General features: G+C 52.8%; 91 protein-coding genes. 35 read left to right on the plus strand and 56 right to left on the minus strand.

Annotated elements, in window-relative coordinates; all coding sequences use genetic code 11:
- Window positions 1-31: 31 nt before the first annotated feature.
- The 6 genes from ACYP03_RS14830 to waaA are packed head-to-tail and all read left to right on the plus strand — an operon-like array spanning window position 32 to window position 6274.
- Window positions 32-1258 carry an O-antigen ligase family protein gene (locus ACYP03_RS14830; protein WP_459780680.1) on the plus strand — a complete coding sequence of 409 codons (1227 nt, stop codon included), beginning with the start codon at window positions 32-34 and terminating at the stop codon, window positions 1256-1258.
- Complete coding sequence (locus tag ACYP03_RS14835) at window positions 1251-1931, plus strand: glycosyltransferase (RefSeq protein ID WP_330961377.1); 681 nt, start codon at window positions 1251-1253, stop codon at window positions 1929-1931. The genes ACYP03_RS14830 and ACYP03_RS14835 overlap by 8 nt, the downstream gene beginning before the upstream one ends.
- 60 nt (window positions 1932-1991) lie before the next feature.
- A complete protein-coding gene (lpxM, locus tag ACYP03_RS14840) occupies window positions 1992-2957 on the plus strand; it encodes a lauroyl-Kdo(2)-lipid IV(A) myristoyltransferase (protein ID WP_459780682.1) in 966 nt (321 codons plus the stop codon).
- A gap of 20 nt (window positions 2958-2977) precedes the next feature.
- Window positions 2978-4006 (plus strand): lipopolysaccharide heptosyltransferase II, encoded by a 1029-nt coding sequence (gene waaF, locus ACYP03_RS14845; RefSeq protein ID WP_459780684.1) that lies wholly within the window; start codon window positions 2978-2980, stop codon window positions 4004-4006.
- Between the two features lie 16 nt (window positions 4007-4022).
- The gene (locus ACYP03_RS14850; RefSeq protein ID WP_248144467.1) at window positions 4023-4991 is read left to right on the plus strand and encodes a glycosyl transferase family 90; all 969 of its coding nucleotides are present in this window, start codon (window positions 4023-4025) and stop codon (window positions 4989-4991) included.
- 8 nt (window positions 4992-4999) lie between these two features.
- A complete protein-coding gene (gene waaA / locus ACYP03_RS14855; RefSeq protein WP_459780686.1) occupies window positions 5000-6274 on the plus strand; it encodes a lipid IV(A) 3-deoxy-D-manno-octulosonic acid transferase in 1275 nt (424 codons plus the stop codon).
- 23 nt (window positions 6275-6297) lie between these two features.
- Here the strand turns inward: waaA and ACYP03_RS14860 are convergent, their stop codons facing one another.
- On the minus strand, window positions 6298-6999 hold the full coding sequence (locus tag ACYP03_RS14860) for a 3-deoxy-D-manno-octulosonic acid kinase (RefSeq protein ID WP_330961382.1): 702 nt from the start codon (window positions 6997-6999) through the stop codon (window positions 6298-6300).
- A 234-nt stretch (window positions 7000-7233) separates the two neighbouring features.
- On the opposite strand from ACYP03_RS14860, the gene ACYP03_RS14865 reads away from it, so the two are divergent.
- From ACYP03_RS14865 to coaD, 4 genes are all read left to right on the plus strand, one after another.
- Window positions 7234-8283 carry a glycosyltransferase family 9 protein gene (locus ACYP03_RS14865; RefSeq protein ID WP_459780689.1) on the plus strand — a complete coding sequence of 350 codons (1050 nt, stop codon included), beginning with the start codon at window positions 7234-7236 and terminating at the stop codon, window positions 8281-8283.
- Window positions 8284-8409: 126 nt separating this feature from the next.
- Window positions 8410-9201, plus strand: a complete 792-nt coding sequence (locus ACYP03_RS14870; protein ID WP_330961384.1) for a glycosyltransferase family 2 protein — start codon at window positions 8410-8412, stop codon at window positions 9199-9201.
- The gene (locus tag ACYP03_RS14875) at window positions 9194-10225 is read left to right on the plus strand and encodes a glycosyltransferase family 4 protein (RefSeq protein ID WP_459780691.1); all 1032 of its coding nucleotides are present in this window, start codon (window positions 9194-9196) and stop codon (window positions 10223-10225) included. The genes ACYP03_RS14870 and ACYP03_RS14875 overlap by 8 nt, the downstream gene beginning before the upstream one ends.
- 51 nt (window positions 10226-10276) lie before the next feature.
- Window positions 10277-10759, plus strand: a complete 483-nt coding sequence (coaD, locus tag ACYP03_RS14880; protein ID WP_248144473.1) for a pantetheine-phosphate adenylyltransferase — start codon at window positions 10277-10279, stop codon at window positions 10757-10759.
- 21 nt (window positions 10760-10780) lie between these two features.
- Here coaD and ACYP03_RS14885 read toward each other — a convergent pair whose 3' ends face one another.
- The 6 genes from ACYP03_RS14885 to radC all read right to left on the minus strand — a co-directional run bounded on the left by ACYP03_RS14885 (window position 10781) and on the right by radC (window position 14577).
- Complete coding sequence (locus ACYP03_RS14885; RefSeq protein ID WP_459780694.1) at window positions 10781-11812, minus strand: NAD-dependent epimerase; 1032 nt, start codon at window positions 11810-11812, stop codon at window positions 10781-10783.
- Between the two features lie 57 nt (window positions 11813-11869).
- A complete protein-coding gene (gene mutM / locus ACYP03_RS14890; protein ID WP_459780696.1) occupies window positions 11870-12682 on the minus strand; it encodes a bifunctional DNA-formamidopyrimidine glycosylase/DNA-(apurinic or apyrimidinic site) lyase in 813 nt (270 codons plus the stop codon).
- Between the two features lie 32 nt (window positions 12683-12714).
- Window positions 12715-13203 (minus strand): hypothetical protein, encoded by a 489-nt coding sequence (locus ACYP03_RS14895; protein ID WP_459780698.1) that lies wholly within the window; start codon window positions 13201-13203, stop codon window positions 12715-12717.
- A gap of 110 nt (window positions 13204-13313) precedes the next feature.
- Complete coding sequence (rpmG, locus tag ACYP03_RS14900; RefSeq protein WP_004405486.1) at window positions 13314-13481, minus strand: 50S ribosomal protein L33; 168 nt, start codon at window positions 13479-13481, stop codon at window positions 13314-13316.
- Between the two features lie 14 nt (window positions 13482-13495).
- Window positions 13496-13732, minus strand: coding sequence for a 50S ribosomal protein L28 (gene rpmB, locus ACYP03_RS14905; protein WP_027250565.1), 237 nt, complete (start codon window positions 13730-13732; stop codon window positions 13496-13498).
- Window positions 13733-13902: 170 nt separating this feature from the next.
- Entirely contained in the window at window positions 13903-14577 is a 675-nt protein-coding gene (gene radC / locus ACYP03_RS14910) for a RadC family protein (RefSeq protein ID WP_330961389.1), read from the minus strand.
- Between the two features lie 260 nt (window positions 14578-14837).
- Between radC and coaBC the strand changes: the two genes are divergently transcribed.
- Together coaBC and slmA are read left to right on the plus strand one after the other, a co-directional pair.
- Window positions 14838-16049, plus strand: a complete 1212-nt coding sequence (gene coaBC, locus ACYP03_RS14915; protein ID WP_459780701.1) for a bifunctional phosphopantothenoylcysteine decarboxylase/phosphopantothenate--cysteine ligase CoaBC — start codon at window positions 14838-14840, stop codon at window positions 16047-16049.
- A gap of 205 nt (window positions 16050-16254) precedes the next feature.
- Window positions 16255-16845, plus strand: a complete 591-nt coding sequence (gene slmA, locus ACYP03_RS14920) for a nucleoid occlusion factor SlmA (protein ID WP_459780703.1) — start codon at window positions 16255-16257, stop codon at window positions 16843-16845.
- 102 nt (window positions 16846-16947) lie between these two features.
- Here slmA and pyrE read toward each other — a convergent pair whose 3' ends face one another.
- Both pyrE and rph read right to left on the minus strand, forming a co-directional pair.
- Entirely contained in the window at window positions 16948-17589 is a 642-nt protein-coding gene (gene pyrE, locus ACYP03_RS14925) for an orotate phosphoribosyltransferase (RefSeq protein WP_248144480.1), read from the minus strand.
- Window positions 17590-17711: 122 nt separating this feature from the next.
- A complete protein-coding gene (rph, locus tag ACYP03_RS14930; protein WP_248144481.1) occupies window positions 17712-18428 on the minus strand; it encodes a ribonuclease PH in 717 nt (238 codons plus the stop codon).
- A gap of 188 nt (window positions 18429-18616) precedes the next feature.
- On the opposite strand from rph, the gene ACYP03_RS14935 reads away from it, so the two are divergent.
- Entirely contained in the window at window positions 18617-19480 is an 864-nt protein-coding gene (locus tag ACYP03_RS14935; RefSeq protein ID WP_459780706.1) for a YicC/YloC family endoribonuclease, read from the plus strand.
- Window positions 19481-19591: 111 nt separating this feature from the next.
- On the opposite strand, the gene ACYP03_RS14940 is transcribed toward ACYP03_RS14935, so the two are convergent.
- The 13 genes from ACYP03_RS14940 to ACYP03_RS15000 form a co-directional block, all read right to left on the minus strand.
- Window positions 19592-20608, minus strand: a complete 1017-nt coding sequence (locus ACYP03_RS14940; protein WP_459780708.1) for a sulfite exporter TauE/SafE family protein — start codon at window positions 20606-20608, stop codon at window positions 19592-19594.
- A 103-nt stretch (window positions 20609-20711) separates the two neighbouring features.
- Window positions 20712-21689: a TauD/TfdA family dioxygenase gene (locus ACYP03_RS14945; RefSeq protein ID WP_459780710.1), complete on the minus strand. Its 978-nt coding sequence runs from the start codon at window positions 21687-21689 to the stop codon at window positions 20712-20714.
- Window positions 21690-21704: 15 nt separating this feature from the next.
- Entirely contained in the window at window positions 21705-22121 is a 417-nt protein-coding gene (locus ACYP03_RS14950; protein WP_459780712.1) for an ACT domain-containing protein, read from the minus strand.
- Window positions 22122-22230: 109 nt separating this feature from the next.
- Window positions 22231-23283 (minus strand): ribosome small subunit-dependent GTPase A, encoded by a 1053-nt coding sequence (gene rsgA, locus ACYP03_RS14955; protein ID WP_248144486.1) that lies wholly within the window; start codon window positions 23281-23283, stop codon window positions 22231-22233.
- Between the two features lie 112 nt (window positions 23284-23395).
- A complete protein-coding gene (locus ACYP03_RS14960; protein ID WP_459780715.1) occupies window positions 23396-24673 on the minus strand; it encodes an MFS transporter in 1278 nt (425 codons plus the stop codon).
- Window positions 24666-26399, minus strand: coding sequence for a non-ribosomal peptide synthetase (locus ACYP03_RS14965; protein WP_459780717.1), 1734 nt, complete (start codon window positions 26397-26399; stop codon window positions 24666-24668). Before ACYP03_RS14965 ends, ACYP03_RS14960 begins: the two co-directional genes overlap by 8 nt.
- A gap of 27 nt (window positions 26400-26426) precedes the next feature.
- Window positions 26427-29483, minus strand: a complete 3057-nt coding sequence (locus ACYP03_RS14970) for an amino acid adenylation domain-containing protein (protein ID WP_459780719.1) — start codon at window positions 29481-29483, stop codon at window positions 26427-26429.
- A 2-nt stretch (window positions 29484-29485) separates the two neighbouring features.
- Window positions 29486-33808: an amino acid adenylation domain-containing protein gene (locus tag ACYP03_RS14975; RefSeq protein WP_459780720.1), complete on the minus strand. Its 4323-nt coding sequence runs from the start codon at window positions 33806-33808 to the stop codon at window positions 29486-29488.
- Entirely contained in the window at window positions 33801-35555 is a 1755-nt protein-coding gene (locus tag ACYP03_RS14980) for a non-ribosomal peptide synthetase (RefSeq protein WP_459780722.1), read from the minus strand. The genes ACYP03_RS14975 and ACYP03_RS14980 overlap by 8 nt, the downstream gene beginning before the upstream one ends.
- Window positions 35556-35600: 45 nt before the next feature.
- Window positions 35601-36683, minus strand: a complete 1083-nt coding sequence (locus ACYP03_RS14985; RefSeq protein WP_459780724.1) for a hypothetical protein — start codon at window positions 36681-36683, stop codon at window positions 35601-35603.
- Between the two features lie 135 nt (window positions 36684-36818).
- Window positions 36819-38381, minus strand: coding sequence for an NAD(P)-binding domain-containing protein (locus ACYP03_RS14990; protein WP_459780726.1), 1563 nt, complete (start codon window positions 38379-38381; stop codon window positions 36819-36821).
- An 11-nt stretch (window positions 38382-38392) separates the two neighbouring features.
- Window positions 38393-39421 (minus strand): TauD/TfdA family dioxygenase, encoded by a 1029-nt coding sequence (locus ACYP03_RS14995; RefSeq protein WP_248144494.1) that lies wholly within the window; start codon window positions 39419-39421, stop codon window positions 38393-38395.
- Between the two features lie 19 nt (window positions 39422-39440).
- Entirely contained in the window at window positions 39441-41039 is a 1599-nt protein-coding gene (locus ACYP03_RS15000; protein ID WP_459780728.1) for an MBL fold metallo-hydrolase, read from the minus strand.
- Between the two features lie 719 nt (window positions 41040-41758).
- Here ACYP03_RS15000 and ACYP03_RS15005 point away from each other — a divergent pair.
- The 9 genes from ACYP03_RS15005 to ACYP03_RS15045 all read left to right on the plus strand — a co-directional run bounded on the left by ACYP03_RS15005 (window position 41759) and on the right by ACYP03_RS15045 (window position 53828).
- On the plus strand, window positions 41759-42556 hold the full coding sequence (locus tag ACYP03_RS15005) for a glycosyltransferase family 2 protein (protein ID WP_459780730.1): 798 nt from the start codon (window positions 41759-41761) through the stop codon (window positions 42554-42556).
- A gap of 230 nt (window positions 42557-42786) precedes the next feature.
- Entirely contained in the window at window positions 42787-45003 is a 2217-nt protein-coding gene (locus tag ACYP03_RS15010; protein ID WP_459780733.1) for a Gfo/Idh/MocA family oxidoreductase, read from the plus strand.
- Window positions 45000-46061 (plus strand): glycosyltransferase family 4 protein, encoded by a 1062-nt coding sequence (locus ACYP03_RS15015; RefSeq protein ID WP_459780735.1) that lies wholly within the window; start codon window positions 45000-45002, stop codon window positions 46059-46061. The genes ACYP03_RS15010 and ACYP03_RS15015 overlap by 4 nt, the downstream gene beginning before the upstream one ends.
- 183 nt (window positions 46062-46244) lie before the next feature.
- A complete protein-coding gene (gmk, locus tag ACYP03_RS15020) occupies window positions 46245-46871 on the plus strand; it encodes a guanylate kinase (protein WP_248144499.1) in 627 nt (208 codons plus the stop codon).
- Window positions 46872-46921: 50 nt separating this feature from the next.
- Window positions 46922-47197, plus strand: a complete 276-nt coding sequence (rpoZ, locus tag ACYP03_RS15025) for a DNA-directed RNA polymerase subunit omega (RefSeq protein WP_027250547.1) — start codon at window positions 46922-46924, stop codon at window positions 47195-47197.
- 18 nt (window positions 47198-47215) lie between these two features.
- Window positions 47216-49318, plus strand: coding sequence for a bifunctional GTP diphosphokinase/guanosine-3',5'-bis pyrophosphate 3'-pyrophosphohydrolase (gene spoT, locus ACYP03_RS15030; protein WP_248144500.1), 2103 nt, complete (start codon window positions 47216-47218; stop codon window positions 49316-49318).
- Window positions 49319-49435: 117 nt separating this feature from the next.
- The gene (gene trmH / locus ACYP03_RS15035) at window positions 49436-50125 is read left to right on the plus strand and encodes a tRNA (guanosine(18)-2'-O)-methyltransferase TrmH (protein ID WP_330961405.1); all 690 of its coding nucleotides are present in this window, start codon (window positions 49436-49438) and stop codon (window positions 50123-50125) included.
- Between the two features lie 34 nt (window positions 50126-50159).
- Window positions 50160-52241, plus strand: coding sequence for an ATP-dependent DNA helicase RecG (gene recG, locus ACYP03_RS15040; protein WP_459780738.1), 2082 nt, complete (start codon window positions 50160-50162; stop codon window positions 52239-52241).
- A 213-nt stretch (window positions 52242-52454) separates the two neighbouring features.
- On the plus strand, window positions 52455-53828 hold the full coding sequence (locus ACYP03_RS15045) for a uracil-xanthine permease family protein (protein ID WP_330961407.1): 1374 nt from the start codon (window positions 52455-52457) through the stop codon (window positions 53826-53828).
- A 47-nt stretch (window positions 53829-53875) separates the two neighbouring features.
- Here ACYP03_RS15045 and envZ read toward each other — a convergent pair whose 3' ends face one another.
- From envZ to ACYP03_RS15065, 4 genes are all read right to left on the minus strand, one after another.
- On the minus strand, window positions 53876-55234 hold the full coding sequence (gene envZ, locus ACYP03_RS15050; RefSeq protein WP_459780800.1) for a two-component system sensor histidine kinase EnvZ: 1359 nt from the start codon (window positions 55232-55234) through the stop codon (window positions 53876-53878).
- A gap of 8 nt (window positions 55235-55242) precedes the next feature.
- Window positions 55243-55962: an osmolarity response regulator transcription factor OmpR gene (ompR, locus tag ACYP03_RS15055; RefSeq protein WP_036754793.1), complete on the minus strand. Its 720-nt coding sequence runs from the start codon at window positions 55960-55962 to the stop codon at window positions 55243-55245.
- 155 nt (window positions 55963-56117) lie between these two features.
- Entirely contained in the window at window positions 56118-56594 is a 477-nt protein-coding gene (gene greB / locus ACYP03_RS15060; protein ID WP_248144504.1) for a transcription elongation factor GreB, read from the minus strand.
- A 169-nt stretch (window positions 56595-56763) separates the two neighbouring features.
- Window positions 56764-72753 (minus strand): amino acid adenylation domain-containing protein, encoded by a 15990-nt coding sequence (locus ACYP03_RS15065; RefSeq protein WP_459780741.1) that lies wholly within the window; start codon window positions 72751-72753, stop codon window positions 56764-56766.
- Window positions 72754-73863: 1110 nt separating this feature from the next.
- On the opposite strand from ACYP03_RS15065, the gene ACYP03_RS15070 reads away from it, so the two are divergent.
- Window positions 73864-76182 carry a Tex family protein gene (locus tag ACYP03_RS15070; protein WP_459780742.1) on the plus strand — a complete coding sequence of 773 codons (2319 nt, stop codon included), beginning with the start codon at window positions 73864-73866 and terminating at the stop codon, window positions 76180-76182.
- Between the two features lie 61 nt (window positions 76183-76243).
- Here ACYP03_RS15070 and ACYP03_RS15075 read toward each other — a convergent pair whose 3' ends face one another.
- Both ACYP03_RS15075 and bioH read right to left on the minus strand, forming a co-directional pair.
- Window positions 76244-76708: an ATP-dependent Lon protease gene (locus ACYP03_RS15075; protein ID WP_248144511.1), complete on the minus strand. Its 465-nt coding sequence runs from the start codon at window positions 76706-76708 to the stop codon at window positions 76244-76246.
- Window positions 76709-76857: 149 nt separating this feature from the next.
- On the minus strand, window positions 76858-77670 hold the full coding sequence (gene bioH / locus ACYP03_RS15080; protein ID WP_459780744.1) for a pimeloyl-ACP methyl ester esterase BioH: 813 nt from the start codon (window positions 77668-77670) through the stop codon (window positions 76858-76860).
- A gap of 47 nt (window positions 77671-77717) precedes the next feature.
- Here bioH and ACYP03_RS15085 point away from each other — a divergent pair, with 47 nt between their 5' ends.
- Entirely contained in the window at window positions 77718-78401 is a 684-nt protein-coding gene (locus tag ACYP03_RS15085; protein WP_459780746.1) for a ComF family protein, read from the plus strand.
- 118 nt (window positions 78402-78519) lie between these two features.
- Window positions 78520-79098, plus strand: coding sequence for a Fe-S biogenesis protein NfuA (gene nfuA, locus ACYP03_RS15090; RefSeq protein ID WP_371929388.1), 579 nt, complete (start codon window positions 78520-78522; stop codon window positions 79096-79098).
- 151 nt (window positions 79099-79249) lie between these two features.
- Here the strand turns inward: nfuA and ACYP03_RS15095 are convergent, their stop codons facing one another.
- The 6 genes from ACYP03_RS15095 to ACYP03_RS15120 form a co-directional block, all read right to left on the minus strand.
- Complete coding sequence (locus tag ACYP03_RS15095; protein ID WP_371929387.1) at window positions 79250-79606, minus strand: 3D domain-containing protein; 357 nt, start codon at window positions 79604-79606, stop codon at window positions 79250-79252.
- A gap of 143 nt (window positions 79607-79749) precedes the next feature.
- Window positions 79750-81099: an MATE family efflux transporter DinF gene (dinF, locus tag ACYP03_RS15100; RefSeq protein ID WP_330961541.1), complete on the minus strand. Its 1350-nt coding sequence runs from the start codon at window positions 81097-81099 to the stop codon at window positions 79750-79752.
- 87 nt (window positions 81100-81186) lie between these two features.
- Entirely contained in the window at window positions 81187-82113 is a 927-nt protein-coding gene (gene cyoE / locus ACYP03_RS15105) for a heme o synthase (RefSeq protein WP_330961540.1), read from the minus strand.
- A gap of 32 nt (window positions 82114-82145) precedes the next feature.
- Window positions 82146-83303, minus strand: coding sequence for a COX15/CtaA family protein (locus ACYP03_RS15110; RefSeq protein ID WP_330961539.1), 1158 nt, complete (start codon window positions 83301-83303; stop codon window positions 82146-82148).
- 45 nt (window positions 83304-83348) lie between these two features.
- A complete protein-coding gene (locus tag ACYP03_RS15115) occupies window positions 83349-83900 on the minus strand; it encodes a cytochrome oxidase (RefSeq protein WP_330961538.1) in 552 nt (183 codons plus the stop codon).
- On the minus strand, window positions 83897-84598 hold the full coding sequence (locus ACYP03_RS15120) for an SURF1 family protein (RefSeq protein ID WP_330961537.1): 702 nt from the start codon (window positions 84596-84598) through the stop codon (window positions 83897-83899). Before ACYP03_RS15120 ends, ACYP03_RS15115 begins: the two co-directional genes overlap by 4 nt.
- Before the next feature lie 54 nt (window positions 84599-84652).
- Between ACYP03_RS15120 and ACYP03_RS15125 the strand changes: the two genes are divergently transcribed.
- On the plus strand, window positions 84653-84859 hold the full coding sequence (locus ACYP03_RS15125; RefSeq protein ID WP_248144520.1) for a DUF2909 family protein: 207 nt from the start codon (window positions 84653-84655) through the stop codon (window positions 84857-84859).
- A 5-nt stretch (window positions 84860-84864) separates the two neighbouring features.
- Here ACYP03_RS15125 and ACYP03_RS15130 read toward each other — a convergent pair whose 3' ends face one another.
- From ACYP03_RS15130 to lexA, 6 genes are all read right to left on the minus strand, one after another.
- Entirely contained in the window at window positions 84865-85767 is a 903-nt protein-coding gene (locus ACYP03_RS15130; RefSeq protein ID WP_330961536.1) for a cytochrome c oxidase subunit 3, read from the minus strand.
- Window positions 85768-85775: 8 nt separating this feature from the next.
- On the minus strand, window positions 85776-86321 hold the full coding sequence (locus tag ACYP03_RS15135) for a cytochrome c oxidase assembly protein (RefSeq protein ID WP_248144522.1): 546 nt from the start codon (window positions 86319-86321) through the stop codon (window positions 85776-85778).
- Window positions 86322-86330: 9 nt separating this feature from the next.
- Entirely contained in the window at window positions 86331-87932 is a 1602-nt protein-coding gene (ctaD, locus tag ACYP03_RS15140) for a cytochrome c oxidase subunit I (protein ID WP_248144523.1), read from the minus strand.
- Window positions 87933-87952: 20 nt separating this feature from the next.
- Window positions 87953-89098, minus strand: coding sequence for a cytochrome c oxidase subunit II (gene coxB, locus ACYP03_RS15145; RefSeq protein WP_459780751.1), 1146 nt, complete (start codon window positions 89096-89098; stop codon window positions 87953-87955).
- Window positions 89099-89408: 310 nt separating this feature from the next.
- On the minus strand, window positions 89409-90206 hold the full coding sequence (locus ACYP03_RS15150) for a class I SAM-dependent methyltransferase (RefSeq protein WP_330961534.1): 798 nt from the start codon (window positions 90204-90206) through the stop codon (window positions 89409-89411).
- Window positions 90207-90292: 86 nt separating this feature from the next.
- Window positions 90293-90913 (minus strand): transcriptional repressor LexA, encoded by a 621-nt coding sequence (gene lexA / locus ACYP03_RS15155; RefSeq protein WP_248144526.1) that lies wholly within the window; start codon window positions 90911-90913, stop codon window positions 90293-90295.
- Between the two features lie 249 nt (window positions 90914-91162).
- Here lexA and plsB point away from each other — a divergent pair, with 249 nt between their 5' ends.
- Window positions 91163-93619: a glycerol-3-phosphate 1-O-acyltransferase PlsB gene (gene plsB / locus ACYP03_RS15160; protein ID WP_248144527.1), complete on the plus strand. Its 2457-nt coding sequence runs from the start codon at window positions 91163-91165 to the stop codon at window positions 93617-93619.
- A gap of 76 nt (window positions 93620-93695) precedes the next feature.
- Here the strand turns inward: plsB and ubiA are convergent, their stop codons facing one another.
- Window positions 93696-94553 (minus strand): 4-hydroxybenzoate octaprenyltransferase, encoded by an 858-nt coding sequence (gene ubiA, locus ACYP03_RS15165; protein ID WP_459780753.1) that lies wholly within the window; start codon window positions 94551-94553, stop codon window positions 93696-93698.
- Window positions 94554-94565: 12 nt separating this feature from the next.
- A complete protein-coding gene (locus ACYP03_RS15170) occupies window positions 94566-95177 on the minus strand; it encodes a chorismate--pyruvate lyase family protein (RefSeq protein ID WP_459780755.1) in 612 nt (203 codons plus the stop codon).
- 327 nt (window positions 95178-95504) lie between these two features.
- Here ACYP03_RS15170 and ACYP03_RS15175 point away from each other — a divergent pair, with 327 nt between their 5' ends.
- Entirely contained in the window at window positions 95505-95912 is a 408-nt protein-coding gene (locus tag ACYP03_RS15175) for a flagellar basal body-associated protein FliL (protein ID WP_459780756.1), read from the plus strand.
- A gap of 63 nt (window positions 95913-95975) precedes the next feature.
- Here the strand turns inward: ACYP03_RS15175 and glpD are convergent, their stop codons facing one another.
- From glpD to ftsY, 8 genes are all read right to left on the minus strand, one after another.
- The gene (glpD, locus tag ACYP03_RS15180; RefSeq protein ID WP_459780757.1) at window positions 95976-97490 is read right to left on the minus strand and encodes a glycerol-3-phosphate dehydrogenase; all 1515 of its coding nucleotides are present in this window, start codon (window positions 97488-97490) and stop codon (window positions 95976-95978) included.
- Between the two features lie 278 nt (window positions 97491-97768).
- Entirely contained in the window at window positions 97769-98533 is a 765-nt protein-coding gene (locus ACYP03_RS15185; protein WP_248144532.1) for a DeoR/GlpR family transcriptional regulator, read from the minus strand.
- A 124-nt stretch (window positions 98534-98657) separates the two neighbouring features.
- Window positions 98658-99509, minus strand: coding sequence for a rhomboid family intramembrane serine protease GlpG (gene glpG, locus ACYP03_RS15190; RefSeq protein WP_248144533.1), 852 nt, complete (start codon window positions 99507-99509; stop codon window positions 98658-98660).
- Window positions 99510-99558: 49 nt separating this feature from the next.
- The gene (glpE, locus tag ACYP03_RS15195; RefSeq protein ID WP_330961530.1) at window positions 99559-99885 is read right to left on the minus strand and encodes a thiosulfate sulfurtransferase GlpE; all 327 of its coding nucleotides are present in this window, start codon (window positions 99883-99885) and stop codon (window positions 99559-99561) included.
- A gap of 569 nt (window positions 99886-100454) precedes the next feature.
- A complete protein-coding gene (rpoH, locus tag ACYP03_RS15200) occupies window positions 100455-101315 on the minus strand; it encodes an RNA polymerase sigma factor RpoH (RefSeq protein WP_459780758.1) in 861 nt (286 codons plus the stop codon).
- Between the two features lie 147 nt (window positions 101316-101462).
- Window positions 101463-102389 carry a permease-like cell division protein FtsX gene (ftsX, locus tag ACYP03_RS15205; RefSeq protein WP_459780759.1) on the minus strand — a complete coding sequence of 309 codons (927 nt, stop codon included), beginning with the start codon at window positions 102387-102389 and terminating at the stop codon, window positions 101463-101465.
- Complete coding sequence (gene ftsE, locus ACYP03_RS15210) at window positions 102379-103047, minus strand: cell division ATP-binding protein FtsE (protein ID WP_330961529.1); 669 nt, start codon at window positions 103045-103047, stop codon at window positions 102379-102381. The genes ftsX and ftsE overlap by 11 nt, the downstream gene beginning before the upstream one ends.
- Window positions 103048-103049: 2 nt before the next feature.
- Window positions 103050-104354: a signal recognition particle-docking protein FtsY gene (gene ftsY / locus ACYP03_RS15215; protein WP_459780760.1), complete on the minus strand. Its 1305-nt coding sequence runs from the start codon at window positions 104352-104354 to the stop codon at window positions 103050-103052.
- Window positions 104355-104530: 176 nt separating this feature from the next.
- On the opposite strand from ftsY, the gene rsmD reads away from it, so the two are divergent.
- Together rsmD and ACYP03_RS15225 are read left to right on the plus strand one after the other, a co-directional pair.
- Window positions 104531-105136 (plus strand): 16S rRNA (guanine(966)-N(2))-methyltransferase RsmD, encoded by a 606-nt coding sequence (gene rsmD, locus ACYP03_RS15220; RefSeq protein ID WP_459780761.1) that lies wholly within the window; start codon window positions 104531-104533, stop codon window positions 105134-105136.
- Window positions 105133-105399 (plus strand): DUF1145 domain-containing protein, encoded by a 267-nt coding sequence (locus ACYP03_RS15225; RefSeq protein ID WP_036750385.1) that lies wholly within the window; start codon window positions 105133-105135, stop codon window positions 105397-105399. The genes rsmD and ACYP03_RS15225 overlap by 4 nt, the downstream gene beginning before the upstream one ends.
- 63 nt (window positions 105400-105462) lie before the next feature.
- Here ACYP03_RS15225 and ACYP03_RS15230 read toward each other — a convergent pair whose 3' ends face one another.
- Together ACYP03_RS15230 and ACYP03_RS15235 are read right to left on the minus strand one after the other, a co-directional pair.
- Window positions 105463-105780: a putative signal transducing protein gene (locus ACYP03_RS15230; protein ID WP_459780762.1), complete on the minus strand. Its 318-nt coding sequence runs from the start codon at window positions 105778-105780 to the stop codon at window positions 105463-105465.
- 24 nt (window positions 105781-105804) lie between these two features.
- Entirely contained in the window at window positions 105805-106431 is a 627-nt protein-coding gene (locus tag ACYP03_RS15235; RefSeq protein WP_248144542.1) for a lysoplasmalogenase, read from the minus strand.
- A gap of 348 nt (window positions 106432-106779) precedes the next feature.
- On the opposite strand from ACYP03_RS15235, the gene ACYP03_RS15240 reads away from it, so the two are divergent.
- Entirely contained in the window at window positions 106780-107004 is a 225-nt protein-coding gene (locus ACYP03_RS15240) for a hypothetical protein (RefSeq protein ID WP_459780763.1), read from the plus strand.
- A gap of 399 nt (window positions 107005-107403) precedes the next feature.
- Here the strand turns inward: ACYP03_RS15240 and ACYP03_RS15245 are convergent, their stop codons facing one another.
- Window positions 107404-107769, minus strand: coding sequence for a DUF4145 domain-containing protein (locus ACYP03_RS15245; protein ID WP_330961524.1), 366 nt, complete (start codon window positions 107767-107769; stop codon window positions 107404-107406).
- Window positions 107770-107931: 162 nt separating this feature from the next.
- On the opposite strand from ACYP03_RS15245, the gene ACYP03_RS15250 reads away from it, so the two are divergent.
- Window positions 107932-108261: a DUF2500 domain-containing protein gene (locus tag ACYP03_RS15250; protein ID WP_248144544.1), complete on the plus strand. Its 330-nt coding sequence runs from the start codon at window positions 107932-107934 to the stop codon at window positions 108259-108261.
- Window positions 108262-108274: 13 nt separating this feature from the next.
- On the opposite strand, the gene ACYP03_RS15255 is transcribed toward ACYP03_RS15250, so the two are convergent.
- The gene (locus tag ACYP03_RS15255; RefSeq protein ID WP_459780764.1) at window positions 108275-109279 is read right to left on the minus strand and encodes an acyltransferase; all 1005 of its coding nucleotides are present in this window, start codon (window positions 109277-109279) and stop codon (window positions 108275-108277) included.
- Between the two features lie 426 nt (window positions 109280-109705).
- Here ACYP03_RS15255 and ACYP03_RS15260 point away from each other — a divergent pair, with 426 nt between their 5' ends.
- Window positions 109706-111301 (plus strand): AbgT family transporter, encoded by a 1596-nt coding sequence (locus ACYP03_RS15260; RefSeq protein WP_459780765.1) that lies wholly within the window; start codon window positions 109706-109708, stop codon window positions 111299-111301.
- Between the two features lie 69 nt (window positions 111302-111370).
- On the opposite strand, the gene ACYP03_RS15265 is transcribed toward ACYP03_RS15260, so the two are convergent.
- Entirely contained in the window at window positions 111371-112591 is a 1221-nt protein-coding gene (locus tag ACYP03_RS15265; protein WP_371929386.1) for an EAL and HDOD domain-containing protein, read from the minus strand.
- A 167-nt stretch (window positions 112592-112758) separates the two neighbouring features.
- Here ACYP03_RS15265 and ACYP03_RS15270 point away from each other — a divergent pair, with 167 nt between their 5' ends.
- Together ACYP03_RS15270 and ACYP03_RS15275 are read left to right on the plus strand one after the other, a co-directional pair.
- Window positions 112759-113802, plus strand: coding sequence for an alpha/beta fold hydrolase (locus tag ACYP03_RS15270; RefSeq protein ID WP_459780766.1), 1044 nt, complete (start codon window positions 112759-112761; stop codon window positions 113800-113802).
- Between the two features lie 168 nt (window positions 113803-113970).
- Window positions 113971-114768, plus strand: coding sequence for a Cof-type HAD-IIB family hydrolase (locus tag ACYP03_RS15275; RefSeq protein WP_248144548.1), 798 nt, complete (start codon window positions 113971-113973; stop codon window positions 114766-114768).
- 75 nt (window positions 114769-114843) lie between these two features.
- Here the strand turns inward: ACYP03_RS15275 and ACYP03_RS15280 are convergent, their stop codons facing one another.
- A complete protein-coding gene (locus ACYP03_RS15280; protein WP_248144549.1) occupies window positions 114844-115302 on the minus strand; it encodes an EVE domain-containing protein in 459 nt (152 codons plus the stop codon).
- Window positions 115303-115343: the final 41 nt, after the last annotated feature.

Raw genomic sequence — 115343 nt, forward strand, 5'->3', positions numbered from 1 at the left:
CTATATCCTGTTCAAACGCTCATACCGGGATGTGGGTGATATCTTCCAGACTGTATTCATACTGGCTTCAATTGCTGCACTGTATGTTGAAAGGAAACAATTTTGGAAAGATAAAATATTGTGGGCTCTGCTTTTCGCAATCCTTGTTCAGCTTCTCAGTTGGGTCAACTCCCGAATTGATATTCCTGAGCTTGCCAATGCGACCCCCCATATTGGCGCATTGACGGATTTGTTCTTCTTTATTTTTATGGCTTACTGGCTCAAAGGCTCACTGAATAATGTGTACCTGGCCTGGTGGTCAATGTGTCTGGGAATTCTGCTGGCGTTTTACAGCCACTCTGACGTCATCCAGCAGATAGAAATGGGCTTAAAAGGGATAAGAATTGATTTCAACATCATTAATGCACAATATCCTGCCATGTACAGTGGTGTCGGCTTTCTGTTGTCTTCATTTTTCCTGATGAAGTACGGTTGCCTGAGCATCAAAGCAAGAGGGTACAAAAATATCGTGCTGTTCATCTCATCCCTGTTATTGTTTGGCGCTTTTGCTTTTGTGGTTATTACTACACAATCCCGTCAGGTCTGGGTCGCATTGCTTGCTGCCTATGTCATAGGTATCTTCCTTTATGCCATATTGCACAAAGAAAAGCTCAATAAGCTGATTCTGGCAGGTTCATTTTCTCTGCTGGGTTTTGCCTTTTTTACATACGCAAGTGTACCCCTAGTTCATGACAGGGTACAAAAAGAAATGGGGACAGCCACTTCAATTATCACCAATGGAGATATGTCACAAATTCCATTTGACAGTGCCGGTACCCGCCTCCACTTATGGTATGAGGCCTTAAAGTGGATCAAGGAAAGGCCTATTCTGGGCAGTGGTTACAACAGTAGAGCAAAAGTAATCCAGCATGCGGAACACTTCCCTGCGTATATCAAACTATACTATACGCACCTGCACAGCTCCCATGTTGAGTTGCTTGTATCCTATGGCATTGTTGGCCTGCTTCTCATGTATTTTGTCTTTGCTTGGGTTGTTCGTGCTGCCATGTGTGCTCCGGAAAAACGAGGTGTCAATGAAGTATTACTGATTTCCCTCATGTTCACGGTGTACTGGCTGACCGTGAATCTGTTTGAATCATTCTTCTTTTCCAATAATGGCCAATGGATACATAACGTGATGCTGGGGAGTTGTTATACCTTCTTCCTCACTCATCAACTCAGAGGCTCCCGCTCCAAAGAACTAACTGCGAATGATTAAGAAAATTCATGCCATTTGGCTGGGCAAAAAAATGCCGCCGCTTGCATTTGTCTGTATTGATGACTGGCAAAAACAAGGATACAACTTCACGCTTTGGACCGATGAACATCCCCTGATTCAGCAGTGGATTTCAGCATGTCCTTTTGCCAAAACATGCCATGACAAAGGGCTGTTTGCTTTTGTTACCGATTACCTGCGATTAAAAATCCTTCAGCATGAAGGCGGTCTGTATCTGGACGTTGATGTCACAATCCAGCAGGATCCCTTCCCGCTCTTTGAAAACTGCAAGTTTTCGGTCGGCTACGAATCAGCAACCTTGCTGGGAACTGCTTCAATCTATGCAGAACCCGATTCAGTGATCCTGAATCAACTTGTGCAGTTCTACGAAAAAGATATTCACCAGTCCCCGCTTTATATGGGACCTGAGATTATGACAGACTTTCTGTTAAATCAGGAACTAAGACAATCAGAAAACTGTCAGCTTTATCCGATCGAATATTTCTACAATTATCAGGGCGAGCCGATGCACTTCGACAAGCCGAGTAACGCATATCTGACACACTGGTTCCAGCACAGCTGGAAAAAGTCAAAAGGACTGATCTTCCTGAAATCCAAACACATGGGTTTATGGGGGAAGTTTTATGTCTGGCAGAAATATTTCTTCAGAAAATAATGTTAGTGAGTCCCGTAACTTTCAAGTGAAGACATTCACAGTAACAAGAGAGATTATCTTTTGACTACCGTCCAAAACCGGGTATCACAGGATGAACTAACCCCTGGCTACCACCCCACTTTCCAGTGGTCATTTCTGCATCCCCGGCACTGGGGAACTTGGATCAGTATTTTCTTACTAAGTCTGTTTGCACAGCTTCCATGGCGAATCAGAGATCCAATCGCTGGTTTTATTGGACTACATCTTGGTCGCAGAGTGAAGAAAGCGCGTCATCGTGCACGTGTCAATCTGACCCTCTGCTTTCCGGAAATGACGACTGAAGAACGCGAAACAAAGATCGATAAGATGTACTCTGTTGCTTCTCAGGTCATCCTGGCCATGGGAGAGCTACTTTTTAGAAGCAGGGAACACTTACAGAAACGCACTCAGGTTTTTGGTCAGGAGCACCTGGACAAAGAAATCGCAGCCAACAAACCAGTGATCATTTTAGTTCCACATTGCTGGGCAATTGATTTTCCGGCTATCTACTGGGCCTCTCTGGGTCTGCCCGTTGCAGCACTTATGAAACCACAGCACCGACAGCCCGTTTTTGATTGGCTGATCAGTTGCCAGCGATTGCAATACGGCGGAATTTGTTATGCTCGTAACGGAGGGCTAAAACCTTACATCCGTGCAATCAGATCTGGGTTTCTGGGCTACTACTTACCGGATGAAGATTTCGGACCGGAGCAAAGCCAGTTCACTGATTTCTTTGCAACCAAAAAAGCAACGTTCTCTGGTTTAGGCAAAATCGCAAAACTGACAAACGCATCTGTAATACCGATGATCCCGGTATACAATACAGAAAATGGTAAATTCGAAATTCACATTTCCCCGGTACTTAATCCATTACCGGGACCGGATACCCAGCACGATGCAAATCTGCTGGCTGAAGCTTTGGAAAAAATGGTCGCCCCTTATCAAGAGCAGTATATGTGGAATCTGCAACTGCTGAAAACCCGACCGGATGGCAGCAAACCCTACTGAAAGAAAAAGTGCAGCGTCATATGAAAATTTTAATAATCGGCCCGTCTTGGGTCGGCGATATGGTGATGTCACAATGCCTGTACATCAGCCTGAAACAACGCCATCCAGATGCTGACATTGATGTCCTGGCACCTGCATGGTGCCGGCCAATTCTGGAACGGATGCCAGAAGTAAACCGTGCCATTGATATGCCCATCGGCCACGGCGCGTTTAACCTGAAAGGGCGGTATCGTATTGGGAAATCCCTTCGCGAAGCCAGCTATGATCAGGCATTTATTATGCCGAACTCAGCCAAATCAGCCCTGATTCCGTTGTTTGCCAAAATTCCGGTCCGGACCGGCTGGAAAGGAGAAAGTCGTTACGGACTGCTCACAGACCTGCGCAGCAATAAACGTGAGTTTGGTCTGGTGATTGAGCGCTATAGTGCGCTGGCTTACCCTAAGAATGAAATGACCAGCAGCGCAGCCCTGCCGCCATTACCCAGACCGGCCCTGACCATTGACCCAAACAAGCAGTCAGCAGCCATCTCACGCCTGGCGCTTTCTCAGGATCGTCCGGTGATCGGTCTGTGCCCCGGTGCTGAATTCGGCCCGGCGAAACGCTGGCCGGAAGCTTATTTCACACAGGTTGCTCAACGCATGATTGAGCAGGGCCAACAAGTCTGGCTGTTTGGTTCAGCCAAAGATCAACCGGTCACTTCAGCGATCAGAAACGGGTTGCCTGATGACCTACAACAACACTGCCATGACCTAGCCGGACAAACCAGTCTGATTGAAGCCGTGGATCTGCTGGCTCTCTGCCATACAGTCGTCAGTAATGATTCCGGTCTGATGCATGTGGCCGCAGCGGTCGGCTGTAAAGTCGTGGCAATCTATGGCTCAACCTCACCGGACTATACCCCGCCGTTGGCGGAAGAAGTCTCCATTGTCCACACTGACATTGAATGCCGGCCCTGCTTTAAGCGAGAGTGTCCTTACGGTCATCTGAAATGCCTGAAAGAACTGCCTGCAGAGCGTGTGATTCAAGCTATCAATGATTTGGCCGAATAACGCTGGAGCAATAACGTTGATACGATTACACAACAGGCAAAAGAACAGCAAATTTTCTTTTTACAGCAAAAATGCCCTGCGTTCCCTGACGCCAAAATTGTTTTACCAGCGCCGGCTCAGGTACCTGCTGAATACCCTGGATCAGTATGACAGAAATTACATCGCATCCCGGGTCGATTATTACCTGAAACATACGCATGCATTCACCCTGCCGAACGAAAAATCTGTAGCGATTCGGAATTACCGGAAAAAGGGGCAAAGTGCGTATTTCTATGATCTCAAAGAGTACCTGAATTACTTTGACCATAATTTCAAAGTAGCTTACCGATTCGGTGATGATACCCATATTGAACCATACCCTTTTCTGGTCAAAGCCAGACCGGTTCACGGTGACAATGACAACGCAGTGCTGTTCAAACTCAATAAAGTCAGGCACTTCAATTTCATTCATGACAGCAAAAGTTTCCGAGAGAAGAAGGACATGCTGGTTTGGCGAGGGGCAGCTCACCAAGAGCACCGTAAGCAGATGGTTCGGTCGTGCTATAACCTGCCTCACGGTGACATCGGACAGGTGAATGAAAACGAAGGCCAGGTACCTTGGCTGAAAGGATTTCTGAGCATTGACGAGCAGCTCGACTACAAATTCATTCTTTGTATTGAAGGCAAGGACGTCGCCACCAACCTGAAATGGGCTATGTCTTCCAACTCACTGTGCATGATGCCAAAACCAAAATATGAAACCTGGTTTATGGAAGGAACTCTGAAGGCTGGCGTTCATTATGTCGAGCTGAAGGATGATTGCTCAGATATCGAAGAGAAAGTGCAATACTACAGCCAGCACCCGGAAGCGGCTGAAGCAATCATTGCCAACGCACATGAGCATGTTCATCAGTTCTGTCATCCCCAACGGGAGAAACTGATTGGTTTACTGGTTCTGAAAAAATACTTTGAACTGTCCGGGCAGTGGCAGTCCCGCCACGAATGAGAGGATTAATGCTGCGTTTTCTATACACCTGTTTATTAACACTGGTTGCCCCCGTACTGTTGCTCTCTCTCTATAAAAAGCGTCCCGGTGTCCCGCCTGTCGGCAAACGGTGGAAAGAACATTTTGGGTTCAGTCCCAGAGTCCAGGGCCACCAGCCTTTGTGGATCCATGCCGTTTCAGTCGGTGAAACACTGGCTGTCACCCCGCTCATCAAAGTGCTAAAAGCCCGTTATCCAACATTGCCGATTTTGCTGACCACCACGACAGCCACTGGAGCTGAACAGGCAGCCAGACTTGGCGAGTTGGTTGAACATCGTTACATGCCACTGGATTTTCCCTGGGCGTTACGTCTTTTTCTGAAAAAACAGCAACCGCGTGCCCTGTGTATCATGGAAACCGAACTCTGGCCCAACACTCTTGCAGCGGCCAGGCAGGCAGGTCTACCTGTGACTGTCCTGAACGCCCGCCTGTCGGAACGTTCCTGCCAGCGCTATGCGAAGGTACAGCCACTGTTTCACCTGCTGGCCAATCATCTCGATCGGGTTCTCTGCCAGCACCGTGACGACGCCGACCGCTTCATCCGGCTCGGTGTCCCTTCGCAAGCCGTACAGATCACTGGCTCCATCAAGTTTGACATTTCTCTCCCTGAAGGGTTGATACAAGCCAGCACAGCACTGAGAGAAGAGCTGGGCAGCCAGCGTCCGGTCTGGATTGCAGCCAGCACCCACGCCGGTGAAGACGAACAAGTGCTGGAAGCCCATCGTCAGGTTCTGGCATCTCATCCGGATACCCTGCTGATTTTGGTTCCCCGGCATCCGGAACGTTTTGATGCGGTCCATGCCTTGTGCCTGCAGCACGGATTTACCACCGCCCGCCGAACACAACCGGAAACACTACTCGCAGAGCAACAAATCTATCTGGCCGATACCATGGGAGAAATGATGCTGCTGCTGGGAGCCTGTGATCTGGCGTTTGTCGGCGGCAGCCTGATTGGGGACAAAGTCGGCGGTCATAACCTGCTGGAACCGGCCGCTCTGGCGAAACCGATCCTCACCGGACCCAGTTATTACAATTTTACCGACATTACGACCCAGCTGTTGAATGCAGGCGGAGCTGAAGTTATTGACGATAGCAAAGGTTTAGCCGAAACCGTTACACGACTGCTGGAAAGCCCGGAGACACAGTCTCAAATGGGGCAAGCTGCGCTGGCAGTCGTGAACGCCAATCAGGGTGCTATTGAACGTACCCTGACCGCACTGACAGCCAGTATCTCTGCAAGATAAATCCGGCTGCTGGAGTAATCCGATTACCCACCGTAGCCAACAAGCAGTTGCTGCCAGTCTGATGCCTGCCATTGAATGCCCGCCTTATCGACTTCTTTCACAAAAGAGCGATGCAGGCGGGACAAATTTGCGGCTTTCCAGTGCTCACCATCTGTCAGGCTACATTTATCAAAGTCGATCAGCCAGATTCGCTCTTCGCGATCAAGCAAAATATTATGCGCATTTAAATCGGTATGATTGACCTGACTGTCATGCATCTTGCGGATCATCGCGCCCACAGCCTGCCACTGTAATTCGGACAGTGGTCCTTGCTGCAGCCTATCTACCAAATCAGTGGCATCCGGCACTTTTTCGGTGAGTAAATCTGCGCGATAGAACAAACCGGTTTTACATACTCTGGCAGCGACCGGACGCGGTACCCGTACCCCTTTCGCCACCAGATGCTGCAATAATGCAAATTCCGCCATACTCCGGCAGGATGCCCAGTCAGAAAACCGGTACTGATCTTTCACCAGTTTCCCGAACAGACCGCCGCGATAATAATGGCGCAAAGCCATGTCGACTTCCTGTCCCCGGACAAACCAGGTCGTCCCCCGTCCGCGGGCACTCCCTGTCACAGCCTGCTGTCTCTGCCAGAAATCCGGTTCAAAGCACTGCCAGGGATCTTCTGCCAGCAAAACCGGGTCAAACATCACCCGACAGTTATCCTGCTCCCGTATTTCCATGAACCTGTATCCCAAACGGCTGAAAAACACTATTTTATACGGGATTGCCGGGGTTCGTCATGTTCGGAACGGGTTCTTTGCCGGACGTTCACGTCATACTCACACTCTGAACGCTCAGCGTGCACTTCGTGCACACTCTGTGGACACTCAGTGAACACAAATCACGCTGATTCCGGTCATCGAAATGTATATAATTCCAAACCACGCAAATGCATCATTTTATAAGCAGGTGTCATGAGTTTATTCACTTCCGCTCCCGAATCACTGTGTATCCTTCGCCTGTCGGCGATTGGTGATGTCTGTAACAGTATTGCCATGGCGCAGGCGATTCAGCGACAGTGGCCCGAGACACGGCTGACCTGGATATGTGGCAAAGTAGAAGCACGACTGCTGAAAGGACTGCCGGGGATCCGTGTGATTGTCTTTGACAAAAAACAGGGTTGGCAGGGCTATAAAGCCGTCTGGCAAGCGCTGAAAGGTGAACGCTTTGACGCCCTGCTGCACATGCAGACCGCAATTCGTGCCAGCATTGTCAGCCTGGGGATCAAGGCGAAATTTAAGCTGGGGTTTGATGCCGCCCGCAGCAGCGATCTGCAGCAGCTCTTCACCAATGTCAAAGTGACATCACCGGACGCTCCCCACGTCCTGGACGGTTTTATGCAATTCGCCGCCACGCTGGGAGTGACCGATCTGACCCCGAGCTGGGAGATCCCGCTGTCGGAAGAAGACCAGCGCTGGGCGGATCAGCATATCTATCAGGACAACACGCTGGTCATTGCCCCGGCGGCCAGTAAAGGCTATAAAAACTGGACAGCTGAAGGTTATGCAGCGCTGGCAAAGCATGCTCATCAGCAGGGCTTCGCCGTCATTCTGGCTGGGAGTCCGGCAAAGATTGAGGTCGATTTAGGGAATGCGATTGAAGCCAGACTCGACTTTCCGGTGAACAACCTGATTGGTCAGAGCAGCCTAAAGCAACTGCTCGCTCTCTTACAGAGAGCCGCACTGGTCTGTGCCCCGGATACTGGTCCGGCCCACATGGCTGTTGCGGTCGGCACCCCGGTTCTTGGCCTCTATGCACATCATAACCCTGAACGAACCGGTCCCTATTTATCCCGGCAATATGTGGTCAGTGTTTACGATGAATGCATCCGGGAAAAAACCGGTCAATCTCCTGAGCAACTGCCATGGCGCAGCCGGGTAAAAGATGAACAGGCCATGCAGCGTATCCGGCCGGAACAGGTCATTGCGATGTTTGATCGCATCACCCTAAATACTCAATCCTGAACGAAAGCAATAAGTTCAGTGATGAAATCTGACCGAGGTTTTACTTCGTTAAGCCCGGTCGGCATAATCATTCGCATATGATTGTAATGGCAATCATCAATTTTTAACTTGAACACTGGACACCGAATGGCTCCCAACACTTCCCACACCACTCTGGGTGTGCTGATGATCATCAAGAATGAAGCACAGCACCTGGCCGCCTGTCTGGATACCGTAGCTGGCTGGGTTGACGAAATTGTGATTGTTGACTCAGGCAGCACCGATGATTCAGAAAGCATCGCCCGCCGTTACACTGATAAATTCTTCTGTTATCCCGATTGGCCAGGCTTCGGACCTCAGCGCCAGCGTGCACAATCGCATATGACGACAGACTGGATTCTGGTTTTGGATGCAGACGAACGGGTCACACCGGAACTCAAAGCTGAGATTCAGACAGCAATCACCGCCAACCCAACCCGGGTTGCCTTCAAGCTGAACCGTCTGAGTGATGCTTTCGGCAAAACCATTCGTTATTCTGGCTGGTCGCCAGACTGGGTTACCCGCCTCTATCGCCGGGATGAAACTCAATATAATGATGCGCTTGTCCATGAAAAAGTCATCACTGATAATCTGACGGTCAAACCGCTGAATGGGCGCCTGCGTCATTTTACGTTCGATCATCTCAGTCAATATACGCGCAAAACTGCCCTCTATGCGAAATCATGGGCGGATCAGCGGGAAGGCAAAAAAAAATCATCTCTGGGAACTGCATTCAATCATGCCCTGGTTCGATTTCTGAAGATGTATATTCTCAAACGAGGCTTTCTTGATGGCAGACACGGGCTGCTCCTCGCAATTCTAAGCGCCAACACCGTATTTACCCGCTATGCCGACTTGTGGTTACGCGACTACGTAAGGAAAAATACACCGAATGAATAAGCACATCTGCCATGTGAATCTTGCCACCGGCTTCAGTGGTGGTGAGCAGCAGACGCTGCAACTGATCAAACAGCAGCGCAATATGGGCTATACACTGACGGTCGTCGCCAACCCGCGTAGTCCGTTTGCAGCCAAAGCAGAAGCACTTGGCTGCCGCATGGTGCTGATCAAGCATTTCCTGCTGGGGCATCGTGCTGCGATAACCAAACACTGCCAGGCAATTCATGTCCACGAAGGACGGGCTATCTATTGGGCCTGGATTCAGTCAAAGCTGTTCGGCTGCCCCTACATTGTGACCCGGCGTATCGACAACCCGCTCAAAGATCGCTGGTTACTGAAAAAAAGCTATCATGATGCCAGCGTGACCATTGGTCTGAGCACGGCCATCGTGGACTGTATTCAGGCGAAAGTGACGAATCAGCGGCCGCATAAGATTCCCAGTTCACCCGTGGTTTACCCGGTCAATGACACTGAAGTGAACGCCATCCGCAGCCAGTTCAGCGACAAATTTCTGGTCATCCATGCCGCCAACCTGCTCAAGCACAAAGGCTTTAATGTCACCATCGAAGCCGCCCGTTTGCTTGAACAACAGGCACCTCAGGTTCATATTGCCATTCTGGGAGACGGCAAACTGCGCGCCGAGCTGGAAGCCCAGGCGCAGGGATTAACCAATATCAGCTTCATGGGGAAACAGTCGAATATGGGGGACTGGTTCGCAGCAGCGGACCTTCAGGTACATCCGTCCCATACTGAAGGACTCGGCTCGGTGATCCTTGAAGGGATGAAAGCGGGCTTACCTGTGATCGCAACCCGTGCCGGGGGTATCCCGGATATTATTGATCATGGCATCAACGGCGAGCTGATCCCAGTCGGAGACAGCCGGCAACTGGCAGAAGCCATTGCTCGCGTAGCCCGGGACAGTGCTCTCCGTGAGCGATATATCGAAGCCGGCCAGGAAAAAATGAAGCTGTTTGATATTGCAGCGACAGCCAAAGACTACGAAGCCATTTACAACAACTTGTAAAGAATGGCGCCCAACATCAATTTCACAGGACATACAGAAAGGAATGCTGAGATGACAACCCGAGTAATCTATCCCGGTACCTTTGACCCGATTACCAACGGCCACCAGGATCTGATCGAGCGTGCGGCTGCCATGTTCGATCATGTGGTTGTTGGCATCGCTTTCAGCCCGAGTAAAAAGCCGCTGTTTGATCTGCAGGAACGGGTGAATCTGGCGAAAGCCGTCACCAGCCACCTGGAGAATGTTGAAGTTGTGGGTTTTTCAGGCCTGCTGGTTGATTTCGCCCGTGAGCATCAGGCCAATATTCTGGTGCGCGGTCTGCGTGCAGTCTCGGATTTTGAATATGAATTCCAGCTTGCCAATATGAACCGCCGCCTGATGCCGGAACTCGAAACGGTGTTCCTGACCCCGGCCGAAGAGAACTCATTTATCTCATCAACCATCGTCAAGGAAGTCGCACTGCACAAGGGTCAGGTGGACCAGTTCGTACACCCGACCATTGCTCAGGCCCTGAGAGACAAACTGGCGGAATAATCCTAAAAATGCGGCACCGCCTTAGTGTGCCGCAATCTTTCCCTGTGCACTCTGACCGTAATAATCCAGATACCAGTCAACAAATCGTTGCACGCCCGCATCCACGCTTACCTGAGGCCGGAAACCAGTCACAGCAAACAAGTCTTCTGTTTCCGCATACGTCGCATATACATCACCCGGCTGCATTGGCATGTAGTTCTTGATGGCTTCCCGGCCCAGCGCTTTTTCCAGTGCCGCAATAAAATCCATCAGCTTTACGGGTTGACCATGCCCCAAATTATATACACAGTAAGGGGCTGAGCTGGTAGCCGGCGATCCGGTTTCAACCAGCCAGTCGGGCTGGGAGGTCGGAATCACGTCCTGAATCCGCACGACCCCTTCGACGATATCATCAATGTAGGTAAAATCGCGCAGCATGTCCCCTTGGTTATAAATATCAATCGGCTGACTGGCCAGCATGGCCTCCGTAAACTTAAACAGTGCCATATCCGGTCTGCCCCAGGGGCCATAAACGGTGAAAAAACGAAGACCTGTGGTCGGAATGCCGTAAAGGTGGGAATAGGTGTGCGCCATCAGCTCATTGGCTTTTTTGGTTGCTGCATAGAGAGAAACGGGGTGATCAACACTGTCATCCGTCGTTAGCGGCAGTTTGCGGTTCAGGCCGTAAACCGAACTGGAAGATGCATAGACCAGATGCTCAATCTGATGACGACGACAGCCTTCCAGAATGGTCAGGTGACCCGTCAGGTTACTGTCAGCATAGGTCATGGGATTATCCAGGGAGTAGCGCACGCCAGCCTGCGCCGCCAGATGGATCACCCGATCGAACTGATGCGCCAGGAACAGCCGTGCAATGGCTTCCCGGTCGGCCAGATCGCAGTCCAGTACTAATAATGCCGGATGGGTAATCCGCTGCACCCGGGCCTGTTTCAGTTTCACATCATAGTAGCTGTTGAAGTTGTCAATCCCGACCACTTCATGACCCAGGCTGCAGAGCCGCTGAGCCACGGCACTGCCGATAAATCCTGCCACGCCAGTTACCAGATAACGCATGCTCACATCTCCTTTTCATTCCCTAAAAACAGAGTGAGGCCGTGATTACATATGAATTTACAAGGGCTGGCACCCGCTACAGAAGACTGTAGCACGCTGCCCGATTTTGGCCTCATTGAGTTGCTGGCCACAGCGCGGGCACGGCTGACCTGCCTTGCCATACACTTGCAGCTCCTGGGCAAAGTAGCCGGGTTTACCGTCACTCTGCCTGAAATCTTTCAAGGTGGTGCCGCCCTGCGTAATCGCTTTGTTCAGCACGCTTTTAATTTCGTCAACCAATAAACTCAGTCGTTCCGGTGACAATGAGCCTGCTGGCGCCTGAGGATGAATCCCCGCCGAGAACAAGGACTCATTGGCATAGATGTTCCCGACCCCCACGACCACCTGGTTATCCATGATGAACTGCTTAATCACCGTACGTTTCCCTTGGGCTTTGCCGATCAGATACGGTGCATTGAATTCCTCACTCAACGGTTCCGGCCCCAGTTTACTCAGCACCGGGTGCTCGCTGTCGCGTTCCTGCCACAGCCAGGCACCGAACCGGCGGGGGTCGTTGTAACGCAGAACTTCACCACTGGCCAGCTTCACATCAACGTGATCATGTTTCGCCGGCGGAACATCCTCCGGAAGAATCCGTAAACTGCCAGACATACCCAGATGGATAATGGCGAAACCGGCATCGGTTTCCAACAGCAGGTACTTGGCTCTGCGACTGACCCCGCGAATTGTTTGCCCTTGCAGTAACTGAAGCTCGGCAGGGACCGGCCAGCGCAAACTAGGGTTGCGCACCGTCACCTGAGTGACGGTCTGACCGACCACATGCGGGGTGATCCCCATACGACTGACTTCAACTTCGGGTAATTCTGGCATCTTCTTTCTGGATTCTCTGGTGAAACATAAGGTCAGGTGGCGGGAAACAGATAACCGGGTTCAACGGTGATAGCCAGCCACTCCCCTGCCCAGTTTTGCAACAGCCAGAACTGAGGAAGCTGATAAACCGTCAACCGGTAGGGCTCAGCCTGATCGGTCAGCCATACTTCGACGCTCCGTGGTGCGGTCAGCTTGTCGCTCAAACGGGCATAAGTATCGGCATCCACTTTTGTTCCGGCTATCCCGGACCAGTGGGAAACAATCACCGCAGGATCATCGGAAATGGCAGGTTCAGACTGCCAGACACCGGCCTGCTGGCTGAAAATGACATCAGGCAGGACCAGTTTCTCGATACGGCTTTCAGACGGCAGTAAACGGACCAGACCCGCCGTGTCCTGCGTCGTGACAGAGGGTTCCGGGATCATGCGCTGCCTGAGCAGTTCAGGGAGCTGAATGATGGCGACAAAAAGCAATACACCAATGATAACTAAATTGTTCCAGCCACGGCGTGTCAGTTTCATCCGGCCTCCATCTGCATTCATTGAACTCCGATGATAATCTGCTTGCCAACTGACAGCCATAAAAAAACCCAGCCTTGGCTGGGTTTTTATCAAAAAGCAAAAGAAACCAATTACTTGATTTTTGCTTCTTTGTACATAACGTGCTTACGGACAACTGGATCAAATTTCTTGATCTCAAATTTGCCTGGCATGTTACGCTTGTTTTTGTCGGTAGTGTAGAAGTGACCTGTGCCGGCAGATGATACCAGACGGATCTTCTCACGAATGCCTTTAGCCATTGCTTAGAATCCTCTTAAACGTTCTCGCCGCGAGCACGCATTTCAGACAGAACGGTATCGATACCTTTCTTGTCAATGATACGCATGCCTTTCGCAGAAAGGCGTAGTTTAACGAAGCGTTTTTCGCTTTCTACCCAGAAACGATGAGTTTGCAGGTTCGGCAGAAAACGACGCTTGGTGGCATTACGTGCGTGTGAACGGTTGTTACCCGTTACAGGACGTTTACCAGTTACTTGGCATACTCGGGACATTACTGTCTTCTCCAAATCGTTTCAGCTCGATATCAACCGCGATTAACCGAACGCAAAAAGCATTCCATCTAACCGAAGCTATCAAAGGTCGCGCATTATACTAAGTCAAAACCAGTTGCTCAAGTCCCGAGCAGATCCTTTCTTGTCTTTTTGATCAATTTCGGCCTACTTTATAGCCAACCTCGTTCAGCAAAAGAAACCACTTCACCATCACCAACAACGAAGTGATCGAGGATCCGAATGTCCACCAGGGCCAGCGCATCGCTGATCCTCCGCGTAATTCGCCGATCGGCCTGACTTGGCTCCGCTACGCCTGAGGGGTGATTATGCGCTAAAATCAGCGCCGCTGCATTAAGTTCGAGTGATCTTTTTACAACTTCACGCGGATACACGCTGGCCGCATCAATTGTTCCCTCAAACATCACTTCGCCACGGATCACCCGGTGCTGGTTATCCAGAAACAACACAAAAAATGCTTCTCGGTGTCGATCTCGCAGCAAATGGCTCAGATAGCGCCGGGTTTGTTCCGGGCTGGTCAGCGCCTCACCACGCTCCATCCGCTCAGTCAGATAACGCAGACTCATTTCCAACACGGCCTGCAACTGAACAAATTTTGCCGGGCCCAGTCCTTTATGCTGGCAAAAGCTTTGCAGGTCAGCCGCCAGTAAAGCCCGCAGGGACCCAAACGACTGCAGCAACTGCCCGGCTAACTCGATGACATTGGTACCGGGCAGACCGGTCCGCAGAAAAATCGCCAGTAATTCAGCATCCGACAATGTACTGGCCCCCCGTTGCAGTAATTTTTCTCTGGGCCTTGTCTCTAGAGGTAAATGCTTCAAAGCCATTCCGTTCCGATCCTCTGTGCTTATTTTGTTCAAGCAGAAGCGAGTCCCGGGAACAGTACAAAGACCACAAGTTGAAACTGTGGCATCCGCCGCAGGCCAGAGACACAGTTACACTGCCTCTCACCACTTCTGTCGAGTGATTACCCGACAAGATGGTGATATAGCACAAGTAAACGGTCATTTTTCTCAGTACTAAAGCGATGAATCCGTTCCGCTTTGGTGATATCTTGTTGCCAGTTTTTCAGGAAGCAGGCTATCGAATGAAAACACTGGCAGGAAAAAAAATACTTTTGGGGATCAGCGGCGGGATTGCAGCCTATAAGTGCGCAGAACTGACACGCCGATTGATTGAGCGTGGCGCAGAGGTCCGTGTCGTCATGACCCCCGCCGCCAAGGAATTCATTACACCGCTGACCATGCAGGCCGTTTCCGGCAAGCCGGTGGCGGACAGCCTGCTCGATCCTGCCGCAGAAGCATCCATGGGTCACATTGAGCTCGCGAAGTGGGCTGACCTGGTGCTGCTGGCACCGGCCTCAGCAGATCTGATCGCCCGCCTGCGTGCCGGGATGGGGAACGATCTGCTGAGCACGCTGTGCCTGGCAACCAGTGCCCCGATTGCCGTCGCCCCGGCAATGAACCAGCAGATGTACCGTCAACCCTCGACTCAGGAGAATCTGGCTGTTCTGACCAGATGGGGACATCAGATCTGGGGACCGGCAAGTGGCGAACAGGCCTGTGGCGATGTCGGCCCGGGCCGGATGCTGGAGCCGATGGCACTGGTTGCTGAAATCGAAAACTTCTTCCGGCCACAGGATCTGGCAGGGGTACGCATTGCCATCACCGCCGGACCGACCCGGGAAGCGCTTGACCCGGTACGTTACCTGACCAACCACAGCTCCGGCAAAATGGGCTACGCCATTGCACAGGCTGCCGCAGAACGCGGTGCCAGCGTCACGCTGATCAGCGGCCCGGTCAGCCTGAACACCCCGGCAGGTGTCCAGCGAATCGATGTCGAGAGTGCAGTCGAAATGCATCAGGCTGCGACGGAACAGGCCCCTTTGCACGATATCTTTATCGGCTGTGCTGCCGTAGCTGATTTCCGCCCGGCAGAAATGGCTGAGCAGAAAATGAAGAAAAAACAGGGGCACGATGAGCTGGTACTGACACTGGTGAAAAATCCGGATATCATCGCCGCCGTTGCAGCAATGGCGGAGCAGCGACCTTTCACCGTCGGCTTTGCCGCTGAGACGCAGGATGTCGCACGCTATGCCCGGGATAAACTGCAACGTAAAAACCTGGACCTGATCTGCGCCAATGACGTCGCCCGGCAGGGACAGGGATTCAACAGTGACACTAATGCCCTGCACCTGTACTGGCCAAAGGGTGACAAGGCGCTTCCACTGACTGACAAAACCTCGCTGGGGCGTCAGCTCATTGATGAAATCATCCAACGCTTCCGGCAGCAAAGCTGAGCCGCCTCGTCCATGTTGCTACTTCGTCCCCGCTGACGATAAACAGCTCACTGATTTTTGGCAGCCAGCTCTCAAGCTTACATTCTGGCTGCCGATACAGGTAACACTGCCTGATCCAGACACTTTCCATGCCCTTAGCGCATGGCTAAGATACTCAGGTTTTTCTGTCCGGACACAGTCTTATATCGAAAAGGAACGGTTATTCATGGCTGGCAATAAAAAAAACAACCGCCGCGAAGAAATCTTGCAGGCATTGGCTGAAATGCTGGAATCGAGCCAGGGCAGCCAACGCATTACCACCGCAAAACTGGCCGCACAGGTTGGCGTTTCCGAAGCCGCTCTGTATCGCCACTTTCCCAGCAAGGCCCGCATGTTTGAAGGCCTGATTGAGTTTATTGAAGACTCCATCACTACTCGTATCAACCGTATCCTGGATGACGAAAAAGACACCATGACCCGGCTGCGAATGGTCCTGCAACTGCTGTTAGTCTTTGCCGAGCGCAATCCGGGGCTGACCCGTATTATGACCGGTCACGCCCTGATGTTTGAACAGGATCGGCTCCAGTCACGCATCAACCAGCTGTTTGAGCGGATTGAAACCCAGCTCCGCCAAATTTTACGTGAGCGTAAGCTGCGAGAAGGCCGCGGTTTCCCGATCGATGAAAACATTCTTTCTGCCCAGCTGCTGGGTCAGGTAGAAGGCAGTTATAACCGCTATGTGCGCTCCAGCTTCCGACACAAGCCGAATGATAATTTCGCCGCTTACTGGGACCTGCTGACCAATCAGCTGAGCTAACTTTCTCTCTTTCCCTTTCAGCTCTAGGACACGATCCCCCCGAAACCATCAAAAAAGGGCTGGCATCACTGCCAGCCCTTTACTGTTCAGGTCTGAAAGATATCAGATGCCGTACTGAGCGCGGTAAGCTTTCACCGCTTCCAGATGCGCTTCCATGCCATCCTGCTCTTCCAGATAGCTGACTACATCGCCCAGAGACACAATGGAAATCACAGCACAGCCAAAGTCACGCTCGACTTCCTGAATCGCCGACAGCTCGCCTTTGCCTTTTTCCTGACGATCAATCGCCACCAGCACGCCAGCCAGATCAGCACCATTCGCCTTGATGATTTCCATCGATTCGCGAATCGCGGTCCCGGCCGTGATCACGTCATCCACCAGCATGATACGTCCTTCCAGCGGACTGCCGACCAGATTGCCGCCTTCGCCGTGATCTTTGGCTTCTTTACGGTTAAAGCAGTACGGAGTATCGATGTCGTGGTGATCCGCCAGTGCGACGGCCGTAGTGGTCGCGATAGGAATCCCTTTATAAGCCGGGCCAAACAGCACATCAAATGCAATGCCCGAATCGGCCAGTGCTGCGGCATAAAAACGGCCCAGACGTGCCAGATCACGACCGGTGTTAAACAAACCGGCATTGAAAAAGTACGGGCTCTTGCGGCCTGATTTCAGGGTGAACTCACCAAACTTCAGGACGCCTTTCTCTAAAGCGAATTCGATGAACTGACGCTGATATGCTTTCATTGTTTCTCCTCGAGCGATTGGTCGCATGCTCCAGCCGAAGGACAAGCGGCTGGCGAAATCCCGCAAGATCTGTGTTCTGCGGACAAAAAAAAGCGGCTCCAACAGGAACCGCTCCAAAAACGTTAACTTTCCAGCGATGCCTGCTGGATATTGATGATCTCGGCAATGCCGTCTTTCGCGAGCGACAGCATCGCCATGAGTTCCTCGGTACTGAAGGCTTCGCCCTCTGCGGTCCCCTGGATCTCAATAATTTTGCCTTCACGGTTCATGATGACATTCATATCTGTCTCCGCACTGGAATCTTCGGCATAGTCCAGATCGCATACTGGTGTGCCCTGATAAATCCCGACAGAAACCGCCGCAATGGTCGTTTTCAGCGGGTTCTTCTTCAGCAGACCTTTTTCCAGCATCACATGAATAGCATCGGTCAGTGCAACCATCGCACCCGTAATCGAGGCGGTCCGGGTTCCGCCGTCGGCCTGAATCACGTCACAGTCGACAGTGATCATCTGCTCACCCAGCACTTCCAAATCAACCGCTGCACGCAGACTGCGGGCAATCAGACGCTGAATTTCCAGCGTACGGCCGCCTTGTTTACCATTGGCCGCTTCACGACGGTTCCGGGAGTGCGTTGCGCGAGGCAGCATGCCGTATTCAGCCGTCACCCAGCCCTGGCCTTTGCCCTTCAGCCAGCGCGGTACACTTTCTTCAACACTGGCGGTACAAATTACCTTGGTGTCGCCGAATTCAACCAGCACCGAACCCTCGGCATGGGCAGTGAAATGACGGGTAATAGTAATCGGACGAACTTGGCTGGCACTTCTTCCACTTGGACGCATCGGATTCCACCTTGGCTGATATTGGGTGCTGAGGACAGGCCGCTCGGCGACCCGCAGACATTGACCGGCGATTATAGCCAGATCTCCGCCCTGTTGCACGCCCTGAACCCGCCTGACGATACGGATCAATTTCCATTATCTGCACTGGTGCGTATAATCTAGCCATCATTTCTTAAGGGCCATCGCCAATGATTCACAGTATGACCGCCTATGCCCGTCGCGAAGTTAAAGGCGACTGGGGCAGCGCCGTTTGGGAAATCCGTTCGGTTAACCAACGATATCTGGAAACTTATCTGCGCCTGCCAGAGCAGTTCCGCAGTCTGGAACCTGTCCTGCGCGAGCGTTTTCGTCAGCGTCTGGCACGCGGCAAGGTCGAATGCAGCCTGCGCTTTGAAGCCAACCCGGCTGCCAACACAGAACTGCGTATCAATGAATCTTTAGCCAAGCAGGTGATCAAAGCCGCCAGCTGGGTAAAAGAAACCGCCGGTGAAGGCAATATTGGTCCGTTTCAGGTGCTGAACTGGCCGGGCGTGATGGAAACCCCGGAACAGGACATGGACATCATCAATCAGGAACTGCTGACTGCATTTGACGGCGCAGTGGATGATTTCATCGCCGCCCGAGCCAGCGAAGGCGCGAACATGAAAGACCTGATTGATCAGCGTCTAGATGCCATCACGACAGAAGCCACCAAAGTACGCGCGCTGATGCCGGAAGTCATGCAATGGCAACGCGAACGCATTCTGACGCGTCTGGAAGAAGCCAAAGTTGAGCTGGACGCCAACCGCGTCGAGCAGGAACTGATTATGCTGGCTCAGAAAAGTGATGTGGCCGAAGAGCTGGATCGCCTCGATTCTCACGTGAAAGAAACCCGCAAAATTCTAAAAAAAGGCGGCGCCTGTGGCCGGCGTCTGGACTTCATGATGCAGGAATTCAATCGCGAATCGAACACCCTCGCCTCCAAGTCCATCAACACAGAGATCACCGCCTCAGCCGTTGAACTCAAAGTGCTGATCGAGCAGATGCGCGAGCAGATCCAAAATATTGAGTGATACCCGCATCACCATCGCGTTGTAAAAAGCCCTGCACTTGCAGGGCTTTTTGTTTTCAGGGACCAGAACGGACGGCCAGCCTGTTGCTGTTCTGTGCTTTTTCTTGCGTGCTTATCCTGACGTTCTCATCTGCTTCTTATTCCAGCTAAACAGTGCAAACATCACTAACAGCTGAAAGCAGAAAATCAATGCCGAGCGTTCACCCAATGGCAACAGCAGTAAGGTTGAGGCTAACTCCAGAGATGAAAGGGCAATGATCATGTGATGAATCACTTTCTTGCTGACTTTGCAGCAAACCCAGGCGCCTATCGGAGCACCGAAAATCACCACGGGAGCGGCAACATACCAATATTCAAAAATGACTTCAGCAGGCTGAGTTCCCTGAAAAAAGAAGGTGATCAGTCCGAAAATGGACGTCGTCGCCATAATGATCACACTGGCCTGTGTTGCCTGCACGATATTTAACCGAAAATAAATGGTGAACAATGCAAACGCAAACAGATCCGCACCAGAACCGATAAAAGCACTCATCCCGCCGCCGAGGCACCCGAATGTCACCAGAGTGATCATCTTCCTGCGGCAAACCTGAATCTGCCTTTCATTAAATTTATCCGCGTAATAACCAAATAAATAAACCAGCAAGAAAATTGCGATGTTCAGGCTGAACATCACTTTTACTTCTGCGCTGCTTAAAGTGGCGTATAAATACTGGGTGACAAGATAAAACCCGGAAAATGAACCGACCAGATAGAGTGCGATCCCCCGCCAGGGCAACTGATGGCGGCTCAACAAGATCAGAATGGAGGCGGACGTCATGCCTATGCTTTGTATCATCAATGAGAAGTGCATTGATGATTCCGGGGGCGTCGACAGCAGTTTCGTCATCACAGGAAAGGCAACAGCACCACCGCCCAGGGGGGTTGAACCTGCCACAAAAGAGCCAACAACCATCATCACCGCAATCACGATATGTTCTGCGAATAATTCAAGCCAGCCCGGTTTCAGAAAGACAGCAGACCATACAATCAAAAGAGAAAAACAAATCAGCAACGTTCTGGAGAAATGAACCTGCGGACTCTGTTGCTGAGGAAGGAAATTTTCTTTGAAAACACTTTTCAATGCACTCACCTGAGCACCTCGGAAAAAGATGAATACGAGAATTCACGACAGAATCAACACAACCGTTTCAAGAAGTGAGTGGGGATAAATCGATTGAATCAAAAAGAAAAAATCACTCCCGCTTCATTTGATGAAACGCAGATAACCGGATACTTCTGTCTCCGGAAAAAGATTCCCGGCCATGGCTGGTCAAAATGTTATCTAATAAAAGTACATCGCCCTGCTGCCAGTCGAACATGCGCTTTTCCTCTAGTAAAATATCCCGGATATGATGTGCCACCGGATCCGGAATATCACTACCATCCCCAAAAAACGTCTGAAAGGGCAATTTTTCTTTACCAACCGCATCGATCATCGCATCAGCAATGTCGGGATGTAAATTCGCCACATGCCAGAAAGCAATATGATTAAACCAGCACTTTTCCCCGGTTTCAGGATGAAGAATCACCGCAGTTCGTGTTTGTGTCGTCCTTAATTCATCACCATCCCAATTGGCTGTTACGTCATGATGCTGACAATGTTTCTCCACGGCCTGACGGGAATCCGTTAAAAAAGTATCCTGCCAGTCCAGTCCGAGCCCCGTGCCGTAATGGCGGACCAATCGCCAGCCCAGCGTTTCAAACTGTTGACGATATGTGTGATTCAGCCTGTGATAGATCCGGCGGTTATCCGCAACCGGGGTTTGACCACCGGTGCCCGGAGGAGTCAGGCAGAAAAAACAAAGGTACTGACAAATATCCAGCGACGATGAGTAGTCACTGTGCAATGAAATCGTCTCGCTGGCCGGAAAAGCTGTGGTCGTATACAGATTCGTCGCAACTTTTTCTCTTTCCGTGGCCTCTTCAAACTGGCTGATATCAACCGGTTCAAATGGCAGCTCCCTCACCAAATTCAGAAATGAAGCATCATCCGGCATATCAAAGCCCCTGAACAAGATCCCTCCCTGCTCCTTCAGTTGCCTCTTTACCAGTGCTTCATTTTGGCGAACCCAGGCTGCAAGCCCGATCTCATGACTGGACGCTTCAACACGCGCAATAAAATTCGTCTCCGGGAATACCGTCGTTATCCTGATGCTTCCTTGCCTGCTCATGGTCCCATCCCTCGCTTACACAGGGTCACCATCGACGAAGTGATATCCAACCGTCTTTAAGTGAGTGATCACTTGATGCCGCTGCGTATTCGGCACCAGAACATAATCCCGATCATGCGTACAGACAGCAAACTGACAGATGCCTATCGAGGCGATGTGGCCGGTTAAGGTCGCGATCACGCCGACAATATCAAAAGGCAGCTCCCCATCCACCCGCAGGCAGGACCAATCTTTGCTGACGGACGTTGCTTTCCGGTCCAGCCATCCCTGGTATTCAGACGACAAACGCTGCACATCACACATTAACGAGATTTCATCACCCGTTACGGATAAATTAAAAAATCCGCAATCTTCCGGAAATGACAGACCCGAGAGATCAGACAGGCGATAGACGGCAATGTCATTGCTGTAAATTTTTAAAGTAAATTCCATCGTTCTGTTCAATTGGCAAAGGGGGCTTCATCAAGTGAAGCTTTCATCTGTACTCACTGACTCTCAGAAACCACCCGATAAACATAAGGAAAGACAGTTACGGGAATGGTTAAAACTCTTTGTACCGACCCAGAACTTTCTCTTTTTCTTTCCGGTTCTTGGTCACCTGACGCCACTGTCTGTGCCGCTCGCGCTGGAATGCTTCAGGGTCATCCGCATAACGTGATTCAGTCATCAGCTTCAGATACGACTTATAACGTCTGGGTGACAGACTGCCGTCAGCCAATGCAGCCTGAATGGCACAGCCCTCTTCCTTCTCATGGGTGCAATTACGGTAACGGCAATCATTTGCCAGCAACTCAACATCGGAGAAGGTTTCCTCAACATTTTTCGTCGATGCCCCGATGCCAACCTGGCGTAACCCCGGAGAATCGATAATTAGTCCGCCGGTCGGCAGCATGAACAGGAATCGGTTCGACGTTGTATGGCTGCCCCGGGCCCCTTCATCACTGACGGCCAGCGTCTCCAGTACCTCTTCCCCGAGCAGGAAGTTGATCAGCGAGCTTTTTCCGACCCCTGACGAGCCAATCAGCACACAGGTATCAGTTTTTTGAATTAAGGACAGCAACTCTTCGAGTCCCTCGCCCGTTTGGGTGCTGATCGGTAATACCAGCAGGCTGGGATCAAGCCGGGTAATTTGATCGACATACTCCGACGGGTCATCCACCAAATCGCGCTTCGTGAGCACAATTGTCGGCTGAACACCTGACGCTTTGGCCAGGACCAGATAGCGCTCCAGGCGGTTCAGATTGAACTCCGCATTCATGGAGGTCGTGATGAAAATATGAGAGATATTGGCCGCGATTGCCTGCTGCGTTCCGCTGGAGCGGGTCCGGGCAAGCTGAGTTTCACGAGGCAAAAGCTCAGTGATCACATGCTCCCCCTGCAGTTCCTGGCAAATCACCCAGTCCCCAATCACAGGCCGTTCGTCTGATTCAAGCTGAAGACGGGAAACTTCTCGCTCCGTCAGTTCGCCATTTACAACACCGATCACGCCGTACTTTTTTCCATAGTCTTTGGAGACCCGGAACAGCGCTTCAATGCTGTGTTCCCCGATATGCTGAAATATCGACTGTTTCAGTCCTAAGTCACGATGGTCCAATTGAAAACCCCTTTCAAACCGGTATCAGAAATGAAATAAGTAACAAACAACATCCCGCCGGAAAAACAGAATGTTGTTTTGAATATTTGACTCAACTTACAGCGCAATAGACTCAGGCAATTGCTTCATCATTTTGGACGGAGTCATCCTTTTTGACCTTGAAGAACTGCCGATAATTACGGCTCAGCATGAATGAAACGGCAATCAGCGTCAGTGCAATACCCGAGCCGGTAATATAATCCGCCAGACGGTCCTGCGCTAAATCAACCAGTACACCGCCCAGCGCCATACCGATCGGAGTAAAGACGCCCATCACCATGCCCAGCAATCCAAAGACCCGGCCGTGGTATTTTGATTCGACGTTACTCTGAATAATCACTTCTGCACGAATGGAGAAAATAACGGCTGTTGCGGTTTCCATTAAAATGCAGACAAAGACCAGCCAGGGACTCCCGGAAAGTCCCATGAATAATCGGGATAAACCGGTGCCGACCAGAAATGCTGGAATCAATACCGGGGCAATGCGCTCCGGGATTTTGATCAGGCCACTCAGAGAGCTGCCCAATACGGCCCCGACGGACAGCGCGGCGAACATAATCCCGAACCAGTAAGTGCTCAGACCCAGAGAGTTTTCAACAAAGAACGGTAAAAAGGTCATTAAAGGGGCCAGAAATAAATCCATCAGACCCAGCGCGATAATCACAGCTAACAAACCCGGCACTTTGGCGGCAATTGAGAAACCTTCTTTGATTTGTGCCCCAAGGCCCTGCTTACCTTGCGCTTCATCCGCAGCGTGTTCCGGTGACGCAACTTTAATCCTTGATTCAGAAGCGGCTGAAGACAAATATGTGATCCCGTTGATAAAGAACAGCATTGCCGGACCCAGCAAGGTATAAAGAAATCCGGCACAAGACTGGCCCAGGACCTCACTGATGTTCTTTAACGTTCTGAACAGCGAATTGGCTTTCAGTAACTGGCTTTTATCCACCAGCATCGGCATCATTGCCCGGCTGGCAGGGTTAAAAAAGCACATCACAATGTTGAGCGTGATTCCAGCCAGGATGACAGACGGGACAACCAGGAAATCTATCTCGAGGAAGAGCGCAAAAGCCAGACTCAACACCGCCAGCGCTGAAATGACATCACACCATACAATGATGTTTTTTCTGTTATAGCGATCTGCAAAGGCGCCGCCGAGCGTCCCAAAGATCAGATAAGGAATGGCTGACAGTGCCAGTGTTATTCCGACCATCACGCCGGATTCCGTATGATGTTTTACAACCAGAGATTCGGCAATAAAGTAACACTGTGCACCGAAGACACTGACAAACATTCCCTGTACCAGCAAAAGGAAGTTTTTATTCTTGCTGATTCCATTTTCGTTATTCATTTATTTCCTTAGACTTATCTTTTATTAAGTTCTCAATATAGGATATTTGATCCTGAAGCGTTAACTTTTCCAGCAGCTGTGACAGGTCAATACTGATATCAAAAGCTTTTGTTATTTCCATTATTAAATCGATAAACAGGAGAGAATTCCCGCCAATATCAAAAAAATTGTCTGTCAGCTCGCAAGATTGAACATTTAATATTTTTTTCCAGTACTGCGTCACGACGATTTCAACCCGAAAATCAGTCGTATCCATTTGTTTGGCCTGCTGTGAAAATATATCTGCTATCTGATGATAATCTTTCTTGCCATTTTGGCTGATTGGCAAAGTTTCCGATAATTGAATGACCGAAGGTATCATATAATCCGGAATCTTCTCAGACAGAGCATGGCGAATTGATGCCACAGTTCGATCTGCCACACAAAGTGCTTTTAACCGCTCTTCATGGAAAATAACCGCGGATTGCGAAACGCCTTGTACCTGATTCATGGCCGTTTCAACTTCAATCAGATTGACCCGGTTTCCGGCCACCTTGACTGTACGCTCTTTCCGGCCGGCAAAGACCAGCTCACCTGCTGAATTCACATATCCCAGATCACCCGTGCAGTAATATGGCGCATTAGTGTCGGGATGACGCAGGAACTTCAGACATGTTTCAGGCTCTCTGCCTAAATAACCGTTTCCGACACTGATACCCGTAATACAAATTTCTCCGGTATATCGCCCGGCGGCATCCGGAGCTGCGTCGCGGATGAACACATCAGTATTGGCAATAGCACGGCCGATAGGCGGCGGTTCCGAACCAGCATGATGCGTGACATCCGATGCGGCGACACCAATCGTACACTCGCATGGACCGTATTCATTCACCACCCTGACAGCCGGGAACTGACGCCTGTGCTCCGCCAGTACCTCTGCCGTGACCTCTTCCCCGGCCAGTGTAATTGTATCCAGTGAATGCGCTACATCACCGGAAAAGCACAACAGTCGCTTATACAGGCTCGGAACAATGGCAAAAGACGTGATGGGATACCGGCCGATCACATTGATGATATAGTCGCAGTTCGCACGCTTGTCTGCCGAAACCAGATACAAAGCACCGCCACAGCACAACATCGACAAAATGTCCGAGATAGCGCTGTCAAACGACAAGGGAGCAAACTGTAACTTCATACTCCCGGCATGAAACTGGTAATACGCCAGCTTCCAGGTGATGTAATTTTCAATCGATTCATGACGAATCACGACTGAATTCGGATGCCCTGTTGAGCCCGACGTCGAGACAACATAAGCCGCATCTTCTGGATTGATAAGTGCGTCCTGCCCCGGATTCGCATGCGCAAGATCTGCAGAAAGAGCGATCACCGGATAGTGTCTGGCATAACAGCATGTGCTGTCGGTATGGACGATGATCTTCGGCTGCACATCAGCCAGAATCCGATGATTGCGCTCAGGCGGCGCATCAAAATTCAATGGGTGGTAGACCGCTCCGGCCTTCATCACGCCAAGCATGACCGCCACAGCATCTGCTGATTTGGGCAGACAAACACTGACAATCTCTCCCGGACAAACCCCTTGCCGGGATAAGAGATCCCGGACAGCATTTGCCCGGTACTCTAATTCACGATATGACATCACCCCGCTATCCGTATAAATTGCAGGATGTTCACTGAGAAAACTTGGCGAGCTGCGATAGAGCTCTAGCACACTTTTAAAAACAGACATTCGCAAATCCTAAACAGTCTGGTGAAATCACTCATGCGAAGACACATTCTGGCCAGAGAACATGAAATTGCCAGATAATGCTGAAAAACTGGTTTCAGGTTCCTCCAGGAAGCATGCAGCGATCTGTTCGAACCGGTCTGATATTTCTGAAATTTTGCCTTCTGAGTACACATCTCTGGCAAACACTAAATTCAAATCAATATCGTCGTTCTCAAGCTCAAAAATAAAACTCAAATCAAACAGATTTGTTTCGACCTCCAGAGGCAGCTTCTTCCATTGGATTGAGGTCTCTTCATGGAACGGTTCAAATTCGGTTTCAACCACAGTGACCCAGTACTGAATGGCAGCGGACGAAAATTCAGAAACCAGCTCAATATACGAAATGCAATCGTGCCTTGCGGATTCGATCAGACTCCGTTCACATGCACTGACCACATGACTCAGGGAGCTTTGTTCAGTGATCACGTTATTCAGCAAGAATGTCTCAGCGTACAAGCCAATCTGATCAAGCCGCGCCTTCTGTTCGCGATTTGCCCGGACCGTTCCTAACCGAACCTGCTCACTGGCGCTGTAACTCCGGATTACTAATTGCACCAGAGATGCCAGCACCACGAACAAGGTCTGTTTGTTGTCCAACGCAAACTGCCGCAGTGACGCAGCTAACCTTGCGTCAAGTTTCCGGGAACTCTGACCGCCATGGCCGCTTGGGACCGAATTTCGCTCGGCACAGACAGGCACCGTTGCCACGGCGTCATGGTTTAAGATTTGACGCCAATAGAGCCAGGCAGCCTCTCTTTCCGTATCCGTAACTACCTTCGGCTGATAGATACCCGCAACAGGCAACGCTTCCTCAGCCGCTGCAGACGCGTCTCCATGACAATAACCAAGGTAAATTGACTCCAGTTCCTTCAGGAAGACATCGTGTGACCAGCCGTCGTAGACAGTGTGATGCACTTTCAGCACCAGGAAAATCTCGTCGCCAGCGTCAAACACATCAACCGCAGAGAAGGAGCCATGTTCAATATCAAGCGGTTGTCTCAGAGCTTCTTCGACTCGCTGCTGCACAATTTCAGCAGGCTCAGCAGACAGATCGTGCTGCCGGATCATTTTCTCCGCATCTCCGACCTCGAGGAGGATCTGTTCCCCCTCAAGCCGTAAGGACGTTCTCAATGATTCATGCTTGTTTAACAGAGCCGTCAGGGTTTTCAGCAGGAGCGCACAATCGATATTGCCGTAGATCTGATAGGCGTAGCTGAGGTCATAAATATCGGTCCGTTCGCTGCTCAAGCTGGCAAACCAGATGCTTGCCTGCGTATGGGTCGCTTTTGTCTTTCCGGTTTGCGCATTCACCGCCGTTGTTTCCTCAGTAACGGAAACAACGGGAACCATTTTCTCCGCCACCTTAGCTAAGGTACGCAGTTCTAAAATGTCTGAAAACTTCAGCGCATAACCGGCAAGTTCCGCAACCAGCCGAATGGCCAGTACGCTGGTACCGCCCAGCAGAAAGAAATCATCCTCCTGACCGACGGTTTCAATCTTCAGCAGAGTCTTCCAGTATTCCGCCAATATGGCTTCGTGTTCTGTCAGCACTTCCGGACTGCGGGCAGACTGATTCTTCAGCGATTCAGTCGCCTGCTCTTTGAGCAGGTTCCTGTCTATCTTGCCGTTCTGATTTTTAGGCAAACGGTCCGTCAGCTTGATATGAGCGGGGATCATATATCCGGGCAATGCTGCTTTTAATGAGGCCAGCAGACAGGTTTCATTCACGTCTGAACCCGGCAACGATGCAACATAGGCGTACAGCAGTTTAGACTGCGCTAGCTCAACGACAACCACACAGCACGATTCCACACCCTGCTGCCGGAGAACGGTATTTTCAATTTCACCGATTTCGACCCGATAACCCTGTATCTTGATCTGCCTGTCCTTGCGCCCATAGAAATCGAGTTCACCATCCGGCCGTCTTTTGACCAGATCACCCGTCAGATAAATCACGCCAGCCTGATGATCCTGAACAAATTTCTCTTTCGTCAGTGTTTCCCGGTTCAAATAGCCGTATCCGACCCCAATCCCCGAGATCCCCAGTTCAAATACATCCCCCTCGCTCCCGGCAACGTCGTAAAGATGAAAATGCATGTTGGCAATCGGATGACCGACCGTGGGCACCGCCGGATCATTTTTCGCACATGGCACAATGGACTGGAAAATGGCACATTCGGTGGGACCATACACGTAGTACAGCGCCTTACCGTCTGCCCACTGGGCCACAATCTTTTCGCCAAACATTTCTCCGCCGGTCACCACCGTTTTAATGGTTGGAAATTGCCCGGGCAGCAAATGGGTTAAGAAAGTCGACATGAAAAAGGCTGTATCCACCGCCTGGTCATGAATCAGGGTTTGGAGGGCATCCAAATCATAACGCTGCGCATTGGTCGCAATCACAAGGGTGCTGCCACTCAGCAGTGACGTGAAAATCTCCCATACCGAAACATCAAATCCAATCGAGGAGAACTGCAGGATTTTACTGCCGCTCGCTATCCCCATTTCAGCAATCGACTGCTCAATCACATTCAGTAATGCCTGATGAGAGATAATGGCGCCTTTGGGACGGCCGGTACTGCCTGAGGTGTAAATGGCATAACAGCTTGAACGGTCTGTTGTGGCTTTGCCCGGCAGGGATGTGTCTTTTCCCTCTGTTGCCTCATCAAGACAGTCAAAGGGTATCCGGCTATCAATATTGGCTGCCAGACGTTTTTCCGTCAGTACACAGGCATGCGCCACATCATCCAGAATCTGATTCAGCCTGAGCGGCGGCGTATTGGCGTCCACCGGGATAAATGCCCGGCCCGATTGAATCACAGCCAGGATTGCAGCGATCAGTTCAATGCCTTTATCCAGATACAGATAGACATAATCACTGCCGGGGGAACAACGATGAAGCCGTTGTTGATACTCTTCTGCCAGGGCATACAATTCGGCGTACGTCACCGCCTGATCCTGGTAGATGACCGCTGTTTTCTGACAATGCCTGGCCGCAATGCTTTCCAGAGACTGAAGTAAACGACTTTGATTAACTGAGTACATAACTACACCGAGACCTGATTAGAACTGACGATTTCATGAAGCTTCCGGAAAAACACCGCAATGAAATGTGCGATGCTTTCTTCGCGATACAGTGAGGTATCAAACAAAACATCCAGCACGATATCGTCCTGTTCAAAATTGATATAGAACCAAAAGTCATTTTGGGAAAACACCCGTTCCGGGGTAAACGACTGTTTCATCGTATGTTTTGAGCCCGGTATTTCGGGTATATCCAGCGACTCTAACGTCAGACCGACATCAAACAGCGGAAAGCGCCCCTTGGGCCACTTGATTCCTTTATCCGAGATCATCCGTTCGAACGGATACGCGCCATAGGCCATGCTGTCGGCCAGAGTTTCAGAAACAGCGTGAATGACTTGATCGGTCGCTGTATGAGCCGCGATATCCATCGCGACCGGGATCGGATTTAAAAAGCAGCCGACTTCCTCGCTGCTGAGCAAGCGGCGGATGTTATATGGAAAGCCAAACGACACCCGAGAGGACTGGGTGATGTCGCTTAACATCAAAACCAGAGCCGATGACAGCACGGTAAATTCAGTGGTCCGGTAGCGCCGGGCAGCAGAAGCGACCTCGCGTCTGAAGCCGGACAGGACTTGATGACAGACACAGCCCGCCCCGGTTTTTTGTTCTCTGGGAAAGTCTGCAGGCAAGTTCAGCTGGTAAGCTTCTCCCCCTGCCGGACTCTGGGCCCAGTACTGCTCGGCCTCCCGGAGATACGTTGCATCAATTGCATGTTGTTCGCCGTGTGTCTCTGAATCACTGCGTTCCTCTGCACCTGCAGCAAAAGAATGCCTTTCGATATCTGCCATGATCCTGTCAATGCTGAAAACATCCGCGATAGCATGATGAATCAGCATGACGAAATATCGTTCTGTACCATGGTGCAATAAATAAAACTGAAACAGCTGGGTTGTCAGAGATAGACTGCTTTTGAATATTCGGTTGAGCGTTTCTTCCAGCGAACCGTCCTGAATTTCCAGTTCCTGATAAACCTGGTCGATATCGACAGTGACAGGCTTGCTGGTGATCCTTCCTTTTTCAAACAGGAATGCAGAAGACAGAACGTCATGCTGACGGATAACCGCCTGACAAGCCTGACGCAGGTGAGCCACAGGAAATTCTCTATCGAGCTTCCAGTAATCCAGAATGTTAAAGATTGATTTGTCCTGCTGGAGTAGGCTCGTCACCAGATAGCGGCAAGCCGAAGCGGAAGCGCTCCAGACATCACTAACAGTTGAGTGCGCCTGACGGCCCTTTGTTGCCGTCTCGTAAAGTGACAACCATTCCTTGAAGGTTGAACGCGTCATCAACGCTTTCAGTGGAATTGGATTGGCCAGCGACTCATTCAGATCTTTTGACAGCTGAATGAAATCCAGACTGGATGCCCCCAGCTCATAAAGACTGGTAGTCTCGCAGATTTCCACATTACCCAGCGTTTTACGCCAGATTTGCTGAAGCTGCTCTGCTGGCAAGAATGCCGCCGTTTGCTCCAGCGAGCTCAGATAATCCTGTGCAATGCGTTTTAAGGCTTTTCTGTCAACTTTTCCGTTCACCGACAACGGAATCTCAGCAACATCAAGATAATGCGCAGGAACCATTCGGGCAGGCAGAAATGTCAGTAACCGCTCACGATTCAATAATCCGGTGTTCGTCCCCTGCTCATACAGACACAGCAACGTCCCAATATTATCGTCCCCTTCGACATGAACCAGATGAAAGCGGTTCACGGACAGTGTTTCGGCAACAACCCGCTCGACTTCTTCTAATTCAACGCCCGCCCCGGCTATTTTCACGAAGTTATCTACCCGTCCGACAAAGCGCAGTTCACCTGTCGCATTCCTGGACGCCAGATCGCCAGTCCGATACATTCTTTGTCCGTGAATCGGATGGGCGACAAATTTCTCTTCCGTGACCGCCGGATTTCTCAGATAGCCTTGTGCGAGGCCCGGACCGCTGACACAAATTTCGCCGACTTCATTGTCAAAGCAAAGCCCCCACTTCGGATGAATAATATCAACCAGATGGTGAGCAATGCCTTTGCCAATCAGTACCTCATCATCTTCAGGACCAAACTGATAGACGGTACTCCAGACTGACGTTTCAGCCGGACCGTATTCGTTATAAACCTCGGTCTCCGGCAGACTCTTCTGGTGATGATGAATTAAAGACATGCTGAGAGTATCGCCGCATAAAACGACCTGTCTGACCCCTTTCAGGCTGTCGGAGTGGCTTTCTAACAAGGCTGAATAAATCGCAGGCACCATCATGAAATGAGTGACTTGATGGCTTTTGATCAACCGGGCTAATGCAGCCACATCATTTCTGTCACTGTCGCGAAACAGCACCAGCGACGCGCCGGACAGTAAGGTAGAAAAGTAGTCGTTTACTGCGGAGTCATAAAACACGGATGGATACTGAAGAATGACATCACTGGTATCCAGGCCGTAGTAATGCTGACGGTAGAGCACGGTATGGGTTATGCCCTGATGAGGAACCACCACACCTTTCGGCAACCCCGTTGAGCCCGACGTAAAAATTGTATACGCAATGTCATCCGGAGAGTACGCCAGCGCCAGATTCTCAGAACTTTCATCAGACTCAAACAACGCCCGATCCGTGACAACTCCTTCAGAGCGAAGTCCATCCAGCATCCCTTCAAACACCGGGCTCGTTATCACCAGATCCGGCTGCGTGAGTTCAAGCTGGTTGCGCAGCCGCACCTCCCCATCATACGGAGACAACGGTACATACTGGGCACGGGTTTTGAGGATACCGATAATGATCGGCAGCAACAGAGCACTGCGTTCCATCAGAATACAGATGGTTGCCTGTGGCCGAATCTCAAAGGCGTTGATGAGTGTTCTCGCAATTGTATTTGCTTTTTGATTCAACCAGTCAAACGTATAGATTTCCTGCTCAAACCGGATTGCCGGGCATTGGCTGTGTTCTTGTACGACTTTTTCAAATTCACGGATCAGATGACTGGGCTGGCTGTGAAATGACAGCTGTTCTTCCGTCTTTTGATAAACGTCATCATTTATTTGACTGATCGCGACATTTACATCCGGGTGTGACAGTGTTTTTTCAATCAGCTGTTGTAAGGCCAGACACATTCCATGGAACGTTGATTCATGCTGGTAGTGGTCAGCCCGCCCCATCACTTTGATATTCAATGAGGAAGACGTTCGGCAAGCCGAAATCACCAACGGAAAATCAATTTTCTCATTGAAAGAGCTCAGATATTCCAGTACTCCGTGTGCCCCGGCACTTTCCGTAAATTCCAGCAGTGCAGAAGCCCGTGTCACATCGACGCCGGACTCAACAATCAGATCGTACAGTGAAGCCTTTCCGTTGATCAGCCCTTCATAGAAATCATCCTGAATCTGAACAAGGAGATCACCGAAATGCTGCTCAGGCTTCACATGACAACACACGGGCAAATAACTTGAATATAATCCGACATCTGTGGACGCGTTCCAGTAACCGCGCTGGTCCAGACTTGTATTCAGAATAAATTTCTCTTGATCAAAATGTCTGGCAATAAAAATCTCGCTAAGCGCCAGCATCAGAATAAAAGGCGTGACTTCAGCAGATTCAACAACATGGTTAAACCGATTCCGTGCCGGCTCCCCAAGCTGAAACGCATAGGAAAAAGCAGCATCGTCAGCCCGATCGATCTGTTTTTCGAGATTGACCAAAGCCACGTCTGACTGATAGTCCGTCAACCGGTTCCGCCAGTAACTGAGCTGTGACGCTCTCTCTTCGCTGTCATGCCAGGCAATAACTTCATCAGTGTAGGCCTGGTAAGACGCCAGATCAGCCGATGCTGTGGACGGTTCAAGTTTGCCTGCCAGCTCTTTTTCCAGCCGCGCCTCAATCCATGCCAGTGTGTGCGCATCACAGACAATATGATGAATGGACAGGATAAACTGACAGCAGTTTTCCCCGGGACTGACCGATACTTTGACCAGCTCGCCCTGCTCTAGATCTGCGCGGGTAAACTGGTGTGATGACAGCACGTCATTGTCTTGGTTCTGCTGAACCGAAGGCGTATACCCATGGGCAAAACACACTTCCACAACATCCTTTGTGCATCTGAATCGTGCACCCAGCACAGGCAAATCAGAGATGACCTTCTGAATGGATTTGCTCAGCTGTTCCACGGCGCAATTACGCACCTGATAACGCTGGCTGATTTTGTACAAATCACACTTCGCGGCATTCTCCAGAAACATTTTGTACAGCACAGCCTGCTGAGGATGTGCCTGCTGCCATGGTGTGTACGAACCGTAAACGTTATGCATCTGATACTGCTCCATCCATCAGATCTTTTAACGACTGCTTCGATGTAAGGAGGTCTCTGATATTGATCTCGATGCCGAATTGCTTCTTCATCTCGGATCTCAATTTCAGGGCCACTAAACTGGAACCCCCTAACTCCCTGAACGATTTCGAATGGTCAAAGTGATCAATACCCAGAATGGTTTTAACCGATTGTTCCCGGGGATCATCATGAGACAGAGGAGCAGCCGCTTTTTGCTCAGTCAGAAAATGGACGTAAGTCGTGGTCATCTCTTTGAGCGCCACTTTTCCATTTTCATTGTAAGTAAAGTGCTCCAGCTGAATGGCCTTATGCCTGACAGAAGAAGGCACGGCATTTGTAAACACGGGAACCTGCCCTGCTTCTGCCGAATCAGCAAGAATATAAAACACGAGTAAGTCAGTATTTAAAATTGCCTTTACATCATCTGAAAGACTGGCGATACGGACACTGCCCACAACATAATTGGTCTTTAATATTTGATTTTCGATTTCCGAAAGACTGAGTCTGACGCCGGATATCTTGACCTGATCGTCCCGTCGCCCTTCGAAAACAATGTCACCATTGGAATCAATATATCCGAAATCGCCAGACTGATAGGCCACAGCTCCTGAGTCACAGGCGATAAAGCTGCTGTTATCATGATTCAGATACCGGCACATACCTATCCCGCGAATATAAATTTCACCGACCTCGCCGTCTGGCATGGGCTGCATATGCTCATCGAGAATTTCAATGACAGTGCCGCTGAAAGGTTGGCCAATCGGTAAACTTTTCAGGTTGTGATAATTTTCCTGATCGATGACATAGTGAGTCGCAAGCATGGTTGTTTCAGTCGGACCATAAATATTCGCGACAACATCAGCATCAAAACAGGACAAAGTCTGCGCCAGCACATCTTTCGTTAAAACATCGCCGCCCAGAAACAGATATTTCAGTTTCACCTTTTCTTCAAAATCGGAAAACTCACAAAGCGCCTGAATAAACGAAGGCACCTGATTAATAAAGTTGACGCTGTATTGCTTAATGGTATTCAGATAACCGGAAATTTCATTCAGGTGTACCTGCGGCGGGGTGATGAGAGTGCCACCACAATATAGGGTGGAGAGCGTCACAAAAAGAGAGATATCGAATGAAACGCTGCAACACCAGAGTGCATTCAGGTGATGGTCGAAACCCAAATCTCTGGTCGTATTGGCAATACGCTGGCTGATGTTTTCAGTACTGACAAAAACAGGCTTTTTCTTACCCGTACTGCCGGAGGTGAAATAAAGAAATCCACCCGATTCAACACCGGTCTCAGGTAAATTGTCCGCATCTGAGTCCAGAACGGGCTGAGCAAGTGCAGCGCTCTCAAGTGTGATCCCCAGATCAGATGCCACCAAAGGTTCTGAAAAAGAAAGACCAGAATCATTCATCAAGGCTTTCTGAGTATCCGCATTGAAATTGGTTACCTCAATCGGATAAACGACAGCTCGCGCCTTTAACAGCGCCAGCATACAGATCAGGCTGTCATTTGTCCGGCCGGCAACGAGCGGTACAATATCTCCCGCCCGGATCCCTTTATCGCTGATCAGCAGAGACGCCAGCTGATCAGATTGCGCTTCCAGCAGAGCATAAGAGACAGACCCTAAATCACCATTTAAAGCTAGCTTATCTGGTGTTCTTTCCGCATTGTCTTTGAGCTTTTCAAGGACAGTACCGAACTGTGACAGTGAATTACATTCCATTGTGCTACCTTCAAAATCCAATTTAAGGTCTGATTTTCCCGCGTATTAACTAATACATGGACAGCCCGCTGATTTCACACGTCTCAGCGACTTTTTCTCTTTCACTTCACCGGCAATCATGACTTCGTCTGACGTATAGACGACAGTGTCCGGACAAATAATATCGATGTGATATTGGGTCCACGGCGTTAAGCCCAGCCCCCAGTGGACAGTGCCATTGCTACCGCCATAACATTCATTGGGTGAACGGTTTCCTTTCTGGAAATCGATATCCTGATTGGTCCCGAAGCCAATCTCCCAAATAATTCTGTAGCGCGAGTCGATATCAAATAACTTCTCTAACATCACAATCGCGGGATGATTTTCGATGTCACTACGTAGTGAAGTAATCACGCCATGCTCGACGGTTGCAATAACCGGCACTTCATACAGTGGTTCTAATGCATCGAAAATTTTATTCTGGTCTTCTCTTAAAAAAGACACAGAGCCACTGTTCACAATGGGATACCCGCGAAAAGCAATTTCGCCCTGAATATTTAACCGTTTTTCAGCATTATAGTTTCCGTGAAACAGCGGCAATACGCTAATTTCACCAGAGGGCACAAATTGCTGCTCTCCCCAGCTGAGACGGCCCAATTGCTCAAACCAGCAATATTCGTCACTGTCGTGAAGAAAAACGGCTTCGCAACCATTCTTTTTATCAACAAACTGGATGTGGTCGGATTCTTCGATATGGTCAAAGAAATAATCCGCCCAAGCTTTTTGAGCATCAGGATCAGTCAATTCCATCTTCTCTAAGAAATAACTTATATCGTCCAAGAATATTTCTGTAGAGTTACATGGCATTGAAATAATCTTACACTTCTCTGCAATTTTCTCTGCCGGTGGCGAAGAGAATAAGACATGAGGAGAAATGACAAGGAAATGGGTTTGATGAGCTAATTTTTGATTGTCCAGAATGTCATGAAAGCTTTCTGGTGTATCACAAGCAATTATTTTTGTTGATAGATAGTCATTCTCCGTTGATATTTCGAACTTGTCAGAGAATTCACTATTCGTCAGCAGGACAAAATCACAGTTTTCAGATTCACCCAACTGCTTATATTTTTCTGGTCTTATTACAATCATAAGTCCTCCATATGGTCCCCACAGATGTGGGGACCATACCGGTTTTAGCCGATCAGGTTGCCTAAGTACTGGCCATTCTTGTTACGGCTGATTTTCGCTTTTTTCTGTACGTTTGACTTTTTCATGATATTTTCCTTATGAACAATAGTTATCTAACGTTTCATGTCTCTCACCTTGAGACATGTTTTTCCTTTCCAATGGCAAAACCATTTTCAAGAAACTTTGAAAAGGAGTCGTATACATTTCCTTATCCCATTCATTCTGCAAGTCTTCAGGGATATGGTACTCCTCTACGATGACACCATCCTGGTAGACCCGGAACACAGGATGGATAAATGTACTGCTGTCGCCATCATCCGGCATCCGGACAACATTAAATGGATCGGGATGCTCTTTCTTGCCATATTCAAATGTGAATCGGATATGGCTTGATTTCTGATATATCTTTTCAATGAGATCAACCGGCATATCGACAACATATTCAACATTGCCATCATTGATAAGCAGCACATCGCTAATAAATCCAGGCTGCTGATATAGCGATGAGTTGCTATGAATCCGGTACATGATTTTTTCATAAACAGATTCAAATGAATGTAATTTCTCACGGTGAAACGCATCTTTGCCTTGCTTCATTTTTAAGATTTCAGCTAATGCTTTCACGTTGTACCTGAATCCATGTATGAAACCAGAAAACGACTGCTTATAATCACGCATATGCATGATTGTTCCGGCGAAATACATCCCCTCAACATTGGTAGATTCCCAGAATTCTGTCATTCTCGGATATTTCTTATTCTCTGTAATCTGAGGAACTGCAGCACCTTGAAACATACTGTCGTCAAAAGAGAAACCGATGCAAGAAATAATCTCATCAACAACAATCTGCCAGTGCTGTCCATTCGCGTGAGTATAAGAAAAATCAACAATATACTTATCATTGTCTTTGGTAATTTTTGTCACTTCAGCATCAAGGATGGTGTTCTGCGACTTTAACTGATAGGTATCTAATATATTGTTATTCACTGCTCTCAAATGCCCGACATAATGTGTTTTCCAGGCCAGCTTCACTGGTGTCGGGCTTAACAGATGGATGACAGATGCAGTTTCAACCAAATTATCAGCCGTTTCGAAAGCAGAGTTGCCCTTTCCTAAGATCAAAACAGATTTGTTTTTATAATCATCAGGATTAATTGAGGCTTTCGTGTAAGTTTTTACATATTCACTGCCAGGAAAACAAGGCTTATTTTCTTTTGCCAATCCAGTCGCGATAATGAGTTTCTCACATGTGTAAACCTTACCGTCAGCATCCTTTAATGAAAAGTGTTCATCTTTATCAATGGATACAATATCGGTATTGTAAGTCACCTTCAGTCCAAACTTATCTTTAAAATCATTCAGATACTGAACTAAATCTTTCGCATCAGGAAAATATTTCTCAGAGTAATGTTTAAAAAGAAATCCTTCATCATTTAATAACGAATTCCAGTCCCAACGAAGATTGATTTCATCATCATTATAACCTGTATAAACTTTATTAATAGAAATCAGCTTGCCATGCTTCGGTAACGTTTTAAATGCATTTCCGGAGCAACACCCCTTTTCCAGAATCAAATAATCTTCACTTGATTTCTCGAGATAATAAGCGAGCTGTAATCCAGCAGGTCCAGCGCCAATAATGATATATTCATGATGCATAATCAAATTCCTTATACAATGCGTCTGTCGCACAGCTGGTTAAATTCTGAGGTTAAAGCACGCAAATCCCTGATGATATTAATTCTTTTTAACCATCGGCCATAATGATCATATTTCGCTGAAAACTGACGCCTGCCGTGCACAGCCCTTCTGTTATCAATCAGCATGATCTGTCCCTCAGTAAGACAGACATCAATCAGAGATTGGTTCACAACCGACTTGAATTTTTCAAGTGCCATTTCAGCGTCTTTATTTTCACCAAGCACTGCCATATAAGGCAGATCTGCTCGCATAAAAGGCCGCTCCCGATTCCCGTATAAAATTGAGATCGGTGTATCGACATACTTAGCTTCAGCACTCATATGGTACTTATGAATATCGATATCCCAGTGATCACTTTTATTTTCTTTGACGTGATGTGACGTATCCGGCGCAATACAAAAAGACTTGCTGAACAGAATATCAATTGTTTTCCCATCTAACTGACTGACAATTTCATCGACATGGCATAATGATGTCGCTGCTTGCTCCGTATTGCGATAACACATCAACGAAACATAATCAGCAGGTGTTGGATGGAAAGCTTCTTCCGTATGCCAGTCCAGTTCAGCTGAACTGCTTGACCCCAGCTGCTCATAAGCATCTGCTTTGATCGGCACCACATAGCGCATAAAGCGGCCATTTTCTTGCGTTGACCACCCAAAAATTTCGCCGAACAGGCAGGAGACTAATGAATGGATGACTTCATATGTAAACGTCTCAGAATGATGCCAGTTACAGTCCCATGTATTGGGTGTCTGAATATTTTCAATATCGATCGGAAGGCCATGAATTAAGAATGCTGCGTAGCTATGGGCCGTATTTTTGAAATCTAATACGTCCTCTCTCAAATTCCGGCTGAGTTCCATGGCATATACTGCACAATCTCTGGCGAAACTGTCTGTTTCAACCGAATCATGTTTTTCTATCAACTGATGACAAGCATGATAGATGAACTCAAGGTCTTCAGTCGTTAACTGATATGTTTTATACTTTTCCATACGCATCGCTAACTTAATATCAAATTGAAATTTCTTCAGACCAATATAAAAGCTTAAGTGACCTGTCTTTCTGAGACATTTTTTCCTCTAAGCGTTTATATTCCCTAACAATATAGTCATCGAAGGTTGCTGGCTTCCCAATTAAATATTCCAGCCATGGTTCAAGGCCCATCGCATATACAAATACAGAATCAGGGTTGATCAATTGAATCAGTTGTTCAGTTTCATCACAGTCACAGCCAGTTAAGCGTCTGTTTTTTGCGTACTCCGGTTGATGACCTTGATTTAATACGGGCTCATACAGCCAGGTATATGGCGCACCTTCACACTCCATCCCGACAAACATCTTGCTCACTTTGAGCGTATTATCGAGCAGATATTGATAAATTTCTGCCTGAATAAATTTCGAGTCCGATAATATAAGCAGCTGCTCAGAATCCGTTTCAATATAATAAGATGACTTCGCATCTACCCGAAGGTCACCATGTTCTCCCAGAAAAGGAAGGGTATGCAGTTGAAAAGTATTTCCCTGAATTTTCTCAAACGGATCCACTTCGATCACATTCCCGAAGCCGATTTGCTTGAGTATCTTGGCCAGTGACGGGTCTTCAATCATGTCACCAGAACTTTTAGGAACAATAATCTGCCCCACTTTATGTCTGATTTGCAGTAAGGTTTCGACATTAAAGTGATCCGCATGCCCATGAGTGATCACAACATAGTCAATATGCTCAGGTAAATCAGATAACGAATATGATATTTTCCCATCTTTTTCAAAAGATTCATTCTGAATCCAGGGGTCAATCAGCAGTGATTCAGACGAAGTCTCAATCAGCAAAGTCGCATGACCAAAATAACGAATCTTTTCATGGCTGGGTGCTGACGGTTCTTTGTGTTCACACTCTGAGGTGAACAATATTCTGAACTGCTGCTTCGCTTCGTCAGACAGATTCATTTCCCGGCAAAGCTTATTGAAATCGACCGGAGTTCGTCTCGCCTCAAAAATTTTATCCAGTATTTTTTCTTTAAAATCAATATCAATCAAAAACTGAGTTTCATGACAGGACAAACGTGGTGTATTAAACACTGGCGGACGTTTGGTGTGCTCCGTTTTTAATGTGAATAATACACTTTCACACCGGTCAAACACCCCATCAAATGCATTTTCAAAAAGACGGTATGCGCCGCTCTGATTCCGGGCATAGTAAAGCTCAGCCCTGCCTTTCAATTCGGATGGAATTTCCTGATAAAGAGGCTCTAAACTGTCACCTTTAAATTGTGAAACTAATTCATCAAGCTTTTCGACAGCAGAAAGTAGCTGTTCTTGTTGCGCTTCTTGCTGTTGGTTGCCATCCAGGTATTGTTCCACACTGAACACATCATCCATGGATAATCTGACCGTGCTCACTTTCCCACTGGAAATACCACTATGAAATTCAGGATATTTTAAAAATGATCTTAATTGCTTCCTGTTTTTCCTCATAAAAAAAGAACGAGCAACAGGAGAAAGCAAATAGTGCCATGCGTACCAATGTTCGACTAATGGCTCAATAAAGACATTATTTCTCAGATAAAGAAATGCCTCATCTTCCGTCTCACAACGACTTGATCCCTTCATAAGCCCAACTAACTCGTTTGATTTTATGGTTTTACTGGTTTCAGTATGGCAATGACCTGGTCAGTACAATCAACCAAAAACAGGTGGTAGTACTCAGCCAATAAATGCAACCACACTCAGTGCGCAACATGATTAAGCACATAATTTCACAAAGAGAATAATAAGTAACCTTCGATTAACAAAAAATATACTTTCATCACACTTCACCATCATTTGAGATCAAATTACGATCATGATGATCCAAATTTCACCAGATCCGCAGCTGTCTGTGCTCTCAGAGCAAGGTCAAATCGGGGAGAAATTATGAGAGAAGTGAAATCATGCATTGAATCAACTGCTTGCTTTTAAGTTTCAACCCGATTGCCCTTGATTCAGAGTGACAGCGCCAGACTTCAGCCAAGACATGGGTCTGGAAAAGAATGAAAAGAGAGAAATCCCGAACACATGCCATTTACAAAAATTAAATAAAAATATCGGCTTATAAAATAAAAAATCCTTCTGTGAACCAGGTTCACTCTATGGGCATTTTAATGCTGCCATTCATTTGTTTGTCATTTGCATAATGGTAAATTTGTGCTCGTTAAAACCTCGCTCTGAAAGTCCCTGCCTGGCCGGTAAAGCCCGATAGCACCATGGTTGATCCCAATCAGCCAGCGGTTTGCTGCACCCGGAGTTCAGAGCGTTAAAAATTATCACTTTCACCATAGATGCAGTTCAATATGGATATTTCGTTAATTGTGACCACCTATAACTGGCCGGAAGCTTTAAATAAAGTTCTGGAAAGTATTGAAAGACAGAGCCATCTGCCGCGGGAAGTCATCATTGCCGATGACGGCTCAGGTCGAGAGACCGCGGAAGTTGTCGCCTACTGGCAACAGAAACTGAGTATTCCTGTGATTCACAGCTGGCAGGAAGATGAAGGTTACCGGCTTTCAGCAAGCCGTAACAAAGCCATCGCCCGGGCCAATGGTGACTATCTGGTGATGATTGACGGAGATATGGTGCTGGATCGCCATTTTATCCGTGACCATACCCGGACCGCTCAGCCCGGCTATTTTATTCAGGGCTGGCGCGTCCGGCTGAATGAGCAGGGGAACTTCCATGTGTTTGAACATGGTGTGATCCCGCACTGCCGGATGAAAGGGATTCTGGATCTGAAAAACCGTTGCTACGGACTGCGTCTGCCCGTGCTTCGCTCCCTCAGCTACGGTTCTCCAACCTCAATTTCAGGCACGAAAGGCTGCAATATGGCCTTCTGGAAACAGGATGTGGTCGCCATTAACGGCTTCAACGAGGATTTCGTCGGCTGGGGTAAAGAAGACAACGAATTTGCCACCCGGATGATCAATCGCGGCATTCGCCGCAAGCGCCTGCGCTTTTCAGCTGTGGCCTTTCATCTCTACCATGATGAAAGTCCGCGGAATATGGTGGCCTGCAACCACGAAATCCTGATGCGCACCAAGCACCATCGCCTGGCATTCTGCCACAACGGTCTCTCCCGTTATCAGGCCAGCTAACCCTGACCCGCCGGTTCTTCAGCTTCCCGAGAAGAGCCGGCGACACCCGCATTTTCAGCGCATCAGCATCTCCCCGTTTATTACTTTTGTATGACTTTACCTGCAGCTTCACCTACCCCCTGCTTTCTGCTGACTATATTTAATAAGAACAGTGCGCACATGACATAAAAATACCAATAAGCACACTGCTTAGTGATTGATTCATGAGGGACAGCCATGAAGGAGCAGGTATGAACGCAAAAACAGACAGCAAAGTTATCTTGGTCGGGGCCGGTTTTATTTCCGATGTTCATGCCAGAGCCATTCACGCCTTACCGGGGATCACTATTGCCGCCATCGTGGACCCCGATCTGTCTGCAGCGCAGTCACTGGCCCGCCGCTATCAGGTACCGCACTGTTTCAGCCAGCTTGATCCGGCACTGGCCGAAACCGACTTTGACTCCGCTCATGTACTGACCCCGCCGAATCTGCATTACGAGCTGGTCCGGAATCTGCTGACCCATGGCAAACACGTACTGGTCGAAAAGCCGCTGGCGGAAACCACAAAAGAGTGTGACGCCCTCATCCGTCTGGCCCGTCAAGAGGGGCTGACCCTGGCAGTCAACCAGAATTTTCTGTTTCACCCGGTCATTGAAGTGGCCAAGCGCCTGCTCGACAGCAACACGATTGGTCCGGTAACCTCCGTCACCCTGAATTACGAAATGCCGTTGCGTCAGCTGGACAGCGGGCAGTTCAGTCACTGGATGTTCCGCCAGCCCGTCAATCTGCTGCTGGAGCAGGCGGTACACCCCTTATCACAACTGCTGACCTTATTCGGTCCGCCCCAAGGCGTGCTGACCAGTCGGATCAGTCAGATGAAAGTCCTGAGCGGACAACAGCCCTGTATTCTCCGGCTGGATGCGATGGGCGATCTGAGCGTTCCTTTTCATTTTTCGTTTGCCATGGGCAATGATTTCCCAATCTGGCAGCTCCATATCACCGGAGAGAACGGCTCTCTGACACTGGATATCATTCGGCAACGCGTCCTGATCAACGGCCGCAGCCGCTTTCTGCCCGCACTGGATACCGCTGTGACCGCCTGTGCCCAGGCTGGCAGCCTGATCGCTCAGGGGATCCGACAACTGGCTGAATACGCCGGTGCAATCACCGGACTGCGGGCTTCCAGAGATCCATTCTTCCTGTCGATGCAGTCCAGCATCCGTGCATTTCATCAGGCACGGGAGTCACAGCAGCCACTCCCCCATGCTGCAGAATTTGGTCGCGAACTGGTCGAACTTTGCCACCAGCTTGCTGAGAAAAGCCTGGGTGCTGATGCTTTGCATCTCCCCCCGCCTTCAGGCACAGAACGAACACCGGTCAGTCCGCCGACCGAACAGCCCTTCGATGTGCTGGTGATTGGCGGAACCGGCTTCATCGGACGCCATGTCGTCAGTCAGTTACTGGCTGAACGATACACAGTCGGTGTGATGGCAAGGCATCTTCAGTCCCTGCCGGCATTGTTCCACCAGCCGGACATTCAGCTGATTCAGGGCGATGTCTGTGATCCGGCAGCCGTAGAGCATGCCGTCAGCCGGGCCCGCTACGTGATCAATCTGGCCCACGGCGGCGGCAGTGGCGACTGGCAGGCCATTCACCATGCAATGGTCGACTCCGCCCGGACGATTGCCCGTGCCTGTCTGGCCCACGGCATTACACGGCTGGTCCACGTCGGCTCCATTGCTTCTTTATACCTGGGGAGCGCCAGCACCGTCATTCACAGCGCCTCCCCCGTAGATCCCTGCGCGCGTCAGCGGGCAGATTACGCGCGGGCCAAAGCCATGGCAGATGATCTGCTGATGCACGAAATGCCTGAACTCGATGTGGTGGTGTTGCGCCCCGGCATCGTCGTCGGCGAAGGCGGCCTGATTCACCACACAGGCGTCGGTTTCTTCAATAACAGTCAGTACTTCATCGGCTGGAATCTGGGACACAATCCGCTGCCCTTCGTGCTGGCCGAAGATGTTGCCTCGGCCACTGTCGCGGCAATGACCAACCCGGCTGCACGGGGCAAGGCACTGAATCTGGTCGGTGATGTCAGGCCGTCCGCTCGGGAATATGTCACTATGCTCAGCAAAGGGCTGAACCGTCCTTACCGCTATGTCCCCCAGCTGACTTTCTGGCTGTATCTGCAGGAAATAGCCAAGTGGGCGATCAAGCGACTGGGGGGACGTCACATCAACCTGCCTTCCTTACGGGATCTGAAATCCCGGGCCATGAATGCCCGTTTTGACACCAGCGGTGAGAAACGCCTGCTGAACTGGCAACCGGTCAATGACTGGCATGTCTTTTACCAGCGTGCCGTTCTGGTACACCGCAGCGAGCCACCGGTGACACCGTCGCCCTCTGCAGCCAGACCAAACCAGATACACCCGGAAGACAGCCCGTCTGAAAAGGCAACTGCGTTATGACGGTACTCCTGCATGTTTTTTCCACCTTTACCCTCGGCGGGCCGCAAATTCGCTTTGCTCAGCTCGTGAACGCCCTGCCGGGGCATCATCAGCATGTGGTGATTTCGCTGGATGGCCGACTGGATGCAGCTGCAAGGCTGTCAGCTCATGTTCACGTCACCTGCCTGACCCTGCCTGAGCTGAAATCCTTCAGTCTGCCGGAGCGGCTGACACGCATCCACCGGACACTCCGGGAATACCACCCCGAAGTCCTGATGACTTACAACTGGGGCGCCATTGAGTGGGCCCTGTGTAACCGCTTTAGCCGACTGTGCCGCGGCGTACACTGGGAAGACGGTTTCAATCCGGATGAAGCCACCCGGCTGTATCCGCGGCGGAATCTGTTTCGCCGTCTGGCACTGGGAGGGCGCACCGAAGTTGTGGTTCCTTCTCATATTCTGATGCAGATCGCCAGCCAGCAATGGCGCATTCCCCCGACCCGGCTGCATTATTTCCCCAACGGGATCGAGACTCCGGCGCACCTTGCCCCAGCATTTTCTGTGAAGCAGCCAACCCTGATCACGCTCGCCAGCCTGCGCAAAGAGAAAAACCTGCCGCGCCTGATCGATACGGTCGCAGCGCATGCGCCGGACAGCCGCCTGCTGATTGGCGGTGATGGTCCCTTGCTGACCGAGCTGGATAGCTATGTCTCAAAACACCAGCTGAACCACCAGATCCGGCTGGCAGGCCGGATTGATGATGTCTGGGGCTTTCTGGCTCAGGGCGATATCTTCTGCCTGTCGTCCGATACGGAACAGATGCCGCTGTCAGTACTGGAAGCCATGGGTGCCGGTCTGCCGGTTCTGGCAACCGATGTCGGCGATGTCAAATCCATGCTTTCGGCCGCCAACCAGCCGTTTGTCGTTCAGCCCGCCTCCTATGGCCGTGCGATGACACAACTGCTGGCCGCACCCGACCAGTGGCAGCCCATTGGCCAGGCCAACCGGCTGAAGGTAAGGCAGGAATACAGCTTCCAGACCATGCTGAACAATTTTTGCCGTCTGATTTCCCCGCCCTGATGACCCGGCCACAACGTGCTATTTTTTAAAGAAAGCGCCTGAAAACGCACCGGCCGAATAACTGACGACGACAGACCTGAGCCGGGCTGTGAATCTCCGGATGAAACTTGCACATCCGGATTCAATTTCACCGCAGTTCGTGATACCCTGCGCGCCCTTTCTTCCACTTGAGTAACACTGGTCATGAGCAAAGGCACGTTATACATCGTTTCGGCCCCGAGCGGCGCAGGCAAATCCAGCCTGATCAACGCTCTGCTGGAAACCAATCCAACCTATGACATGAAGGTCTCGGTTTCCCACACCACACGCGGCATGCGTCCGGGTGAAGCACATGGTGTGCATTACAACTTTGTCAGCGTGGAAGAATTCAAAGAGCTGGCAGAACAGGGCGCGTTCCTGGAACACGCCGAGGTGTTCGGTAACTTTTACGGCACCTCCCGCCTGTGGATTGAGCAACAGCTCGATAAAGGCATTGATGTCTTTCTGGATATCGACTGGCAGGGCGCACAGCAAATCCGCCTCCAGATGCCGCTGGCCAAAAGTATTTTCATTCTGCCGCCGTCCAAAGACGAGCTGGAGCGTCGTCTCAACGCCCGCGGACAGGACAGCGACGCAGTGATTGCCCGCCGGATGGATGAAGCGCGCTCAGAAATCTCGCATTACACAGAGTACGATTACGTGATCGTGAATGACGATTTTGATGTGGCACTCATGGATTTTAAAGCAATCATCCGTGCGGAGCGATTGAAGCAAGACAAGCAAGCTGCTAAATATAGCAGCATGCTTTCTGCGCTACTGGCGCAGCAGTAAGTAATTTTGTACAATTTTCAATCTTTTTACTAAAACCACTGGAGTCCTCGATGGCACGCGTAACTGTTCAAGATGCTGTTGATAAAATTGGCAACCGTTTCGATCTGATCCAAATTGCTTCTCGCCGTGCACGTCAAATGCAAACTGGCGGTAAGGATCCACTGGTTCCTGAAGAGAACGACAAGTACACAGTGATCGCCCTGCGCGAGATCGAAGAAGGCCTGATCACCAAAGATATTCTGGACGCACGCGAGCGTCAGGAAATGCAAGAGCAGGAAGCTGCTGAACTGGCAGCTGTGAGTGCCATTGCAGGTAACCAGCGCTAATTCAAGGAAGCGGGCAATTTGTATCTCTTTGATAGCCTGAAAGAAGTTGTAATTGAATACCTGCCTGAGACTCAGATTGAGGCGCTCAGGCAGGCCTATTTAGTCGCAAGAGACGCCCACGAAGGCCAGACCCGTTCCAGCGGTGAGCCTTACATTATCCACCCGATTGCCGTCGCCCGGATCCTGGCCGAAATGCGCCTGGATTTCGAAACCCTGATGGCCGCCCTGCTCCACGATGTCATAGAAGATACCGATGTCACCAAAGACGACCTCGACAGTCGTTTCGGGTCGACCGTGGCCGAACTGGTGGATGGTGTGTCCAAACTGGACAAACTCAAATTCCGCGATCGGAAAGAAGCCCAGGCGGAGAACTTCCGCAAGATGATCATGGCGATGGCCAATGACATCCGGGTCATCCTGATCAAGCTGGCCGACCGTACGCACAATATGCGGACCCTGGGTGCCCTGCGCCCGGATAAGCGCCGCCGTATTGCCCGCGAAACCCTGGAAATCTTTTCTCCCCTGGCCCACCGTCTGGGTATCCACAATATCAAGACCGAGCTTGAAGAGCTGGGCTTCGAAGCCCTGTATCCGAACCGCTATCGGGTGCTGAAAGAAGTGGTCGCCGCTGCTCGTGGGAACCGAAAAGAAATGATTAACCGGATCCACGCAGAAATTGAAGGCCGCCTGTTTGATGCGGGGATCGACGGCAAAGTGGTTGGCCGCGAAAAGAACCTCTACTCCATCTATAACAAGATGAAGAACAAGGAACAGCGCTTCCATTCGATCATGGATATTTATGCCTTCCGGGTTTTGGTCCGGGATCTGGATACCTGCTACCGGGTGCTGGGACAGGTGCATAACCTGTACAAACCGCGTCCGAGCCGGATGAAAGACTACATTGCCATCCCGAAAGCCAATGGCTATCAGTCACTGCATACCTCTCTGGTCGGCCCGCACGGAGTTCCGGTCGAAGTTCAGATCCGGACCGACGACATGGATCAGATGGCGGATAAAGGGGTTGCGGCCCACTGGACCTATAAAGACGGCGAAAGCTCTGGCACCACCGCGCAGGTAAAAGCCCAGCGCTGGATGCAGAGCCTGATGGAGCTGCAGCAGAGTGCCGGTAACTCGTTCGAATTTATCGAGAACGTGAAATCTGATCTCTTCCCGGATGAGATTTACGTCTTCACACCGAAAGGCCGGATTGTCGAACTACCGGTCGGCGCCACTGCCGTTGACTTTGCCTATGCCGTGCATACGGACGTGGGTAATACCTGTGTCGGTGCCAAAGTTGACCGTCAGCCGTATCCGCTGAGCAAGCCGCTCAAAAACGGTCAGACCGTCGATATCATCAGCGCACCGGGTGCACGCCCGAATGCGGCCTGGCTCAACTATGTGGTGACTTCCCGCGCACGGACCAAGATCCGGCAGGTCCTCAAAACCATGCGCCGGACCGAATCCATTACGCTAGGCCGTCGCCTGCTGAACCATGCGCTGGGTGAACTGAATATCGACCAGATCGACCCGGACACGCTGAATCAGGTACTTCAGGATCTGCGTCTGAAAGATCAGGAATCCCTGCTCGCTGCGATTGGCCTGGGTGAACTGATGAGCGTGGTGATTGCCCGCAGACTGCTGGGCACGCTGGACGAAGAAAACCAGACGGACGACAAACGCCGGATGCCAATCCGTGGTGCCGACGGTATTCTGCTGACCTTCGCCAACTGCTGTCATCCGATCCACGGTGACCCGATCATGGCGTACGTCAGCCCGGGCAAAGGGCTGGTGATCCACCGCGAGGAATGTTCGAACATCCGCGGTTACCAGAAAGAGCCGGACAAATACATGCCGGTGGAATGGAGCCGCGACTTCGAGCAGGAGTTTGTCACCAACCTCAAAGTCGACATGCAGAACCATCAGGGTGCACTGGCCGATCTGACCAACACTATTGCCAATACCGGTTCCAACATTCAGGGTCTGTCGACCGAAGAGAAGGACGGCCGCCTGTATACCATCACCGTTCGCCTGACCACCAAAGGTCGGGTCCATCTGGCCAATATCATGCGCCGGATCAGGGTGATGCCGAATGTGGTCCGGGTTGCCCGGCAGAAAAACTGAGATGGCCGCAGCGCCAGCACAGTATGTCACGCACAAACGCCCGAACCGGGCGTTTGTGCTTTCCCAGCGGCTGAATCACAACGTGTCAGCCTGCCAGAAATCAAGAACATCACGACTATGACCCCAGAACGCTTTCAGCGAATCCAGTCAGTCCTGGCGACCCGCCAGCCGGATCTCACTCTGTGCCTGGAAGAAGTGCACAAACCCAATAACGTCTCCGCCATCATCCGGACAGCAGACGCCGTCGGCGTCCACAAAGTCCATGCCGTCTGGCCGAATGAAATGCGGGTTCTGAGCCACACCTCTGCCGGTGCCCGGAACTGGGTTGAGCTGCAAACCCATGACACCATGACGGATGCGGTGAGCCATCTCAGGACCCAAGGCATGCAGGTTCTGGCCACGCACCTGTCGGATCGCGCCGTTGATTTCCGCGAGATTGATTACACCAAGCCGACCGCGATCATTCTGGGCGGCGAGAAAAACGGGATCACCCCCGAAGCACTGGCACTGGCTGATCAGGACATCATTATTCCGATGGTGGGTATGGTACAGTCGCTGAACGTCTCCGTCGCCAGTGCACTGATCCTCTATGAAGCACAACGCCAGCGCCAGATCGCTGGCATGTACGACCGGGACACCACGCCACTGCCTCTGGAAACCGTGCACCGCATTTTGTTTGAACGCGGCCACCCGGTACTGGCAAAAGTGGCAAAGCAGAAAAAACTGCCTTACCCGCCGCTGGATGATAAAGGCCAGATCGTCGCTGACGACGCCTGGTGGCGTGCCATTCAGTCCAGAAACAAATAACCCAATCATCTGACGGAACACAGAGAGCAGACGCATGAGCGGACAGATGCTAGACACCATTACCCTGACTGAACTGTCGGGCGTGGGCGCCAAAATGGCTGAAAAACTCCATAAGATTGGCCTTCACACGGTGCAGGATCTGCTGTTCCATCTGCCGCTCCGTTACGAAGACCGGACCCGGATCTGGCCCATTGCTGAAATCCGGCCCGGCCAGCACCTGACCGTGCAGGGTGAAGTGCTCAGCAATGCCATCAGCTTTGGCAAACGCCGGATGCTGACCGTCAGAATCAGTGATCAGAGCGGTGCCTTAACCCTGCGCTTCTTTAATTTCAACGCGGCGATGAAAAACGCGTTGTCAGAAGGCAAGCAGGTCAAAGCCTACGGCGAAATCCGGCGCGGCCAGCATGGTCCGGAAATCATCCATCCGGATTACAAAATCTTTTCCGAACCCACTGAACTCGCGGTCGAAGAAACCCTGACTCCGGTTTATCCGACCACCGACGGCCTGCGGCAGCTGACCCTGCGCAACCTGACCGATCAGGCTCTGAAGCTGCTTGATAAAGCCGCGGTCACTGAGCTGTTGCCGGAAGGCCTGTACGACCGTCAGATGACGCTGGCGCAGGCACTGCATGTCATGCATCGTCCAACCCCCGATGTCTCGCTGGATCAGCTGGAAAAAGGTCAGCATCCAGCACAAAAACGCCTCATTCTGGAAGAACTGCTGGCCCAGAACCTGTCCATGCTGGCCGTACGCCAGAAAGGACAACAGCATCAGGCCTGGCCGCTGCCCCCCAGCGAACAGCTGAAACAGCAACTGCTGGCCGGACTGCCATTCAGCCCGACCGGCGCCCAGCAGCGCGTGGTGGCTGATATTGAATCCGATCTGGCAAAGTCCGTCCCCATGATGCGACTGGTTCAGGGCGATGTCGGCTCCGGCAAAACCCTGGTCGCGGCACTGGCGGCGGTTCGCGCCATCGGACATGGCTATCAGGTCGCGCTGATGGCACCGACCGAACTGCTGGCCGAACAGCACGCCCTCAACTTCGCCCAGTGGCTGGAACCGCTCGGCATTCAGGTCGGCTGGCTGGCCGGTAAGCTCAAAGGCAAAGCACGGGAAACCGAGCTGGCCCGCATTGAAAGCGGTGAAGCGAAGATGGTGGTCGGCACCCATGCCCTGTTCCAGCAACAGGTGATCTTCAGCAATCTGGCGTTGGTCATCATCGATGAACAGCACCGGTTCGGGGTGCACCAGCGGCTGGAACTGCGGGAAAAAGGCGCAAATGATGGCCGTTATCCGCACCAGCTGATCATGACGGCCACGCCCATTCCCCGGACGCTGGCCATGACCGCGTATGCCGATTTGGAAACCTCAGTGATCGACGAACTGCCGCCGGGCCGGACCCCCATTCAGACCGTCGCGGTTTCCGATGCCCGCCGCGCAGATATCATCGAACGGATCCGTGCCGCCTGTCTGAACGAAGGACGCCAGGCATACTGGGTCTGTACCCTGATTGATGAATCTGAAGTGCTGGAAGCCCAGGCGGCATCCGACACCGCCACTGAGCTGACCGCCCAGTTACCGGAGCTGAAAATTGGTCTGGTTCACGGCCGGATGAAAGCGGCTGAAAAGCAGGACGTGATGCAACGTTTCAAAGCCGGTGAACTGCACCTGCTGGTTGCCACCACCGTGATTGAAGTGGGTGTTGATGTTCCCAATGCCAGCCTGATGATCATCGAAAACCCCGAACGGCTGGGTCTGGCGCAGCTTCACCAGCTGCGCGGCCGGGTTGGCCGGGGCAGCGTCGCCAGCCATTGTGTGCTGCTCTATCATGCCCCGTTGTCGAAAACGGCTCAGCAGCGACTGGGCGTCCTGCGGGAAAGCAGTGACGGCTTCGTGATAGCCCAGCGCGATCTGGAAATCCGCGGTCCCGGTGAGCTGCTCGGCACCAAACAGACCGGCATTGCAGATTTCAAAGTGGCCGATCTGGTCCGCGACCAGCACCTGATCCCTCAGGTCCAGAAGATGGCGCGATACCTGCACGATCAATATCCGTCCAATGCCAAGGCCATTATTGAACGCTGGCTCGGTCACCGGGAAAACTATTCCAACGCCTGAACCGGACGAACCCGCCCGTTCCAGTGAAATCGCGGTCTGATGCCGCTGTTTTCTGCTTTCACACACCAAAAACAACATGCGCAAACGTTTGCTAATTTTGGGTTCGTCATTACAATAGGGGCCAATTTTGACCCAAGGGTCCTTTTTCGGCTTCAAACCTGTCCACTCAGATCCCCTTGAGAAGCCGACCTGTCGACGTAATAAGGATTGACCATGACCGGCCAGCACCAAGAAATTGAACGTCCCCGCACATCTGATTTGATTTACCGCCTTGAAGATCGTCCGCCCCTGCCGCAAACCCTGTTTGCAGCATTGCAGCACCTGCTGGCCATGTTCGTGGCCGTCGTCACCCCATCGCTGATCATCTGTCAGGCTCTGGGACTGCCGGCCAGCGACACCAACACCATCGTCAGTATGTCGTTGCTGGCCTCAGGCGTTGCGTCGTTCATTCAGATCCGGACCATCGGCCCGGTGGGTTCCGGCCTGCTGTCGATTCAGGGCACCAGCTTTAACTTTCTCGGCCCGATTATCGGTGCCGGGCTGGCAATGAAAGCCGGCGGTGCGGATGTGCCGACCATGATGGCTGCTATTTTCGGCACCATTCTCGCCGCTTCCCTGACAGAAGTTGCCATTTCACGGATTTTACAACATACCCGCCGGGTCATTACCCCGCTGGTGTCCGGCATTGTGGTGACTTTGATTGGTCTGACGCTGATCCAGATTGGCCTGACGTCAATTGGCGGTGGCTATGCCGCCATTGAAGACGGCAGCTTCGGCAGTCTGGATAAACTGCTGCTGGCCGGGATCGTCCTGGGGCTGATTGTCCTGATGAACCGGATGAAGAACCCGTATCTGCGTGTTTCATCCATTGTGATTGCGATGGCCGCCGGAACGCTGGCCGCCTGGCTGATGGGCATGATCAGTATGGAGCGGCTCGCCGAAACCACCCTAATCGCCATTCCTGCCCCGATGCAGTACGGACTGGGTTTTGACGGGTCGCTGCTGATCCCGCTGGTGATTGTCTTTGCCATTACGTCACTGGAAGCCATCGGAGATATCACGGCAACCTCAGAAACCTCAGAACAACCGGTCAGCGGCCCGGTGTACCTGAAGCGGATTAAAGGCGGCGTGCTGGCAGATGGGATCAACTCAGCACTGGCTGCAGTGCTGAACAGTTTTCCAAACTCAACCTTCAGCCAGAACAACGGCATCATCCAACTGACTGGCGTTGCCAGCCGTTACATCGGTTATTTTGTCGCTGGGATGCTGGTGTTGCTGGGTCTGTTTCCTGTTGTCGCCAATCTGGTTCAGCTGATCCCGGAACCTGTACTGGGCGGCGCCACCATCGTGATGTTCGGCACTATTGCCGCATCCGGGGTGCGGATTATTTCCCGTTGTGAGCTGGACCGTCGTGCCATTCTGATCATGGCACTGTCGTTCTCGATGGGACTGGGGATTGCGCAGAAACCGGAAATCCTCCAGTTCATGCCTGAGATTGTGAAAAGCATTCTTTCATCCGGCATGGCTGCCGGTGGCCTGACGGCGATTCTGCTGAACCTGATTCTGCCGGAAGAAAAGAAAGACTGATTGACGGACAGCGTCCTCCCATCACAAATGAGAGGGCGCTGTGCCTGCTAGGATTTCACGGCGCGCTTGCCGTTCTGTTTTACCGGACGCAACGGCAGACTCACCTGGACTTTCAGCCCCCCTTCGCTGCGGTTACTGAACTGAATGTCACCCTGGTGCTGATCCACTATCCGCTTCACAATCGCCAGTCCGAGTCCGGTACCTTCCGCATCGCTGCCGCGGGCAATGTCACCGCGGGTCAGGGGTTGCAGCATCTTCGCCACCTGATCCGGTTCAATCCCGGGACCGTCATCTTCCACACAGAACCAGGCCATCTGGCGATCCGCCGTCATCCCGCTGGTGACCCGAACCCAGCCATTGCCGTAACGCAGCGCATTAACCACCAGGTTACTGATCAAACGCTTAATCGCGACACCATTGACATACACTTTGCCATTGATGAGACCCAGCTCCTGCTCAATCCCCCGCTCAATGCCGCCTTCTGCCTCTGCCACATCTTCCACCAGCAGATTCAGATCATGAAGTTCCTGCTCCTGCAAATGGGTCGACTTCAGGTACTCCATAAACTGACTGATGATGGCATTACACTCTTCAGTGTCTTTAATCATGCTCTCAGCCAGATAGGCGTCTTCCGGGGACATCATTTCCGTCGCCAGACGAATTCGGGTCAGCGGGGTCCGCAAATCATGGCTGACCCCGGCCAGGAGTAAAGCCCGGTCATCTTCCAGCTGTTTAATCCCCTCGCCCATCTGATTAAAGGCTTTGGTGACGGCGCGGATCTCTGAAGCGCCCTGCACTTCCAGATGCGGCGGTGATCCCCCTTTGGCGACTTCCAGAGCCGCCTGCTCCAGTGCAACCAGCGGACGGTTCTGGATCCGGATAAACATCCAGCCTCCGGCGATCACCATAAAGGCAATAAACAGGCTGTAACCAAACAGCGGGGCAAAATCTTCTTCCTGTAATTCCGACAGCGGGACCCGCATCAGGTACCCCGGCATGGCATCACAGTTCAGCCAGAGAATGTAACTGTCGGCTCCCAGTGACAGCCTGACCTCAGTCGGCGTTCCCAGCTCCCGGCTCATTTCCTCACTCAGAAAATCAATCCGGGTCGCCTCGCGGTAGTCTTGCGACTCCGGGCCATCATCAGCCAGCAGGGTCACCCCAAGCTGTTCAAGAAGCTGGCGGCGTAAGGGGGTATCGAGATGGAAAGTATGACCATCAGCGAGCTCAACATCTTCTTTGAGCATCAGCCGGACTTCATAGGCCATAATGCGGTTGAACTGCTGCAGACTGGGTAGCAGGGCATAGTTCAGCACTGCCAGGTAAGAAAAAACCTGGCTGGCAATCAGCAGGCCAGCCAGGAGAATCAGTGTGCGGGTAAATGTCGAGCGCGGCGACATGCGCATCGGCATCGTTATGCCTCGCTGCCGTCAGGGACAAACACGTAACCGAGTCCCCACACCGTCTGGATATAGCGCGGACGACTCGGATCTTCCTCAACCATGCGGCGAAGTCGCGAGATCTGCACGTCAATCGAACGTTCCATCGCGGAATACTCTCGGCCACGGGCCATATTCATCAGCTTGTCGCGGGACATCGGCTCGCGGGCATTGGTCACCAGCGCTTTCAGCACGGCAAACTCACCGGAAGTCAGCGGCATCGCTTCCTCACCACGGAACATTTCACGGGTCCCCAGATTCAGCCTGAATTCGCCAAAAGTAATGATTTTGCCTTCCACACTCGGCGCACCCGGCGCTTCCACCGTCTGACGACGCAGCACGGCACGGATACGGGCCAGCAGTTCACGCGGGTTAAACGGCTTCGGCAGGTAATCATCCGCACCCACTTCCAGACCGACAATCCGGTCGACTTCGTCACCCTTGGCGGTCAGCATCAGGATTGGCAACATATTGTTGGCGTTGCGCAGACGACGGCAAATCGACAGACCATCTTCTCCCGGCAACATCAGGTCCAGTACCATGAGGTGGAAATTTTCCCGGGCCAGCAGACGGTCCATCTGCTCACCGTTCGCCACACTGCGAACCTGGAAGCCCTGCTCCGACAGGTAACGCTCCAGCAACGCACGCAGGCGCATATCATCATCAACTACTAGAATCTTGAAATTGTCTTGCATCGTTACACCTTATGCTTCGAACTCTGGATGTCGCCGAGGCGGTATTTTACGCGACCCCTGCCTTTTCTGACTGAATTGGTGCACAAATGATCGCCAGTAAATTGTTACTGAGTATGTCAGCCTGAACGATCAGTGCTGGCTGCTTCACTTTCAGATTAGTCCTTCACGTAGGTTATCGTATTGACGAACCAGACTTTATCGCCGTCCGGCGTACGCACCACCACTTCGTCATCGACTTCTTTTTTCAACAGGGCACGGGCCATCGGCGAATCAATCGAAATGTAGTCCTTGCGGCCGAAAATCTCGTCATAGCCGACGATGCGGAATGTCATGCTGGCACCGGCTTCGTTTTCCACCTCAACCCAGGCGCCGAAAAAGATCTTGCCTTCCTGCACCGGTGAATAATCAACAATCTTGACGTTTTCCAGTGTCTTTCGCAGATATCGCACCCGGCGGTCGATCTCACGCAGGCGCTTCTTGTTGTACTGATAATCAGCATTTTCCGAACGATCCCCAAGGCTCGCCGCCCAGGTGACTTTTTTGGTCACTTCCGGGCGCTCTTCCTGCCACAGAAAATCCAGCTCTTGTTTCAGACGGTTATACCCTTCCCGGGTGATCAAAGGGGTTCTCATGCAGTCGTGCTCTTTTGTGATTCAATGTCTTGATTATACGATGCTGAGCGGCCGGACATCGAGTCACCCGTTCAAAACACTGTGAAGGAATGCCGGAAAGGATAAAGACAAATAAGGCTCCCCCATCATCCTTAATAGGGGAGCCAAACTCATTAAATCACCCGCGGATTTAACTTGATTGAACGATGACTGTTTTCAACATCTCGATATCCTCCAGCATGTTGCTGTGATGGCAACCATGCATATTCATTGTGGTTAATGATTGCTTGGTGTACTGAGCCACATTGTTGTCCGGCGTGTTCAGAATCAATTGCTGAAATTCCAGACTGTTATCGCTCTGAAGATCAGGATCAGACAGCATCGCTTTGAACAAAGTCACCTGCGTATGTTGGAGTTGACCGCTCACAGGCATTTGATTGATCCGGGACTCAGCAGGGACAGCTTGCAGGATTTTATTCACATATTCAGGATCCAGAGCACTTCTTTGATATTTCTCCGTCATCAATGCAATTTTTTCTGAAATTGACGGTAGTAATGCTTGCAACGCCGGTGACTGAATCACCGTATCCAGCAGGTACAGCTTGATATCCTTCACACCGTATTGCTCTAACTGGTACGCGATTTCCATTGCCAGCAAACCACCTAATGACCAACCAAGAATGCGAACAGGCTTCTCGAACAATCTGTATTTCGTCATCTGTGACAAATAGATATCAGCTAAAGCGGGTAATGACTCCACAGCAGATGGCATGACCAAATTGTAATTATTCACGCCAATACAATGAAAATCCTCAGAAAGGGACTGTGCGAGCGCCGCATAAACTTCGCTGCTGGCAGTTCCGGGATGAATCATGAACAAGCAGGATTCAGCCTGCGAATTTGGCGTCAGCATCGTGATTAACGCGTCATGCGAATCAAAAACCTGATTTTCAGACAGCATGGCAATACAGGGCTGACCGAAGAGCGTTGCCAGCGGAATGTCCACATTCAGCTGCGTACGCATGGCCGCTGTCAGCTTGATGGCCTGAATCGAATCCCCACCCAGACGGAAGAAGTTGTCATCAATACCGACCCGTTCAACCCCGAGTACCTGCTGCCACACCTGGCACAGCTGGGCTTCCAGAGCATTACGCGGCGCCCGGTAGCTGTCTTCACTCACCCACACCGGCCCCGGCAGCGCCCGGCGGTCCAGCTTACCGTTGAGGGTCAGCGGCACCTGATCAATCAACGTGATACTGCCCGGCACCATGTACTCCGGCAATTGCGCCGACAGACTCTGGCGCAATGACTCGGTATCAACATTGTCATCGCCCGGCACCACATAAGCCGCCAGTACCTTGCTGCCTTCCCGGTCCAGATCGACCACCACCGCCTGCTGGACACTCGGCTCAGCACTGAGCACACTGGCGATTTCACCCAGCTCAATCCGGTAACCCCGGATCTTCACCTGCTGGTCGTTCCGACCCAGATATTCCAGATTGCCGTCCGGCAGCCAGCGCACCAGATCCCCGGTGCGGTACAGCCGGGTATAGCCCTTCGCTTTGTCGGCTTCCGTCGCAAATTGATTGACGATAAAGCGCTCTGTCGTCAGCTCCGGACGGTTAAGGTAGCCCCGAGCCAGACCGGCCCCGCCGATGTACAGCTCACCCACCGCACCCAGCGGCAGCAGCTGCTGATTGCCATCCAGCACATACAGCTGGGTATTGCTGATGGGTTTCCCAATACTTACGTCATTCGGAAGCACAGCTTTCTGAGTCGCACAGACCGTTGCCTCGGTCGGACCATACTGATTAAAGAGAGTCTCGACCGGCAACTGAGCCAGCGGATTGAGCGATTCTCCCCCCACATGCAAGACTTTCAGGGACGTCCCGGCAAGCTTATCGCCCAGATAATTGAACAGCGCAGTCGGCAGGAAAGCCTTCGTCAATTCATGCTCAGCCAGATAATCCAGCAGTACCTGCTCATCACGTTGCATCACCGATGTAGCCAGATGCAACTCACACCCGAATATCAAGGACGGAAACAGCTCATACACCGATGCATCAAACACGTAATTGGCAAAACACAGGACCTTCGCCTGAGGATTCAGCTGATGACTGTCCCGCATGAAGTACGCCAGATTCACCACGCCCTGATGCGCCACCATCACCCCTTTCGGTTGACCTGTGGTCCCTGAAGTGTAAATCACATACGCCAGATCTTCCGGCGCCGGTCCGCTGTCCAGATTGCTGCCCGACTGTGCCTGCAATGTCTCACTGTCCGCCAGAACAATTGTTGCCGCATGTCCTGTCGCCACGAGCGCCTCAACTTTCTTCCGCTGCGGTGTATGAGTGATCACCAGCGGCGACTTAGTATCCTCTAAAATGAACGCACTGCGCTCTGCCGGGTAATCCGGCGAGATGGGCACATAAGCCGCCCCCGCTTTCAGCACCGCCAGAATGCTGATCACCATCTCCGGACTTCGATCCAGATACAGCGCCACCAGGGTATCGGCGGGCAGCGCTACCTGATGAGTTTCTCGGTACATCTGCCGGATCTGTCTGGCCAGCTGGTTGGCTTTGCTGTTCAGTTCGCGATAAGTCAGAGACTGCCCTTCAAACACCAGCGCAATGTTGTCCGGCGTTCTTGCCACCTGCGCTTCGAACAGCGCCGCCAGACTCTGGTCCTGCGGGTACGGGGCTTCGGTCTGGTTGAAGGTGGTCAGCAGGGTGTGTTTTTCCTCCGTGGAAAGCAGCGTGATCGCATCATGATGCTGATGCGGATCACGGGCGACCGCCAGCAAGATCGCCTGAACCTGCTGCAACAGCCGCTGAGCCTGTGCATCATCCAGCCAGTCCAGACCATAACTGAGTTTCACCACCAGAGTCTGGCCTTGTTCGTACCCCATCACCGCCAGCGGATAATCCACTTTCTCGATCGCATCCCGGAAGACAATGTGGTTCGCAATCGAATCGTCGGCCTGGGCACCCGTGTCCGGCGCCGGATAGTTCTCAAACACCATCAGCGAGTGGAACAATCGCTCCCCGCTCTGCTGAAGCTTCGCCAGCGACATGGCACTGTGGGTGTTGATGGCGGCCACCTGCTGGTGGATCCCCTGCAAGACTTCTGAAATGTTGACTGACACCGACCAGTCCACACAGAGCGGCAGGGTATTAATATAGAGGCCGACACTCTGCTCAATGCCTTCAACCGGCACATCCCGCCCGGAGACCGTGGTCCCGACCAGGGTCTGCGAGTCTCCGGTATAGGTGTGCAGGAGTTTATGCCAGGCAAACTGCAACGCCACGTTGAGCGTTACGCCTAACTGCTGACAGGTGTCCTTCAACTGCTGATAACTGGTTTCGGCCAGGGTCAATGTCTGGGCTGCCGGGCGGTCAATCTGCCTGAGATTTGCAAGGTTCACCGGGTGAGTCAGCAACGGCGTCACGTCATTCCCCCCTTCCCAGGCAGACCGCTGTTCCTGCCAGTACGCCTCCGTCTCCGCCTGATGGGACAGATGGAACTGCTGCGTCCGGACATACGCCTTGTCTGTGGTGATCACGGGTGTTTGCCCCTGGCTGAACTGCTGATAATACTCATGCACGGCCTGCCAGAGCACCGGACCGCTCCAGCCATCCGCGATGCTGTGATGCTCGGTTTTCAACAGGGTGTAATGAGTCTCATGGTGCCGGATCAGGGTCAGTCGGAAGAGCCCCGGCTGCGTCAGGTCAAAGCCTTTCGCCCGGTCAGCCTGCTGCAGACGTCTGATTTCCTCCTCACGCGCCGCCTCCGGCAAGTGGCTGATATCCACGACGTCAATATCTGGTTCGCCTGCGCCTGATGGGGTCAAAATGACCTGCAGCAGCGCTTCCTGCCAGTCAAATGCCATCCGCAGGACAGGGAAACGTTCCGCCGCCAGCTGCCAGGCCGCCCGGTAGGTCGCAACATCCAGGGCGCAGTGGTAATCCATCAGCAACTGCACGCAATACGCGTCATCCTCAGGCTGGCTGAGCTGATGATAAATAAAGCCCTGCTGCAAACTACTGGCCGGATAAATCGCTTCAATGTCATGATAACGCTGCTGTAAATGCGCCAACTGAGACTGAGACAGCACGCCCCGGCCATAGTCGCTGGCCGTTCGGACGCCACCCACTACAGCCTGGGTACAGGTGGTATCAATCACAGCGCACAGCGCCAGCTCAAATGCCCGGGCAAACGCCTCACCCTGCGCTTCACCTAACCGGCAGTGCACATAAAAAGACAGTGTGCCATCCTGCACCGCCCCGTTGATATTGAGCAGCAAGGGGCTCTGGTTTTCCGGTGCAACCATCACGCCGCACGGCTCACTGGTCAGCGACCACAGCGTATCGGCTTCACCGACACTCAATTGCCCAAGATAGTTGAAACTGACCCGGGGTAAAGGCTGACTCAACTGATCCGCCAGCGCGCCATAACCAATCCCTTTGTTCGGGATGGCCCGTAACATCTCTTTGGTCTGAATGATGGTATCAGCCATCGCCGGTGCGCTCATCAGTCTGACCGGGTACATGGTGGTCAACCAGCCCACTGTACGGGAGAGATCGATCCGTGCATCAATCGCTTCCCGGCCATGGCCCTCCAGAAGAATGCTGTTCTCCGCCTGACCGAAGGTCTCCGAAAGCGCGACGGCCAGCGCACTGAGCAGCAAGTCGTTGACTTGGGTGTGATATCCCTGCCCGGCCTGAGACAGCAACGCCGAAGTCATGGCCGGGGACAACGCAGCCCTGTGTTCACTGAGTGCCGCCGGGGCCAGTTCAAGCGCAGGTGCAGAGAGCACCGATGACCAGTAAGCCGCCTCCTCCGAGTGCGTCTCACCGTAATGTCGTACCGTCTCGACCCACTGACGATAACTGCTGGTTTTCGGCGGTAGCGCTTCCCCATTCAGCAGAAGGCGCATGTCCTCCGCAATCAACCGCCAGGAAACCACATCAATCACCAGATGGTGCGCCGCAAAAAACAACCGGGCGCTGCCGTCGGCATAACCGGTCAGATGAGCTGCCTGCCAGACGTTCCCTGCGTGATAATCAAATCCGCTCTGCACATCGGTCAGAGCCTGCTGTAATGACGCTTCATTCATCCCGCTGATGTCCAGGGATTGCAGGGCAGGCTGTCGGCCCGAAGGCTGGTAACATTGCTCATACCCCTGTGCAGTTTTGGTAAAGCGGGTACGCAGACAATCGTGCTGAGCAGCCAGTGCCGCCAACGCCCGCTCAATGTCAACCCGCGCAATTTCCCCGGGGATCCGGACCATGAAGGCCTGATTCCAGTGTTGTGGCGACGACCAGTCACATTCGAAGAACCACTGCTGGATGGGCAGTAAACCAAACGAGCCCGTGAGTTCGCCTTGCTCGGTCAGCATCTCCACCGCAGTTTGCGCCTCTGACAATGCCCCCGCCAGCATGCTGATGGTCGGGTGGTCAAAAAGGGTTTTCACCTGCAGGCTCAACCCGGCCTGACGGAGCTTGTTGACCAGTTGAATACTGACAATCGAATCCCCGCCCAGACGGAAGAAGTTGTCGTCGATACCAACCTGCTCGACGCCGAGGACCTGCTGCCACACCTGACACAGCTGGGCTTCCAGCGTATTACGCGGCGCCCGGTAACTGTCTTCGCTCACCCACACCGGCGCTGGCAGCGCCCGGCGGTCCAGCTTGCCGTTAATCGTCAGCGGCAGTTTTTCTATAACCGTGATGCTACCCGGCACCATGTAATCCGGCAGCTGTGCCGACAGACTCTGACGCAGTGACTCAGTATCCACATCGCCATCGCCCGGCACCACATAAGCCGCCAGTACCTTGCTGCCTTCCCGGTCCAGGTCGACCACCACCGCCTGCTGGACACTCGGCTCAGCACTGAGCACGCTGGCAATTTCGCCCAGCTCAATCCGGTAGCCCCGGATTTTCACCTGCTGGTCGTTCCGGCCCAGATATGCCAGATTGCCGTCTGGCAGCCAGCGCACCAGATCCCCGGTGCGGTACAGCCGGGTATTGCCCTTCGCCTTGTCAGCTTCCGTGGCAAACGGGTTGGCAATGAAGCGCTCCGCCGTCAGCTCAGGGCGGTTGAGGTAGCCCCGGGCCAGACCGGCCCCGCCGATGTACAGCTCACCCACCGCACCCCGCGGCAGCAACTGCTGATGCTCATCCAACACATACAGCTGGGTGTTGCTGATGGGCTGGCCAATCTCATTCAGGTTCCGGCGTTCCGTTAACTTCCCTGCCGCATAGATACTCGCCTCAGTCGGGCCGTAAAAGTTATACAGCGCATAATGTTGGTGCCAGTACAAACAAGCCTCAGGGTCACAGGACTCACCGGCAAACAGGATTGTCTTTAAAGAAGCATGCTGCTTCTGAGGTAACGCAGCCAGAACCACCGGCGGCACATACAGGATATTGAGCGCCTGCGCATCAATATACGCACTCAGTACATGCGGATCTCTCCGACACGATTCTCCCAGCAAATGTAACTCACCACCGAAAAGCAAACTGTTCAACATTTCAGAAACAGACACATCAAAGGTGTACTGGCTGAAGCAGGAAACCCGGCTTCCTGAAAGATCGAAATCATAAACAGCCTGCATCGATTGCAGGGTGTTTCCCGCACTCTGATGCGCTACCATCACCCCTTTCGGCTGACCTGTGGTCCCCGAGGTGTAAATCACATAGGCCAAATCTTCCGGCGACGGGCCGCTTTCTAAGTTACTGTCCGGCAATGCCTGCAAGGCGTCACTGTCGGCCAGAATCATCCGCGCAGCATGTCCCCCCGACAGAAGAGCATCGACGCTCGCCTGCTGCGGTGCATGGGTGATCACCAGCGGCACACAGGTATCTTTTAAAATGAACGCACTGCGCTCTGCCGGGTAATCCGGCGAGATGGGCACGTAGGCCGCTCCAGCCTTCAACACCGCCAGAATACTGATCACCATCTCCGGGCTGCGGTCCAGATACAGCGCCACTAAGGTATCAGCCGGCAGCTCTGCCTGATGAGACGCCCGGTACACCTGCCGGATCTGCCGCGCCAGCTGATTGGCTTTGCTGTTCAGCTCACCGTAAGTCAGGGACTGCCCCTCAAACACCAATGCAATGATGTCCGGTGTTCTTGCCACCTGCGCCTCGAACAGCGCCGCCAGACTCTGGTCCTGCGGATACGGGGCTTCCGTCTGGTTGAAGGTGGTCAGCAGGGTCTGTTTTTCCTCCGTGGAGAGCAGCGTGATCGCGTCATGATGCTGATGCGGATCACGGGCGACCGCCATTAAGATCGCCTGAACCTGCTGCAACAGACGCTGAGCCTGTGCATCATCCAGCCAGTCCAGACCATAACTGAGTTTCACCACCAGAGTCTGGCCTTGTTCGTACCCCATCACCGCCAGCGGATAATCCACTTTCTCGATCGCATCCCGGAAAACAATGTGGTTCGCAATCGAATCGTCGGCCTGGGCACCCGTGTCCGGCGCCGGATAGTTCTCAAACACCATCAGCGAATGGAACAAGCGCTCCCCGCTCTGCTGAAGCTTCGCCAGCGACATGGCACTATGGGTGTTGATGGCGGCCACCTGCTGGTGGATCCCCTGTAAGACTTCTGAAATGTTGACTGACGCCGACCAGTCCACACAGAGCGGCAGGGTATTAATATAGAGGCCGACACTCTGCTCAATGCCTTCAACCGGCACATCCCGCCCGGAGACCGTGGTCCCGACCAGAGTCTGCGAGTCTCCGGTATAGGTGTGCAGGAGTTTATGCCAGGCAAACTGCAACGCCACGTTGAGCGTTACGCCTAACTGCTGACAGGTGTCCTTCAACTGCTGATAATGGGTTTCGGCCAGAGTCAGTGTCTGGACTGCCGGGCGATCAATCTGCCTGAGATTTGCAAGGTTCACCGGGTGGGTCAGCAACGGCGTCACGTCATTCCCACCGTCCCAGGCAGACTGCTGCATCAGCCAGTACGCCTCCGTCTCCGCCTGATGGGACAGATGGAACTGCTGCGTCCGGGCATACGCCTCGTCTGCGGTGATCATGGGTGTTTGCCCCTGACACAGCTGCTGGTAATACCCATGTACCGCCTGCCAGAGCACCGGACCACTCCAGCCATCTGCGATGCTGTGATGCTCGGTTTTCAGCAGGGTGTAATGGTGCTCATGGTGCCGGATCAGGGTCAGTCGGAAGAGCCCCGGCTGCGTCAGGTCAAAGCCTTTCACCCGGTCTGCCAGCTGCAACCGTTTGATTTCCAAATCTCGTTCGGCTGCCGACAAGTGACTGATATCTACCACCTCCAGCGGTGCTCCACTCGCTTCCGCGGGAGACAGGACAATCTGCAGCAGCGCTTCCTGCCAGTCAAATGCCATCCGCAGGACAGGGAAACGTTCCGCCGCCAGCTGCCAGGCCGCCCGGTAGGTCGCAACATCCAGGGTGCAGTGGTAATCCATCAGCAACTGCACGCAATACGCGTCATCCTCAGGCTGACTGAGCTGATGATAAATAAAGCCCTGCTGCAAACTACTGGCCGGATAAATCGCTTCAATGCCGTGATAACGCTGCTGTAAATGCGCCAACTGAGACTGAGACACCACACCCCGACCATAATCACTGGCCGTTCGGACGCCACCCAGAACAGCCTGGGTGCAGGCGGTATCAATCACAGCGCACAGCGCCAGCTCAAATGCCCGGGCAAACGCCTCACCCTGCGCTTCACCTAACCGGCAGTGCACATAAAAAGACAGTGTGCCATCCTGCACCGCGCCGTTAATATTGAGCAACAAGGGGCTCTGGTTCTCCGGCGCAACCATCACGCCGCACGGCTCACTGGTCAGCGACCACAGCGTATCGGCTTCACCGACACTGAGCTGCCCAAGATAGTTGAAACTGACCCGGGGCAAGGGCTGACCCAGCGGATCCGCCAGCGCGCCATAGCCGATCCCTTTGTTCGGGATGGCCCGTAACATCTCTTTGGTCTGAATGATGGTATCAGCCATCGCCGGTGCGCTCGTCAGTCTGACCGGGTACATGGTGGTCAACCAGCCCACGGTACGGGAGAGATCAATTCGTGCATCAATCGCCTCCCGGCCGTGCCCCTCCAGAAGAATGCTGTTCTCCGCCTGACCGAAGGTCTCCGAAAGCGCGACCGCCAACGCACTGAGCAGCAAGTCGTTGACTTGGGTGTGATATCCCTGCCCGGCCTGAGACAGCAACGCCGAAGTCATGGCCGGGGACAACGCAGCCCTGTGTTCACTGAGTGCCGCCGGGGCCAGTTCAAACGCAGGTGCAGAGAGCACCGATGACCAGTAAGCCACCTCCTCCGAGTGCGTCTCACCGTAATGCCGCACCATATCAACCCACTGGCGGTAACTGCTGGTTTTTGGCGGCAGCGCTTCCCCATTCAGCAGAAGGCGCATATCCTCCGCAATCAACCGCCAGGAGACCGCGTCAATCACCAGATGGTGCGCCGCAAAAAACAACCGGGCGCTGCCGTCGGCATAGCCGGTCAGATGAGCTGCCTGCCAGACGTTCCCTGCGTGATAATCAAATCCGCTCTGCACATCGGTCAGAGCCTGCTGTAATGACGCTTCATTCATCCCGCTGATGTCCAGGGATTGCAGGGCAGGCTGTCGGCCCGAAGGCTGGTAACATTGCTCATACCCCTGTGCAGTTTTGGTAAAGCGGGTACGCAGACAATCGTGCTGAGCAGCCAGTGCCGCCAACGCCCGCTCAATGTCAACCCGCGCAATTTCCCCGGGGATCCGGACCATGAAGGCCTGATTCCAGTGTTGTGGCAACGGCCACTCACATTCGAAGAACCACTGCTGGATGGGCAGTAAACCAAACGTCCCGGTGAGTTCGCCCTGCTCGGTGAGCATCTCTGCCGCCACTTGCGCCTCTGACAGCACCCCCGCCAGCGTGCTGATGCTCGGGTGGTCAAAAAGGGTCTTCACCTGCAGACTGAACCCGGCCTGACGCAGCTTGTTGACCAGTTGAATACTGACAATGGAATCCCCGCCCAGACGGAAGAAGTTGTCGTCGATACCAACCTGCTCGACGCCGAGGACCTGCTGCCACACCTGACACAGCTGGGTTTCCAGCGCATTGCGCGGCGCCCGGTAGCTGTCTTCGCTCACCCACACCGGCGCCGGAAGCGCCCGGCGGTCCAGCTTGCCGTTGAGGGTAAGCGGCACCTGATCAATCAACGTGATACTGCCCGGCACCATGTACTCCGGCAGCTGTGCAGACAGACTCTGGCGCAATGACTCGGTATCAACATTGTCATCGCCCGGCACCACATAAGCCGCCAGTACCTTGCTGCCTTCCCGGTCCAGGTCGACCACCACCGCCTGCTGGACACTCGGGTCAGCGCTGAGCACACTGGCGATTTCGCCCAGCTCAATCCGGTAGCCCCGGATTTTCACCTGCTGGTCGTTCCGGCCCAGATATGCCAGATTGCCGTCTGGCAGCCAGCGCACCAGATCCCCGGTGCGGTACAGCCAGGTATACCCTTTCGCCTTATCCGCTTCCGTGGCAAACGGGTTGTCAATGAAGCGCTCCGCTGTCAACTCAGGCCGATTGAGGTAGCCCCGGGCCAGACCGGCCCCGCCGATGTACAACTCACCCACCGCACCCAGCGGCAGCAGCTGCTGATGCTCATCCAGCACATACAGCTGGGTGTTGCTGATGGGCTGCCCAATACTCACGTCATTCGGAAGCACAGCTTTCTGAGTCGCACAGACCGTTGCCTCTGTCGGACCATACTGATTGAAAAGGGTTTCGACCGGCAATTGGGCCAGCGGATTGAGCGATTCTCCACCCACATGCAAGACTTTCAGGGATGTCCCGGCGAGCTTATCCCCCAGATAGTTGAACAGCGCAGTCGGCAGGAATGCCTTAGAGACTTCGTGTTCATTCAGATATGTCAGCAATGCCTGCTCATCACGTTGCATCACTGATGTGGCCAGATGCAACTCACACCCGAACATCAGGGATGGAAACAGCTCATATACCGATGCATCAAACACGTAATTGGCAAAACACAAGACCTTCGCCTGAGGATTCAGCTGATGACTGTCCCGCATGAAGTACGCCAGATTCACCACGCCCTGATGCGCCACCATCACCCCTTTCGGCTGGCCTGTGGTTCCCGAGGTATAAATCACATACGCCAGATCGGCCGGTGACGGCCCACTGCCCAGGTTGCTGTCCGGCAATGCCTGTAGTGCTTCGCTGTCTGCCAGCAGCATCTGCGCAGCCTGTCCGCCCGACAGAAGAGCGTCGACGATCGCCCGCTGCGGTGCATGGGTGATGAGCAACGGCGCCCGGGTATCTTCAAGAATAAACGCGCTCCGCTCGGCCGGGTAATCCGGCGAGATGGGCACGTAGGCCGCCCCCGCTTTCAAAACCGCCAGAATGCTGAACACCATCTCCGGGCTGCGGTCCAGATACAGCGCCACCAGGGTATCAGCCGGTATTTCTGCCTGATGAGACGCCCGGCACACCTGCCGGATCTGCCGCGCCAGCTGATTCGCTTTGCTGTTCAGCTCCCGGTAAGTCAGGGACTGTCCCTCAAATACCAGCGCAATGTTATCTGGCGTTCTTGCCACCTGCGCTTCGAACAGCGCCGCCAGACTCTGGTCCTGCGGGTATGGCGCTTCGGTCTGGTTGAAGGTGGTCAGCAGAGTGTGTTTTTCTTCATCAGACAGCAGGTCAATTTCGCAGATCCGGGTCTCCGATGACTCCGCAAACACCGTCAGCAGCGTTTGATAACCACTCAGCAGGCGGAACATACTTGCTTCCGTAAAGAGGCGGGTCGCAAAGTTCAATGAACCACGGATCACTGACTGCCCCCCGTTCTCTCCTTCTTCCAGGAACAGGCTGAGATCATATTTCGCCGGGCTGAAATCGACTGCCGTCGCAGCGACCGGACTCAGCGGCAAGTTGCTGTGACTGAATCCCCCATCATCAAAGGACTGCATACTGAACATCACCTGGAACAGCGGATGACGACTCGGATCCCGCGTTACGCCCAGCGCATCCACCAACTGCTCGAACGGCAGGTCCTGATGGGCTTTGGCTCCGGTTACCACGGCGTGAGTCTCATCAATCAATGTTGCGATGGTATCTCCAGATTTCACCTGCGTCCGCAGTATCAGAGAATTCACAAACATCCCGATCAGCCCTTGAGTTTGGCTGTGATGACGGTTATCCGTGGGGGTTCCCAGTAAAATATCTTCCTGATGACTGTACTTCGACAACAAGACACTGAAGGCACTCAGCAGCACCGTATACAGAGTCGTCCCCCGGGCTTTGGCCAGCGCTTTCAGCGCTGTAGAGACCTCGACAGGCAGACTAAAGTGAAGGTTCTGCCCTGCATAATCCAGTGCGGCTGGCCTTGACTTGTCCGTCGGCAGGTTGAGTGTCTCATAGCCGCTAAGCGCATCCTGCCAGTAAGACAGCTGTTGCTCCCTTACCGCCCCCAGCAGGTATTCCCGCTGCCAGTGCGCATAGTCACCGTAACTGATCGGCAGCTCGGGCAGGCTTGGGGCACGATCTTCCAGCAGCGCCTGATAGGCTTCGCTGAGCTCACGGAAGAAGACTTCAACAGACCAGCCGTCCATTGCGATGTGGTGCCAGAGCATCAACAGGTAATGCTGCGCTTCCTGGTGCTCATCCCCGTCCACCACGTAATGATGCACACGCATCCCCGGGGCTTCCCGCAAGGAAAAAGGCATGCCGATGTCGGCACGGACAGCCGCTTCCAGTGCAGCATCATCGGTCAGAACCGTCGTCGTGACCGCCAACGCATCAGACCCAACACGCTGATAACCCACGCCTCGCTCATCGTAGCCATAGACGCTTTTTAGCACCGGGTGGCGGTCTGCCACGATGTGCAGTGCCTGACACAGTGCCGGTAATACATCTGCGCTCGCTAACTGGAACAGCTGCGGAATGTGATAGGCGGATGTTCCCTGTTCAAAGTCCTCAATAAATAACATCCGCTCCTGAGCAAAGGACAACGGATAGCTCTCTAATGCCAGCGCCGGGATCTCAATCATCTCCGACAAAGCATTCAGCTGTGCACTTAACCCCGCCACTGTTGGCTGACCAAAGAGTGTCGCCAGCGGCACATCTGTATTCAGCCGGGCACGCATGGCCGCCGTCAGCTTAATCGCCTGAATCGAGTCTCCCCCTAACCGGAAGAAGTTATCGTCAATGCCGACCCGCTCAACCCCGAGCACCTGCTGCCAAACCTGACATAGCTGCATTTCCATTGCATTGCGCGGCGCCCGGTAACTGTCTTCACTCACCCACACCGGCGCAGGTAATGCCCGGCGGTCCAGCTTGCCGTTAATCGTCAGCGGCAGTTTCTCTATCTGTGTGATACTGCCCGGCACCATATATTTCGGCAGTTGGGCCGACAGACTTTGACACAGCGCCTCGGTATCCACCGCTTCTGAAGTCGGAACCACATAGGCCGCCAGTACCTGGCTACCTTCCCGGTCCAGATCGACCACCACCGCCTGCTGCACACTCGGCTCAGCACTGAGCACGCTGGCAATCTCGCCCAGCTCAATCCGGTAACCCCGGATCTTCACCTGATGGTCGTTCCGGCCCAGATATTCCAGGTTGCCGTCCGGCAGCCAGCGCACCAGATCCCCAGTGCGGTACAGCCGGGTATACCCCTTCTCATGATCAGTATCCGTCGCAAACGGATTGGCAATAAAACGCTCCGCCGTCAGTGCCGGACGGTTGAGGTAGCCCCGGGCGAGACCAGCCCCGCCAATGTACAGTTCACCGACCGCACCCAGCGGCAGCAGCTGCTGATGCTCATCCAGCACATACAGCTGGGTATTGCTGATAGGCGCACCGATATTATTGGCGATATCCCCCGGCTGGTATAACTTCGCGCTGGCACACACCGTGCTTTCAGTCGGTCCGTAAGCATTCAAAACCTGACTGTGCTGGCTGAAATGCGCCAGCAGGCTATCGGAAGGAGACTCCCCAGCCGAAATCAGCACCGACAGTGACGGGAAGGTCCGTTCTGTCATCAGTGACAGCACTGCAGGCGGGAGGGTCGCAAAATCGATGCCCTCCCGCTCAATCACCTCGGCCACCTGTGTGGCATTCCGCTCATGCTCAGCACACAGATAGCCCTTCAGCCCGCTAGTCAGGCTTACAAATATTTCCCACACCGAGGCGTCAAACACATAGGATGCAAACCACAAGGCATACTGGCGCTGCGACGTCTGAAACAGCGATTGCTGGGCCTGAATCAGATGTGCGGCATTTTGATGCGCCACCATCACCCCTTTCGGCTGGCCTGTGGTTCCCGAGGTATAAATCACATACGCCAGATCGGCCGGTGACGGCCCGCTGCCCAGGTTGCTGTCCGGCAATGTCTGCAACGCATCGCTGTCCGCCAGAAGCATCTGCGCAGCATGTCCGCCCGACAGAAGCGCGTCGACATTCGCCTGCTGCGGGCCATGAGTGATCACCAGCGGCGACTTGGTGTCTTCTAAAATGAATGCGCTCCGCTCTGCCGGGTAATCCGGCGAGATGGGTACGTAAGCCGCCCCCGCTTTCAGCACCGCCAGCATACTGATAACCATCTCCGGGCTTCGATCCAAATACAGCGCGACCAGTGTGTCCGCAGACAATTCGGCCTGATGAGACGCCCGGTATGTCTGCCGGATCTGCCGTGCCAACTGGTTGGCTTTACTGTTCAGTTCACGGTAAGTCAGGGACTGCCCCTCAAACACCAGTGCGATGTTGTCCGGTGTTCGTGCCACCTGCGCTTCGAACAGCGCCGCCAGACTCTGGTCCTGCGGGTAAGGCGCTTCCGTCTGGTTGAAGGTGGTCAGCAGGGTGTGTCTTTCAGAGTCTGAAACCAAGTCAATATCACGGATACGCGTGTCATGTTGCTCAATCAAGGTCGATAACACTTTCACCACCCGCCCGATAAACGCCTGACTTTCTTCTGGTGTGAAAAAAGCATCCAGAACATGGGCTGATATGACGAACGGGCTGTCACTACCATAATCTTTCAGTCTCAGTAAAAGTGCCTGACTGATATCTTGCTCGTACACTCGCGTGAGATGATGTCCTACACATTCTTTAGCAAAAGCTTCATAGTTTATGGTTACATTCGGTAGCGTTGCTCCATGCTCACGCGCGAGCCGACTCAGGTGGGCTGCCGGGTATCTGCAATAACGCAAGGCACTTTTGAGTGTTCGCATGCAAGCTTGAATATAATCCAGACTGACCGCCTCCGGTGTCACCGTCATCGCAACCGGATAATCATTTGAATGCATCCCGACAACCTGCATACCCTGATGTCCTTGCCTGCCATGGGTCACCGTACTGAAACAGAGCTCAGTTTGACCGATCATCCGTGACAGCACCACACTCACTGCGCCAAACAACATCGCCTGCATCGTCACACCGTGTTGTTCGCAGTAATCCTGCATTGCAAACTTTAATGACTCCGGCAAAGCCTGGATTGAATAATGACTCCCTTTCTCAGAATACCGAGCGGAAAGGCAAGTCATGTCATGCTGCTGCAGAAACGCCGTCCAATAGTCCTGATCTTTTTGACATCGGGATGAACTCAGATACTCTCTGGCTCGCTCAACAGCGGGTTGATACTGGGGAAGATCACTCAGCCACTCGTGGTTCTGCTGGTTCGCAATGTCCTGATAAAGCTGGTGTACATACTGCTGAAGCTGGTACATCCCCAGACCGTCACAAATTAAATGGTGCAGTTTGATAAAGAGATAACAGATTTGATTGTCCAACCGGATCAACGTCAGCTGATGGAGGTTGTCTCCGAGATAGTCGAATGGCTGCGCCATATCCTGGCTCAACCAAAGCTCTGCATCCGCTTTAGGCGTCGGACTGGCACTGAAATCCACGAGACGAACTGTATCGTCCCCGGTCTCAGGTGACAGGGTTTGCCGCACCTCACCATCAGCAGAAACACTGAAGGTGAGACGCAGTGCATCCAGATTCGCCACCAACAGTGACCAGACACGCTGCAGAATCAGAGGATCAATATGGTTTGCTAACGTATAAGCCCCGACATTGTACCGAGTACTCAATGGAGTCAGCGCCTGATCGTAAAAGATGTTTTCTTGAGTTGGGTGCAAAGAAAAAGTCTGAGGAAACAAAATAATATCCTTCTAATGCATGAATCATTCATTGCGCACTGGTTTTCATCAGCGGAGCGAATAAATATTGATGACTGCAGCCATGGCTATGCAGATGAAACGCCACAATTCCAGGACACCTGCCATCACCGCGAAAGCATCCGATTGATCATTTTCATCTCTGCATTGAGTCTGGAATACAGGGTGACAAAGCAACACCAGAACAACTGCAATGTACAACTCTCCGAAAACCAATAAGGTTTCAGATTTGTTCAAATTAATTCTTTACTGTGATTACTTTATTGGGAGTTCGATATTTCTGGTGCTGCATCTGTGCGAAAAAGAAATGCCTTTTGCCAGACATTCTGTCAATAATGAAAAAACACATTTAATAAATTCAATGAAGTGAGTCGCATTTCACCCCAAACAAAATATCAACGCTCTAAAATACCAGTTACTTTTCATGATTCCCCGAACAGAATATATTTACAAAGAACAAAATAAGGCTGAATATTCTCAGACACTAAAAATCTCATCACGCCTCAATCATTCAACTCAGCGCTGAAATAGATTCCCCCTGTTTCCACAAACACGACCAGCTCTCGAGAGCACAATATCGCTGTCATGTGCCATTCATTTTTCGGATGAGCAGCATATCAACCCATGAATAAAAAATAATATTGCTATTGGTGTGCATAAAAATAGATTAGGTATGGCTAATTACAGAGTAATCAAAAAAATCATTCGGAATAAACTGAAAAATTTATTTACATGAACACATAAAAATAAAATCGAAACAAAATAGAAATAATATTCACAAAATTAAAACCACAACATTAGTTAAGACAAATCTAAAATAAATAACCTGCTGACGTAAATATCGTGATGAGCCTTCACCCCACATTCAAAAATACAGTGTATTTTTCACCATTATTCTTCTGACCAGAGACCCGGCGGATGAAATATCTTCCCACTTTTTGTGAATAGACAGCCGTTCACGCCTGCACAAAGATCACACCTGACCGCGAAGCTGGCAAACTCCTGACATATTGCGGGCGCAAGAACGCTGACTGACGTGCGGAATTATGGTTAGATGGGCCACCTGAGAAAAACTGTATCCAAAGGAATTCTATGACCGCGAGTATCAATCACCTGATTGCGTCTGAGCTGAATGTCAACACGCAGCAGGTTGCCGCAGCCGTGGCGCTACTCGATGACGGCAACACCGTCCCTTTCATCGCCCGATACCGGAAAGAAGTTACCGGCGGGCTGGACGATACCCAACTGCGTAATCTGGAGTCCCGTCTGGGCTATTTACGCGAGCTGGAAGACCGCCGTCAGGTGATCCTCAAATCGATTTCTGAGCAGGACAAACTGACCCCGGCACTGGAAGCCGAAATCCTGTCGGCCGACAGTAAAACCCGGCTGGAAGACTTGTACCTGCCGTATAAACCCAAGCGCCGCACCAAGGGCCAGATCGCGATTGAAGCCGGTCTGGAACCGCTGGCTGACCTGCTGTGGTCACAACCGGAAAACGATCCGGAAAATAGTGCGGCAAGCTATGTGTCTGCCGACAAAGGTGTGGCCGATACCAAAGCCGCGCTGGACGGCGCGCGTGCCATTCTGATGGAACGTTTCGCGGAAGACGCAGCCCTGCTGGATAAAATCCGCCGCCACTTGCAATCCAATGCTGAGCTGACCGCCCGTGTGGTGGAAGGCAAGGAGCAGGAAGGCGCGAAATTCAAAGACTACTTTGAGCACAATGAAAAGCTGTCTCAGGTCCCGTCACACCGGGCACTGGCCATGTTCCGCGGCCGCAATGAAGGTGTCCTGCAGCTGGCACTGAATGCCGATCCGAATCAGGAAGAAGGTGTGCGCGGCTCTTACTGTGAAGTCATGATTGCCGATCACTACGGCGTGAATCTGGGCAGCCAGCCAGCAGACAGCTGGCGCAAGCAGGTGATCAGCTGGGCCTGGCGCATCAAGATTCTGATGCACATGGAAACCGAGCTGATGGCGGCCCTGCGCGAGAAAGCTGAAGACGGCGCGATGCAGGTCTTTGCGGATAACCTGAAAGATCTGCTGATGGCCGCACCTGCCGGTCCGCGCATGACACTGGCACTCGACCCGGGCCTGCGTACCGGGTGTAAAGTGGCCGTCGTCGACAGCACAGGTAAACTGGTCGATACCGCCACCATCTATCCGCATCAGCCTCAGAAACAGGTGGCTCAGTCGGCCGCCACGGTGCTGGCACTGATCACCAAACACAATGTCGATCTGATTGCGATCGGGAACGGGACTGCTTCACGTGAAACAGACAGCTTTGTCGCCCAGTTGCTGAAAGACAACAATCTGAAGGTTCAGAGCGTCATGGTCAGCGAAGCCGGTGCATCGGTGTACTCCGCATCTGAACTGGCCGCCAACGAGTTCCCGAATCTGGATGTGTCGCTGCGCGGTGCAGTCTCCATTGGCCGACGCCTGCAGGACCCGCTGGCGGAGCTGGTGAAAATCGATCCGAAATCCATCGGTGTGGGCCAGTACCAGCACGATGTCAGCCAGAGCAATCTGGCGAAACGTCTGGATGCCGTGGTCGAAGACTGTGTGAACGCCGTCGGTGTAGATGTGAATACGGCCTCACCTGCCCTGCTGACCCGAGTTGCCGGTCTGTCATCGACTATTGCCAGCAATATCGTGGCTTATCGTGACGAGCACGGCCGCTTTGATGCCCGCACCACGCTGAAAAAAGTGCCGCGTCTGGGGCCGAAAGCGTTCGAACAGTGTGCCGGTTTCCTGCGGATTATGAACGGCAAGAACCCGCTGGATGCTTCGGCGGTTCACCCGGAATCCTATGATGTCGTCAAAAACATCGCGGCTAAAAACGGGAAGCCGCTGGATGCGCTGATTGGCAACAGTGAATTCCTGCGCGGCCTGAAAGCAGCCGATTACACCACAGAAGAAGTCGGCCTGCCGACTGTGACCGACATCATTGGTGAGCTGGACAAACCGGGCCGTGACCCACGTCCTGAGTTCAAAACCGCAACCTTTGCCGAAGGCATCCATGAGGTGAAGGATCTGGTGCCGGGCATGGTGCTGGAGGGCGTGATCACCAATGTGACCAACTTTGGTGCATTCGTCGATGTCGGCGTTCATCAGGATGGCCTGGTCCACATTTCTGCGCTGTCGGACAAGTTTGTTTCGGATCCGCGAGAAGTGGTGAAAGCCGGTGACGTTGTGAAAGTGAAAGTGATGGAAGTCGACCTGCAGCGCAAGCGAATCGGCATGTCGATGCGCCTGAGTGATGAGCCGGGTCAGGAAGCCGAGCGCAAGCCGAAAGGCGGCACCCGTCAGAACGACCAGCGCCATGCGCCCCGCCAGCAACGTGACAACCAGCCGGGCAACAGCGCCATGGGTGGTGCCTTTGCTGCGGCCTTTGCCAAAGCGAAGAAATAACATTCACACGGAACAAACAAAAAAGGCGGGTTTCGACCCGCCTTTTTTATATCCGCTGCGCTCAGACAATCTTCAGCATTTCCGTCGGTGGATTTGGCACCGTCGACTGTGCATATTTAAAACGGATCACGCTGCGTACGCGTTCCATCTGACTGATTTTCCCCAGCTCTTCAAGCAGTGCCCGGGGCAGGCGGATGTGCATGCTGTAACCCAGCTCGCTGACATCTTTCAGATAATTGTCAGCCGACAGCGCCAGAACCAGTTGCTCAAATTCCTGCTGATAACCGTAGCCCTGATGATGGGCAACATCCAGTGCTTCATAATCCGGATGCTCACTGGGATCCCAGCCGGGACGCTTCATCTGCTTCTCATCGCCTTTCAGTGACGGTTCACTGCCAGAAGCCAGGCTTGCAGTGGCCGGGCGGACTTTTTCGCGGACCTTATTGTCCCGCGCAGCCTGCTCGGTCATCGGATTCACCGACGGCGCCAGTGTCGGTATACCGGCATTCAGGGGCGACACGATCATGTTTTGGTGACTCCTTCAGACTGCAACACTGTCACTCATCCTGCGCACTCAAGCCCATGCCGCCGTGCGCCTCACTGATACCTTTATCATGGCAGAAAAAAACGCCATGATTCAAAGATTATCGGCCACCCAATCACAGACTTTAATCTTTATACCGGAGTGGTCGCGGCAGTCTCCGGCAGCGATTCCTCCATAAAGGCTTGCAGCGCACCGATGAAATCTTCCGGATGGGAAATAAAAGGTGCATGTGATGCCTTGGTAAACATCATTTTCTGAGAATCCGGCGCCAGCAGATCCATATCCGAGGCCACTTTTGCCGGTACCAGACCATCCAGCCGGCCATACAGACGCAGCCAGGGCTGGCGAATCTGAGTCAGATGTTTGCGTAAATCCACTTCAGCCAACATCTCCAGCCCCTGCGCCAGCGCTGCCGGTGACGGTTGCGGACGAGACAGCACAGCCTGCCTGAGCTGTTTGATATCCTGTCGGGCCGTGGGACTCCCCATGGCCTGCAACGCCATAAAGCGTTCGACGGTCAGGGCAAAATCTTCACTGAGCTGCTGCTGGAAATCGCTCAGAACCTGAGGTTTAATCCCGCGCCAGTCGTCCGTGGCCGCAAAACAGGGAGAACTCGCAACGGTGACCAGCTTACTGACACGTGCCGGGGCCATCAGTGCCGCCTGCTTGGCGACCAGACCACCGAGTGACCAGCCCAGCCAGACGGCTTCTTCCGGCGCACCGTGCAGCAAAGATTCCGCCATCGCTTCGACGGTCCCGGCTGAAACCGCAGCACTGTGACCATAGCCCGGCATATCCACCACGTGAATCCGGTAGCGGCTTTCCAGCTGTGGGACCAGATGCTGCCACACGGCGCCGTTCATTCCCCAGCCGTGAATGAGAACCAGATCGGAACTCTGTCCCGTCTCGAGACCGAATGTTTGCCAGTAGACCGATGCCGCCATGTACACTTCCTTTACCAAAAAACCGGATGGCAAGGATGTTATCCCCTGTGGCCGTAAGATCAATCTTTCGCTGGCCAAACCAGCAATGCGCACTCTGTCGTTTACCACTGCGTGACGGCGATCACTTGTGGTGTCAGCCCTGTCTGACCAGCCTGCCTCAGCCACCGTACTGCCACCGATGCGGAGCCACGGCCCCGGAGCCAGTCCCTCACTGCGGCTACTGCCTGCGCCAGCCACCGTCCTGGGATCGCCTTGTCCGGCTGGGTGAATATGCGTTTCCGCTGAATCGTCTGATCCAGCAGTACAAGTTTCAGCGCAAGTTCTGGCTGAGTCAGCCACTGGCCCGGTTACTGGCCGCGCAGCTTACCGATCCCGCGCCCCTGCTGCTGCCGGTTCCCATGCATCCCTGGCGACGCCTGATGCGAGGGTTCAACCAGAGTGCCCTGCTGGCGGATGCACTCGCGGCACTGACGGGCGGGGAAACCGACAATCGGGCTTTGCGACGGACACAATGGGCCCGCCCTCAGCATCAGCTGACCCGGCAGGCCCGTCTGCAGAATCTGCGGCAGGCATTTATACTGAATAGTAGAACGTGGCCGGCGCACGTCGCCCTGGTGGACGATGTCGTCACTACCGGCAGTACGGTGTCGGTTCTGGCACAATTGCTCAGACAGCAACACGTCAGCCGGATTGATGTGTATTGCCTGGGATTCACCCCGCATCAGCGCTGATCCGGAGGCGAGACGGGCTGCTGTTCAAAAAAACCACACAAGATTCATGGGTGCGTGTTCCCGCGCCAGAGAGTAGAATAAGTTTTACGCTTACTAAGTCAGGTATAACGTCGTGTCTATGATTACTATTTCAGAAACTGCGCAACAGCATTTCGTTAAGCTGCTGGCCCAGCAGCCGGAAGGCACCAACATCCGTGTCTTCGTGGTCAACCCGGGTACCCCGAACGCTGAATGCGGCGTATCTTACTGTCCGCCGGAAGCCATCGAAGCCAGTGACACTGAACTGAAGTTCAACATGTTTTCTGCTTATATCGATGAGCTGAGCCTGCCATTTCTGGAAGATGCAGAGATCGATTTTGTCACCGACAAAATGGGCTCTCAGCTGACCCTGAAAGCACCGAACGCCAAAGTCCGCAAAGTGTCCAACGACGCACCGCTGATGGAGCGCGTGGACTATGTGATCCAGACTCAGGTCAACCCGCAGCTGGCAGGACACGGCGGTCATGTATCCCTGTCAGAAATCACCGAAGACGGCGTGGCAATTCTGCAGTTCGGCGGCGGTTGTAATGGCTGTTCAATGGTCGACGTGACCTTGAAAGAAGGGATCGAAAAACAGCTGCTGGCCGAGTTCAGCGGTGAACTGACCGGTGTGCGCGATGTGACCGAACACGCACGCGGCGATCACTCTTACTACTGAGTTGAATCGGGTAAGCTCCCTACACTGACCCGCTCAACAACAGATAAACAAAAAGCCGCAACTGTGGCTTTTTTGCTGTCTGTCTGCTTTGTACTTCGCTTAATGCCTATCAGGATAATGTCGTTGATTATTCGGCTAGGTATTTTGCGTATCAGGCTTCGACGACCGTGATGGTTACCTTTCGTCGGCCCCAGTTCTTGGCCGCTCTCACATCGCGCCCCATGTAGATATCAATCTTCTTTGACCAGCGACGGTGCATTTTATCCAGCACCACATATTCACCCGGCAGACCGGAGATTTTTACTTTGGAACCGTGTTTCAGGCCCATTCTCAGCAGATCCCGGGAGACTGCAATTGCCTTCATTCCCGGTTTGAGCCGGTCTCCCCAGGCAGCAATGGAAGGGTTCCCGTCTGTCTGGGAAGACAGCGAATTATAGGCCGTAGCCGTCACTGAAATTTTGGAACCGGACGGCATGGCACTCGCATGAAAACACCAGCCTAAGCTCATAATAAGCAATAAAAAAGCACCGAATTTTCGTTTCATTTTCAACCTGTCAAATCAAAAAACAGGCTATATTTTAAACACTTTCAATGAGAAAGGACAGATGATTAAACAGATCCTGATGGATTAAGCAGCATAAAATATGCTAACTATTTGTTGGCACTGGCCTCTTCAAGAAAAATATTTTTTTGCCACTGATAGACAAAAATAGCCGCCAGCGACAGACCGCGCATGCCAAGAAACGCCAACATTGCTGCCCACAGCGCATGGTTTCCGAAGCTGTGGAATAATTGCCAGATCAGAAAGAATGTACAGGTCGCCACGAACATACTGTTCCGCATTTCCCGCCCCCGGGTCGCTCCGATGAAAATACCATCCAGCAAGAAGCACCACATCGAGACCAAAGGCACAGCCGCCAGCCAGGGCAAGTAACGGGAAGCTTCTGACTGAACCGCGGGAATATCGGAAATCAGACTGATGATTTGCGGACCAAAGCATGAAAAGGCCAGTGTCATCAGCACAGCAATGACCAGGCTCCAGAATGTCGTGCTGATCAGAGTCCGCCCGAGTGCATCCCGGTTTCTGGCGCCAATTGCCTTCCCGACCATGGCTTCCATTGCGTAGGCAAAACCGTCCATCCCATAGGACACCAGCATCAGGAAGCTCATCAGCACCGCATTGGCAGCCACGACATTATCGCCCAGACTCGCCCCCTGAAAGGTCATAAAACTGAATGCCAGTTGCAGGCACAAGCTCCGCAGAAAAATATCCCGGTTGAGACGAAGCAAGCGATCAACCCCCTGACCGACCTGATTCAGCAGTTTGCGCCAATCCGGCAGCGCGTGAACCAGCCACTGACGTGATACAAAAGACAAGCCCAGCACCATCCCGCTGTACTCTGCAATCACCGATGCTGCCGCCGCCCCTTTCACCTGCCAGCCCAGCCCGAGAACGAACACCACATCCAGCAAAATGTTCATACTGTTGGTGATGATCAGTAACCACATCGGCAAACGGGCATTCTGACTGCCCAGCAGCCAGCCCATGATCACGAAATTCGCCAGAGCTGCCGGGGCACCCCAAATCCGGATGGAGAAATACTGATCCGCATAGGTTTTCACGGCGTCACTGGCATCACTGAAATGGAACACCGTCCCGGCGATCAGGCGGTGGCAGAGGATCAGCAGTAACGCCAGTCCCCAGGCCAGCGCCAGCCCCTGCAACAACACCATCGCCTGAGCTTTTTTATTGCTGGCGCCATACGCCTGAGCACAGAGCCCGGTGGTTGCCATCCGCAGAAATCCGAGCAGCCAGAAGGTCACACTGATCATGGTGCCGCCGATGGCCACTCCGCCCAGATACCAGGCATGCTCCAGATGACCGATCACCGCAGCATCCACCAGCCCGAGCAGCGGTACCGTGATATTCGATAAGACCATGGGAAGCGCCAGTGCGAAAACCTGACGGTGAAGAGTGACATCTTTTAATGCGGCCAGCACGGGAACTCCATGATTCTTCAAATACTTCAGCCGCAGAGTGTAAAGGTTCGCTGGCAGCGAGACAATTCACCGCCGGCCATCGCCTGATTATTGCAGAACCACCATCAGCCAGTGATCGGCCAGCAGCACCAGAAACAGCCCCAGCAGATGCCAGATCGAGTATTTGAATGTCGCCCAGGCATGACCGGGCTGATCGGCAAACTTCAGCTTCAGGGCATAACCCACAAATCCGAGATTCAGAGCCAGACTGCCGATCAGGTACAACAAACCGCTCATGCCGGTCAGCCAGGGCAGCAGGCCGGTCAGCGTCAGCAAGAGGGTATAAAGCAGCACCATGGTTTTGGTGAAAGCGATGCCATGCGTCACCGGGAGCATCGGAATATCAGCCTTGGCGTAATCATCCCGCCGATGAATGGCCAGCGCCCAGAAATGCGGCGGGGTCCAGGCAAACACCAGCATCACCAGCAGCAGCGCATGGGGATCAAACTGGCCGGTGACCGCCGCCCAGCCAAGCAGCGGTGGGGCAGCCCCCGCCAGACCACCGATGACGATATTCTGAGGCGTCGCGTGTTTGAGCCAGACCGTATAAACCAGTGCATACCCCACCAGACTGGCAAAGGTCAGCCAGGCCGTCAGTGCATTCAACTGCCACAGCAAGACAAAGCCAATGACCATCAGCAGGGTTGCAAAGATCACGGCATTGAGGGTCGGCACCCGTCCCCGGGCCAGCGGGCGATGATGCGTGCGTGCCATTTTGGCGTCGAGCTGCCGGTCCAGCACATGATTCAGCGCCGCGGCAGCGGCCGACTGAAAACCAATCCCGAATAACCCCAGCAGCACAGCCTTCAACGGCGGAATACCGGGCACCGCCAGGCACATTCCCACCAGTGCGGTTAACAGCAGCATGGCGACAACCTTCGGCTTGGTCATGATCAGGTAATCGCGGCCGATCTGACGCCAGTGGCGGCCAGACAAAGCTATCTGGCGCTGTTCCAGTATCTGTGATTTCGCCATATTCCTTTCCTCCCTGAATCATCCTGCGGGTGTCAGCCCGACTTCGGCGTCATGCCGTTCAAAGTTCCCTGTCTGGATCTTTGCCCGGTTAACCTGTCGTGGTTCATTGTTGATTGAGATATTGTTGATTGAGATAAAGTTGCTGCGCTCTCCTCCCTCACGACCGGACGCGCACGATACAACACCAGACAAGTCGCAAGCATCCCCAGCAACAGACACAATCCGCCGAGGTTATGGGCGACAGCAACCGGCAAGGGCAGACTGGCCAGCACATTGGTTACCCCCAGCCCGGCCTGCACAGCCAGCAGTAGCATCACTGCCATCGCATGACGGCGCCAGCCTATTCGCCACAGCCGCCAGCCCAGCAACAGCACCACCAGCGTCGTGATCATGGCGCCGATCCGGTGCGCCGCATGAATAGACACCCGCTGGTCAAAATTCAGCACGCCATACTGATAGGTCTGAAACCCCGGCTGCCAGGGCTCAAAGGCCGTGATATCAAACTTGCTGACCCAGTCCACTTCACAGACCGGCAACTGGGTACAGACCACTGCGGCGTAGTTGGCAGCCGTCCAGCCGCCGAGAGCAATTTGCAGCGCCACCACCACCAGTGCAGCCACCGCCAGCCGCCGGACACCAAAGGGAATGGGCGCACCGGTCGCTCGTGCCCGGCTGGCTGTCCGATTAGCATTAACCAGCCGCAGCCAGAGCACCAGCAACAGGCTGGCCGTCGTAAACCCACCCAACAAATGACCCATGACCACCACAGGCTTGAGGGCCATGGTCACGGTCCACATCCCCAGCATGGCCTGACCGAACACGATTCCCAGTAAAACCAGCGGTAACCGACGCGGCCGGTCACTTCGACGCCAGGCCAGCAGATTGATCGCCAGAATCAGCAGTCCCAGAGAGCCCGCCACATAGCGGTGCAGCATTTCATTCCGGGCTTTGTGAACTTCCACCGGGTGCTCAGGAAACGCCTGCCGGGCCATGGCGTGCTGGGCATCCGTTTGCGGCACACTCAGAAAACCATAACAGCCGGGCCAGTCCGGACACCCCAGCCCGGCTTCCGTCAGCCGGGTATAGGCGCCCAGCGCAATCACGGTCACAGCCAGCAGAAAAGTCAGACCAACCAGCCAGGTCAACAGTCGGTCCGGTTGGCGGGATTGAGAAGAAACCGTCGGAAACATCGCCACTCCTTAGCTTTTGAGACTGAGCACATGAGATATGCTCCATCAGCCTATCTTGGAAACTTTGAGTAAACGTTTGAGATCGCGAAGTATGTCCTTGCCCTGAGCCAGTACCTGCGTTTTGCCCTCAACCAGCGGGTACGCCATCATCACATTCCCCTGAGGATCAGCGATGTAAATCGCCCCGATACTCTCCTGCTCCAGCTTCTGAAACTGGCGGAGAACCGGCTCCGGTGCAGCCAGAACCACCCCGCCTCCGCTCACCAGACGGCTGGCATCCGGCAGCGCCGCGCTGCGTTCTGCAGACACCAGAACCAGACTGGAAATTCGCTCCAGCTCTGCCCCCATCGCCAGCGGCACCTGACGCAGGTTAAACAGAGCGCCCTGGCACCGGGTATCACACATGTCCGGCAACAGGTAAATCAGTTGCCATTTGCCCGGTTTCGCCAGCCAGTCAGACACCACGGGCTGCTCCAGTAACTGCCCCCGGTTTGTCACCCCGCCCTGATACCAATGGTTTTCCAGAACCAGCTTGGCGGCGATCACCGGCAGAACGAAGGCAAGTAGTAGCAATAACAGGCTGAGGTGTTTTTTCATTCCGGATTCCCCTTCTCTCTGGCTGGATGCCGCTTCAGCCACCACCAGGCCAGTCCGGCGATGGCCACCGCCATCAGAAACCACTGAACCGCGTAGGCATAATGTTTCTGCGCCCCCATCACCACAGGCTGCCAGTTCTGCTTCAGCGCCAGCGGATCATCAGGGGCAATCTGCACCACCCAATCCGGCAATGGCAGTCCGGTTGCTATCGCCAGCACCTTTGGCCTGATATTCTGGACCCTTCGGGGCCAGCCGTTTTCATCCCCGGCATGGCCCAGCTCCGGTAACTGTGACGGCGGCGCAATGGTGCCAGACAGTTGCACCAGTCCGTGGTGTTCCGGTAAAACCGGCAACTGCTCTCGGTACTGCGGAGCGGCAATCCACCCCAGATTTACCAGCAGCCAGGCACCATTTTCGGTCCGGAACGGATAAAACAGGTGGTAGCCCGGCTTCCCCTGATCCAGCTGGTTATCCAGCAATATCGCTTTGCTGTGGTCAAACTCGCCGCTGAATTTCACCCGGTACCACAGCGGATCCTCCGGTAAACTGGCAACAGTGAAGTAGGTCTGCTCTCCCCTGAGCTTGAGTGCTGCCGACAGAATTTCTTTTTCCTGACCGCGTGAGAGCTGCCACATTCCCAGCTTGACCAGCCCGAAGAAGACCACCAAAGTAAATAGAACAAATCCTGTCCGTCTCATCGCGCCCTGAACCCCGTGTCAGCCGCCCCTGATTCAGCCAACCACGGAGGTGCCATGCTGCTGAAAGCCCTGATTGTCTGCCTGCTGATTTTTATCCTGTTGAACCTGTTCCGGGCACTGCCTGTGATGCTCAAAGGCAAACAGGGCAAACCGATGTCTCACTACCTGGGTCGCCGGGTACTGTTTTCAGTCCTGCTCTTTGCCCTCTTGTTACTGGCGGTGGCAACCGGTCTCATCGAACCGAACCCTCGCCCTTACTGACTCGGCTAAAGGATGTACACAAAGATAAACAGTCCCAGCCAGACCACATCCACAAAATGCCAGTACCAGGCACCGGCCTGAAATGCGAAGTGATGTTCCGAGGAAAAGTGCCCTTTCAACACCCGCAGCCAGACAATAAACAGGATGATGGTCCCCAGGGTCACGTGCATCCCGTGAAAGCCGGTCAGCATAAAGAAGGTGTTCCCGTAGATTCCGGAATCCAGCGTCAGCCCCATCTCTTCGTAAGCATGGATGTACTCCACCCCCTGCAGATACACAAAGAGCCAGCCGAGCAACACGGTCAGCAGCAGGAACAGGGTCAGGCGCGGACGGTTATCGTTCTCCAGCGCCGTATGGGCCATATGCACAGTGACAGATGAGGTCAGCAGAATCATGGTGTTGTAAAAAGGCAGACCAATGGCTTCCATGGCCTGCGTTTCCGTGCCCCCCGGGGTCAGAATCAGCGGCCAGTGTGCGACAAATTCAGGCCACAGGACGGCATGGGTCATGGCGTTATTGCCCGCCCCGCCCAGCCAGGGCACAGCAATCATCCGGGCATAAAATAACGCGCCGAAAAATGCGGCAAAGAACATCACTTCCGAGAAAATGAACCAGCTCATCCCCTGCCGGAAAGAGCGGTCCATCTGGGAGCTGTAGAGTCCGGTCATCGACTCCCGAATCACGTCGCGGAACCAGCCCACCAGCATCAGCAGCAGCAAGCCAACCCCGGACATCAGAATCCAGGGACCATTGCCACCAAACAGCCCGCCAACGGTGGACCCTGCGCCCATGGCAATCAAAAACAGCGCCAGAGCCCCGACAATCGGCCAGGCACTGGCGCTGGGCACATAATAGGGTTCATGCGGCGGAGTCAGGGACTGATCATGCTCTGAGTAAGGATTTGCCATGGTCGACCTCATTGTGTCTGTGCCGCAGCGTCCGGCTGGGCGTTGAACAAGGTGTAAGCCAGTGTCAGGGTATTGATATCTTCCGGCAGCTCGGGGTCGATGTAGAACAGCAAAGGCAGTTCTGCCGACGCTCCGGCCGCCAGTGGCTGACGGTTAAAGCAAAAACATTCGATTTTATTGAAGTACAGCGCGCCCTGGCCCGGAGAAACCGAAGGCACAGCCTGCCCCACGGTGTCCTTCTGAGTCAGGTTCACTGCCGAAAACAGAACCTTGTGCGTTTCACCGGGATGAACCACCATGCGCCGGACTTCAGGCTCAAAACGCCAGGCCATTCCCGGATTCACATAGGCAATAAACTCCACGGTGATACTGCGTTTTTCATCGACCAGTTCACTGGCCACAGCAGCCTGATCCGAGGTTTTGCCGTTAATCCCGGTCACCTCGCAAAATACGTTGTACAGCGGTACCAAAGCGAACGCGAAGCCGAACATCCCCAGTGACAGCACAATCAGGAGCAGCAACGACTTCTTCTTGCCCTTTTCTGAGTCAGCCATATGGCCTCCTTAGTCCACTTTCGGTGGGGTAGAAAATGTGTGATGAGGCGCCGGTGACGGAACCGTCCACTCCAGACCTTCAGCGCCGTCCCAGGGCTTCGCGCCCGCAGGTTCGCCGCCGCGAATGCATTTAATGAGTACCGCCAGGAAAATCAGTTGCGACAGGCCAAACATGAAGCCTCCGATACTGACAATGGCATTTACATCAGCAAACTGCAGCGCATAATCCGGGATCCGCCGCGGCATCCCCGCCAGTCCCAAAAAGTGCATCGGGAAGAACAGGATGTTCACGGAAATCACCGAGCACCAGAAATGCCACTTCGCCAGACGCTCATCAAACATGTGCCCGGTCCATTTTGGTAACCAGTAATAAGCCGCGGCCATGATGGAGAAGATCGCTCCGGACACCAGCACATAGTGGAAATGCGCCACCACAAAATAGGTATCGTGATACTGGAAATCCGCCGGCGTAATCGCCAGCATCAACCCCGAGAATCCACCGATGGTGAACAGAATGATGAACGCAATCGCAAACAACATGGGGACTTCAAAGGTCAGTGAGCCACGCCACATGGTGGCAACCCAGTTAAAGACTTTCACCCCAGTCGGCACCGAAATCAGCATGGTGCAGTACATGAAGAACAGTTCAGCAGCCACCGGCATCCCGGTGGTAAACATGTGGTGCGCCCAGACTAAGAAGCTCAGACCCGCAATAGACGCCGTCGCGTACACCATGGAACTGTAGCCGAAGAGCTTTTTACGGGAAAAGGTCGGAACTATCGCCGAAATGATACCGAAACTCGGCAAAATCATGATATAGACTTCGGGATGACCAAAGAACCAGAAGATATGCTGGAACATCACGGGATCACCGCCCCCAGCCGCATCAAAGAAACTGGTCCCGAAGAATTTATCGGTCAGCACCATGGTCACCGCCCCCGCCAGTACCGGCATGACCGCAATCAGCAGGAATGCCGTAATCAGCCAGGTCCAGGCAAACAGGGGCATCTTCATGTAAGTCATGCCCGGTGCACGCAGGTTGACGATAGTGACGATGACGTTAATCGCCCCCATGATCGAGCTGATCCCCATGATATGGATGGCGAACACAAACAAACCGGTGCTTTGCGGGCTGAAAGTGGTCGACAGCGGTGCATAGAAAGTCCAGCCGAAATTCGGACCACCCCCTTCCATAAACAGTGAGGCCAGCAGCATGGTAAAAGCAAAAGGCAGGATCCAGAAACTCCAGTTGTTCATGCGCGGTAAGGCCATATCCGGTGCCCCGATCATCATCGGCACCATCCAGTTCGCCAATCCGGTAAATGCAGGCATCACGGCACCAAACACCATGATCAGGCCATGAACAGTCGTCATCTGGTTAAAAAAGTTCGGTTCCACCAGTTGCAGTCCCGGCTGGAACAATTCCGCCCGGATCACCATCGCCATCGCACCGCCGGTCAGGAACATCGCAAAACTGAACAGCAGATACAAAGTACCGATGTCTTTATGGTTGGTGGTAAACAGCCAGCGCTTAATCCCGCTGTGGTGATGCGCGTCATGTTCAGTATGGGTGGTCTCGTCCACCGCCTGCTCACGCAACATGTCAGTCATGATTGGTCACTCCCTCAACTCTAAAGCGCTTCGCCTTTCAGGACAGCCTGAACTTCTGCTGCCAGCACGGTGTCACCGGTATTATTTCCCCAGGCATTCCGCTCATATGTAATTACAGCGGCCAGCTCTTTCAGGCTGAGCTGAGGCCCGAATGCCTGCATGGCTGTCCCGTTTCGCCCGTGGACCACAACGCTGATATGTTCGAGCTTTTTAGCCGGATCCGTCGCAATCGCACTACCGGCCAGCGCCGGAAAGGCGCCGGGTAAACCCTGACCGTTGGCCTGATGGCAGACCGCACAACGGGTGTTGTAGACCTTCTCGCCCATGGCCATCAGCTCATCCATCGGCATTTCCATATCCAGCAGTCGCTGCTCTTCCTCACGCGCTTCCCGCTGAGCCACCTTGGTCGTTTGCAGCCACTCTTCATATTCAGCCTGTGGCTTGGCAATGACTACAATCGGCATAAAGCCATGGCTCTTACCGCACAATTCCGCACACTGGCCGCGGTAAATCCCGGGTTCATCAATTTTGGTCCAGGCTTCGTTGATAAAGCCCGGATTCGCATCTTTCTTCACGGCGAATGCCGGCACCCACCAGGAATGAATTACATCCTGCGAGGTCATCAGGAAACGAATTTTCTGACCAACCGGAACAACCAGCGGGTGATCCACTTCCAGCAGATAATTCCCGCGTTTTTGACGCTCGTTGTTAATCTCTGCGTCTGAAGTTGCTAAGTTGGAATAAAATGCGACATCTTCGTCGAAATAGCGGTAATGCCACTTCCACTGAGAACCGGTAATCTGAATAGTGAGATCGGGCTGAGTGGTGTCTTCCATCGCCAGCAGGGTCTTGGTCGCCGGAATCGCCATCAAAATCAGAATCACAAAGGGGATCAGGGTCCAGAGCAACTCGACCCGGGTGCTTTCATGGAAGGATGCGGCCACGGCACCACGTGATTTACGATGATGAATAATGGCCCAGAACATCACGCCGAAGACCACCAGTCCAATTGCCACACAGATATAAAAAATCGTCATGTGCAGCGAATACACCTGCTGACTGACCCCGGTTACCCCCTGAGTCATATTCAACGGCATCGATTTGGTTTCTGCCATCACTGGCAAAACGAATCCGCCCAGTAATCCATAAAACAATTGCCGCATCATTGTTCGGATCCCTCCTTCGGTCGTTCTGACCGGCAATCGCCCTATCGCGTCCGTTGTGACCGATAGTCTGCCCGCCAGAATTCCTCATCAGCGCAAGTAGCCTTAACAGCTTGTTTACATTTAACTTAGGACAGATTTCGGAGAATGAACAAAAATTTGCGTCAGAAATAGTCAAGACCCGAACAGCCGCGGCTCCGGTATCAGTTGAAGAAATTTGGCAGAAAATTATGAATGATCATCTCAATAGAATGATGACCATTGACTCAGGTAGTTAATCAGCAGGCACCATTCTTGGCTCAAAATGCCTGGCTCAAAAACGCAGATGGGTCACCACAGGAGTCAGGCGGTGACGAAATGCCGACAGGCGAGACAACCAGCGATGCCATGGACGCCAGCGTGGACAGGACACATCCAGCGGAGAATGGCTGGAAACAACTTCTGCCCAGGGCAGCCATTGCAGCAACTGAGCTGTCGGATCATCAAAGCCATGCGCATACGTCTGAGTGCCCAGACTCTGACCTAGCGTGCTGTCACACCGATCTCCAGCCAAGACCAGACAAAGCTCCAGCTGATTAAAATGGCAGCCCATGCGCTGCACAAAGCGGGCAACCTCGGTCTCTGTCGCCTGTAACAGGGCCTGATCACACACCAGCATTACTGGGGACGAAAACGACGTCGGCAGCTGAGATAACCAGCTGAGATCCGTCACCGAGCCTGAACGCATCCGGTACCGCTCGCTCCGGTGAAACAAGCGCTGGCGCCACAGCAGATTTTCATCACAGTCCAGTTCCAGCCAGCGGCAACGGCCGTTGTCCAGACGATAAAAACGGGTATCCAGCCCGGCCCCGACATTAATCACATGGCCGTTCGGAAAGCGACGGAGAAAATGATGCACACGCTGATCCACCAGCAGGGTTAGCGTTGCATGCAGCAACTGATGCCGGTCGACATTGCCGGTCAGGCAGTCCGGTGCCAGATGACATTGCTGGCAGGCCGCTGCAGCGAGGGGGTCATAGATCAACCCATTGTCAACCAGACTCTCACGGCTGCGCAGCCAGAGCGGCTGTAATAATGCAGCCGGGATATGGTAGCGGGCAGATTTTGTCATTATCATCTCCAAAGCAATAGTGGAATGATAATAACTCTCATTTATAATTGCAAAGAAATCATCTGCCCTTTGCGACGCCGGTGCAATTAGCTCCAGTCACCATTGCGGATCACACCAACCGCAATTCCTTCAATTGTCAGCTGCTGTTGAGTCAGATCAACCACAATCGGTTCGAACGCTTCATTTTCAGCATGCAGCAGAACCTGAGCGCCTTTTTTCTCCAGACGCTTCACGGTGACATCATCATCCACCCGGGCAACAACAACCTGTCCGTTGCGGACATCCTGGGTTTTATGAACCGCAAGCAGGTCACCATCCAGAATCCCGATATCTTTCATGCTCATGCCGTTCACTCTCAGCAGAAAATCTGCCTGTGGCTTGAACATTGACGGATCGACATCATAGTGAGTTTCCACATGCTCCTGAGCCAGAATCGGCTCTCCGGCTGCAACCCGGCCAATCAAAGGCAAACCGTGCTCTTCAGCAGCATCGTCGTTTACCAGCAGGCGGATCCCGCGGGAGGCACCCGGTACAATTTCAATCACCTGTTTCCGGGCCAGTGCTTTTAAATGCTCTTCTGCCGCATTGGCAGAACGGAATCCAAGTTCACGGGCAATCTCCGCACGCGTCGGCGGCATCCCGGTTTCTTCAATTTTTGCTTTGATGAGATCAAAGACTTCTTGTTGGCGTGGCGTTAGCGGCTTCATGACATACCCTGTCTTTTTATACAGTTCACTGTGAGTATATCCAGTGTTCACTGTTTTGAAAAGGCCATATACCGAAGTCACCTCAATATAAAAGGTGTAGCATCAATGCAATACGCCCCAAAGCACGGAGCGGGTCCGGAAGACAAAAAATTCATATTTTCCCTCGCTGTATTGATTTTTTCACAGCAAAACCCGGCGCGTTTTCTGCTATCCTTGCCTCGCATTAAGTTTTCGAGGCTAGTTATAAACATGTCAAGTTGGCAGAAAATCACGCAAAGTTTACTGAATTTGCCGCTTTCTTTACTGGTGAAGACCCGCACTATTCCATCCGATCCCGTGGCAGAACTCACACTGGATCTGAACCGTCCCATTATCTATACCCTGCCATTCAGCTCGCAAACCGATTTGCTGACGCTGAGTGCTGCCGCCCGGGCCAACGGACTTCCGGATCCGCTGCAGCCCATGGTGATTCACGGCCGTGAATTTCCCCGCTTTGTGTTTGTGGCAGACAGCCCGAGCATTTTCGGCAGCAATGGTCAGATCCCGGCAGCATCGCTGGCCCTGTTCACGGATTTACTGACCGCCCATAAAACGGATGGTGAACTTGACGTCCAGCTGCTGCCTGCATCTGTGCTCTGGGGCCGTAAACCGGGCACAGAAGGCGAAGGCAAGCCAATTCTCAAAGCTCTGAATGGCCCGGAAAAATGTTTTGCTGTCCTGGCGCAGGGCCGTGATTGTCTGGTCCGCTTAAGCCCAACGGTCTCGCTGCGTTTCATGGCAGATAAATACGGCGCCGATGACACCATCGCCATTAAGCTGGCACGGGTGGCCAAGATTCATTTCTCCCGTCAGAAACTGGCAGCAGCCGGCCCTCGCCTGCCCCAGCGTCAGGCACTGTTTAACCGCCTGCTGGCTTCTAAAGCCATTGAAAAGGTTGTCCAGGAAGAAGCCGCCAGCCGTGACGTTCCACTGGAAAAAGTCCGCAAAGAAGCCATCGACATGATGGAAGAAATTGCCGCAGATTTCTCCTACAGCCTGGTCCGCCATGGTGATCGCTTCCTGAGCTGGCTCTGGAACCGCATCTATCAGGGTATTAATGTTACCAACGCACAGCGTGTCCGCCAGCTGGCTCAGGATGGTCACGAAATCGTCTACGTGCCCTGTCACCGCAGCCACATGGACTACCTGCTGCTCTCATACGTCCTGTATCAGGAAGGTATGGTGCCACCGCACATTGCAGCCGGCATCAACCTGAACTTCTTCCCGGCCGGACCGATTTTCCGCCGCGGCGGCGCGTTCTTCATTCGCCGCAGCTTTAAAGGCAACCGCCTCTATTCCACAGTGTTCCGTGAGTATCTCGGTGAGCTCTTTGCCAAAGGCTACTCAGTCGAATACTTCAGTGAAGGCGGCCGCTCCCGAACCGGCCGTCTGCTGGCACCGAAAACCGGCATGTTGTCGATGACCATTCAGGCCATGCTGCGTGGCCTGAACCGCCCGGTGACTCTGGTTCCGGTCTATATCGGCTACGAACATGTGATGGAAGTGGCCACCTACGCCAAAGAGCTGCGCGGAAAACGTAAAGAAAAGGAAAACCTGGGCCAGGTCCTGCGTACCCTGCGCAAACTGCGTAACTTCGGCCAGGGCTATGTCAACTTCGGTGAGCCGATTCCGTTGAACCAGTATCTGAATGAACAGGTGCCGGAATGGCGTCAGGATGTCGACCCGATCGAACCACAACGCCCGCAATGGCTGAACCCTGTGGTCAACCGTCTGGCGGACAAGATGATGACTCACATCAATGATGCTGCCGCCACCAACGGCCTGACCCTCTGCGCCCTGGCGCTGCTGGCTTCACGTCAGCGCGCGCTGAGCCGGGAAGAGCTGGAACAGCAGATCGACTGCTACCTGCAGCTGCTCCGCAATACACCGTATTCACCGGACTGCACGCTGCCTTCCGAGGAAGCGGCGGCGCTGGTTGAACATGCCATCAGCATGGATAAGTTCCTGGTAGAACGCGACACTCTGGGCGACATCGTCTCGCTGGATCGCAAACAATCACTGCTGATGACTTATTACCGCAACAACATCATCCATCTGTTTGCACTGCCTTCACTAATTGCACACATTGTGGTGTACCACCAGCGCCTGAGCCGGGCAGAAATGCACCGTCAGATCAGCCTGCTGTATCCATTCCTCAAAGCAGAGCTGTACCTGCGTTTTGACGAAACGGACTTACCGGATGCGATTGATATTCTGATCGATGAACTGGTCCGCCAGCGACTGATCCTGAGCGACGGTGATGAGCTGTCACTCAACAGTACCCGCATCGCGCCGCTGCAATTGCTGGGCAACACCATCAGTGAAACTCTGCAACGCTATGCGATCACGCTGACCCTGCTGCGCAGTGAGCCACAACTGATGAAAAGCGATCTGGAACAGCAAAGCCAGATGATGGCCCAGCGTCTGAGCCGTCTGCACGGGATCAATGCTCCGGAGTTTTTCGACAAAGGGGTATTCTCTTCACTGGTGAAAACCCTGCGCCAGCAAGGCTATCTCAACGAAGAGAACCATGCTGTGTCCCGTCCGGTGGCTGAGCTGGCCGATCTGCTGGCTGATCTGGTCTCACCGTCAGTCAAACTGACCATTCAGGCAGTGATGAACCGGGAAGAGAAAAAAGAACCCGCGCCGGAAACAACTGACGCATAAGCTGAAAGCCGAAACGAAAAACGCCCGCAAATTGCGGGCGTTTGATTATCTTTCCAGACCTCAGAACATCAAGGCGTCAGAGCAGCAGACTGGCTGCAATACCCAGCCACACCACCATACCGGCATAGTTGTTATTCAGAAAAGCCTGGAAGCAGGGTTCTCGTTCCCGGCCCCGGATCAGCATCTGCTGGTAAACAAACAGCGCAGCCGCACCCAGCAGTCCCCAGTAATACACCTGCGACAGTCCCAGCTGCATCCCCACCAGAATCAACAGTCCCAGCGTCCCCAGTTGCAGCAAACCAATGATTCGTTTGTCGTAGCGGCCAAACAAAATCGCCGTCGATTTGATTCCGACCTTAAGGTCATCATCCCGGTCAACCATGGCGTACTGAGTGTCATAAGCAATGGTCCACAGGATATTGGCGGCAAACAGCAGCCAGGCAACGGGAGGCAAACTTCCTGACTGGGCGGCATAAGCCATGGGAATCGCCCAGCCAAACGCCATTCCCAGCACGAACTGCGGCAAATGAGTATAACGCTTCATGAACGGATAAGCGGCGGCAAGTATCAACCCGATGACCGACAGCTGAATGGTCAATGCATTCATGGTCAGCACCAGACCAAAGGAGAGCAGGGATAGACACACAAAAAAGGCCAGCGCTTCCCGCTCGCTGATCCGTCCGGATGGCAAGGGGCGCTGAGCAGTCCGTTTGACATGACCATCGAAGTGACGGTCGGCATAATCATTGATGACACAACCGGCAGCCCGCATGCTGAAGACGCCGAGAATAAACACCAGTAACACATTGAAATCCGGCATGCCGTCTGCAGCGAGAAACAACGCCCATAACGTTGGCCACATCAGCAGCAGGCTGCCGATCGGGCGGTCCATACGGGCCAGCTGCCAGTACGCCCTTGCCTTGGTCATCTCCAAACCCAGGTTCTCCTATTTTTGCTCGAAGCCTGTCGCCGGCTTTTGAATATGAGCGACTGACAGATGATGTTTGAACGGCGAGCCCAGCTCGCCGTCATCCTGATAGACAGGCGCCGGGGCCAAGAACAGCTCCGCCACCAGCATAGGTTTTTCCTTGACCCACAGGCGGGATCGTCGCGCCCACAGCGGCTGCCCTTCCAGACTGAGTTTCGCGAGCTGCAGTGCATCCCGGCGGGCACTTTGATCCGTAAACACCCGGTAACCCAGCGGCAATTCACCCAGTTGTGCCAGATCATGCTCATCACCGGTCAGGGTCTGCAGTGGGATCAGTGTCCGGGCAAATACCCAGGGAATCCCGTCACCTTCCAGCAAAACATTGCGTTCCAGGCAATCCACATCCCCCAGCAGTTGCTGTTCTCCCGGCTGTAACGCCCCGGCGCGTACCGGGTGCTGTCCCAGCAGGCGGACGCTGAACTGATGACAATAGCGGGCAAAGCGGCGCGACAGCGAACCCTGTTCATGGAGCCAGCTTTCCAGCCCGGCCTGAGCTGGCGGCAGTGCCGTCGCCAGCTGCCAGTCGGCACTGTCCAGCGCAGGCTGATAAATCTGCTTGAATCTCGACATCTTCCCAATTCAATTCCTGGAACTCTTGTCCTTGGGGTTCATCCCGGGCCCACTTTTACCGCCTTCAGATCAAGGCACAAAACGTGAGTTACACAACCAGGTACCATACAACAGCGTGTTATCATAACCTGCTGCAAAAACGGCATTATCCGGCGCGGATTTGACTACCAAAAGATCAACAGCCCCTGTAAAGGGTGATAGAATGTGTTCAATCAATCACATTGAATGATGCCCTATTGTAGCAAGCCGTCGCGGACAGGAATATCATTCCTCGCCAAAGTAGGCACTTGGGTAACAGATTTTTCCCAGACACAGATGGATAGCAAGATGAAATCTCTACTCCTGACCTTTGCGGTGCTGCTGTTGACCCTGAATCAGCCCGCTTTTGCTCAAGCAGCACCATCCGGTACACCGCAGTACAGCTATTTTACGCTGACGCCGGATATCACCACCAATTACACCACCCAGGGCAAAAAGCTGGGTTACCTGCGTCTGCAGGTGGATCTGATGGTTACCGATCCTGACTTTCTGCCGCTGGTCGAACACCACGCCCCACTGATCCGGGACGCCATTATTCAGATCATCGGCGAACAACCGGAAGCCAAAATCAAGTCACTGGCCGGCCGTGAAGCCATTCGTCAGCTATGTCTGAACAAAGTGAATGATTTGCTGATTGCAGAAACCAATCAAAAATTACTGACCGAACTGCTCTTTACCAAGTATCTGTATCAGTAAACCCCTTTCCAAAAAGCAAAGGCGCTCAATGAGCGCCTTTGTTCTTAGTTTCCCGTTAAAATCTTATGCCGCAGCATGGGCACCATCACGCTTTGCCGCGATATACTCAGCGACCGCCTGCTGTTGTTCGCTGTTCAGATACAGACCCAGTTTGCTGCGTCGCCACAGGGCATCTTCTGCATTACTCACAAATTCATGATTCATCAGGTAATCCAGCTCACGGGCGTAGAAGCCTTCACCAAAATGCTGCCCCATATCGGTTTCGCTATTCACACCGTCCAGCACCTGCCAGCACAGGATGCCGTAGTTGGTTGCCAGCCGCTCAGCTGTGAAGACATTCAGCCACTCATGACGAGTCTGCAGTTCGCGGCTTAAGCGCGACAGGTCAAAACCCGCTTCCCCGCCCGGCAGACAGGCATCGGCAGTCCAGGCGGAGCCCATATTCGGGAAAAAAGGAGCCAGTTTGCGCAAGGCTGCCTCGGCCAGTTTCCGGTACGTTGTCAGCTTGCCGCCGAAAATAGACAACAGCGGCGGCTGTGAGCCTTCCTGCTCCAGTTCCAGGGTGTAGTCCCGGGTCACGGCCTGCGGTGAATCGGATTCATCATCACACAGCGGACGCACACCAGAGTAGGTCCACACCACATCCGTCCGTTGCAGCTTGTGTTTAAAGTGTGCGTTGTACACTTTCAGCAGGTAGCGGATTTCGTCTTCATCGATTGCGACCTGACGCGGATCGCCGTGATATTCCACATCTGTGGTCCCAATGATTGAGAAGCGGTCCAGATAAGGAATCACGAACACGATACGCTGATCTTCATTCTGCAGGATATAGGCCTGAGGCTCATCATGCACACGAGGCACCACGATGTGCGAACCTTTAATCAGTCGGATATTACGCGGAGACGGAGTCTCCAGGCTGGTATCATAGAATATTTTCACCCATGGACCAGCCGCGTTGACTAACGCATGTGAGCGGCGCACAAATCGCTCACCTGTCAGGCTGTCCAGGACAGTGACGCGCCAGATGTCGCCATCCCGCTCTGCTTTCTCGACACGGCAACGGTTCCGGACCTCGCCGCCACGGGCAGCAGTTTCCATTGCATTGAGTAGCACCAGACGGGCATCATCCACCCAGCAGTCGGAATATTCAAAACCACGGGTGATTTCCGGTACCAAAGCCGAGTCATTGCCAAAACGCAGTCCTTCACTCCCTGGCAGCGTCGTGCGTTTGCCCAGGTGATCATAAAGGAACAGACCGGCACGGATCATCCAGGCGGGTCTCAGGTGCGGGCGATGAGGCAGACGGAATCGCATCGGCTTGGCAATGTGCGGGATTTTTCGCAGCAATACTTCACGCTCCGCCAGAGCTTCACCCACCAGACGAAACTCGTAATGCTCCAGATAACGCAAACCACCATGGATCAGTTTGGAACTGGCCGATGACGTCGCCGAGGCAAAGTCTTCAGCTTCAAACAATGCGACCTTGAGACCACGCCCTGCCGCATCGGCCGCTATACCGGCACCATTAATCCCACCGCCGACGACGATGATGTCCAGAATCTCATTTGCTGCTGTCATGCCTTTCACCTGTACCCTTCATTGATCGACTCGTCTGCATCCCTCTCTGCTTTATATTAGGACATGCATTCGAAAGTCATCATTTCGATTTTATGTTCGATATCGCTCAATATAGACAAAAACGACGTCGACATCATCTTTTTTATGCTCGAAATATGACACCAATATGATCATACGCACAAAAAAAGCTGCCTGTTCGGGCAGCTTTGTCAGTATTCATGGGCAGATATGAGATCAGTCTGAGCACAAATGAGCGAAAACGCTCAAATTTGAAATCTTCAGTCGGAAATAATTTCGAGATGAGTTTCCAGCTCCGCCATCCGCTTCGCCAGCGGCTCAGGCGGCGTTTTATTGGTGAACAACATATCCACCTGACTGATATCACCAAGGTTGACCATCGCGTTCCGGCCGAACTTAGTATGGTCAACGCCCAGCATGACACAACGGCTGTTCTCAATAATCGCCTGCTTCACCCGGACTTCATGGTAGTCGAAATCCAGCAATGAGCCATCCAGATCAATACCGCTGATCCCGATAATGCCGAAATCGAGCCGGAACTGTGAAATAAAGTCCAGCGTGGCCTCACCCACGATACCGCCGTCACGGTTTCGCACCTCGCCACCGGCCAGAATCACCCGGCAATCATCTTTACCCGTCAGGATACCAGCAACATTGAGGTTGTTGGTCACTACCCTTAAATCGGTATGGTTCAGCAGGGCGCGGGCCACAGCTTCCGGGGTCGTGCCAATATCAATAAACAGGGTTGCACCATCCGGAATATGCTTGGCCATCGCCTGCGCTATCCGGTCTTTCTCAGCCAGCTGCATCACTTTCCGGGTCGTATAGGAGGTATTCACTGAACTGGACGGCACCGTCGCCCCACCGTGGTGACGGCGAATTTTATTCTCTTCTGCCAGTTCGTTCAGATCACGGCGGATGGTTTGCGGGCTGACATGAAATCGGGCAACCAGATCGTCAGTACTGACATAGCCCTGGGTTTTCACGAGATCGACGATCTCCTGATGACGTTTGCTTTGCTTCACTGCTGTAACTGCTCCTGATAAACGAAGATCAAATAACCGTAATGCCCGGGTATCCACGGCCTGCTCATCTTACTGGGCAATCCCGCCTCTTGCCAGAGAGGGGATCCCACTCCTGAAGGAAAGCTCATTGCGCCTGATTCTCGGGGTGGCGCAGACGTGCATCGACAAAAGCCAGTAAACAGCCTGTCACCAGTCCGAATAAATGAGCCATGTTCGCTATCTTGATACCGAGGATGTCGGCAAAACCCAGTACCAGCCACACCAGCATGAAGACAACAATATTGTTCGGGATACTCAGCCCCCGTGACGGCGCCAGCCAGCCCAGCCACCAGAGATAGCCCATCAACGCATACACGACGCCAGAGAGGCCACCGAAATTCGGGCCATTAACCCAGAACTGTGCCATGCCGGAGATCAGCGCTGACAGGAGAAAGATTTCCAGCAGTTTCCCGCTACCGCTGTGACGCTCTAACTGCCCGCCCAAAATCCACCACCACAGGCAATTAAACACAATATGGAGTAATGAGAAATGAAGCAGGCTGTGTGACACATAGCGCCAGAGTTCCCACCCATCGCCTTGCATCAGCGGAAAGTGCAGCCAGTCAAATAAAGGCCGCTGCCAGCCCAATATCCAGCCGACATAAATGACGATGGTCAGGACCATGACGCTCAGACAGACCGGTCCGGCCTGTGCTTTCACCATCGCAATCAAACTCGGGCTCTCATACCTGAACTGGGGTTGAGAACCCGTGCGGGCGACCTGCCAGGAAGCCGCAAGATATTTCTGATCATCCGGATGGCTGACAAACTGCTTCCATTCTGCTTCCGTTTCCACCTGATGCTGCAGATCCGCTAACCAGATAGCAAACTGCCCGCCAGGCTCCGAAGCCAGTCTCAGCTCAATGCCGCGCGAGGCCATATAATCAATAAAAGCCTGCGCCATACGGGGATTATCGAGCACGGCAATTCGCTGCATTTTCGGTTCCCTTTCAACGGTTACATGTCAGGCACAGATCTGAGACGGATCATTGACCCACACAAGGATAAGATTCGCGGCGCCAGGCCTCAAATCCGCCATCCATGCTGTAGACCGTCTCATATCCCTGATTGATCAGGTACTGTGCGGCACCCTGTGAACTGATCCCATGGTAGCACATGACAATTACCGGCTGGTCGAAATCAACCTCATCCATAAACTGGACGATGGAATCATTGGTCAGGTGAAACGCAGCGTCCGGACGGGACAACGCATGGGACTGAGGATCGCGAATATCGACCAGCACAGCGCGGCTCTCCGGCTGCTGAATTAATGTGTACGCCTGCTCAACAGAAATATGTTCAAACTGCTCCATGAAAGCCTCATTCCAGTGTTTATCATCGGCGACAGCCCGGATCGTTCGGCTGTCACCAGAAAAATGCACGATCCTTTCAGAGGGATCGATCAAAATCAGACAAGGTAAACCCGAATCATTTTCAGGGGAAACCTCAGCCAGGATGCTGCCCGCCAGTATACCTCACTCAGTTACTCACAGCTTTGAAAAAATCAGCCGGGGCGGCTGGTGTCCGACCAGCGTGAATACGCCTTACAAACTCCGTACTTAGCCTCGCCACTGTTTTCTCATCCTTTTTCACTGATCATCCTTTCACCATCTGTGGAAAAAACTGTGAATAGCGTTGATAATGTGTTGGAGTCAAAGAGGATCCACTAGATGTAGTAAAGATCATGGAAAACACTGTGGATAATAATTTTCGAGCATCTCGACAAAAGTAACCAGAGATCCGCAACCCGCCGTATTCCCTGACTTCAGAAACAAAAAAACCGGCCATCAGCCGGTTTTCTCATTCAATAACACTGTGGATAGAAAATCCAGTTTCCCGGAAAGATCCTAAGCCTCTCAGGATCATCCGTTTGTCTGGATCCTTACAGGGCTTCACCCACAGCATCTTTCAGTTTGCGCATGGCATTTTTCTCCAGCTGACGAATACGCTCAGCCGAAACACCATAATGATCCGCCAAATCCTGCAGCGTCGCTTTGTCATCATCCAGCCAGCGCGAGCGGACAATATGCTGGCTGCGATCATCCAGGTTCGATAATGCCACTGACAGACGATTATTCGCATGGCTTTCCCAGTTATTTTCCTCATAACTGAGTGCCACATCCGAAGACTTATCTTCCAGGAAGTACACCGGTGCCGCATAGCTGCTGTCACGTTCATCTTCATCAACTGGCATGTCGAACGTTGCATCCTGCGCGGCAAGACGGGATTCCATCTCGCGCACTTCGCTGGTCTCTACTCCCAGCTGCTCTGCCACCATTTCGACTTCTTCATTGTTGAACCAGCCCAGACGCTTTTTGGCTTTGCGCAGATTGAAGAAGAGCTTGCGCTGCGCCTTGGTCGTCGCCACTTTGACGATCCGCCAGTTACGCAGCACGTATTCATGAATCTCAGCTTTAATCCAGTGAACAGCAAAAGACACCAGGCGCACCCCGACTTCCGGATTGAAACGCTTCACGGCCTTCATCAGACCGATGTTTCCTTCCTGTACCAGATCAGCCATTGGCAGACCATAACCGGAATAACCGCGGGCAACATGGACTACAAAACGCAGGTGGGACAATACCAGACCGCGTGCAGCCTCAATATCGCCTTCATAATGCAGACGCTCAGCTAACTCGCGCTCCTGCTCAGCTGTCAGCATCGGATAGCTGTTCACAGACTGGATATAACTTTCCAGACTGTCGGCAGAAACTAAAGCTAATGAAGTCATCTCTTTTGTCATTCAAGCAACCCCTGTGGATTCATCGCCAGAGCCTTTTACTCTGGACTTTCACGTAAATCAGGCAGTGATTAAGCTGCCTGACCGACAATAATGCCTGTATTGCTGCACAAAATGCAAGCGCACATCCTCTAGGTAGAGTGCGTTACATCAGATTGGTTCAATTTCTTTTAAGTGCCTCCCAGCACTGAGACGTGCAGCCAGAACCCCAAGCAGCGACGACAACATAATCAGCAACAGGCATTCATCCCAAGCCAGGCCCGTTAAATGAAAATCACTGCCATACAACAGCGCCAGTTTATCCACTGCACTTTCAATCATCAAGCACACCAGCGTAGTAAGCACTAACGCAAGGACCGATGCCAATAAGCCATACCATGCACCGGTATACAGAAACGGCCTCAGAATATAGGTGTTGGTCGCACCGACCAGCTTCATCACCTGAACCGCTTCTTTCTGGTTTTGCAGTTGCAGACGCAGCGTATTTCCGACAATCAGGAACACAGCCAGCAGCATCAGCCCGGCCATCAGCATCGCCAGGGACACACTGAGCTGCTGAATGGCCTCAAGCCGCTGCAGCCAGTCACTGTCGAGTCTGACATCATCCACACCTGCCTGATCTCTGAGCTTTTCAGCCAGCCGGGCTGCGGCGGCACTGCTCTGCCACTGCACCGTCGGTTTAATCACCAGCACGGCAGGCAGCGGATTTTCATCCAGCAGACTTAAAGCCTTGGTAAACCCGACATGATTGCGAAATTCCTCCAGCCCCTGCTGAGGTGAAATATAGTCTGTCTGTGCGACTTCCTGCCAGCCCGACACACGCTCAAGCAACTGACGGGCTTCAGCATCACCGCTGCCGGAAGCCAGATACACCGTCAACTGCGTCGGATTCTGCCATGCCTGACTGACAATGCTGATATTTTTTGCGGCGATGTAAAAGCACGCCGGCAACGTCAGGGCCACAGTCAGTACGGCCAGAGTCAGCACATTCCCCAGCGGACGACGCCACAAATCTGTCAGTGCCTGCTTACAAACCTGTCGCTGCATCGCCAGCCAGCTTTGGGATTCACGCGCCATAAGTCACCTCGCGCATCATGCCATTGTGCAGATCCAGACGACGGTAGGTATGCCGGTTCAATAAAGACGTGTCGTGTGTCGCCATCAGCACGCTGACGCCCACCCGGTTAAATTCAGCAAACAGCGCCATCATCTGCTGAGACAAATCTGCATCCAGGTTTCCGGTCGGTTCATCCGCCAGGACAACCAGGGGCTTGTTCACAACGGCACGGGCAATCCCCACCCGTTGCTGTTCCCCGCCGGAAAGCTGGATCGGCAGGCATTGCGCCTTATCCAGCAAGCCGACTTTATCCAGCGCTGCAGACACCCGGCGTTTCACATCCCCGGGCGGAGACTGGGCGATCTGCAACGGCAGCGCGACATTCTCAAACACAGTTCTGTCCATCAGCAGTCGGTGATCCTGAAAAATCATCCCGATATGGCGGCGCAGAAAGGGGATTTGATGACTGTCAATCCGGGTGATGTCATGCTCGTTAAAGAAAATGCGGCCATCACTCGGCCGCTCAATTGCTGCAATCAGTTTCAGCAATGTACTCTTCCCTGCCCCGGAATGACCGGTCAGGAAGGCCATCTCACCTTTACCCAGGTGAAAATTCACTTTTTGCAGGGCTTGTCGGCCACCCCGGTATGCTTTACTGACCTGCTGAAACTGAATCACGCTTATTCCTCGTCGCTAAACAGTGCCTCAATAAATTCCTGGGCGGCAAAAGGACGTAAATCTTCAATGCCTTCCCCGATACCAATGTAACGGATTGGAATGTTGAACTGATCGGCAATGGCGAAAATTACACCACCTTTGGCGGTACCATCCAGCTTGGTCAGTGTAATACCAGACACCGGTGCCACTTCGCTGAACAACTTGGCCTGACTGATCGCATTCTGACCCGTACCGGCATCCACCGTCAGCATGATTTCATGCGGCGCCAGCGGGTCGATCTTCTGCATCACCCGGACAATCTTACGCAGTTCTTCCATCAGATTGCCTTTGTTTTGCAGACGACCTGCAGTGTCAGCAATCACGGCATCCACCTTGCGTGCTTTAGCAGATTCAATGGCATCGTAAATCACGGAAGCACTGTCTGCCCCGGTATGCTGCGCGACCACAGGCACGTTGTTGCGCTCACCCCACACCTGCAACTGTTCCACAGCAGCGGCACGGAATGTATCTCCTGCAGCCAGCATGACAGACAGGCCCTGGCTCTGGAACTGCTTCGCCAATTTCCCGATGGTCGTGGTTTTACCCACGCCGTTCACGCCAACCATCAAAATGACGTAGGGCTTACGGCTGGTATCGATCACCAGCGGCTGCTCCACTTTGGCCAGCATGTCACTGAGTTCATCTTTCAGCAGACCGTACAGGGCCTCGCCGTCTTTCAGTTGCTTGCGGTCCGCTTTTTCCGTCAGGCTTTCGATGATTTTGAGCGTTGTATCCATCCCGACATCAGCCACCAGCAGCTGCTCTTCCAGCTCTTCAAACAGATCATCATCAATCTGCTTGCCGCGGAACAGACCGAAGAAGCCCGAGCCCAGTTGATTTCGGGTTTTCTTCAAGCCTTTCATCAAACGGCTGAAAAAACCTTCACGCTGCGGCTTTTCCTGTACTGCTGGTTCTGAAACAACTGCCGGAATTTCAGTTTCAGGTTGTACTTCAGGCTGTTCCTCAGCCACAGCTTCGACCGGGTGCTCTGCTTCAGCAACCGGATGATCCTGTGCCTGAGCTTCCACATCCAGATGGGCACTCTGCTCCGGTAATTCCGGGGCTTCTTCACGCTGTGCCTGAGTCACATCTTCAGCCGGCTCTGCGTCCGGTGCTGTGACCTCCGGAGTCTCAGTGGCTGTCGCAACGTCCTGAGTCTGCTCAGCCTCAACGACTTCTTGCTGCTGTTGTTGTTCCTGTTGCTCGGTCTGCTCTTCCGCGCCAAAACCCAGCCATGAAAATAATCCGCGCTTCTTTTTTTCTGCCATTGGCAAATCCTGGAAATTGATTGATACAATTTGCGGCCTGAAAACAAATGGCCTGTTTATCTTTGGGCTTGCATTTGCTGTACAGTGCTCCCTGTCGGGTAACCTGGCGACAGTGACAAACACAAAGATAATCAGGCCCATGTATACTATCACTTTCTCTACGGTCGAAGAAATGTATGACAAGACGTAAGACACAATCCGGACACAAGGCTAACAAACCCAGCCAGGGAGGCTTTGTGCGTATCATCAGTGGCCGCTGGCGGGGACGCAAACTGCCGGTCCATGATGTCGCCGGGCTGCGCCCCACCACCGACCGTGTCAAAGAGACCGTTTTTAACTGGCTGGCACCGGAAATCCATGGTGCCAGATGCCTGGATTTGTTTGCCGGCAGCGGCAGTCTCGGACTGGAAGCCTTGTCCCGCGGCGCCGACCACCTGACGCTGCTGGAGCTGGACAGCAAAGCCGCCGGTCAGCTCAAGCGTAACCTGGACACACTGGGAACGACTCAGGCCACGCTGCACCAGACAGATACCCTGACGTATCTGGCCAATCCCGGTACCGCCTTTGATTTGGTGTTTATCGATCCGCCATTTCGCCGTGACATGCTGTCGGATGTCTTCCGCCTGCTGGAATCCAACGGCTGGCTTGCACCTGAGGCTCTGATTTATCTGGAAGCCGAGAAAGAGCTCGGCTTACCTGACACCCCGGAACACTGGCAACTGCTGAAAGAGAAAACGGCAGGTCAGGTCAGCTACCGGCTGTATCAAAGAGAGGAACTATGAAAACGCTGATTCTACTGGCCAAAATTGCAATCGGTTTTGTCTGGGCTGTACTGCTGCTTAACCTGTTCTACCCGTTTCCGGGTGTGGCTGCGATTGCACTCTATATCATGACGGCCTTTTTGCTGGCGATGCATGGCCTGCAAATGCTGATATTTCTCGGCGCCTTCGGCGATAAGCTGACTTTGGGGCGGTGGGAAAAGTGGTCCATTCTGGCCTTCGGGATATTCGCCTTGCTGGATATTCGTCGCAAGCACATGATGTAAACATAACAAAGGGTGCCATCAGGCACCCTTCTTTTATCTTCGTACGATTCAGGCCATCGCGACTCAGCTCTCCGGTCTGTCCGTCCCGCACTGCCAGCACCAGTCGAACTGGCCTTCATTCAGTTCACCGCAATCCGGACATTGCCATTTCTTCTGGCTGCCCTTTTCATAACCAGCAAGCAGCTCTCTTGCCCGGATGATTTCATTCTCAGGTACCCAGAGCATCACTTCCACCACATCTGCCGGCAGCTCACCTGCTGCTGAACTGAGGTTTTCCCCCGTCAGGCGAACCCGTAACCCGGCATGTTCCAGCAAACCTTTGAGGGTGTGCGCTTCAAGGCTGTTTCCAGCCCGGTAAACCGACTGCCAGGTGAATGCCATACCCCGTCCTTCTGCTGCTCAGATTCAGCGTAGCAGAACGCTGATGACCAGCAATGACTGGGACAGATAATAAGTCGTCATAATACTGCCCGTCGCGGCACGAAAGCTGCCCCGGAAACGATCCAGCGCCAGCAGCGTATCCGAGACCAGAAACATCAGTGCTCCGGCAAACGCGGCCAGCCCGGCGCCAGTTCGCGTGGTAAGCCAGTACTCACCGGCTGCCCAGGTCATTTGCAGGATGACGGCAACATAAACCGCCACAGGTATCGCCAGACGGCCAAGAGACGGCAACAGCAGCAGATACACAATAATTCCGGCACCGCCCAGCAACGCCGGCAACCACCAGACGATCGGTGCCGCCAGTTCTCCCCAGAATGCGAAAGAATACACAATATGCGCCAGCAGAAAACTCGTCAGGCCGGCAACAAACCTGTCTTTGGGCAGCATCAGGAAGATATCGCCCACCACAGAGCACAGCAACCCGGCAACAATCACCTGCTGATAAAGATCACCGCTGCCAAACTGAAAAGCCGTTGCCAGCAACAACACGATTGTAAACGGCTTAAAGAGATAAAACTGCCACTGAGGACCGCGATAAGCGGCATTGATATGCAGCAAAGCTGAAAAAGAGACGGCTAACCAGACCCACATATGTCCACCAGAGTTATCAAAGCTGTCACAGTGTAAAAAGCCCGATGAGATTGTCTAGCCCGGAAATAACTTTCACCCGTCCAATTCTCACCTCTGTGATCTATCACACTTTCACATAACTTATTCTTCCTGGGATTAATCTGGCAACTTTCATCCATCTTATCCCATCGCCGTTTCAGCGATTGCGTCTTCTTTCCTGGTGATACCCGTGCGAAGTTAAGCTGACAGGGCCTTACCTTAAAAACCAGTAACATCTTTTCAAAAAAGACCGCTATCAGCGAATGGTATCACGTTCAAATCTAACAACAAAAATCAAATAAAAACATACACATAAATGAAAATGCCGCTATGAAATTCATCACAGAGACCCATTCACTGACTTTTAAGCATTTTGATGCAATTGATACAGAGAAAATGGCAAGCGCTGACAGAAAGCGTATGCAAACTATTCAATCACTGTATACCAGACTTTATCAACAAGAACTAAATTACCAAAAACAACCCAAAATCAGACGACAGCAAAATCCAAACGATAAAAAGAAAGAAATTAACGACAAAAATACCACGCAATAAAAAATAATAAAAAAAATATAATAAAAACAATAAATTAACATACAAAATGAGTCGAGATGATTTTTTGATCGTTTTTTACACAAGCCATTTCTGACAGTTTACTTGGAACAATCAATGGAATTTATGGCAACTAAAAGTAAATTTATTGCTAAATATCACACCTTCGCTTTGATCAAACCGTAAAAAAAGTGATATTCTAGACCCCATCAATCCAGCAGCAACAGTAAGGAGCCTACCACCATGTTATCTTCCTCTCAAAAACAAGGGCTTGTCATGATCGCCGTCGTCGCCGGTCTCATGTTGCTGCCTGTGCTTTAATAAGCAAAAACTAAAGATTACCAAACAAAAAAAGGTGCCTGAGGCACCTTTTTTTGTTCAATCACAGAGAGCGCTACACGATTAAGGCCGTAGTTTGATCAAATGCCAGTTACTGGAGTAAAACCATAGTGCCAGAGCTGTCATCCCAACGACCAGCATTACAACAACAGCCCAGACCCGACGACCACTCCGGGGCGTCAGTTCTTTCTCACATGCACGACAGGCTTTGCGAAACCCCCGGCTGTCATCCAGCACAAAACCATCTTCGTGCACCACTTTATTCCGGATGGTCGCGACATAACGCAACGAGGGAATAATCTCATGCGGCAATCGCTCTTCGCAGCTGGTGATCAACTGATGCAGCCCTTTACCTTCTGCGTGGTAATGATGCTTCAGTAAATACTCAAGCCGACGACTGCGGCTCACCACTAACTCAATATCCGTCACCAACCACTACTCCCTACACAAACCTTCTTTCTTAACCTTACAGGCAGATCAGCCCCTTGCAAACCCGTCTGGTGAGAATCCCGCTCACAAACACCTGACGCCGTCACTGACAATCCGGGCCCATCTCAAGCATAATGCAGCCTGAGAGTGAAGGAGTTCGCCATGCCATTTTTTCCGTTTCTAATCCTGGCTGTATTACTGAGTCTGGCCATTGCCAGCTTTGTCTTCGTCTACCGCCGCCATCTTTCAGGCCATCATGCCGCTGACAAGCAGATTGAGGTACAAATTCTTGATAAACAAAGTTTATCTGTTGATGAACATCCAACTGACGGTGACAACGCACAATACTGGCTGTATGTTCAGCCTCTCAAAGGCGGTCCCAAACGTGAATTTCAGGTCGGTGTACACTTTTATCATGCCTTGAATCCCGGTGACTGCGGCACCCTGACCTACCGGGGCAGACAGTTTATGCATTTCGCACTGAAACGCTGAGCTGAGATTGTCTTCAGGGCACCAGCCAGGCCGTAAACCGGCTCTGACTGAGCAGCCAGCTGGCCAGTAACGCCAGTCCTCCGGCGATCAGTGTCCAGAAAGGAATCATCAGCACCGGGTGGATAAAATACAAATCAAACGCTCTGACCGGCCACAGAAACAGCGGGTGCAGCAGATAAATCCCCAGGCTGTAGCGACTGACAAAAGCCAGCTTCGTCAAAGTCTGCTCACTCAGTCTATCCGCCAGATAACGGCACAGCGCAAACACCATGGCTGCAATGATGACTGTATTGAGAGTTTTGTACGATAACCAGCGTCCGACGGTATATTCACCCAGCAAAAAGCTGTTATGGATCACCATGTAATCCGTCAGTAACAAGGCAGCGATGCCCAACGGCAGCAGCCAGGTCAGCGTCGGCCAGGAAAAGCGGAAAAGACTGTAGCCCAACAGCAAATACCCGCTGTAGAGCACCAGCTGATGGCTCCAGGGACCGTCAATAAAGAGCAGAAATAAGCCTGTCACCACCATCCACAAGAACGTCACGCCTTTGATGGCTGTCGGGTCAGCCCGTTTCACCCAAGCCTGAAAAAATGGGATCACCAGATACAGCGGAATAAAGTAATAAAAGAAGCCAAGGTGGTAATAGGTTTCATGTTCCGGCATTTCAGCCAGGGTATGCAGCGCAGTCTCAGACTGAAACCCATCCGGGGTTACTCCTGACAAAAACGCATAAAACAGCGACCAGACCAGAAAAGGCACCAGCACCTTACCCAAGCGCCGCCTCAGGTAATAATTCAAATCAAACGGCCGGGTGTCACTCAGCATCAGTGTCCCGGTAATCATGATAAAGACCGGCACTGCCCAGCGGCTGAAACTGTTATAGCTGATGGCCGTCATCCATGCATGATCGGGAATTTGCCCCAGCAATTCTCGATAAGGGCCAAGCACATGGATCACCACCACCGCTGTTGCCGCGACACAGCGTAATAGATCAATAAAGATAATCTTTTCCCGCATAGGCTCCTCTCTGCGATGGCGAACCACCCATCCGATGCTTGTCGTCCAGATTAGGCGCCAGCTCCTGTCTTAATGTTAACAGAATGATAATTTGAATGGCGTTTTATTCCTTACAGCCCACAGTTGTGATATGCATCACGAAAATCACAGTAAGAAGCATCGTTCCTGCACAGAAGAATCTTTCCTGTTCCGCCCTGCTTTCGTTACAAATACACAACAACACACATATCCCGAAGCGGTTTGATTTAAAACTCATACAAAAACAGGAATAAAAAACCAGATGAAATGCAAAACATCAGTTATAAATCATACAAATGAAATATTTTGACACACTTTTATTTTGTTTGGGCTATTAACAATAGCGTAACCTCCCGCCCCTAAAACAAGACGCCCATAGACGGGTATATGACGAAAAAGGAGGTCGTGATGCATTCCAGTGCTTCACAAAATCAAGTAAATCCCAAAAAAACGCTGTTTACGCGCTTTCTGGACACCGTTGAGTGGCTGGGTAACCTGCTGCCCCATCCAATCACCCTGTTTGCGCTGTTCAGCCTGGTGATTCTGCTCGCTTCAGGGATTGCCGGTTATTTCGGTGTGTCAGTCCCTGACCCGCGACCTGAAGGAGCTCCGGGCCGCTCTGCTGACGGCCTGATCCATGTGGTCAGCCTGCTGAACGCAGAAGGCCTGCAAATGATTGTGGCCAACCTGGTGAAAAACTTCACCGGTTTCGCGCCACTGGGCACCGTCTTGGTTGCCATGCTGGGTGTCGCCATTGCAGAACATTCTGGCTTACTTTCTGCTGCAATGCGCGGTCTGGTCATGGGCGCATCCCGCCGCATGGTCACGCTGGTCGTCGTCTTTGCCGGTATCATCTCGAACACGGCAGCCGAATTAGGTTATGTGGTTCTGATCCCGCTGGCAGCCATGCTGTTCCATTCGCTGGGCCGCCACCCGCTGGCTGGTCTGGCAGCTGCCTTTGCCGGGGTATCCGGGGGCTACAGCGCAAACCTGCTGCTGGGTACCGTTGACCCGCTGCTGTCCGGTATCACCCAAACGGCAGCGCAGATGATCGATCCGACCTATGAAGTTGGTCCCGAAGTAAACTGGTATTTCATGTTCGCCTCCACTTTCGCGATCACGATCATGGGCGCATTTGTGACCGAGAAAATCGTTGAGCCGAAGCTGGGTACCTACAATGCCGGGGATGCCAGTGATGATCTGGGCCAGGACAAAATGGGCGAGCTGACAGCTCTGGAGAAGAAAGGTCTGAAAGTGGCCGGACTGGCAACGCTGGCTGTTTCTGTCGTGCTGGCGCTGACCATCGTGCCGGAAAACGGCATTCTGCGTCATCCGGAAACCGGGCTGATCTCCGGCTCACCGTTCCTGAAAGGGATTGTGGCATTCATCTTTGTCTTCTTTGCCATTCCGGGTTTTGCCTTCGGCAAAGTGGTCGGCACCATGAAAACCGATCGCGACGTGATCGATGCAATGTCAAAGTCCATGTCTTCAATGGGCATCTACATCGTACTGGTCTTCTTCGCCGCTCAGTTTGTCGCTTTCTTTAAGTGGACCAACTTTGGGCAGGTCTTTGCCGTTGCCGGTGCTGACTTCCTGCAGTCGATCGGTCTGACCGGTCCGATGCTGTTCTTTGCCTTTATCCTGATGTGTGGCTTCATCAACCTGATGATCGGCTCCGCTTCTGCCCAATGGGCCGTCACAGCTCCGATCTTTGTCCCGATGCTGATGCTGGTCGGTTATGCACCGGAAACCATTCAGGCGGCATACCGGATCGGCGACTCCGTGACCAACATCATCACCCCCATGATGAGCTACTTCGGAATGATCCTGGCCGTGGCTACCCGTTACCAGAAAAATCTGGGCCTGGGTACTCTGATTGCCACGATGCTGCCGTACTCCATGGTCTTTATCGTGGGTTGGAGTCTGATGTTCTACATCTGGGTCTTCATCCTGGGTATCCCGGTCGGCCCGGGTGCCGCGACTTACTACACCGTCGGCGGTTAATGCTGCCAGAACAACAAACCGGGCCCAGTGCCCGGATTGTTTTTTCCTCTTTTCAGGTCTTGCCTGAAACTACTTCTGATAAGGGATCTGGTAGCTGGTCAGCCAGTGCAGGGTCTGATGATAAACATTCGCCACCTGTGCTTCTTTCACGCCCAGTTTCTGACAGTAGCGGGCAGTCATCTCCCAGTCCGCATTATCATAGGCATCCAGCAGATTCAGAATGTCCCCCAGCTCTCCTTCCCGGTTGAGCAGCGCACTGTGTACCTCTTCCGACAATGGCAGCAGCTCCAGCAGCTTCGGCAGTGGTTTGTCCAGCAACGCATCCAGCAGAGAGAATATACCAGCCAGAAAGGCCTGATCACTGTTCAGGCGGATCCCGCTGCCCCGCGCCAGTTCCTCGCACATCCGGGCCCGTTGCAACGACAAAATATACAGTTCCCGGGGTTTGCGGATGGAAGCATGTGCAGCAGCCACCACAGACACAAAGAGTTTGATTTTCTCTTCCCCGAGATACACCAGTGCCTGTTTAAAATTGCCAATCGGCGACAGCGTGCGGTGGGCGGCCGAATTCACATAGCGCAGCAGCAGATAAGACAGCGAGACATCGCTGGAGATAATGCGCTCCACGCGTTTGAAATCCACCGGCGTCCGGCTGATTTCCCGCAGTAATCGCAGTGTGGTCAGCGTTTCAGGCGTCACCTGACGGTTTTTCAACAGCTCGGGTTTGCTGAAGTAATAGCCCTGGAACAAGTGAAAACCCGCAGTTTTGGCAGCCTCAAACTCTTCCCGGGTTTCGACCTTCTCGGCCAGAAACTTCAGTCGCCGGCTTTTCTGACTGGCGACAAAGGCACATGCCTGCTGGCAGCCCAGCTTGATAAAATCGAGCTTAATCAGATGAACAAAGGGTAGGAAGCGCTGCCACGCCGGATCCAGCTCAAAGTCATCCAGCGCAATGGTATAGCCCTGTTTGTGCAGATGACGGACTGCCGCCAGTAACTCGTCGTCCGGAACGCAGGTTTCCAGGACTTCAATCACAACTTTTTGCCGCGGCAGCAGCAAAGGCATCAGCTTAATCAGGCTGTCATGGGGAAAATTGATAAAGGTTCGCTGACTGGCCGTCGCCAGATCATCTCCGACAGCCATATAGTTTTCCACCAGTAACCGACTGGTCGCCGTGTTTGCTTCGATCTGGGGAAATGCATTCTGCTCCCCGTCACGGAACAAAAGCTCATACCCCACCGTACGCTGCTGGCGGTTCAATATAGGCTGACGAGCTACGTAGGCATACATATCCGGAATAGTAATGACCTTAGTCAGATGGATGACAATAACAATAATAGAAAGACATCCGTCTGGATGTCGCATCCAAAACCATCAACACTTTACGTTATACTGGAACATATTACGAATTCCTATATGCCGCCAGGCATAGCTGATAAATGTTGGACACGCTTCCCATGACGCAAGGTAAAACACTTTCCCTCAACCACGAGGTATTAAGCATGGAACCCAACTTCTCCGAGACCATGGCCGGTCCGGTAGCAGAATGCTGGGCACACAGGAATCAGGGACATTTTGAAGGGGTCTCTGGGATCCCCATCGCCTGGATGAGCCTGACAGGATTCAGTCAGGACAAGGTGATTGTTCTGGTCAATGGCCGGATTGAGACCTTCCACAAATATCAGGAGCTATGCTGGGAACTGACCCGGCAAGGTTATGATGTGTTCGCCCTGGATCACCGCGGTCAGGGCTGTTCAGGCCGGATGGCGACGGATACCCAGCTGGGCCATGTGGAAGAGTTTTCCGATTATGTGGCAGACCTGAACACCTTGATTGAAACCGTTGTCAAACCCGCCGTCTACCGGCAGCATTTCATTCTGGGCCATTCTATGGGAGGCACCGTCGTCAGCCTGTATCTGGCACAGCACCCGGATTTTTTTGACGCCGCTGCCCTGAGTGCCCCGATGCACGGCATCAAAATCAGCCACTGGATGAAACCTATCGCGTCACCGCTGGCGCGGGTGGCGGAGCAGTTGCAGCGTCAGCCCGGTTACGCGCCGGGTCAGGTCCCCTATTACCCCAAACCGTTTGCCGATAACCCGCTCAGCCAGAGCCGGTGCCGGTATGACTGGTTCCGGCAGCTCTACGAAGAAAACCCGAATTTCAAACTCGGCGGCCCCAGTTCCCGCTGGGTGTGGCAGGCACTGGCCGCGGCACGTCAGGCCGTCGCACTGGCTGGTCAAATCCGCTGCCCGGTGCTGCTGCTGCAGAACAGCGAGGACACCATCGTCGACAACCGGGCGCAGAATGTGTTCTGTCAGCGGATCCAGCAAGGCGGCGGCCACTGCCATCTCAAGGTCATCCAGGGGGCGCGACATGAGGTTCTGTTCGAAGAGGATCGCTTCAGAAGCCCCGCAATCGAAGCAATTCTGGCACATTTTTCCCACTATAGTGACAGCAAGACTGAAGCGTCGCTGGCCGCCAGCAGCCAGGCAGGCTGATGGCTTGGCCTGGTTGATACCCGGACACAGCGCAGCAGAAATAGCGGAAAAAAATAATGCCGCAGAATAGCCTCTTTTCTGAGGCTCATTCTGGTTTACACTGCTGATATCAATCAACCGGCTCGGCACAGCGCGCAGCCGGACACCATCAGACAACAGAGACGTGCCATGTATAAAATTGTTGCTTCCGATCTCGACGGTACCCTGCTGACCCCGGACCACCAGATTGCTCCTTTTACCAAAGAGGTACTTCAGCAGCTTCATCATCAGGGAACAGATTTTGTCTTTGCAACCGGCCGCCACCATGTGGATGTTGCCGAAATGCGCGAAAAGCTGGGCATTCCGGCCTACATGATCACGTCGAACGGCGCCCGGGTCCATACCTGTGACGGAGAGGAAGTGTTCCGTCAGGACGTCCAGCCAGAAATCATTCTTGGCCTGATGGCACTCACCAAAGATGAGCCTGATCTGCGTATTCACCTCTACCGGAATGACGACTGGCTGTTGAATGTGGAAGATCCGTACCTGCGCGATTTCCACAAAACTTTCACATATCAGTTGTTTGACGTCGAAAATCCGCCGCTTGAAGGCGTAGCCAAGGTTTTCTTTACCCGCGACGACAAAGATCACGACAAACTGGTGGTGCTGGAAGACAAGTTCCGTGCCGTATTCGGTGACCGCGCCAATATTGCCTTCTCCACCCCCTGGTGCCTGGAAGTGATGGATATCGGAGTCTCAAAAGGTCATGCTCTGGCAGCCGTGGCGCTGGCAAAAGGCTACGAACTCAAAGACTGCATCGCATTCGGCGACGGCATGAACGATGTAGAAATGCTGACCATGGCGGGGAAAGGGCTGGTGATGGGCACTGCCCACCATAAAGTGATGGCCGCACTGCCAGAGAACGGAGTCATCGGTTCCTGTGCAGACGAAGCCGTCGCGCACTATCTGGCTGATCATCTGCTGTAAACCAACGGATTCGTCAATGCATACAAACGCCGCCAACATCCCCTTTCTGGCGGCGTTTTCATTTCAGAAGCCTGCTTAAAACTGCCCGGTCATCCGCAGAATTTCCTGCCATTGTTGTGCCGTCACCGGCATGATGCTGAGACGATTGCCGCGCTGTACCAAAGGCATTTCGTGCAGGGCATCATTGGCCTTGATTTTCTTGAGCGGCACTAGACGCAGATGACGGACGTACTCAATATCCACCATGACCCAGCGCGGGTTTGCAGGATCAGATTTCGGGTCGAAATACGGGCTTTCCGGATCAAACTGAAAGTGGTCCGGGTAAGCTTCACGCACCACTTTCGCAATACCAGCCACACCGATATCCTTGCACGACGAGTGGTAAATAAAGACTTCGTCTCCAACCTTAATCTCATCCCGCATCATATTGCGCGCCTGATAATTCCGCACACCCTCCCAGCAGGAGACGTTCATCTGCTTGAGGGTATCGATGGAAAAGGTGTCCGGTTCTGTTTTAAATAGCCAGTAAGCCATATCGCATCCTGTTGGGTGATTTTATCGTATCAGGGCAGTAC

This window comes from Photobacterium sp. R1, from assembly GCF_054600795.1.

What these genes read in the sequence shown, in the direction of transcription:
- ACYP03_RS14835 (WP_330961377.1), top strand. Translation starts at nt 1,251, where the DNA reads ATGATTAAGAAAATTCATGCCATTTGGCTGGGCAAAAAAATGCCGCCG.
- waaF (WP_459780684.1), top strand. Translation starts at nt 2,978, where the DNA reads ATGAAAATTTTAATAATCGGCCCGTCTTGGGTCGGCGATATGGTGATG.
- waaA (WP_459780686.1), top strand. Translation starts at nt 5,000, where the DNA reads ATGCTGCGTTTTCTATACACCTGTTTATTAACACTGGTTGCCCCCGTA.
- ACYP03_RS14860 (WP_330961382.1), bottom strand. Translation starts at nt 6,999, where the DNA reads ATGGAAATACGGGAGCAGGATAACTGTCGGGTGATGTTTGACCCGGTT.
- ACYP03_RS14865 (WP_459780689.1), top strand. Translation starts at nt 7,234, where the DNA reads ATGAGTTTATTCACTTCCGCTCCCGAATCACTGTGTATCCTTCGCCTG.
- ACYP03_RS14870 (WP_330961384.1), top strand. Translation starts at nt 8,410, where the DNA reads ATGGCTCCCAACACTTCCCACACCACTCTGGGTGTGCTGATGATCATC.
- ACYP03_RS14875 (WP_459780691.1), top strand. Translation starts at nt 9,194, where the DNA reads ATGAATAAGCACATCTGCCATGTGAATCTTGCCACCGGCTTCAGTGGT.
- coaD (WP_248144473.1), top strand. Translation starts at nt 10,277, where the DNA reads ATGACAACCCGAGTAATCTATCCCGGTACCTTTGACCCGATTACCAAC.
- ACYP03_RS14885 (WP_459780694.1), bottom strand. Translation starts at nt 11,812, where the DNA reads ATGCGTTATCTGGTAACTGGCGTGGCAGGATTTATCGGCAGTGCCGTG.
- mutM (WP_459780696.1), bottom strand. Translation starts at nt 12,682, where the DNA reads ATGCCAGAATTACCCGAAGTTGAAGTCAGTCGTATGGGGATCACCCCG.
- ACYP03_RS14895 (WP_459780698.1), bottom strand. Translation starts at nt 13,203, where the DNA reads ATGAAACTGACACGCCGTGGCTGGAACAATTTAGTTATCATTGGTGTA.
- rpmG (WP_004405486.1), bottom strand. Translation starts at nt 13,481, where the DNA reads ATGGCTAAAGGCATTCGTGAGAAGATCCGTCTGGTATCATCTGCCGGC.
- rpmB (WP_027250565.1), bottom strand. Translation starts at nt 13,732, where the DNA reads ATGTCCCGAGTATGCCAAGTAACTGGTAAACGTCCTGTAACGGGTAAC.
- radC (WP_330961389.1), bottom strand. Translation starts at nt 14,577, where the DNA reads ATGGCTTTGAAGCATTTACCTCTAGAGACAAGGCCCAGAGAAAAATTA.
- coaBC (WP_459780701.1), top strand. Translation starts at nt 14,838, where the DNA reads ATGAAAACACTGGCAGGAAAAAAAATACTTTTGGGGATCAGCGGCGGG.
- slmA (WP_459780703.1), top strand. Translation starts at nt 16,255, where the DNA reads ATGGCTGGCAATAAAAAAAACAACCGCCGCGAAGAAATCTTGCAGGCA.
- pyrE (WP_248144480.1), bottom strand. Translation starts at nt 17,589, where the DNA reads ATGAAAGCATATCAGCGTCAGTTCATCGAATTCGCTTTAGAGAAAGGC.
- rph (WP_248144481.1), bottom strand. Translation starts at nt 18,428, where the DNA reads ATGCGTCCAAGTGGAAGAAGTGCCAGCCAAGTTCGTCCGATTACTATT.
- ACYP03_RS14935 (WP_459780706.1), top strand. Translation starts at nt 18,617, where the DNA reads ATGATTCACAGTATGACCGCCTATGCCCGTCGCGAAGTTAAAGGCGAC.
- ACYP03_RS14945 (WP_459780710.1), bottom strand. Translation starts at nt 21,689, where the DNA reads ATGAGCAGGCAAGGAAGCATCAGGATAACGACGGTATTCCCGGAGACG.
- ACYP03_RS14950 (WP_459780712.1), bottom strand. Translation starts at nt 22,121, where the DNA reads ATGGAATTTACTTTAAAAATTTACAGCAATGACATTGCCGTCTATCGC.
- ACYP03_RS14960 (WP_459780715.1), bottom strand. Translation starts at nt 24,673, where the DNA reads ATGAATAACGAAAATGGAATCAGCAAGAATAAAAACTTCCTTTTGCTG.
- ACYP03_RS14965 (WP_459780717.1), bottom strand. Translation starts at nt 26,399, where the DNA reads ATGTCTGTTTTTAAAAGTGTGCTAGAGCTCTATCGCAGCTCGCCAAGT.
- ACYP03_RS14970 (WP_459780719.1), bottom strand. Translation starts at nt 29,483, where the DNA reads ATGTACTCAGTTAATCAAAGTCGTTTACTTCAGTCTCTGGAAAGCATT.
- ACYP03_RS14975 (WP_459780720.1), bottom strand. Translation starts at nt 33,808, where the DNA reads ATGCATAACGTTTACGGTTCGTACACACCATGGCAGCAGGCACATCCT.
- ACYP03_RS14980 (WP_459780722.1), bottom strand. Translation starts at nt 35,555, where the DNA reads ATGGAATGTAATTCACTGTCACAGTTCGGTACTGTCCTTGAAAAGCTC.
- ACYP03_RS14985 (WP_459780724.1), bottom strand. Translation starts at nt 36,683, where the DNA reads ATGATTGTAATAAGACCAGAAAAATATAAGCAGTTGGGTGAATCTGAA.
- ACYP03_RS14990 (WP_459780726.1), bottom strand. Translation starts at nt 38,381, where the DNA reads ATGCATCATGAATATATCATTATTGGCGCTGGACCTGCTGGATTACAG.
- ACYP03_RS14995 (WP_248144494.1), bottom strand. Translation starts at nt 39,421, where the DNA reads ATGGAAAAGTATAAAACATATCAGTTAACGACTGAAGACCTTGAGTTC.
- ACYP03_RS15000 (WP_459780728.1), bottom strand. Translation starts at nt 41,039, where the DNA reads ATGAAGGGATCAAGTCGTTGTGAGACGGAAGATGAGGCATTTCTTTAT.
- ACYP03_RS15005 (WP_459780730.1), top strand. Translation starts at nt 41,759, where the DNA reads ATGGATATTTCGTTAATTGTGACCACCTATAACTGGCCGGAAGCTTTA.
- ACYP03_RS15010 (WP_459780733.1), top strand. Translation starts at nt 42,787, where the DNA reads ATGAACGCAAAAACAGACAGCAAAGTTATCTTGGTCGGGGCCGGTTTT.
- ACYP03_RS15015 (WP_459780735.1), top strand. Translation starts at nt 45,000, where the DNA reads ATGACGGTACTCCTGCATGTTTTTTCCACCTTTACCCTCGGCGGGCCG.
- gmk (WP_248144499.1), top strand. Translation starts at nt 46,245, where the DNA reads ATGAGCAAAGGCACGTTATACATCGTTTCGGCCCCGAGCGGCGCAGGC.
- rpoZ (WP_027250547.1), top strand. Translation starts at nt 46,922, where the DNA reads ATGGCACGCGTAACTGTTCAAGATGCTGTTGATAAAATTGGCAACCGT.
- trmH (WP_330961405.1), top strand. Translation starts at nt 49,436, where the DNA reads ATGACCCCAGAACGCTTTCAGCGAATCCAGTCAGTCCTGGCGACCCGC.
- recG (WP_459780738.1), top strand. Translation starts at nt 50,160, where the DNA reads ATGAGCGGACAGATGCTAGACACCATTACCCTGACTGAACTGTCGGGC.
- ACYP03_RS15045 (WP_330961407.1), top strand. Translation starts at nt 52,455, where the DNA reads ATGACCGGCCAGCACCAAGAAATTGAACGTCCCCGCACATCTGATTTG.
- envZ (WP_459780800.1), bottom strand. Translation starts at nt 55,234, where the DNA reads ATGCGCATGTCGCCGCGCTCGACATTTACCCGCACACTGATTCTCCTG.
- ompR (WP_036754793.1), bottom strand. Translation starts at nt 55,962, where the DNA reads ATGCAAGACAATTTCAAGATTCTAGTAGTTGATGATGATATGCGCCTG.
- greB (WP_248144504.1), bottom strand. Translation starts at nt 56,594, where the DNA reads ATGAGAACCCCTTTGATCACCCGGGAAGGGTATAACCGTCTGAAACAA.
- ACYP03_RS15070 (WP_459780742.1), top strand. Translation starts at nt 73,864, where the DNA reads ATGACCGCGAGTATCAATCACCTGATTGCGTCTGAGCTGAATGTCAAC.
- ACYP03_RS15075 (WP_248144511.1), bottom strand. Translation starts at nt 76,708, where the DNA reads ATGATCGTGTCGCCCCTGAATGCCGGTATACCGACACTGGCGCCGTCG.
- bioH (WP_459780744.1), bottom strand. Translation starts at nt 77,670, where the DNA reads ATGGCGGCATCGGTCTACTGGCAAACATTCGGTCTCGAGACGGGACAG.
- nfuA (WP_371929388.1), top strand. Translation starts at nt 78,520, where the DNA reads ATGATTACTATTTCAGAAACTGCGCAACAGCATTTCGTTAAGCTGCTG.
- ACYP03_RS15095 (WP_371929387.1), bottom strand. Translation starts at nt 79,606, where the DNA reads ATGAGCTTAGGCTGGTGTTTTCATGCGAGTGCCATGCCGTCCGGTTCC.
- cyoE (WP_330961540.1), bottom strand. Translation starts at nt 82,113, where the DNA reads ATGGCGAAATCACAGATACTGGAACAGCGCCAGATAGCTTTGTCTGGC.
- ACYP03_RS15110 (WP_330961539.1), bottom strand. Translation starts at nt 83,303, where the DNA reads ATGTTTCCGACGGTTTCTTCTCAATCCCGCCAACCGGACCGACTGTTG.
- ACYP03_RS15115 (WP_330961538.1), bottom strand. Translation starts at nt 83,900, where the DNA reads ATGAAAAAACACCTCAGCCTGTTATTGCTACTACTTGCCTTCGTTCTG.
- ACYP03_RS15120 (WP_330961537.1), bottom strand. Translation starts at nt 84,598, where the DNA reads ATGAGACGGACAGGATTTGTTCTATTTACTTTGGTGGTCTTCTTCGGG.
- ACYP03_RS15125 (WP_248144520.1), top strand. Translation starts at nt 84,653, where the DNA reads ATGCTGCTGAAAGCCCTGATTGTCTGCCTGCTGATTTTTATCCTGTTG.
- ACYP03_RS15130 (WP_330961536.1), bottom strand. Translation starts at nt 85,767, where the DNA reads ATGGCAAATCCTTACTCAGAGCATGATCAGTCCCTGACTCCGCCGCAT.
- ACYP03_RS15135 (WP_248144522.1), bottom strand. Translation starts at nt 86,321, where the DNA reads ATGGCTGACTCAGAAAAGGGCAAGAAGAAGTCGTTGCTGCTCCTGATT.
- ctaD (WP_248144523.1), bottom strand. Translation starts at nt 87,932, where the DNA reads ATGACTGACATGTTGCGTGAGCAGGCGGTGGACGAGACCACCCATACT.
- coxB (WP_459780751.1), bottom strand. Translation starts at nt 89,098, where the DNA reads ATGATGCGGCAATTGTTTTATGGATTACTGGGCGGATTCGTTTTGCCA.
- ACYP03_RS15150 (WP_330961534.1), bottom strand. Translation starts at nt 90,206, where the DNA reads ATGACAAAATCTGCCCGCTACCATATCCCGGCTGCATTATTACAGCCG.
- lexA (WP_248144526.1), bottom strand. Translation starts at nt 90,913, where the DNA reads ATGAAGCCGCTAACGCCACGCCAACAAGAAGTCTTTGATCTCATCAAA.
- plsB (WP_248144527.1), top strand. Translation starts at nt 91,163, where the DNA reads ATGTCAAGTTGGCAGAAAATCACGCAAAGTTTACTGAATTTGCCGCTT.
- ACYP03_RS15170 (WP_459780755.1), bottom strand. Translation starts at nt 95,177, where the DNA reads ATGTCGAGATTCAAGCAGATTTATCAGCCTGCGCTGGACAGTGCCGAC.
- ACYP03_RS15175 (WP_459780756.1), top strand. Translation starts at nt 95,505, where the DNA reads ATGAAATCTCTACTCCTGACCTTTGCGGTGCTGCTGTTGACCCTGAAT.
- glpD (WP_459780757.1), bottom strand. Translation starts at nt 97,490, where the DNA reads ATGACAGCAGCAAATGAGATTCTGGACATCATCGTCGTCGGCGGTGGG.
- glpG (WP_248144533.1), bottom strand. Translation starts at nt 99,509, where the DNA reads ATGCAGCGAATTGCCGTGCTCGATAATCCCCGTATGGCGCAGGCTTTT.
- glpE (WP_330961530.1), bottom strand. Translation starts at nt 99,885, where the DNA reads ATGGAGCAGTTTGAACATATTTCTGTTGAGCAGGCGTACACATTAATT.
- rpoH (WP_459780758.1), bottom strand. Translation starts at nt 101,315, where the DNA reads ATGACAAAAGAGATGACTTCATTAGCTTTAGTTTCTGCCGACAGTCTG.
- ftsX (WP_459780759.1), bottom strand. Translation starts at nt 102,389, where the DNA reads ATGGCGCGTGAATCCCAAAGCTGGCTGGCGATGCAGCGACAGGTTTGT.
- ftsY (WP_459780760.1), bottom strand. Translation starts at nt 104,354, where the DNA reads ATGGCAGAAAAAAAGAAGCGCGGATTATTTTCATGGCTGGGTTTTGGC.
- rsmD (WP_459780761.1), top strand. Translation starts at nt 104,531, where the DNA reads ATGACAAGACGTAAGACACAATCCGGACACAAGGCTAACAAACCCAGC.
- ACYP03_RS15225 (WP_036750385.1), top strand. Translation starts at nt 105,133, where the DNA reads ATGAAAACGCTGATTCTACTGGCCAAAATTGCAATCGGTTTTGTCTGG.
- ACYP03_RS15230 (WP_459780762.1), bottom strand. Translation starts at nt 105,780, where the DNA reads ATGGCATTCACCTGGCAGTCGGTTTACCGGGCTGGAAACAGCCTTGAA.
- ACYP03_RS15235 (WP_248144542.1), bottom strand. Translation starts at nt 106,431, where the DNA reads ATGTGGGTCTGGTTAGCCGTCTCTTTTTCAGCTTTGCTGCATATCAAT.
- ACYP03_RS15240 (WP_459780763.1), top strand. Translation starts at nt 106,780, where the DNA reads ATGAAATTCATCACAGAGACCCATTCACTGACTTTTAAGCATTTTGAT.
- ACYP03_RS15250 (WP_248144544.1), top strand. Translation starts at nt 107,932, where the DNA reads ATGCCATTTTTTCCGTTTCTAATCCTGGCTGTATTACTGAGTCTGGCC.
- ACYP03_RS15255 (WP_459780764.1), bottom strand. Translation starts at nt 109,279, where the DNA reads ATGCGGGAAAAGATTATCTTTATTGATCTATTACGCTGTGTCGCGGCA.
- ACYP03_RS15260 (WP_459780765.1), top strand. Translation starts at nt 109,706, where the DNA reads ATGCATTCCAGTGCTTCACAAAATCAAGTAAATCCCAAAAAAACGCTG.
- ACYP03_RS15265 (WP_371929386.1), bottom strand. Translation starts at nt 112,591, where the DNA reads ATGTATGCCTACGTAGCTCGTCAGCCTATATTGAACCGCCAGCAGCGT.
- ACYP03_RS15270 (WP_459780766.1), top strand. Translation starts at nt 112,759, where the DNA reads ATGACGCAAGGTAAAACACTTTCCCTCAACCACGAGGTATTAAGCATG.
- ACYP03_RS15275 (WP_248144548.1), top strand. Translation starts at nt 113,971, where the DNA reads ATGTATAAAATTGTTGCTTCCGATCTCGACGGTACCCTGCTGACCCCG.
- ACYP03_RS15280 (WP_248144549.1), bottom strand. Translation starts at nt 115,302, where the DNA reads ATGGCTTACTGGCTATTTAAAACAGAACCGGACACCTTTTCCATCGAT.